The organism is Flavobacterium denitrificans DSM 15936, assembly GCF_000425445.1.
Lineage (GTDB): Bacteria > Bacteroidota > Bacteroidia > Flavobacteriales > Flavobacteriaceae > Flavobacterium > Flavobacterium denitrificans.
This window is the reverse complement of sequence record NZ_AUDL01000004.1, coordinates 692056-781270: the sequence shown is the minus strand read 5'-3', so window position 1 is coordinate 781270 and position 89215 is coordinate 692056. Positions and strand designations below refer to the sequence as shown.

The 89215-nt window shown below is 34.7% G+C and carries 83 protein-coding genes and 1 pseudogene (1 of these 84 cut by a window edge); 38 read left to right on the top strand and 46 right to left on the bottom strand.

Features of this window, described 5'->3' with window-relative positions; genetic code table 11:
- Positions 1-938 (bottom strand): glycine-rich domain-containing protein (locus tag H600_RS22465; protein ID WP_342446969.1); only part of this gene is annotated, 938 nt, incomplete at its 3' end.
- Between the two features lie 287 nt (positions 939-1225).
- On the opposite strand from H600_RS22465, the gene H600_RS0103520 reads away from it, so the two are divergent.
- Together H600_RS0103520 and H600_RS22460 are read left to right on the top strand one after the other, a co-directional pair.
- Positions 1226-1696, top strand: coding sequence for a regulatory protein RecX (locus H600_RS0103520; RefSeq protein ID WP_026727499.1), 471 nt, complete (start codon positions 1226-1228; stop codon positions 1694-1696).
- A 473-nt stretch (positions 1697-2169) separates the two neighbouring features.
- Complete coding sequence (locus H600_RS22460; RefSeq protein WP_051234350.1) at positions 2170-7440, top strand: T9SS sorting signal type C domain-containing protein; 5271 nt, start codon at positions 2170-2172, stop codon at positions 7438-7440.
- A gap of 69 nt (positions 7441-7509) precedes the next feature.
- Here H600_RS22460 and H600_RS0103510 read toward each other — a convergent pair whose 3' ends face one another.
- The 17 genes from H600_RS0103510 to H600_RS0103420 form a co-directional block, all read right to left on the bottom strand.
- Positions 7510-8679 (bottom strand): beta-ketoacyl synthase N-terminal-like domain-containing protein, encoded by a 1170-nt coding sequence (locus H600_RS0103510; RefSeq protein WP_026727497.1) that lies wholly within the window; start codon positions 8677-8679, stop codon positions 7510-7512.
- 172 nt (positions 8680-8851) lie between these two features.
- Entirely contained in the window at positions 8852-10123 is a 1272-nt protein-coding gene (bioA, locus tag H600_RS0103505; RefSeq protein ID WP_026727496.1) for an adenosylmethionine--8-amino-7-oxononanoate transaminase, read from the bottom strand.
- A 99-nt stretch (positions 10124-10222) separates the two neighbouring features.
- Positions 10223-10840, bottom strand: a complete 618-nt coding sequence (bioD, locus tag H600_RS0103500; RefSeq protein ID WP_026727495.1) for a dethiobiotin synthase — start codon at positions 10838-10840, stop codon at positions 10223-10225.
- Positions 10841-10999: 159 nt separating this feature from the next.
- Positions 11000-11617, bottom strand: coding sequence for a hypothetical protein (locus H600_RS0103495; RefSeq protein ID WP_026727494.1), 618 nt, complete (start codon positions 11615-11617; stop codon positions 11000-11002).
- Positions 11607-12110, bottom strand: coding sequence for an RNA polymerase sigma factor (locus H600_RS0103490; protein WP_026727493.1), 504 nt, complete (start codon positions 12108-12110; stop codon positions 11607-11609). The genes H600_RS0103495 and H600_RS0103490 overlap by 11 nt, the downstream gene beginning before the upstream one ends.
- A 7-nt stretch (positions 12111-12117) precedes the next feature.
- Positions 12118-12981 (bottom strand): TraB/GumN family protein, encoded by an 864-nt coding sequence (locus H600_RS0103485; protein ID WP_026727492.1) that lies wholly within the window; start codon positions 12979-12981, stop codon positions 12118-12120.
- 87 nt (positions 12982-13068) lie between these two features.
- Positions 13069-13266, bottom strand: a complete 198-nt coding sequence (locus tag H600_RS0103480) for a hypothetical protein (protein ID WP_026727491.1) — start codon at positions 13264-13266, stop codon at positions 13069-13071.
- 148 nt (positions 13267-13414) lie between these two features.
- Complete coding sequence (locus H600_RS0103475) at positions 13415-13816, bottom strand: GxxExxY protein (protein WP_026727490.1); 402 nt, start codon at positions 13814-13816, stop codon at positions 13415-13417.
- A 41-nt stretch (positions 13817-13857) separates the two neighbouring features.
- The gene (locus H600_RS0103470) at positions 13858-14994 is read right to left on the bottom strand and encodes an aminotransferase class I/II-fold pyridoxal phosphate-dependent enzyme (protein ID WP_026727489.1); all 1137 of its coding nucleotides are present in this window, start codon (positions 14992-14994) and stop codon (positions 13858-13860) included.
- Positions 14995-15072: 78 nt separating this feature from the next.
- On the bottom strand, positions 15073-15711 hold the full coding sequence (locus H600_RS0103465) for an NAD(P)-dependent oxidoreductase (protein ID WP_026727488.1): 639 nt from the start codon (positions 15709-15711) through the stop codon (positions 15073-15075).
- A gap of 188 nt (positions 15712-15899) precedes the next feature.
- Positions 15900-16181, bottom strand: coding sequence for a F0F1 ATP synthase subunit delta/epsilon (locus tag H600_RS0103460; protein ID WP_026727487.1), 282 nt, complete (start codon positions 16179-16181; stop codon positions 15900-15902).
- Positions 16182-16259: 78 nt separating this feature from the next.
- The gene (gene atpD / locus H600_RS0103455; protein ID WP_026727486.1) at positions 16260-17771 is read right to left on the bottom strand and encodes a F0F1 ATP synthase subunit beta; all 1512 of its coding nucleotides are present in this window, start codon (positions 17769-17771) and stop codon (positions 16260-16262) included.
- A gap of 233 nt (positions 17772-18004) precedes the next feature.
- Positions 18005-19474: an SGNH/GDSL hydrolase family protein gene (locus tag H600_RS0103440; protein ID WP_026727485.1), complete on the bottom strand. Its 1470-nt coding sequence runs from the start codon at positions 19472-19474 to the stop codon at positions 18005-18007.
- 95 nt (positions 19475-19569) lie between these two features.
- The gene (locus H600_RS0103435) at positions 19570-22359 is read right to left on the bottom strand and encodes a TonB-dependent receptor (RefSeq protein ID WP_026727484.1); all 2790 of its coding nucleotides are present in this window, start codon (positions 22357-22359) and stop codon (positions 19570-19572) included.
- Positions 22360-22664: 305 nt separating this feature from the next.
- Positions 22665-24515: a glutamine--fructose-6-phosphate transaminase (isomerizing) gene (glmS, locus tag H600_RS0103430; RefSeq protein ID WP_026727483.1), complete on the bottom strand. Its 1851-nt coding sequence runs from the start codon at positions 24513-24515 to the stop codon at positions 22665-22667.
- A 9-nt stretch (positions 24516-24524) separates the two neighbouring features.
- Positions 24525-26132 carry a BamH family beta-barrel-assembly machinery protein gene (gene bamH / locus H600_RS0103425; protein WP_026727482.1) on the bottom strand — a complete coding sequence of 536 codons (1608 nt, stop codon included), beginning with the start codon at positions 26130-26132 and terminating at the stop codon, positions 24525-24527.
- Between the two features lie 18 nt (positions 26133-26150).
- Entirely contained in the window at positions 26151-26957 is an 807-nt protein-coding gene (locus tag H600_RS0103420) for a glycogen/starch synthase (protein ID WP_026727481.1), read from the bottom strand.
- Positions 26958-27035: 78 nt separating this feature from the next.
- On the opposite strand from H600_RS0103420, the gene panC reads away from it, so the two are divergent.
- The 5 genes from panC (at position 27036) to H600_RS0103395 (ending at position 32980) form a co-directional block, all read left to right on the top strand.
- A complete protein-coding gene (gene panC, locus H600_RS0103415; protein ID WP_035108279.1) occupies positions 27036-27914 on the top strand; it encodes a pantoate--beta-alanine ligase in 879 nt (292 codons plus the stop codon).
- 14 nt (positions 27915-27928) lie between these two features.
- Positions 27929-28279 (top strand): aspartate 1-decarboxylase, encoded by a 351-nt coding sequence (gene panD / locus H600_RS0103410; protein ID WP_026727479.1) that lies wholly within the window; start codon positions 27929-27931, stop codon positions 28277-28279.
- Between the two features lie 200 nt (positions 28280-28479).
- A complete protein-coding gene (locus tag H600_RS0103405) occupies positions 28480-29634 on the top strand; it encodes an alpha/beta hydrolase (protein WP_026727478.1) in 1155 nt (384 codons plus the stop codon).
- Positions 29634-30995, top strand: coding sequence for a DNA repair protein RadA (gene radA / locus H600_RS0103400; protein WP_026727477.1), 1362 nt, complete (start codon positions 29634-29636; stop codon positions 30993-30995). Before H600_RS0103405 ends, radA begins: the two co-directional genes overlap by 1 nt.
- Positions 30996-31015: 20 nt before the next feature.
- The gene (locus tag H600_RS0103395; RefSeq protein ID WP_026727476.1) at positions 31016-32980 is read left to right on the top strand and encodes a transglycosylase domain-containing protein; all 1965 of its coding nucleotides are present in this window, start codon (positions 31016-31018) and stop codon (positions 32978-32980) included.
- A gap of 299 nt (positions 32981-33279) precedes the next feature.
- On the opposite strand, the gene H600_RS0103390 is transcribed toward H600_RS0103395, so the two are convergent.
- From H600_RS0103390 to H600_RS0103370, 5 genes are all read right to left on the bottom strand, one after another.
- Positions 33280-34317, bottom strand: a complete 1038-nt coding sequence (locus H600_RS0103390; protein ID WP_026727475.1) for an aldo/keto reductase — start codon at positions 34315-34317, stop codon at positions 33280-33282.
- Positions 34318-34753: 436 nt separating this feature from the next.
- The gene (locus H600_RS22845; protein WP_157509868.1) at positions 34754-34927 is read right to left on the bottom strand and encodes a hypothetical protein; all 174 of its coding nucleotides are present in this window, start codon (positions 34925-34927) and stop codon (positions 34754-34756) included.
- Positions 34920-35171, bottom strand: a complete 252-nt coding sequence (locus H600_RS0103380; RefSeq protein ID WP_026727474.1) for a hypothetical protein — start codon at positions 35169-35171, stop codon at positions 34920-34922. Before H600_RS0103380 ends, H600_RS22845 begins: the two co-directional genes overlap by 8 nt.
- 105 nt (positions 35172-35276) lie before the next feature.
- Complete coding sequence (locus H600_RS0103375; RefSeq protein WP_026727473.1) at positions 35277-36221, bottom strand: OmpA family protein; 945 nt, start codon at positions 36219-36221, stop codon at positions 35277-35279.
- Between the two features lie 85 nt (positions 36222-36306).
- Positions 36307-37068: an exodeoxyribonuclease III gene (locus H600_RS0103370; RefSeq protein WP_026727472.1), complete on the bottom strand. Its 762-nt coding sequence runs from the start codon at positions 37066-37068 to the stop codon at positions 36307-36309.
- Between the two features lie 120 nt (positions 37069-37188).
- On the opposite strand from H600_RS0103370, the gene H600_RS0103365 reads away from it, so the two are divergent.
- Positions 37189-38991 carry a GNAT family N-acyltransferase gene (locus tag H600_RS0103365; RefSeq protein ID WP_026727471.1) on the top strand — a complete coding sequence of 601 codons (1803 nt, stop codon included), beginning with the start codon at positions 37189-37191 and terminating at the stop codon, positions 38989-38991.
- Between the two features lie 96 nt (positions 38992-39087).
- Here the strand turns inward: H600_RS0103365 and H600_RS0103360 are convergent, their stop codons facing one another.
- The 5 genes from H600_RS0103360 to H600_RS0103340 all read right to left on the bottom strand — a co-directional run bounded on the left by H600_RS0103360 (position 39088) and on the right by H600_RS0103340 (position 41793).
- On the bottom strand, positions 39088-39342 hold the full coding sequence (locus H600_RS0103360; RefSeq protein WP_026727470.1) for a TM2 domain-containing protein: 255 nt from the start codon (positions 39340-39342) through the stop codon (positions 39088-39090).
- 140 nt (positions 39343-39482) lie between these two features.
- On the bottom strand, positions 39483-39758 hold the full coding sequence (locus tag H600_RS0103355; RefSeq protein ID WP_026727469.1) for a TM2 domain-containing protein: 276 nt from the start codon (positions 39756-39758) through the stop codon (positions 39483-39485).
- A 76-nt stretch (positions 39759-39834) separates the two neighbouring features.
- A complete protein-coding gene (locus H600_RS0103350) occupies positions 39835-40299 on the bottom strand; it encodes a DUF2752 domain-containing protein (RefSeq protein ID WP_026727468.1) in 465 nt (154 codons plus the stop codon).
- Positions 40274-40651, bottom strand: coding sequence for a DUF4234 domain-containing protein (locus H600_RS0103345; protein WP_026727467.1), 378 nt, complete (start codon positions 40649-40651; stop codon positions 40274-40276). Before H600_RS0103345 ends, H600_RS0103350 begins: the two co-directional genes overlap by 26 nt.
- 191 nt (positions 40652-40842) lie before the next feature.
- Positions 40843-41793, bottom strand: a complete 951-nt coding sequence (locus H600_RS0103340) for a 2-hydroxyacid dehydrogenase (RefSeq protein ID WP_026727466.1) — start codon at positions 41791-41793, stop codon at positions 40843-40845.
- A 165-nt stretch (positions 41794-41958) separates the two neighbouring features.
- Between H600_RS0103340 and nhaA the strand changes: the two genes are divergently transcribed.
- Genes nhaA through H600_RS0103325 form a run of 3 tightly spaced genes read left to right on the top strand, consistent with a single transcriptional unit; the run spans position 41959 to position 43831 of the window.
- A complete protein-coding gene (nhaA, locus tag H600_RS0103335) occupies positions 41959-43110 on the top strand; it encodes a Na+/H+ antiporter NhaA (RefSeq protein ID WP_026727465.1) in 1152 nt (383 codons plus the stop codon).
- Positions 43107-43406 carry an antibiotic biosynthesis monooxygenase gene (locus tag H600_RS0103330; protein ID WP_209320111.1) on the top strand — a complete coding sequence of 100 codons (300 nt, stop codon included), beginning with the start codon at positions 43107-43109 and terminating at the stop codon, positions 43404-43406. Before nhaA ends, H600_RS0103330 begins: the two co-directional genes overlap by 4 nt.
- Before the next feature lie 20 nt (positions 43407-43426).
- Entirely contained in the window at positions 43427-43831 is a 405-nt protein-coding gene (locus H600_RS0103325) for a c-type cytochrome (RefSeq protein ID WP_026727463.1), read from the top strand.
- 84 nt (positions 43832-43915) lie between these two features.
- Here H600_RS0103325 and proC read toward each other — a convergent pair whose 3' ends face one another.
- The 8 genes from proC to H600_RS0103275 form a co-directional block, all read right to left on the bottom strand.
- A complete protein-coding gene (gene proC / locus H600_RS0103315) occupies positions 43916-44701 on the bottom strand; it encodes a pyrroline-5-carboxylate reductase (RefSeq protein WP_026727462.1) in 786 nt (261 codons plus the stop codon).
- 113 nt (positions 44702-44814) lie between these two features.
- On the bottom strand, positions 44815-46164 hold the full coding sequence (gene mgtE, locus H600_RS0103310; RefSeq protein WP_026727461.1) for a magnesium transporter: 1350 nt from the start codon (positions 46162-46164) through the stop codon (positions 44815-44817).
- Positions 46148-46933, bottom strand: coding sequence for a 16S rRNA (adenine(1518)-N(6)/adenine(1519)-N(6))-dimethyltransferase RsmA (gene rsmA / locus H600_RS0103305; RefSeq protein ID WP_026727460.1), 786 nt, complete (start codon positions 46931-46933; stop codon positions 46148-46150). The genes mgtE and rsmA overlap by 17 nt, the downstream gene beginning before the upstream one ends.
- 238 nt (positions 46934-47171) lie before the next feature.
- Entirely contained in the window at positions 47172-47483 is a 312-nt protein-coding gene (locus tag H600_RS0103300; RefSeq protein ID WP_026727459.1) for a DUF4286 family protein, read from the bottom strand.
- 130 nt (positions 47484-47613) lie between these two features.
- A complete protein-coding gene (locus H600_RS0103295) occupies positions 47614-49395 on the bottom strand; it encodes a tetratricopeptide repeat protein (RefSeq protein WP_026727458.1) in 1782 nt (593 codons plus the stop codon).
- A 92-nt stretch (positions 49396-49487) separates the two neighbouring features.
- The gene (serS, locus tag H600_RS0103290) at positions 49488-50759 is read right to left on the bottom strand and encodes a serine--tRNA ligase (RefSeq protein WP_026727457.1); all 1272 of its coding nucleotides are present in this window, start codon (positions 50757-50759) and stop codon (positions 49488-49490) included.
- A gap of 218 nt (positions 50760-50977) precedes the next feature.
- Positions 50978-51397, bottom strand: coding sequence for a lipocalin family protein (locus H600_RS0103280; protein WP_026727456.1), 420 nt, complete (start codon positions 51395-51397; stop codon positions 50978-50980).
- A gap of 293 nt (positions 51398-51690) precedes the next feature.
- The gene (locus tag H600_RS0103275) at positions 51691-52386 is read right to left on the bottom strand and encodes a DMP19 family protein (protein WP_245176533.1); all 696 of its coding nucleotides are present in this window, start codon (positions 52384-52386) and stop codon (positions 51691-51693) included.
- 248 nt (positions 52387-52634) lie between these two features.
- Here H600_RS0103275 and H600_RS0103270 point away from each other — a divergent pair, with 248 nt between their 5' ends.
- The 3 genes from H600_RS0103270 (at position 52635) to H600_RS0103260 (ending at position 54701) form a co-directional block, all read left to right on the top strand.
- Complete coding sequence (locus tag H600_RS0103270; protein WP_167330291.1) at positions 52635-53081, top strand: protease complex subunit PrcB family protein; 447 nt, start codon at positions 52635-52637, stop codon at positions 53079-53081.
- Positions 53082-53179: 98 nt separating this feature from the next.
- Entirely contained in the window at positions 53180-53737 is a 558-nt protein-coding gene (locus H600_RS0103265; RefSeq protein ID WP_026727453.1) for a YdeI/OmpD-associated family protein, read from the top strand.
- Between the two features lie 61 nt (positions 53738-53798).
- Positions 53799-54701, top strand: a complete 903-nt coding sequence (locus tag H600_RS0103260) for a PhzF family phenazine biosynthesis protein (RefSeq protein WP_026727452.1) — start codon at positions 53799-53801, stop codon at positions 54699-54701.
- A 54-nt stretch (positions 54702-54755) separates the two neighbouring features.
- Here the strand turns inward: H600_RS0103260 and H600_RS0103255 are convergent, their stop codons facing one another.
- Entirely contained in the window at positions 54756-54983 is a 228-nt protein-coding gene (locus H600_RS0103255) for a CDGSH iron-sulfur domain-containing protein (protein WP_026727451.1), read from the bottom strand.
- Between the two features lie 224 nt (positions 54984-55207).
- Positions 55208-56707 (bottom strand): family 43 glycosylhydrolase, encoded by a 1500-nt coding sequence (locus H600_RS0103250; protein WP_035108276.1) that lies wholly within the window; start codon positions 56705-56707, stop codon positions 55208-55210.
- A 384-nt stretch (positions 56708-57091) separates the two neighbouring features.
- On the opposite strand from H600_RS0103250, the gene metG reads away from it, so the two are divergent.
- From metG to H600_RS21785, 10 genes and pseudogenes are all read left to right on the top strand, one after another.
- The gene (gene metG, locus H600_RS0103245; protein WP_026727449.1) at positions 57092-59227 is read left to right on the top strand and encodes a methionine--tRNA ligase; all 2136 of its coding nucleotides are present in this window, start codon (positions 57092-57094) and stop codon (positions 59225-59227) included.
- A gap of 97 nt (positions 59228-59324) precedes the next feature.
- Complete coding sequence (locus H600_RS0103240; protein WP_026727448.1) at positions 59325-60209, top strand: DMT family transporter; 885 nt, start codon at positions 59325-59327, stop codon at positions 60207-60209.
- A 180-nt stretch (positions 60210-60389) separates the two neighbouring features.
- Entirely contained in the window at positions 60390-61097 is a 708-nt protein-coding gene (locus H600_RS0103235) for an HAD family hydrolase (RefSeq protein WP_026727447.1), read from the top strand.
- Positions 61097-61726: a chloramphenicol acetyltransferase gene (locus H600_RS0103230; RefSeq protein WP_026727446.1), complete on the top strand. Its 630-nt coding sequence runs from the start codon at positions 61097-61099 to the stop codon at positions 61724-61726. The genes H600_RS0103235 and H600_RS0103230 overlap by 1 nt, the downstream gene beginning before the upstream one ends.
- Before the next feature lie 38 nt (positions 61727-61764).
- Complete coding sequence (locus H600_RS0103225; protein ID WP_026727445.1) at positions 61765-63180, top strand: hypothetical protein; 1416 nt, start codon at positions 61765-61767, stop codon at positions 63178-63180.
- A gap of 97 nt (positions 63181-63277) precedes the next feature.
- Positions 63278-64414, top strand: a complete 1137-nt coding sequence (locus H600_RS0103220; RefSeq protein WP_026727444.1) for an OmpA family protein — start codon at positions 63278-63280, stop codon at positions 64412-64414.
- A gap of 155 nt (positions 64415-64569) precedes the next feature.
- Positions 64570-66006 (top strand): hypothetical protein, encoded by a 1437-nt coding sequence (locus H600_RS0103215; RefSeq protein WP_026727443.1) that lies wholly within the window; start codon positions 64570-64572, stop codon positions 66004-66006.
- A 93-nt stretch (positions 66007-66099) separates the two neighbouring features.
- Positions 66100-66618, top strand: coding sequence for a ferritin (locus H600_RS0103210; protein WP_026727442.1), 519 nt, complete (start codon positions 66100-66102; stop codon positions 66616-66618).
- Positions 66619-66701: 83 nt separating this feature from the next.
- Positions 66702-66887: a hypothetical protein gene (locus H600_RS0103205; protein ID WP_026727441.1), complete on the top strand. Its 186-nt coding sequence runs from the start codon at positions 66702-66704 to the stop codon at positions 66885-66887.
- Positions 66888-66968: 81 nt separating this feature from the next.
- A pseudogene (locus H600_RS21785) lies at positions 66969-67661 on the top strand (DUF2461 domain-containing protein).
- Positions 67662-67735: 74 nt separating this feature from the next.
- Here the strand turns inward: H600_RS21785 and H600_RS0103195 are convergent.
- On the bottom strand, positions 67736-68059 hold the full coding sequence (locus H600_RS0103195) for a single-stranded DNA-binding protein (protein WP_026727440.1): 324 nt from the start codon (positions 68057-68059) through the stop codon (positions 67736-67738).
- A gap of 182 nt (positions 68060-68241) precedes the next feature.
- Between H600_RS0103195 and H600_RS0103190 the strand changes: the two genes are divergently transcribed.
- From H600_RS0103190 to H600_RS0103180, 3 genes are read left to right on the top strand one after another with little or no spacing between them, the layout of a single operon-like run.
- A complete protein-coding gene (locus H600_RS0103190; RefSeq protein WP_026727439.1) occupies positions 68242-69771 on the top strand; it encodes a bifunctional GNAT family N-acetyltransferase/carbon-nitrogen hydrolase family protein in 1530 nt (509 codons plus the stop codon).
- On the top strand, positions 69768-70115 hold the full coding sequence (locus H600_RS0103185; RefSeq protein WP_026727438.1) for a hypothetical protein: 348 nt from the start codon (positions 69768-69770) through the stop codon (positions 70113-70115). The genes H600_RS0103190 and H600_RS0103185 overlap by 4 nt, the downstream gene beginning before the upstream one ends.
- Before the next feature lie 10 nt (positions 70116-70125).
- Positions 70126-72516, top strand: a complete 2391-nt coding sequence (locus tag H600_RS0103180) for a M28 family peptidase (RefSeq protein WP_035108274.1) — start codon at positions 70126-70128, stop codon at positions 72514-72516.
- Positions 72517-72642: 126 nt separating this feature from the next.
- On the opposite strand, the gene H600_RS0103175 is transcribed toward H600_RS0103180, so the two are convergent.
- The gene (locus H600_RS0103175) at positions 72643-73038 is read right to left on the bottom strand and encodes a rhodanese-like domain-containing protein (RefSeq protein ID WP_026727436.1); all 396 of its coding nucleotides are present in this window, start codon (positions 73036-73038) and stop codon (positions 72643-72645) included.
- 145 nt (positions 73039-73183) lie between these two features.
- On the opposite strand from H600_RS0103175, the gene H600_RS0103170 reads away from it, so the two are divergent.
- From H600_RS0103170 to H600_RS0103130, 9 genes are all read left to right on the top strand, one after another.
- Positions 73184-74086, top strand: a complete 903-nt coding sequence (locus H600_RS0103170; RefSeq protein ID WP_026727435.1) for a LysR family transcriptional regulator — start codon at positions 73184-73186, stop codon at positions 74084-74086.
- Positions 74071-74520 (top strand): GNAT family N-acetyltransferase, encoded by a 450-nt coding sequence (locus H600_RS0103165; protein ID WP_026727434.1) that lies wholly within the window; start codon positions 74071-74073, stop codon positions 74518-74520. The genes H600_RS0103170 and H600_RS0103165 overlap by 16 nt, the downstream gene beginning before the upstream one ends.
- A 115-nt stretch (positions 74521-74635) precedes the next feature.
- The gene (locus tag H600_RS0103160; RefSeq protein WP_026727433.1) at positions 74636-75451 is read left to right on the top strand and encodes an NAD-dependent epimerase/dehydratase family protein; all 816 of its coding nucleotides are present in this window, start codon (positions 74636-74638) and stop codon (positions 75449-75451) included.
- Between the two features lie 171 nt (positions 75452-75622).
- Positions 75623-76099, top strand: a complete 477-nt coding sequence (locus H600_RS0103155) for a methylated-DNA--[protein]-cysteine S-methyltransferase (RefSeq protein ID WP_026727432.1) — start codon at positions 75623-75625, stop codon at positions 76097-76099.
- 182 nt (positions 76100-76281) lie between these two features.
- Complete coding sequence (locus H600_RS0103150) at positions 76282-76995, top strand: 3'-5' exonuclease (RefSeq protein WP_026727431.1); 714 nt, start codon at positions 76282-76284, stop codon at positions 76993-76995.
- Between the two features lie 95 nt (positions 76996-77090).
- Complete coding sequence (locus H600_RS0103145) at positions 77091-78164, top strand: winged helix DNA-binding domain-containing protein (RefSeq protein WP_026727430.1); 1074 nt, start codon at positions 77091-77093, stop codon at positions 78162-78164.
- Positions 78165-78274: 110 nt separating this feature from the next.
- On the top strand, positions 78275-79714 hold the full coding sequence (locus tag H600_RS0103140; RefSeq protein WP_026727429.1) for a nucleoside recognition domain-containing protein: 1440 nt from the start codon (positions 78275-78277) through the stop codon (positions 79712-79714).
- A 207-nt stretch (positions 79715-79921) separates the two neighbouring features.
- Positions 79922-80383 (top strand): IS200/IS605 family transposase, encoded by a 462-nt coding sequence (gene tnpA, locus H600_RS0103135; RefSeq protein WP_026727428.1) that lies wholly within the window; start codon positions 79922-79924, stop codon positions 80381-80383.
- A 216-nt stretch (positions 80384-80599) separates the two neighbouring features.
- On the top strand, positions 80600-82204 hold the full coding sequence (locus H600_RS0103130) for a fumarate hydratase (RefSeq protein ID WP_035108271.1): 1605 nt from the start codon (positions 80600-80602) through the stop codon (positions 82202-82204).
- Between the two features lie 121 nt (positions 82205-82325).
- On the opposite strand, the gene H600_RS0103125 is transcribed toward H600_RS0103130, so the two are convergent.
- From H600_RS0103125 to H600_RS0103115, 3 genes are all read right to left on the bottom strand, one after another.
- Positions 82326-82826: a PAS domain-containing protein gene (locus H600_RS0103125; protein WP_026727426.1), complete on the bottom strand. Its 501-nt coding sequence runs from the start codon at positions 82824-82826 to the stop codon at positions 82326-82328.
- A gap of 96 nt (positions 82827-82922) precedes the next feature.
- Positions 82923-84005, bottom strand: coding sequence for a DNA polymerase IV (gene dinB, locus H600_RS0103120; protein ID WP_026727425.1), 1083 nt, complete (start codon positions 84003-84005; stop codon positions 82923-82925).
- Positions 84006-84108: 103 nt separating this feature from the next.
- Positions 84109-84612 carry a hypothetical protein gene (locus H600_RS0103115; protein ID WP_084157337.1) on the bottom strand — a complete coding sequence of 168 codons (504 nt, stop codon included), beginning with the start codon at positions 84610-84612 and terminating at the stop codon, positions 84109-84111.
- Between the two features lie 141 nt (positions 84613-84753).
- Here H600_RS0103115 and H600_RS0103110 point away from each other — a divergent pair, with 141 nt between their 5' ends.
- Together H600_RS0103110 and H600_RS0103105 are read left to right on the top strand one after the other, a co-directional pair.
- Positions 84754-85488, top strand: a complete 735-nt coding sequence (locus H600_RS0103110) for a metallophosphoesterase family protein (protein WP_026727423.1) — start codon at positions 84754-84756, stop codon at positions 85486-85488.
- 45 nt (positions 85489-85533) lie between these two features.
- Positions 85534-86064 (top strand): DUF6646 family protein, encoded by a 531-nt coding sequence (locus H600_RS0103105; RefSeq protein ID WP_026727422.1) that lies wholly within the window; start codon positions 85534-85536, stop codon positions 86062-86064.
- A 162-nt stretch (positions 86065-86226) separates the two neighbouring features.
- Here the strand turns inward: H600_RS0103105 and H600_RS0103100 are convergent, their stop codons facing one another.
- The 3 genes from H600_RS0103100 to H600_RS0103090 form a co-directional block, all read right to left on the bottom strand.
- On the bottom strand, positions 86227-86883 hold the full coding sequence (locus H600_RS0103100; protein WP_026727421.1) for a CoA transferase subunit B: 657 nt from the start codon (positions 86881-86883) through the stop codon (positions 86227-86229).
- A gap of 105 nt (positions 86884-86988) precedes the next feature.
- Positions 86989-87687: a CoA transferase subunit A gene (locus tag H600_RS0103095; RefSeq protein WP_026727420.1), complete on the bottom strand. Its 699-nt coding sequence runs from the start codon at positions 87685-87687 to the stop codon at positions 86989-86991.
- Positions 87688-87853: 166 nt separating this feature from the next.
- Positions 87854-89215: the 3' portion of a penicillin-binding protein 1A gene (locus tag H600_RS0103090; protein WP_026727419.1), read on the bottom strand. The gene runs 945 nt beyond the window's last position; 1362 of the gene's 2307 nt are visible here — the last part of the coding sequence; the start codon falls outside the window, past its right edge; the stop codon is at positions 87854-87856.

Here is an 89215-nt window from a genome sequence, read left to right as displayed (position 1 = left end):
AATGGGCTTCCGCCGCTTGAAGCTGAATACCATTTTATTGCTGTTCCTGTAGCTGCTAAATTCGCAACTGTAGGTGAAGCTCCTGAACAGAAAGATTGTGAAACTGTTCCGGTTGGCGCGGTTGTATTACAATATGTAATAATAACCTGACCATTCGCTCCAGCTCCACCTGAACGATTTGTACCAAAAACAATTTGACCATTTCTACCGCCACCGCCACCGCCGCCCGGTATACTACCGGGTTGACCGTTTCCTCCAGAATTTGAATTACCAATAAATCCATTTCCTCCATTTCCTCCACCAGCAGGAGCAATTGCACCAGTCCCAATAGGATTAGGAATACCTACAGTAGTCCCACTCGCCCCAGTTCCTGCACTACTTCCTCCTCCACCCCCAAATTCTCCATTATCTCCATTCGATCCATTTCCACCAGCATATGTAATAGCACCTGTACCAAGAGCAGCTCCATTTCCTCCAATTCCTGGTTGAGCACTAGTACCACCTTTTCCACCTAAAGCAGAAACAGTAATTACTCCAAAAGTTGCAGAAGTTGGTTTCCCATCTCCATTGCTTGCGGATGGAACACCACCTGTTCCCACAGTTATTGAATAAGACTGTAGCGGTGTAACAGTAATATTTGTTGTCTTGCTATAGCCGCCGCCACCGCCGCCGCCGCCGTTTTTATAAGTTTCATTATTCATTCCTCCTGCTCCACCTCCACCCCAGCATTCTACTGTAATGCTAGTCACTCCTGCAGGAACCGTAAAAGTTCCACTTGAATTAAATGTTGCGGGACTCTGTCCAAAAGTAAAAAAAGGCACAACAAAAAACATCCCCAAACAAAGCATCCTATTACTTGATAAAAAAGATCTTTCTTTAGAAGAATTAGAAAAATTTAAAAATAAAGAACGAACGAACAAAAGTAGTTTTCGAATCATAGGCGTGGTATTTAGATTTGGTTTTGGCTTTAAAAGAAAACTAAATGGTATGGCTTTTTTCGGGGCAATACATTAATTTTGGCTTTTAAACTTTGATTTTTTTAAGTTAAAACGCTGTTTTTCATAGAGGTTAAAACTTGTGACATTATCGTACAAAAATATTATAATTCCTCACACACACAACATTTTAGCAATTTTCTTTTTGAGAAAACGAAAAAAATTATCATAAAATTTAACAACAAACTGACTATTTTTAGTATTTATAGTTAAAATATAAGAAAAAACACATGAATTCAATTTGCACTCCAAAAGAAGCTTTACAGAAATTGGAACACTTTTGCGCCTATCAAGAGCGTTGTCACGACGAAGTGGTTTCAAAATTATACAGCTTAAAAATGACTCCAGATGAAATTGATTTGATTGTGGTTCAGCTCATTGAAGGCAATTTTTTGAATGAAACCCGTTTTGCTTGTTCTTTTGCAAGAGGCAAACATCGCATGAAATCTTGGGGAAAAATCCGAATTACAAATGAGCTCAAACTTCGCAATATCTCTTCAACAAATATCAACTTGGCATTAAAAGAAATTTCGACAGAGGAATACGAAAATACTTTTAACGAGCTGGCGGAAAAATGCTGGAATAGCATTAATGAAAAAAATACTTTAAAGAAAAGAAAAAAGTTCTGCGACTATCTTCTTCGTCGTGGTTATGAGAGTCATTTTGTTTATGAAAAAGCAAAAATGATGGAGCTAGAATAAGCTCCATTTTTTTTTTGAAATTTTTCAAGTTAGCCAACACTCAATTGTCTCAAAATATCAGAAAATACTTTCCTACACAAATGTTTATTTATTGCGAATATCTAAATATATCTCGCGTTTTTTCGTCAAAAAAATCAAATAATTATAAAATATATATCATATTTTACGATTTTTCTTATATTTAAAAATCAATATTTATAAGAATTTCCACAAGAACTCCATTTTTCTGATGCATTTCAACGAGTAATATTTACACTTCATCGATTATTCGCTCATTCCAAAACCATCACCATTTGAAAATCGTAGATGTATATATCTTTGTTGGGTTAAATCCTATGCCAGCATAACATCCTGATAGAAACCACTTAACATGACTATTTGGTTTCTTTTTAAATGTGATTTTTAATACAAAAAAGGTATTGGAACTTTAAACAAAATAACAATTTTTCAAAAATTTAAATGCCACGATTTATATGATTAGAAAATTACTTTTAAGTTTTTTATTTTTTAGTTTTTCTTTTTTTTCTTTTGGAAAAAATACAACAGCGCTCAAAATCACGACACTTAGAGCCAATTACTATTCCGATAAAATTTCCATTGTCGCAGGCACCATAACTTCTACAAGCACGGGAGGAAATTGGAGCGATGGTAGTTCATGGGTTGGTGGAGTAGTTCCAGGAGCAACTGATGATGTTGTAATAGCTAGTAGCGCAACTATAACTAGTGCTGGAATTATTAATGCAAAAACACTGACAATCAACGGAAACCTTATTGTATCAAACACGGTAACCCTTAACTCAGTAACTCAAGTAACAATTAACGGCTTACTTTCTTTTGCAGACAATAATAGTAATATACACCTGCCTTCTGGTACGTCCGTAAAAGTTAATTCTCCAGGAAAAGTTGATAAATCTAAATGTTCAAACAATGTCGCTATTTATATCGGTACTACTAAAATTGCTGCTTGTGCAGGAAATGGTGGCGGTGCAGTATATGATTTTGATGCTTTTAATAGTGGCGGCGGAACAATAAGTGCAATTGCAAATTCAAATACACCAGTTTGTCAAAATGGGACGATTAACCTAACTGGCTCTTACTCAGGATCAGCAGGAAAAACAACTTCATCAAGTTCAACAAATGGCGTAAATTACTCTTGGAGCGTAATAGCCCCCGATGGCGCTACAACTGCAAGTAATTCACAAAATTATAATTTGACCGCAACTCAGACAGGCAGCTATACGGCCATCTTAACTTGTACAACCTACTATGGAGGTGATGTATATACAAGTACAAGCACAATTAATGTGTCAGTTAGTCAAGCTTTTAGCCTTACTTCAGTAACTGCGGTACAATGTAATTCTTCAAGCCCCTCTATTGTTACCTTAAATGCAACGGCATCTGGTTTACCTACTGGAACCTACACTGTAACCTACAATACAGCTAATCCTCCCACAACAGCTAAAACAGCAACAATGACTGTTAGTACAGCTGGAAATGGAACTTTTACAACTACAGATTTAATCACAGCTAACTCTAGCACGATAACAATTACCAATTTGGCAAGCGGCTCAAGTGGCAACTCCTGTAGCAATACAATTTCAAGTGGCAATACAGCAACTTTGCAAACACCTCCTTCTCTACAATCTGGCTATATAGCCTATCAGGCACCTGTATGTTACAATACTTCATTTACACTAAACTTACTTGGTAATGCAGGCAATGTAGTACAATGGGAAAAAAAATTAAGTACTTCGAGTACTTGGATTGTAATTTCAAATTCAAAAACAAATAATTTAACTGAAACTCCAAGTTCCGGAGGAACATGGCAATACAGGGTGTTGGTTGGGGATATAAACTGTAGCACCACTTATACATCTGTTTTATCTGTAGTTGTAAATCCCGAACTTAGCATTACATTTCCTGCTACTAATATATTTGTTTGTAGAAATAGTACAACTATACCACTGCCTTACTCTGCAACTACAGGAAACCCTGTTGATTATTCATTAGTTTTTGATGCTGCAGCTGTTTCAGCAGGCTTTGATGCTTCTCAAAATGGATCTTTACCATCTGGTGCTATAGTGGTAAGAGTTCCTTATAGTGTAGCTCCTGGAACTTATAATGCTTATGTTAAATTGATTACATATACACCAAGCTGTACCAGTGCAAATTTTCCTGTAACTGTAACCGTTTCTTCCCAAATAGCTACAGTTTCAATAGCACCGGCAGCTACACAAAACTTTTGCACGACAGGAAACGTCTTAACTGTTACTGAATCAGGAAGCACAATAACCTCAAGACAATGGGGTAAACGATCCGTATCAGGAGGTACAATAACTCCAATTTCAGGTGCTACAGGAAATACGTATCTACCAACTCTTTCTGATTTAACAGCAGGAACATGGTATGTTGTATGTACATCATCAAATGGAGGTTGTCTGGTAACTTCAAATGAAGTAATAGTAAATGCTGGAAATATAGCTAGAACTGCATCATCTACTCCTACACTATGTGTCGGCACTGCTATATCACCAGCCATAACTCATACGACAATAAATGCAACGGGAATAAACAGCGCTGGTATTACAGGTCTACCTGCAGGAGTTACTGCATCATGGAATGCAAATACCATAACAATCAGCGGAACCCCATCCGCAACGGGGACTTTTACTTATAACATTCCTTTGACCGGCTGTGCAAATGCAGTAAGTGCTACTGGAACAATTACAGTAAACCCAACCAACACAATAACCTTAACCTCTGCACCAGGAACAAATGCACAAAGCGTTTGCAAAGATATCGCGATATCAAACATAACATACTCTACAACAGGAGCAACAGGAGCAACAGTAACTGGATTGCCTACAGGCGTTACAGGGAGCTGGGCTTCAAATACAGTAACAATATCTGGAACACCAACTACTACTACTAATGGCACATTTAATTACACGGTAACATTATCAAACGGATGTGGAAACGTAACAGCAACGGGAACAATTATTGTATCGGTTCCAAACAGAGGGCAAGTACATGGCGGAAAACACATTTGTCTTGGAGAAGACAGCCCAGAATTATATATGAGCACTTATAGTGGCACTATCCTAAAATGGCAATATAGTGATGATCCGTTAGAATCTCCTACTAGCTGGCAGGACATCTCACATACCTTGAACACCTATCAACCTCCAAAATTAGCCGCGCTTAGAACGTATAGGGTGGTAATAAAAAATGGAAACTGTCCTGAAGAAACAGCAATTCAAACAAGAATCGATATCGACATAAGACCAACCTTTACAGTTTCGCCCTCAGCGACAAGTTGCCCAAATACTGATGTAACTTACACTACACAATCAGGGCAACGTGATTATATATGGACAGTTCCAGGCACTTTAGGAACCGACTATTCAATAACTTCGGGAGGTCTTGCAACATCTGATAATTCTGTAACTTTAAAATGGTTGACAGCTGGCTCAAAAACGGTTACAGTAACCTATTCTAATGCTTGTTCTAACAATCCGGTAGCTAGTTCGACAACAACAGTAAACGAATTTAGTGTTTCTGCGCCTCAAAGTTCGTCCTTCTGCGTTAACAGCCAAATAACTCCTGTAACTCATACTTTAAAAGGTTTTGACGGTATTGGTACAGGTTCTTTTAACCTGCCATCTGGATTGACGGTTAGTTATGACGGAACGACTAAAACATTAACTATAAGTGGCACACCTGCTGTTCAAGGAACTTACAATTATTCAATTCCTTTAACTGCCTCTGGCTGCACAATTTCGGGTCAAGCAACAGGAACAATCACAGTGAATGCACTTCCTGCAACTCCTACAGCTACTTTAATTTCATCACCAACATGTGCAAACCCAACTGCAAGCATTCGTATAACAGGCTTACCATCAAGCTCATGGACTTTATATCGTAATTCTGTTCAGGTGGCAACTGGTACAGGTGCAGAATCTGACTACACTGATACCGGCTTAATAGGCGGTACCGCATACGCTTACAGTGTGGCTAGCGTTTCTTGTACATCAAATACAAGTACCGCGATAACTCCATTAGCCGTACCTTCGACTAAATATACTTCCGGTGGTTGGGACAATGGAGATCCAAGTAGTGACCCAACAAATCTTAAAAATATTATTTTCGAAGGTAACTATATCGCCACTAACGACGTATATGGTTGTAGTTGTACTGTAAATTCTGGTAATATTATAATTCAAAGTGGTAAAACATTAACCATTACCAATGCATTAATTGTAAATGGAGGTTCTTTAACTTTTGAAGACAGTTCAAACTTAATCCAAAAAAATACTAGCAATACTTTGAATAGCGGAAATATCATTTATAAACGCAATGCGGGCAAAATCCGCCAAGCCGATTATGTGTATTGGTCAACGCCAGTCAAAAATCAGACCTTGGCTGCCCTTTCTCCATTGACTAGTACTTCAAAATTATATGCTTACGATGGCACGAAATGGGTATTCACTCCAAGAACTACGGTTATGGCTCCCGCAAAAGGATACATTGTCCGCGGACCTGAAACGTTTTCAAATACGGCAAAAAGCGACTTTACAGGCATTTTTATTGGAACTCCCCAAAATGGAACTTTTTCAGGCGAACCAATGACTGCCGGACAACCTTACTTATTAGGGAACCCTTATCCATCTGCGTTAGATGCTGATGACTTTATCACGGCCAACAGTGCAATAATAGAGGGAGCATTGTATTTCTGGACGCATAATACCCCAGTAGTCCTAGGCGGCGCCTATGAATACGAGACTGATGATTACGCGACTTACACTTTGAGCGGGGGTGCCGGCACATATGCGGCTCCATCAGAAGACGATCCAGAACTTAATGACCCAGATCTTCCTTCGGATCAATTGCCAAACAGTAATGTACCAAATGGTCAGGTTGCTTCAGGCCAGGCTTTCTTCGTGAAGGCTTATGCTCAAGGAAGCGCAACTTTTACCAATTCAATGCGAAGCACCAAAGACATTCATGGCAACAATACAAACGGACAGTTCTTCAAGCCTGGAAAGGCCTCAAAAACTGCAGCGATCGAAAAACACCGTGTTTGGCTGAACATGACAAATGCTGGTGGCGCTTTCAAGCAATTACTGGTTGCTTATGTTGAAGGCGCAACTAACAGCTACGACAGATTGTATGATGGAAAGACTTTTGACGGAAATAAATTCATTGATTTCTACAGTATTAATGACAATCACAAATTAGTTGTCCAAGGACGTGGCTTGCCGTTTACAGACGCTGATCAAGTTCCATTGGGCTACCGCAGCACAATTGCGGGAGACTTCACCATTTCGATCGATCATGCTGATGGGGATATGAAGACTCAGGCAATGTATATTGAGGATAAAAAGACTGGAAAAATCCATGATTTAAAAGCCGGCAAATATACTTTCACAACAGAAATAGGAACTTTTACAGATCGCCTTGTTCTTCGTTATAGCAATAAATCTTTAGGAACTGGAGATTTTGAGAATGTTGAAAATGGAGTGTTGGTTTCGATAAAAGACAAAACAATTAAAGTATTGTCTTCACAAGAAAACTTAAAAGAAGTAAATGTTTATGATATTTCAGGAAGACTTCTGTACAACAAAACAAAAATAAATTCTAATGAAATGCAGATTTCAAATTTACAATCAAGCAATCAAGTTTTAATTGTAAAAGTGACTTTAGAGAATGATTTCTCAGTTTCTAAAAAGATCATTTTTCAATAGATCAAAATAGTAATCAATAAAAAATCCAGTCTATTTCAGACTGGATTTTTTTATTTGTAAAAAACGTTATTATCTTTTTTCAATCAAAACACTAACTGCATTTCCTCCAAAACCAACTGCATTTATCAATACTTTTTTGATTGGTTTGTTTTGAGTTTGTTTCTCTCCAAATGGAACTCCAATAAAAGTATCGTGTTGCATTATCAAAAGAGCCAATTCTAAACTCAAAATTCCAGAAGCACCAAACGTATGTCCGATTTTCCATTTATTTGTGGTCAATAAAGGCAATTTACTTCCAAATACTTTTTCAATCGCACGAAGTTCTGTCAAATCTCCTTTTATCGTTCCCGGTGCATGCATTACGATTGCATCAATGTTTTCAACATCTTCATTTTCCAAAGCCATTTTCATCGACTTTTGAAAACAAGTTGCTTCTGCAGAAATCGAAATATTATGCTCCAAAACTTCGGTTGCGTAACCGACTCCAGTTACATAAGCAACGGCATTATCCTTTTCTCCGGCTTCTAAACAGCACACCGCAGCGCCCTCGCCCAAGATCATAGTGTTTTGTGTTTTTTCAAAATCAAAAGCCAGATTTGGCCAAGCTTCCTGATCTTGATCAATACGCGAATAAATCTTTAAAGCTCTCATTTGAGCAATTGTAAAGTCGGTCAATGGCGCTTCACTTCCACCTACCAAAAACTTATCTGCCATTCCAGATTTTAACCATGCAACGCCATTCAGCAAAGCATGAAGTGCCGTTGAACAGGTTATAGAATGCGAAATTTCCGGACCAATACTCTGCAAATCATGAGCAATCCAAGATGAAATATTCCCTAAAGTTGTTGTTGGAGAGGCTAAAGTCTGTGCTTTTCCTGTATCTATATATTCTTTGTAATGTTTTTCAAATAAATCTGTCGCTCCTCTGGAAGACCCTATATTTATTCCAAAAACATCTTTAGAATTCCAACCTGCCTCCTGAATTGCTTTTCGAGAAGCGGCTAAAGCAAACAAAACAGAATCATCCAAAAACTTATATTTTGGATCCGATTCTCTTATCTCAGCAACAATTTGTTTAGATTTTTCACTAAGTGGTGCTATCGAAGTTTCCTGTTGATCTAAAAATTGCTTTGAAAAACAATGATTATTATTTAGATAATTTGCCCAAACTTCATCAGCATTATTTCCTAAAGGAGAAATTGATGAAAAAGCAGTTATGGAGATTTTATTTGTTTTCAAAATAATGTTTTTATGCGTGATGCATTATTAACCGCAATCCCGATAGCTATCGGGAGCAAAAGTTTACGCAAAGCTCGTTCAGTTTGAGTGCAAAATTAAACCATATAAGTGATATAAGTAAATTTAAGTGGTTTTATTAAATGAGCTTATATCACTTATATGTGAAAAAAAATTACACCATTTCAATCGCTTCTTCAATTGTTCTATAAACTTTCTGAAGTTGTTGGTCAGTCATTATATAAGGCGGCAAAATGTAAACGATATTTCCAACAGGTCTTAAAACAACTCCGTTTTCAATAAAGAAATTATACAGTCTGGTACGCATTGAACCATAATAACTTTCCTCTGAATTAGATTTTATCTCAACTGCAAAAACAACGCCCAATGTTCTAGCCGTTGCAACTTTTGGATGATTTTCAATTTTCTTCTGAAATTCCAAATGGCTTTTATTGATTCTTTGAATGTTGGCTTGCATTTCATCGGTCTCTAATAATTCCATACTTGCCAAAGCCGCCGCACAACCTGTCGGATTTGCAGTAAAAGTATGTCCGTGAAACAACGCTTTATTGATATCATCATCATAAAAAGCGTCAAAAACTTCTTGCGTAAAAGTTGTAATCGCCATCGGGATTGTTCCTCCGGTTAAAGCTTTCGACAAACAAATCATATCAGGATCAGCATTTACATAATCCATTGCAAATGTTTTTCCTGTTTTGCCAAAACCTGTCATTACTTCATCGGCAATCGTCAAAACATTATTTTCTTTGCAAATTTCAATCAGTTTTGCCAATGCTTCTGGCTCATACATTACCATTCCGGCCGCACCTTGCACCAAAGGTTCGAAAATAAATCCGGCGCAATTATGATTTTCAATTGCATTTTTCAGCGCTTTAAAACTGGTTTCTTCTTCCCCTTTTACTGGAACCGGAATTCGGACCACATCAATAAACATTCCTTGAAAAGCTTGCGTATAAAACGAAATACCGCTCGCTGCCATTGCAGCAAAAGTATCGCCGTGAAAAGCATTTTCAAAAGCAATTATCGTTGTGCGCTTTTCATTTTTATTGAAAAAATACTGCAAAGCCACTTTAATCGCCACTTCAACAGCCGTCGAGCCATTATCCGAAAAGAAGATTTTTTGCTGATTCTTTGGCAAAATTTCCATCAATTTTTCAGCCACTTTTATGGCAGGTTCATGCGTAAATCCACCAAATAAAACATGTTCTAAAGTTGTCAGTTGTTTGTAAATCGCATCGGCAATAAATTTATTGCTGTGCCCAAACGGATTTACCCACCAAGATGCAATCGCATCTATGTATTCTTTATTGTTTTCGTCCCAAAGCAATGCACCTTCGCCTCTTGAAATCGCAATTGGCGTTTGAGAAGTTTTGTGTTGCGTATAAGGATGCCAAAGGTATTGACTGTCTTTTTCTTGTAAAGTCATTTTATTCGAACATAGATAATAGAGTATATAAAAAAGACTAAACTCTATAGTTTCTACAAAGATAGGAAAGTCTAATTTCTTTATTCTACATTCTTTGCTCTATAAATTCAATAGATTTTCTCGGAACAAATCGGCGTATTCTTTAATTACATTTTGGTCGAAATAGGGTTCTTCATCAATTCTTCCAATGCATTTAATTCCCGTTTTATTCAGGATCAAGCTTTCAGTCGGTTTGTTTTCGCTTCCACTAAAGATAATTCCGCTCACTTGAAAACCTTTGCTTTGAATAGCTTCAATTGTTAACAAAGTATGATTGATGCTTCCGAGGTAATGTCTGGAAACGACAATTATTTTATAATCAGATTGAATCAAATCGACGATAGTGTCTTTTTCATTCAACGGAACAAAAATGCCACCCGCGCCTTCAATAACCAAATGGTTTTCTGTTTTAGGCTCTTCAATATCTTTCAAATCAATTTGAATTCCGTCAATTTCTGCTGCCAAATGCGGACTTGCAGGCGTATTTAACTCATAAGCATTCGGAAAAAATTGCGATTTTGAATTCGAAATTTTAGATTTTACTTTATGCGTATCGCTAAAATCCAAATCTCCAGCTTGAACTGGTTTCCAATAATCAGCTTGTAAAGCCTCAACCACAATTGTCGATGCTACAGTTTTGCCAACATCGGTTGAAATTCCTGTTATAAATATTTTCATAGTTTTTTGTTTCGCAAAGATTCTCAAAGACGACGCCAAGATTCACAAAATTATTTATTCTTTGTGTTTGTTCGCTGTCTTCTTTGCGAATCTCTGTGTAATATTGTTTACAAAAATACCAATAAAACAACAAACCCATCAATTACGATGGGTTCTGTTTTATTCTTCTCTTAATTCATCTATTAGTTTTTTAATTTCTTTTGCATACTTCCCGTAAAAGCGTTTCACTGTCCATTCCACGGACAATCCCATAAATAAAATACAGAAAACAACTATGACAAAAACACTTGTCAATTGTCCATTACTAAAATCCGTTAATTGAAATCCTCCAGGTTTCATAGAATATTTATGGTATAAAACGCCAATTAAAAACAAAACTAAGAATGGTGTTAATGCGAAGCCGAACGTTTTGTACAATTCCATATTGAGTCTTATGTCAAAATAAGTTTCATAAAGACTGTCTCTGGTTTTCAAAGTTATATTATTTAATCTTCTGTAAAACAGATAGAGCTTTATTAGATAGTAAATAGAAACGGCAAAAAAGATACTGAAAAGCAGATAAAATGGTACTATCCATTTTTCTGGGAAGCCATGCATATAAGGCGAAGCGCCTATTAAGACTACCGCCACTGTCTGCGCGATTAAATCATTTCTCAAATTTCTCTTGATCTTGTCTAAAGGCGTATTGGCCGAATTTATTTTTTCTAAATTATCTGGAAGAACAACATTATCAGTCTTTTCGCTGTTCCATGCGTTTTGTATATCGTTAAAATCCATATCCTTGATTTTTAATTATTTCTTTTAATTTTTCTTTGGCTCTGTTTAGTTTCACTCTGGCATTTCCTTCTGAAATTCCTAGATTTTCGCCAATTTCTTTATGAGAAAAGCCTTCCAACTGATAAAAAATAATGGCCTTGTCGATTTTTTCCAATTTCTGAACTGCTTTATAAAAATGATCCAGCTGGCTTTCTTTTATATGCGAATCGCCTTCATCATCTTTAATATTCTCTGAAGCAATTTCGTATTTGTCTACCTTTCGCTTTTCTTTTCTAAGGAAGACGATTGCGGTATTTACTGCTACTCGATACATCCAAGTCGAAAACTGGCTTTCATTTCTAAAAGTCTCGTACGATTTCCAAAGCTGACAGACGATTTCTTGAAACAAATCCTGCTGATCGTCATAATTGTCCATGTACATTTTAGAGACCTTATACAAAATTCCTTTATGACTTTCTATCCGATTTAAAAACTCTTGTTCTTTCTCTTTCAAAATAGTTTTAGTTCATTATTGGTTTTACAATATATCCTGCTTTTCTTAATAAATTAATCACTCCAAATTCTCCTCCCAAATGCGCTGAACCAACTGCAAAAAACACACTTTCGTTTTTCATCATTTGCGGCATCTCTTTTATCCAATTCGAGTTTCTGTTATCCAGAATCATCTTTTTTGTTTTCTCACTTGTAATTTTTTCATCTGTCACTTGATCAAATAAATTACCAATATTTTCTGCTTTGTATGCCTCAACTAATTTAGTTGTTTCTGCTTGACTTGATTCTTCAAACATAGTAAGCATTTCATCATTCGAATAGGCATTCCCAAAAATTTCTAGCTGAGACTTTACCGTTTCTAATCCGTCAATAGCAATATTTCTTTTTTTAGCCAATTCGATCAACTCCATTTCGTATAGCTTTATATCTGTACAGCCGAAACTTTTCATCGAAATCAGGCTCATTACAGTCATTAAGCTAAAATTATCAACTTGTTGAACTGTCATTCCAGCCGTCTTTTTCAAAATTCCGTCTAATTTAGACAATTGCTCTGGATTTAATAATTTACTTAAAGGCTCTTTCCCCATTGCCATTTTTTGCATGTTTGACATTTCAGCCGGATCTGCAAAATTAATTTCTAAAACTAATTTGCTCGACGCTTCAAATGCTTTTTTTGTTTTTTCAGAAAAAAAGTAATCTGGCTTGCAAATCATATGAACCGTTCCGTATAAATAAGAAGGTTTCGATAACCCATTTCCTGAAACTTCCCATAAAAGTGAATTTTCAAGTTTTGGCGTTTTTGTTTGTGCTTGCGCAGATGAACTAAAAACAAGTGCGATTAATGCTATTACTGATGTGATTAAATTTTTCATGATTTTGATTGATTAAAATTGATTGATGATTGATTTGATTAATTGTTTGATTGACTAATGATGATTTGATTGATGATTGAAATCTTGTTATTTTTTACTGTATTTTTTTCGAAGCCAAGAAGCAACCGATACAACAAATAAACAGATCATTGGTATGAGAGCACCATTGTCTGGTTTATCAAAAATAAATTGTTTTGCTAAAACATATCCAAGCCCCATAGAGGTTAAAAAGATAAATAAGATAGCATATTTTTTTTCACTAGCAGAAGTTGATGAGGTTTTCATAATTATTTTGATTTATTTGATTACGACTCGTAAGTGACCAAACAATCAAAACGTTACAAAAAAATTTCAGCTTTTTTTTAAAAGTGAGGAAATACAGTACTTTAGAGAAGAAAAAAAAGCCCACAGATCGAACTGATCCAACAGATTGTCACAGATTATTCATACTTTGTTTTCTATTATTTGTATAGATAATGCGCTTAAATTCTGGCGTTTCTCCAAAATTCAACAATAACCCAACTTGAATTTGGGTTGATTTTAGATAATTCATTAATTGGGCAATATGCGAACTTGATATACATTCGCAGGCTTTGAGTTCAAGAATGACAGAATCTTCAACTAATAAGTCGGTATAAAATTCTCCCACTAATTGATTTTTAAAGTAAACCTTGATTTGCTTTTGAGCTTCAACTTTATATCCTTGTGATTTCAGTTCGAAATACATTGCGTTTTGATATACTTTTTCCAAAAATCCATAACCAAGCTGGTTATAAACATCATAAAATATCTTTAATATTGATTTAGTTATTTCTTTATGGAGTAAATCATTCATAAACATCCGTGCAAACCCGCTAAATCCGTTTCATCGGCGGGCTAAAATACGAAATTTCCTAACAATTCTAAAATCTGACTGATTTCTTCTTGCGTATTACAACTATGAATACAAAAACGAAGTCGTTCCTGACCCTCAGGAACTGTTGGAGATAAAATCGCTTTTACATCAAAACCTTTGTCTTGAAGTTGTTGGGCAATGCGTTTTACATTTTCATTTCCAGGAATAATAGCAGATTGAATGGCAGATTTACTTCGGACAAACATTGGTTTTAAGCCTAATAAATTTTTCTGCTGATTGAAGAATACAATATTTTGACGTAGCTGGTCAATCGATTCTTTTTCAACTTCTAAATGCTGATAAGCAACCAAAATTGTTGCAACAGAATGTGGAGACAATCCAGTTGTATAAATAAAACTTCGCGCGAAGTTGACCAAATATTCTTTAAGTTCAGGACTTCCCAGAACAACTGCACCATGACAGCCCAAGCCTTTTCCAAAAGTCATAATTCGGGCAAAAATTCTATTATGCAATTGAAGATCCTGTGTAAGTCCTTGACCTTTTTCTCCAAAAACACCCAAAGTATGCGCCTCATCAACTACTAAATAACAATTGTATTTTTCAGTCAACTGTACCAATTCTTCCAAATTCGGACTATCGCCATCCATTGAAAAAACAGTTTCTGTAACGACATAAATGTTGGTATCCGGAAATTTTAAAATTAGACGTTCCAGATCTCCAAAATCATTGTGATTGAATTTGTATGATTTTGCGTTCGACATCACGATTCCGTCGCGAATTGAAGCATGACTTAATTCATCATACAAAATAACATCATTTCGTTGCGGTACGGCGCTAAAAAAACCCGCATTGGCATCGTAACCCGAATTAAAAATTAAAGCCGATTCAGCTTCTTGAAATTGCGCTATAAAAGATTCTGCTATTTGATATAAAGAATGATTTCCCGAAATCAATCTTGAACCGGTCGCGCCATTTTGAATAATCTCATTTTCGATTAAATAATGATGAGACTGCTTAAAAATAGATTCCGATTTCGAAAAACCAATGTAATCGTTGGAAGAAAAATCGACAAGATTATTAAAACTTGGCAATTTTCTCAACGAATTATTTTGCTTTCGACTTTCAAGCTTTTGAATAAGATTTTCAGGTAATTTCATAAAAGCAAAGTTATGAAATTGAAAATTAAAATAAATAAACGGCAGGTTTGCTATTACCTGCCGTCAATTTGATTGTATTTAAACAGCACTTATAAAAGGTGACTCTCTGCAAAATTCATTCTGGATCATTTCCTCGATCATAAACGCTGCAATATTTGAAGCACTGATTTTATCTCCAACACAATCCTTTAAATCCGCGATAATTTTAGTTTTTCGATCTGTGAACTCAATTAATGGCACTCTAACCATAGTCCATTGAACAGTACTTGCCGTTAAAATATCATAAGCAAGCTGTCGATCTTTTTGAATTTCAGGAAAATTAGTTTTCATCCAATCTGTTGCCAAAATTGTTTTTGGGCTCTTTCCATCAAACGGAGTATCAATATTGATTCCCGCCAATAAAAGATATCGCTCAATACCAAATTCTCCCATGACTTTAAGAATATTTTTTGCCGATTGACTCGCAACCATAGTTTCACCAGGTCTCTGGCCAACAGTACTAATCACAGCTTGGCAATCTTCTAACAATGACCAAATGATTTTCTCATCAACAGCATCCCCTTTGATGATTTCTAAACGTGAATTTTGAATTGTGAATGGATCAGGATTTCTAACTAATGCCTTTACATTAAATCCTTTTTCTAATAACTGGTTTATAAGATACACTCCAGTTCTTCCTGCACCGCCAAGAATAGCGACTTTTGATATATTTTTCATTTATCTACTATATAAAATTTGACATAAATAATTGCGCTTTGTCACTTGACAAAACGAAACCGCAAAAGCTTACTGAGCTTTTACAACAAAATCAATATTTTATAACGAGATTTTAATGCTTCAAAAGTAAAAAATAAAAAAAGCCATTCGACGCGTCGAATGGCTTTTTAACTTATTTTGAAATTGTCTTAGTCAACTAAAACAATTACTTTATTGTCTTTCATTTCGATTGTACCTGATGTAATCTCTAATGTATAGGTTTGATCATTAACTCTCGTAAATTTATCTGCTACCTCTTTAGAAAAATTAAAGCTAGGCGCTGCAATTTTTACAGTTCCTTTTTCTAGAATAGAAACAATAGGAGCGTGATTATTCAAAATTTGAAAGCTTCCATCAACTCCAGGAACCGTAACTGAAGTTACTTCTCCTGAAAATAATTTTGCCTCTGGTGATACTATATCTAAAATCATATTTTTTTAGTTTATAGTTGATGGTTGGTCGTTGGTCGTTGCTTTCTAACAACTGACAACTAACAACTAACAACCAAATTAAGCTTCAGCTAACATTTTCTCTCCAGCCTCGATTGCATCTTGAATAGAACCTTTCAAGTTGAAAGCCGCTTCTGGAAGGTGATCTAACTCACCATCGATAATCATGTTAAAACCTTTGATAGTATCTTTAATATCAACTAATACACCTGGGATACCTGTAAATTGCTCTGCTACGTGGAATGGCTGAGACAAGAAACGTTGTACACGACGTGCTCTAGATACTGCAAGTTTATCTTCTTCAGATAACTCTTCCATACCTAAGATAGCGATGATATCTTGAAGTTGTTTGTATTTTTGAAGAATTTCTTTTACTCTTTGTGCACAGTTGTAGTGCTCATCTCCTAAGATGTGTGGAGTCAAAATTCTTGAAGTAGAATCTAACGGGTCAACCGCTGGATAAATACCTAGCTCAGCAATTTTACGAGACAATACAGTTGTAGCATCTAAGTGCGCGAAAGTTGTAGCCGGCGCAGGGTCAGTTAAGTCATCCGCAGGAACGTAAACCGCTTGTACAGATGTAATAGATCCTTTGTTTGTAGATGTAATACGCTCTTGCATTGCACCCATCTCAGTTGCCAATGTTGGTTGGTAACCTACCGCAGATGGCATACGTCCTAAAAGTGCTGATACCTCAGAACCTGCTTGTGTAAAACGGAAGATATTATCAACGAAGAATAATACATCTTTACCTTGGTCTGATCCAGCTCCATCACGGAAATACTCAGCGATAGATAATCCTGAAAGTGCCACACGTGCACGAGCTCCAGGTGGCTCATTCATTTGTCCGAAAACGAAAGTAGCTTTAGACTCTCTCATTCCTGGCATATCTACTTTAGATAAATCCCATCCTCCATTTTCCATAGAGTGCATGAAATCATCACCATATTTAATAATTCCTGACTCAAGCATCTCACGAAGCAAGTCATTTCCTTCACGTGTTCTTTCACCTACTCCAGCAAATACTGAAAGTCCACCGTGACCTTTTGCAATATTGTTGATCAACTCCTGAATCAATACTGTTTTACCAACACCAGCACCACCAAACAATCCAATTTTACCTCCTTTTGCGTAAGGCTCGATCAAATCGATTACTTTGATACCTGTAAATAAAACTTCAGATGAAGTTGATAAATCTTCGAATTTTGGAGCTTGTCTGTGGATTGGCAAACCGTTTTCTCCAGTTTTTGGCAACTCACCTAAACCATCAATTGCATCTCCAACAACATTAAATAAACGTCCATATACGTCTGGACCGATTGGCATTTGGATTGGGTTACCAGTTCCAACTACTTCATATCCTCTAGACAAACCGTCTGTAGAGTCCATAGAGATTGTACGTACAGTGTTTTCTCCAATGTGAGATTGTACTTCTAGAACTAATAAAGTTCCATCTTTTTTTGTGATTTCTAATGAATCATAAATTTTTGGAAGTTCAACATCTTTACCGTTGAAAACTACGTCAACTACTGGTCCAATGATTTGAGCAACTTTTCCTATTACTTTTGACATTACTTATGTATTTATTAAATAGCTATTTAGGTTTATCGAAAATACCTCTTTTTTCAGAGCGCAAAGATAATTTTTTAAAATATAAAATCAATTTTTTTTTCATAAAAAATACCATCATTTTGTTTGATTCCTAAAACTTGGGCCTCAAATAACTAAAACAGCAAATTTTAGCACCACAAAAAAAGCCACTGCATTTAAAAAAACGAGTGGCTCTTTACTAAAAAAAATTGGCATTATTGAATTGTTTGCGGATATTGAATTGGATATAAAGCCAAATCAACATGACGCAATGTAGAACCATATTTAGCATTGATTGCATCTATGAAAATATTAGCTATCAAACCATAACCTCTTGCACTTGGATGGACACCATCTAAAGAAAAAGCTCCTCCAGTAACATAAGTAGATGACATTACATAATTCCCAAATCGGATTCCGCCATTTGACAATTGCGTCAACGTAACTTTTGTATCTACAAACGCCAGACCTTTTTCTGTTGCTATAGCTTGAATCGCCACATTATAAGCATCTGTCGCTTTTTTGACTTCAGCCACTTCATCTTTTGTCAAAACCCAATTATCAGCCAATGGCACAGAAAGCCCATTTACCTTTGTTGGATCACCTCCTACTGTTGTACCAATAAATGTTCTTGCTGACAACACAACTAAATCATCTTTTGTAGCCTGTCTGTACGAAGGAAGACCATAAGCTGAAAGATTAGTCAAATAACTATCAACCACAACAACAGCATTATTCCCTGCTTTGAAATTGATTGTTCTTTTTGCCGCTTCATCAGCACTCAATAATTTATTTGTCACCATTTGCTGCAATCCTCCATTATAAGCTGCATACCCAGCATTCAACTGTGTAGCCAAAGCCGCAGTAAGTGGCGCTGGGTTATAAGGAACTGTTGTAAAATATGGCAAACTTGTAATATACGGCAAATTTGCCACAACTCCTTTGGCTCCTTTTGACGTCAAGGCTGTAACCAAATTTGTATAGATCGTTTTAAAAACTGTTGGATCTGTAATATCATTGCTTCCATAAGTAGAAGGGTCCATGTTTCCTGTTTGATCTTTTCCAACTCCTCCAGAAGTCGCATAAGTCAAGACATCATTTCCTCCAATAAACAAAGAAAAGAAAGTTGGATTTTGTGCCACTGCATCAGCTAAAACTGTTGTAGAAGGCGCACTTGAGAATCTGGCAAAATAAGGATTAGCTAAACCTGAAGCAACTCCGGCAGTATTTCCATAACCCGGCGCAACCAAATGATAGCTTTTTGCTCCTGGCACCCCCATATTATTAAACGAACCAGTAAGATGTGTCGTAACCTCGGTTGTAGGTTTTCCTGTAACATTGACCGGAGCCTGACCATTGAAATACATACGTGTACCTGCAATAACATTCCCGCCTAAAAGCAAACCTCCAATATTATCGTTCATTAGTGGAGTTTTAAACTCTCCTCCTCCAGCCGCAGCAAATTGCTGTGCCAAAATATTTGGATACGCGTTGCTTTGTCCTTTTATAAACAGCGCATTATCACTATAGCCCGCAGCAAAAGAATCTCCAAGTGCCACATATTTTGTAAAAACTGCCGATCCAGGAACTACCGGAACCTCTGTTGGTGTATCACTGTCATCGCTATTACATGCCGCCATAAAGGTTAAAGAAACCAATAAAAGCAATTTTATATTTTTTTTCATGTCGTTTAAAATTTAAAAATTAATACCTCTTTCTATTTCGTTTTTCATCCAAAAAACAGAAAGAAAACCTCACTTCATCAAACTCAGTTCTTTAATTATGGATTAATTGTCCAAGAAGCAAACCACATCTGTCCAATTGCTCCAGCTCCAATTACTTGAATATAATCTTTTCCAAATAGGTTTGTCGCCCCAACTTTGATAACTGATTTCAGTTTTGGCAAAGCATAATTAACTTGCGCATCAAGAACTGTATTTTCTGGAATCATTCCGTCTCCGAAAGAAGATTGCCACAAATACTCAGTATTCCATCTCACATTTACATTAAATCCTAAATTCTTAGCCACTTTTGCATTTCCAAGAGAAGCTTTAATTCTATGTTTTGGTGTATTAAATCCAGCCACAAAACTAGGATCTTCTGATTGATCGAAGTCAAATTGCGCATAGTTATAATTCACACCAACTTCAAAATCTTTATAGACTTTTTTAGACAAACCTACTCCAAAACCTAATGATGAAATTTGCGCAGTCGTATTTGTATAAACTTGATATACTCTTCTGTCACCAAAAGCCAATGCCGCATACGTCATTTGCACATTTGGATCTGCAGGATTTGTTCCTACTGTACCATAATATGGAGAAATTACTCTCGCCGTATTCATGAAATCATTATAAATATTATAATACGCATTCAAATCGATTGATAAATCATTTTGAACAACAGAACGATATCCTACCTCAAAAGCCTGAACTTGCTCTGGCTTTACTAACCCTATTTCTGCAACTTTAAGATCAGCTGGATTTGCAGATGCTGCAAAAGCCTGAACAGAAGCTACAGTATAAGCATTATGATAAGCATTTTGACCTGATAAATTTACTGTAGCTGGAGCTCCCATAGCTTGACCCGCTAAACTCACAGGCATTGTTTCCTGAAATCTATCTAAGTTTTCAGGCGCTGAACCAATTAAAGCAAATGGCCCTAAATCCAAACCAATGTATTGATCTTGTGTCGTTGGGTTACGGAAACCTGTTTGGTAAGACAATCTGAAATTGTGTCTTTTTGATTCACCTGCAGCATACGTGAACGAAACTCTTGGCGAAATGTTTCCGTCAAAATTCTGGCTTTTGTCATAACGCAAAGATCCTGTGAATTTCAATCTGTCTTCCATCCATTTTTTCTGCAATTGCGCATATGCTCCATATTCTTTATACTCAATTGGACCATCATAATCCGTAAAGATTGTTCCTTCAGAATCCATAACATATTTTCTCCAAGAACCACCGACTTGAATTTCTGCCCATTTAACCATATCTCTAAAATTATAATTCACATCTGAATGATATAATTTTGAATGATCGATAAATTTCGCTCCTTGAGTTAGATCAGGATTTGCAGTTACTTTAGCAAGTGCGTTGTTGAACTGAGCTGAACCTGGTTCAAATCTAGCAGAACCAGTCGGCTTTGGAAGAAAAGAAAGCGCAGGAGGAAGAATATTGTAATCTGCAAAATTTCTTGCAATTGCAGCAGACTCATTTGCATTTGTCCCCATTACAGCACCAGAATACTGGTAAGCAGTAGCATAATTAGTAAACCATTCTTGATCTGATTTTGCTGCTCTGTTTACGTTCCATGCCGCAAATCGCATATCGTAAGAATCTCCAGCATCTTCACTTGTAAAATAAACTCTACCAAAGAAGTTTTTCCCTCTTACCTCAAATTTACCTTGTTGCATCAAGAAATCCTTCAGAGCATATCTGTTTGCTCCTTGATAAATCGTACTTCCTGTACCAATTTTATATTGTAGAATAAACTCAGTATCATCTTTCCAAGGCTTAAAGTGCGCACTGAAATCCGCTTTCATACTCTTAACCTTATTATCTGTCAAATCTTGCTCACGATATCCAGTTCTACTTACCTGCCCAACATTTGGAATAAAAGTAGTAACCTCGTCACCATAGATATTCAATCCATCATAATTCTGATTTACTGCATGACTATCACCTCCGGCTGTCATACTTCTTTTATCCGCAGCAATCCATTCTGTAGCTTCCATGTAAGTAAAATTAGCTTTCATAGCAAAAGTCTCTGTAAAGGCTTTAGCTGCTCTAATTCCGAAATCATTATAATCATTAGTCCCTGCTACATCTTGAGATGTTTGCCCATATTTATAGTAAACACTTATTCCCTCATTTGTAAAAGGGCTTTTACTACTCATGAACATAATACCATTAAAAGCATTTGCTCCATAAAGCGCTGAAGATGCTCCAGGCAAAAGCTCAACACTTGCAACATCAATATCTGAAACACCTATTAAGTTACCCAAAACAAAATTCAATGCTGGCGATGAATTATCCATTCCATCAACCAACTGCATAAAACGAGTATTAGCCACAGTAGCAAAACCACGTGTATTAATTGATTTAAATGAAATACTACTAGTATTAAAATGTACTTCTTTTAAATTTTCTAAACCATCATAAAACGTGGGAGCGGTAGTATTCTTAATTTCCTGAAGTCCCATTCGCTCAACAGTCACTGGCGATTCGATAATTCTCTCAGGAGTTCTGGAAGCCGAAACTACAATTTCATCCAATTTATTCTCCTCATCTTTCAATATTACATCAACTTTTTGACTTAAAGATGTAACACTAATTGTTTTGGTTTCAAAACCTACTGCCGATATCTTAAGCGTAAAAGGCGGCTTAGAAGCAGTATTCAACTTAAAGGTGCCATCAAAATCAGTCGAAGTTCCAGACGTACCTCCAACTATATTAATATTAGCACCAGGAATAGATTGTTTGTTACTGTCGGTAACAGAACCAGTAATTGTATTCTGCGCAAAAGAAACGCCACAGAAAAACAACATAATCAGCAAGTAGATTCTCATTTTGGGTTAGGTTTTTGGTTAGTTTATCTAGCCAAAATACAAATATTTTTGATATTAATAAAAAAACGTTAAAAAAAATTAATATAACGCATAAATATTGCTAGTATTTTAACTTTTTCACATTGTGTTTTATTCAATTAACAGCAACAACAAGGCAATCCAAATCTTAAATAGTATGCATACATATAAAATTTGATTAAAAAAATGAGGATTTAATAAAAATACAGGGGATAGAAAAAAAATCTGATAATAAAAAAAAGCAAGACCTAAATCTCGCTTTTTTAACATTTATATGTAATAAAATACTATTCTACAGTAACTGATTTTGCCAAGTTACGTGGCTGATCGACATTGCAACCTCTCATAACTGCAATATAATAAGAAAGCAATTGTAACGGAATAGTTGTAATTAATGGAGACAATGCATCTGAAGTTTCTGGAATTTCGATTACATAATCAGCCAATTCACGAACTTGCGTATCACCTTTAGTAACAACTGCGATAATTTTACCGCTTCGAGATTTAATCTCCTGAATGTTACTTACAATTTTATCATAATGACCTTGCTTAGGTGCGATTACAATAACTGGCATATGCTCATCGATCAAAGCAATTGGACCGTGTTTCATCTCCGCAGCAGGATATCCTTCAGCGTGAATATATGAGATCTCTTTTAATTTCAAAGCACCTTCAAGAGCAACCGGGAAATTATATCCACGACCTAAATAAAGACAATTTGCTGCATCTTTAAAAGCGGCTGCAATTTCTTTTGCTCTATCGTTTGTTTCCAAAGCTTCGGCTACTTTTTCTGGAATTATTTCTAACTCTTGTAAGTAAGCATGGAAATCGCTATTTGTCAAAGTACCTTTCGCTTTTCCTAATTTCAAAGCAATCATAGTCAAAACCGTGATTTGCGTAGTAAAAGCTTTGGTTGAAGCCACTCCAATTTCTGGCCCAGCGTGTGTATAAGCACCTGCATGACTTTCTCTTGAAATAGAAGAACCTACAACATTACAAACTCCAAAAACAAAAGCACCATTTTCTTTTGCCAATTTGATAGCCGCCATCGTATCAGCTGTTTCCCCTGATTGAGAAATTGCAATCACAACGTCGTCTTTGTTTATAATTGGGTTTCTGTATCTAAATTCAGAAGCATATTCAACTTCAACCGGAATACGCGTAAACTCTTCAAAAATATACTCCGCCACAAGACCTGCGTGCCATGAAGTACCACATGCTACAATCAGAATTCTTTTTGCATTTAAGAATTTTTCAAGATTATCTTCTACACCAGCCATTTGAACAATTCCATCATTTGCATGAAGTCTTCCTCTGTAAGTATCTTTAATTACACTTGGCTGTTCGTAGATTTCTTTAAGCATGAAATGATCATAACCTCCTTTTTCAATTTGCTCCAAGTTCATCTGAAGCTCTTGAATATAAGGATCCACCAAAGAGTCATCCTTTATTTTTCTAACCTTAAGAGGTTTATGCAATCTAATGTTTGCTATTTCACCATCTTCAAGATAAATCGCATTTGAAGTATATTCAATAAAAGGAGAAGCATCAGATGCTATAAAATACTCACCATCTCCAACACCAATTGCTAAAGGGCTTCCTAGTCTTGCAGCAACAATTTCATCAGGATTTTTTTTATCAAAAACTGCAATTGCATAAGCACCTACAACTTGATTCAAAGCTATTTGAACAGCTTTACCTAATTTAATATTTTCCTTTTTTTGTACGTCTTCGATTAAATTTACCAGCACTTCCGTATCTGTGTCCGATTTGAAAGTATAACCCCTCTTGATTAACTCTTCTTTTAGCGGTGCATAATTCTCAATAATTCCGTTATGAATAATTACTAATTCACCAGAATTAGAAAGATGCGGATGCGAGTTCACATCATTCGGAACTCCGTGCGTTGCCCAACGGGTATGCCCTATTCCGATAGTTCCATTTGTTGTAAAATCATCTTGCGCTTTAGCTTCAAGATCCGAAACCTTACCTTTTGTTTTACAAAGCTTTACACCAGCTTCGTTGTCAAACAACATCACACCGGCACTGTCATAACCTCTGTATTCGAGTCGTTTTAATCCTTTGATAACAATAGGATACGCCTCTCTATGGCCAATATATCCAACAATTCCACACATATATATTTATTAATTTGGTTTCGTGTAGTAAATTTCAAGTTTCAGTCTTTTATTATCTGCAACAGAAGATTTTCCTCCATACAGGATAGTTCCTAACGGACCCATAACCGAACCTCTTGGCGCCTCAGAAATAACGCTATTTTTTAACTTTAATTTATTTGAAGTAATCACTCCAATATCTTCGGTAACAACCAAACCTAATTTTACATTTTCAGCTGTTGCATCTTTTATAAGATTTCGAATATGATTCGTTATTCTTATTTTATAATAATTGCCGCGTTTAGTCGTAGCATCAATATTGATTAAACCTCCAAAAACAAATTTTGTAGCCTTAGGGTCATTTGCAAGCGAACCCGTTGTTCCGTCAGAGTAATCTACCAAAGGAACATTGTTAGTTAAATCATAGAGATAAACTCTTTTTGGCTCATCCGCCTGAAAACCATTACCATCTTTTACAGCCATTTTGTCTGAATCAATATAAAAAACCAGATTAGCTTCGTTTACCAGCCAATTTTTTGTTCTGATTTCAGCCAACTTCGAAGCAAAACCATTCAATTCGATTACAGCAACAGATCCTTGACCACCTTTAATATAAAGGCTCTCATCACCTTCTGTTCTATTTATATTTGATTCGCTTATTGCATTTGCATAGGCAGAACTTTTAGCATCCTGCAAAAGACTTGCCGTTGCCCCAGTCAAATTAATTTCAATACTTTTATCTTCTGTAGTTGCTTCTGGATCCGTAGTTATTGCAGTTTTTGCTTTATACTTAATAACTATTTTACCTTCTTTCGCAAAATCAATCAAAGCCATATTAGCATTACCAGCTGTCGATCTTTGTACTTTAAAGTGTAACCCTCTAAACCAATCTTGAAATAAAGCTGCTGAAGCTAACTTTTCTGCTGGAGCTTCTAGAATTTTTTCCTTGAAAAATTTGCTATCTAACATCAATCGCATTTCTGGCTTCACTTTTGTGTATGTCACTTTACCAGCTGCATCTACGGCTTTATTTGCTACTTCAGCATTATCGAAATAGAATTCTGTATTTTGGGCTTTATTACTTGAATTATTAAGTTTTACACCAATATTTCCATCAAAATCTACATCATTTTGACTAGTATAATACAATTGAGGCAATTGCGTACCATTATCAAAAAAACTGCTTCGCATTAAAACTTTAGACTCATAAACACTTAAATCAAATTTTCCTGCTGCAGGACCATAAATAGAGTCTAATTCATAAGTACGTTTTCCAGCAGCATCAGTAGACTTAACATGACTAAAATAAGGAACACTCAAATACACGCTATCAATAACAGCACCTTCACCAATTATTGGAGCATATTCCGATAAAGAAACTTGAGTAACAAAATTTCCAATAGTGGTACCTAAAACTGGATTGTCATAAATACCCAAAGCATTTATTGCCAATCCGTTTGACTGAATAGGCGTTATTTCTTGATTATAAGCCAAAACATCATATTTCTCAGGCGTCAAATCAAAGTGATTGTCTCCAATCAATTCATCGCCAATCGCATTAAAATCTCTGTCACAGGAATACAAAAAAACAACTGTTGCCGCTATTAGAATTTTCTTAATAAAAGAAGTATTATACATGTTTAAATTTAAAGTTAATTAAAGACCCATTTTTCTATAGAAATTTGTATACGCTTCAGCGAATGCATCTTTCGGGGCGAAAGGTAAAAAAGGTTTTCCTGAAGATTCTATAAATTTTGTTAAACTTGGGGAAACATTTTCAGATGCAATAATAACAGCATCTGAATGTAATATACTTGCTTTCAAAACATTCTCGTAGTTTGGAACTTCCAAATCAGAAACTGATTCATGAGGCACACCATCAAATTTAACTTTGTTGATCATTTCCATATCCAAATTCTCATCGAAAGACTGTCCGTAAACAGATGTAACGATTTTAGTTTCAGAAAACAAAGCTTCATTTTTATAATAATGTTTCATATAAATAGGAAGCATCGCTGCCAACCATCCATGAACGTGAATAATGTCCGGAACCCAGTTTAGTTTTTTAACTGTTTCAACAACTCCTTTGGCAAAAAAGATTGCACGCTCATCATTATCAGGATATAACGCACCTTCTTCGTCAGCAAAAGTTGCCTTACGCTTAAAATACTCGTCATTATCAATAAAATAAACCTGAATTCTTTCTTTTGGAATTGAAGCAACTTTAATAATCAATGGCATATCTAAGTCATTCACTACCAAATTCATTCCAGAAAGTCTGATCACTTCGTGTAATTGATGTCTTCTCTCGTTGATATTTCCATATCTCGGCATGAAAATTCTTATCTGACCTCCTTGATCGTTAATCATTTTCGGAACGTCATAAGACATTAAAGAAACCTCATTTTCAGCCAAATAAGGCACGACTTCAGATGATACATATAATATCCTCTTATCTTTCATAATAGTATTTTACTTAATTTTTGGTAATAAAAACGTCGCAAAATTACAAAATTTTATGCAGTTTATAACTAATATATTATGTTTGCACTAAATTTTAATAATACTGCCATGCACATTTTTTACGGTAAAGTAGCTTTGATAGCCTATTTAAAAACTATCAAAACCGCAAATTCAACTATCGGATTTGTACCAACTATGGGAGCTTTACACCAAGGGCATCTGGCTTTAATGCAGCGATCACTTAAAGAAAATGACGACACTGTTGTAAGTATTTTCGTAAACCCTACGCAGTTCAATAATCCTGAAGATTTAGAAAAATATCCTCGTACTCTTGAAGAAGATGTAAAAAAAATGCGAGGATTAAGTGACAAAATAATTTTATATGCTCCTTCTGTCGAAGATATTTACGAAGGAAACACTATTTCGCAAACATTTGATTTTGATGGTTTAGAAAATCAGATGGAAGGAAAATTCAGACCAGGACATTTTAACGGTGTCGGAACAATTGTAAAACGCCTTTTTGAAATCGTAAATCCAACCAATGCTTATTTTGGGGAAAAAGACTTTCAACAGTTGCAAATCGTCAAAAAAATGGTCGAAAAAAACAATTTGCCAGTAAATATTGTTGGATGCCCAATTTTTAGAGAAGACAATCTTTTAGCAATGAGCTCTAGAAATGAGCGTTTGACAGCAGAAGAAAGAAAAGAAGCTTCAATAATTTACAAAACTTTGACCGAAGCCAAAGAAATATTTCAAAATAGCACTCCTGAAGAAACCATACAATTTGTGGAAGATGCTTTTAAGGACAATGAACGATTTGACCTCGAATATTTCGTGATCGCTGACGAATCTACATTATTACCTATTGATCATAAAATTAATGACAAAAAATATCGTGCGTTTATAGCGGTATTTGTTAATTCTATAAGGTTAATTGACACCATTTCATTAAATTAAATTACCTTTGCAGCATGCAAATTCAAGTTATAAAATCAAAAATTCATCGAGTAAAAGTTACCGGAGCCGATTTAAATTATATTGGCAGCATTACTATTGATGAAACACTACTCGAAGCTTCAAATATTATTGAAGGCGAAAAAGTATCTATTGTTAACATTAATAATGGGGAACGTTTTGAAACATACGCCATAAAAGGCGAAAAAAACTCAGGCGAAATCACTCTTAATGGTCCGGCCGCAAGAAAGGTTCAAAAAGATGACATTATTATCATTATTTCATACGCAACCTTGGAATTTGAAGAAGCTAAAACCTTCAAGCCATGGATCATTTTTCCAAATGAAAACGATAATTCGTTAACATAAAACCTTATTTTACGCTTACTTCTAATTTTAATTTGTCAAAAACCTTTTTGCACAAACAGATTTTCTTATGCCTTAAATCAAAATCTTTAAGCGTAGGAAATCATTGCTTTTTTTCAATCCCAAAATACCAAAAAGCAAATAAAGTATTATATTGCCATACAATTTTCAATACTTTTTAATTCACTGAAATGCCACAAATCATGAAAAAAGTCTACCTACTGCTTGCATTCATCTCATTTTCTGTTTTTTCACAGAAAAAATTTGACAATATCAAATCTGAAAAACTAGGAGAAGAACGAAGAATTACAATTGGACTTCCTCCTTCGTATGACGAAAAATCTGATCGAAAATATCCGGTTTTATACTTATTCGACGGCGATTATTTATTTGATCCATTTTTGGGAGCCGTAAGTTATGGTTCGTATTGGGATGATATCCCTGAAATGATTATTATAGGTATTCATCAAAATAAAAATGATGAACGTGAGGATGACTCAACAATCGATCAAAATGAAGGTTTGCCATTTGAAAAGGGAGCAAAATTTTTCGAATTTGTAGGAGCAGAATTAATTCCATATATTGAAAAAAAATACCACACAGCCCCATTCAGAATTATTGCGGGTCATGACATAACAGCGAGTTTTGCCAATTTTTATTTATACAAAGAAGATCCAATCTTTAACGCATATATCTGCTTTAGCCCTGAACTTGCTCCAAAAATGGAAGTTAGAATAGCGGAAAAATTTGCAAAAATTCAAAAGCCAATATTCTATTATCTTTCAGCGGGAGAAGGCGACAATAAAAGAATTAAAGAACCTATTGAAAAATTAAACAGCAATATTAAAATCGCAAATAATCCGTTAGTAAATTATAAATACGACGTATTTAAAGGTGCAACACATTATACTGAGGTTTTACATTCAATCCCAAATGCGTTGTATCAAATTTTCGAATCTTATAGACCAATTAATTCTGCTGAATACAATGAAAAAATTGCAGTTTTAGAATCTGGCTATTCAGATTATTTAGAAAAAAAATATGCTACAATGTCTGAAATTTTAGGATTTCAGGTTCCAGTAAGAATGAGTGATTTCAAAATAATTGAAAATATCATTTTGAAAAAGAATGCCTACGATGAATTAGGGAAAATGGCTGAAATAGGAAATGTAAATTACCCAAAAGCCATGTTGGGCGAATATGAATTGGGCTTGATGTATGAAAAAATGGGCGATCCAAAACATGCTTCAAAAAAATACCAAAATGCTTCTCAAATGGAACCAATTGGGGATTTGAACAAAGATTTGATGTATGAGAAAATTGACGAAATGAATACGCTTGCCAAAAAAACTAAATAATGTCAAAAGTTAAAACTTCTTTTTTCTGTCAAAATTGTGGCACCCAATATTCTAAATGGCAGGGACAGTGCAACGCATGCAAAGAATGGAACACAATTGCTGAAGAAATCATTCAGAAACAGGAAAAAGTAGCGTGGAAAAGCGAACCAACTTCAACCAGTAAAGCACCAAGGCCTTTAAAGATCAATGAAATTGATTCGGCACAGGAAATCCGAATGGATACTACTGACGGAGAATTGAATCGTGTTTTAGGAGGCGGGATCGTTCCAGGATCGTTAACGCTTTTGGGCGGAGAACCAGGAATCGGAAAAAGTACACTTTTACTTCAGATTTCATTAAAATTACCTTATAAAACATTGTATGTTTCGGGCGAAGAAAGTCAGAAACAAATAAAAATGCGTGCTGAAAGAATTACGCCAAACAGCGACAACTGCTACATTCTGACGGAAACCAAAACACAAAATATCTTCAAACAAATTGAAGCGATTCAGCCGGAAATTGTAATTATTGATTCGATTCAAACTTTACATACAGATTACATCGAGTCTACAGCCGGAAGTATTTCTCAAATCAGAGAAACCACTGCTGAATTGATCAAATTTGCCAAAGAAACCAATATTCCGGTTATTTTAATTGGGCATATTACAAAAGACGGAAATATCGCCGGGCCGAAAATTCTGGAACATATGGTTGATACTGTTCTTCAATTTGAAGGCGACAGAAATCATATTTACCGAATTCTTCGTTCATTAAAAAACCGTTTCGGTTCAACATCTGAACTCGGAATTTATGAAATGCTTGGAAGCGGTTTGCGCGAAGTGAGCAATCCGTCAGAAATATTGATTTCGCATAAAGATGAAGAATTATCTGGAACCGCAATTGCAACAACTCTTGAAGGCATGCGTCCGTTGATGATCGAAATTCAATCTTTGGTGAGCACAGCCGTTTACGGAACACCGCAAAGAAGTACAACGGGATATAATGCCAAAAGATTAAATATGATTTTGGCCGTTTTAGAAAAAAGAGCCGGATTTCGATTGGGCGCAAAAGACGTTTTCTTGAACGTAACTGGTGGAATTTCTGTTGACGATCCCGCAATTGATTTGGCCGTTGTTGCCGCAATTTTATCTTCAAACGAAGATATTCCAGTTGGAAAAGGTTTTTGTTTTGCCGGAGAAGTTGGGCTTTCTGGGGAAATTCGCCCTGTAAATCGAGTCGATCAACGCATTCAAGAAGCTGAGAAACTAGGTTTTGATACTATTTTTGTTTCTAAATACAATAAAATAGCTTTAAAAAATACCGGAATCAAAATTGAACTTGTCGCAAAAATTGAAGATGTTGCAAGTATTCTTTTCGGTTGATTTTTGATAAAAATACCACTATGAATTTTCCAAAACAAAAAATATACAAAGCGCTAAAAATACTTGCCGTATTATTGGTTTTGCTTTGCATTGCGCTTTACTACTTTCGCGATTCACTTTTAAAACAAGCAATTGCAAAAGTTACCCATAAGATGGCGGTGAGCTACAACAGCGACTTTTCTGTAAAAGAAGCCTCTTTTGACGGCTTGTCTACCATCAAACTGAAAGACATTGTTTTGGTTCCAAAAAATGCCGATACCTTGCTTAAAATTCATAATATTGAAACCAGCGTGAGTTTGAGCAATTTATTAATTGGTGACGTGCAGGTTGGAACTTTAAAAGTAAACAACGGCTATATTCAATTAGTCAAAAAAGGAAAAATCAGAAACTTTGACGCCTTCTTAAAAAGAAACAGCGAAGACTCTGAAAAAAGTGAAAAACGAAAATATGGCGCTTTTGCTTACCGAATCATTTCAAAACTGTTGAATTTGGTTCCGACTGATATGAATTTGAAAAACTTCCAATTCAAAATTGATGACAACGGGAAAAAGACAAACATCGCAATCAATAAGCTTGTTTTAGACAACAAACAACTAGAAACCAATATTCATGTGGTAAGCAAAGATTTTGACCAAAAATGGAACTTAAAAGGCTTTGCTGATCCAAGAAATCAAAAAGCTGATATTCGATTTTTTAATTTAGATACCGGAGCAATTCGCGTTCCGTATTTAGATGAACGTTATAATCTAAAAGCCAGTTTTGATTCCATCAGACTGAATATCGAAAAAATTGACAAAAGCGGAAGTGAGCTTCATATTGATGGTTTTACTTCAATTACCAATTTAAAAATCAATCATCCAAAAATCGCAAGCAAAGATGTCGTAATCAAAAATGCCCGTTTTGATTACCGCTTTTTATTGGGAGATAATTTTATCTCGATTGATAGCACCTCAACAATGCAGTTAAATAAAATCAAAGTAAAACCCTATATTTCATATGATACAGAAGAAGATACGGTTTATACTTTGAAAGTAGACATTCCGAAAATGAAAGCGCAGGATTTTATCGTTTCACTTCCTGACGGTTTATTTACACATTTTCAGGGAATGCAAGCTACTGGTAATTTCGATTATAAACTCGATTTCAAATTCAACAAAAACAAGCCGAACACATTAGTTTTTGACAGCAAACTCAACAAAGAAGATTTACGAATTACAAAATACGGCGAAGCCGATTTGAACAAACTAAACGGCGAATTTGTTTATCGTGCCATAATCCAAAATGTATTGCAAAGACCAATTTTGGTCGGAAATGCAAACCCGAATTATACACCTTTGGATCAAATTTCTCCTTATTTGAGAAAATGTGTTTTGACGACAGAAGACCCTTCTTTCTTCTCGCATCGTGGATTCATCAATGAGGCTTTCAAACAATCGATTCTAAAGAATATTAGAACTAAAAAATTCTCACGCGGCGCAAGTACAATCAGCATGCAATTGATTAAAAACGTTTTCTTGACGAGAGAAAAGACGCTTTCACGAAAGCTTGAAGAAATCCTGTTAGTTTACATTTTAGAAAACAACCGAATTGTAAGCAAAGAAAGAATGTTGGAAGTCTATTTCAATATTATTGAATGGGGACCGAATGTATATGGAATTGGCGAAGCAAGTCATTTTTATTTCCAAAAAAGTCCATCAGCTTTAAATGTAGATGAATGTTTGTATTTGGCAACGATTATTCCGAAACCAAGAAAATTCATGTATCAATTTAACGACGAAGGTAATCTGAAGGATTTTGCGATTAAAAATCAGAAATTCTTGAAAAATTTAATGTTCCGCAGAGGCTTATTGGTTCCCGAAGATACGATTGGACAATTGCCCGTTTATATTTCTGGAAATGCACGTTCCTTGATAAAAATCAAAGTTCCGGATTCAACGGCGATTAAAAATGATTCTTTGGTTGTTGATGATGAGTTTGATTTGTAAGATTTTGCCACGAAGGCACTAAGACACAAAGTTTTCTTTTTAAGTTTGATGTCATAATCTCGCAAAGTCGCAGAGTCGCAAAGTTTTTTATCATAGTTGCTAGAATCAAGGAAATAAATTAAGATTAAAAAAGGCTTTAGCCAAACATTTAGTTTGGCTAAAGCCTTTTTCTTTGCGTTTATATTCCCATCCAGCTAAAGCTGGACGCTATTCAATTTAAAATATAAACTTTGCGACTCTGCGACTTTGCGAGATTGAAAAACGAAAACCTTCACGCCTTTGCGCCTTCGTGGCAAAAACTAAGGTGCAGGATCAGGAATTATAGCCTGAACAGCATCAATCTCCGCAAGAATTTCTTTAGAAAGTACCACCTCAATTGTATCGATATTTTCTTTTAATTGTTCTAATGTAGTTGCTCCAATAATTGCGCTTGTCAAAAACGGCTGTTGCAAAACAAATCCCATTGCCAATTGCGTCAATGTCAAACCATGTTTTTTAGATATTTCCTGATACAATTTGGTTGCTTGTGTACATTGTTCGCTATTGTAACGTTTGTATTGCGGAAAAAGATTAATTCTCGCTTTCGGATGACTTTCTCCAGTTAAGAATTTACCTGTAAGAACTCCAAATGCCAAAGGAGAATAACCTAACAAACCAACATTTTCATATTTCGAAACTTCAGCTGAATTCACTTCAAACAAACGATTCAATAAAGAATACGGATTTTGTACGGTTTTGATTCTTGGCAGATTATTGTATTTACTTTCTTCTAAAAGACGCATCATTCCCCATGAATTTTCATTTGAAACTCCAATATGATTGATTTTACCTTCCTTGATTAATCCGTCAAAAGTTTCAAGGATTTCTCTGAAATTATCTTCCCAAACATCATTATGTCCGTGAAAAGCGCGTTGCCCGAAATTATTTGTTTTCCTTTCCGGCCAATGCATTTGATACAAATCGATATAATCCGTTTGCAGTCTTTTTAAACTGTTTTCAACCGCATATTTAATACTTGCAGGCGAAAAATCCAATTTCTCACGCATATAACCAAAACTCGGATTTGGGCCTGCAATTTTTGATGCCAAAATTACTTTATCGCGATTTCCTGATTTCTTAAACCAAGTTCCGATAATTTTTTCTGTACTTCCATAAGTCGCCTCACTCGCCGGAACCGAATACATTTCGGCAGTATCGAAGAAATTAACGCCTCGTTCTAAAGCATAATCCATTTGCGCATGTCCCTCGGCTTCTGTATTCTGCTGACCAAAAGTCATTGTTCCAAGGCAAATTTTACTAACTTTTATATCGGTGTTGGGTAATGTAGTGTATTTCATTTTTTCTTAAAGGTTCAAAGTTGCAAAGAGACAAAGGTACAAAGTGATTTTTCAAATCTAAATTTGACAAAGGTTAAAAAAAGTACAAGATTTTTTCGATCACTCCTGCAAGGTTTTCCAAAACCTTGTAGGTATTTTTTTTTACAACAAACGAACTTATACCTGCAAGGTTTCCAAAACCTTGTAGGTATTTTTTTTACAACAAACGAACTTATACCTACAAGGTTTTGGAAACCTTGCAGGAAAGCAAAAAGGCTCAAAAGTAAAAACCTTTGAGCCTTTGTATCTTTGTTACTTTGTTACTTTGTTACTTTGCCTATTTTAAACTCTTTAATGGATTTTGAAATGTATTGAATATCCTAACAATGAAAATAGAATTCTCTTTGATTTGATATAAAATTTTAAAATTTCTAACTACAATCCGATGGCAATCCATTCAGTATTCATCAATCTGAAATTGCTCAGCAAAAACGATATTATTTGCATTATCAAATAGTTCATCTCTAATTTTCAACGCAGTTTCTTTTGAATATTTATTTTTAAGTTCAAAATAAATTTCCTTCAAATCCAGTTTTGAATTTTCTGACCAAAAAACTAATGGTTTATTCATTATCCCAATCTTTCATTTCTTTAGACAATTCATCGCTTGAAATGATACGATTGTACTTAATGTCATCTAAACCTTCTTCAACTTTATTATGATATTCTGATAATGTCAAAGGATTACCTTTTACATCATAAGAAACCACCTCATTCAAATAATTATCAAATACTGAAGAAACAATTCGCAGTACCCTTTCATCAGCCAAATCTAATTGGCTTCTTATTTTATCTTTTAACTCAGGAAGTCCCATGATTATAATTTTAGATCATTCAAAGTTACAAATAATTCAATTCTTAAAACAAAAAAGGCCCAAAGTAAAAACCTTTGAGCCTTTGCACCTCAGAACCTTTGTTCCTTAGTTTATGCTATTCAGCATCTCCGCAATTTCATCTAATCTTGGCGTCAAGATAATTTCGATTCTACGGTTTTTAGCTTTTCCTTCTGGAGTTGCGTTGCTTGCCAATGGCGAGAATTCGCTACGTCCCGCGGCAGTTAACTTTTGTTTATTGATTTTAGTGTTTTCGCTTAAAATTGCCACAATTGCAGTAGCTCTTTTAGTCGATAAATCCCAGTTGTTTGCAATTGGTCCCGAACCAGCATACGGATCATCATCTGTATGACCTTCAATTAAAACCGAAAGATCTGGATTTTCACCTAAAACTTTTCCAAGTTCTACAACCGCTTTTCTACCTTCCACTCCAACAGCCCAGCTTCCTGAGTTAAAAAGCAATTTATTTTCCATAGAAACATAAACTTTTCCGTTTTTCTGTTCCACTGTCAAACCTTTTCCTTCAAATCCGTTTAAGGCTTTAGATAAAGTCTCTTTTAATTTTCGCATCGATTCTTCTTTAGCGGCAATCATATCTTCAAGCTCTTTTAATCGGCTTGCTGTCTTATCTAAACGTGCTTGTTCGTCTGCCAATTTTTTAGATTTTGCTTCTAATTGCGCTAACAAATCACGGTTTTTAGCCATATTGCTTTCTAATGCATCGTTGCTGTTTTTTTCTAATGCATTATAAGAATCCTGTAAAACTTTATATTTTTTTTGCTCCGCAGCAAGATCCGCTTTTTGCTTTGCAAGATCATCTTTAGTGCTTGCCAAATCTTTCGTCAACTTGTCTTTATCTAACTCTAGCTGATTTTTTGCTGTTTTTAAATTCTCATTTTCATCAGCAATCGAACGATTCTCTTTTTTTAAATCTGAATATTTCGTTTCAAGATCGTTGTAAATCTTTTTGGACACGCATGAAGTTGCAGACAAAGCTAAAACTACTAATCCGATGGAGGCTTTTTTAATCATTGTGTTTTTTGGGTTTTTATTTGGGGCTTTTAATTAATACTTCTATTTTTTGTTATTCTTCTTTCAGCAAGAACAATACCAAACTTTAGTCAATTTCGACTAAAACTGGACAATGATCAGAATGAACAGCATCTGGAAGAATAACGGCACGCTTTAATCGATGCTCCATCGCCTTACTAACCAAATTATAATCAATACGCCAGCCTTTGTTATTTCCACGAGCTCCAGCACGATAACTCCACCACGAATAATGATGCGGATCTTTATTGAAATGACGGAAACTGTCGATAAAACCAGATTTCATAAAAGCGTCTAACCAAGCGCGCTCTGCAGGTAAAAATCCAGAAACAGTTTTGTTGCGGACAGGATCATGAATATCAATCGCTTCGTGGCAAATATTATAATCACCGCAAATAATAAGATTCGGAATTGCTAGTTTTAGTTCATTGATATACGTTTGAAAATCATCCATAAACATAAATTTATGATCTAATCTTTCAATATTTGTTCCAGACGGAAGATACAAACTCATTACTGAACAATCTTCAAAATCGGCACGAAGATTACGACCTTCAAAATCCATATGATGAATTCCTGTTCCGTAAACAACGGTCTTCGGCTCAATTTTAGACAAGATTGCAACACCACTATAGCCTTTTTTAGTTGCGGGATAATAATATTGATAAGGATAGCCCGCCGCCGTTATAGCATCAACCGGAATCTGATCCTGTGTTGCTTTAATTTCCTGAAGGCAGATAACATCAGGACTTGCCTGCTGCAGCCATTCAATAAATCCTTTAGTAATTGCGGCACGAATTCCGTTTACATTATAAGAAATAATTTTCATCTTGGTAATTTTTTTAGGATTCCAAATGTAATAAAAAAGTGGAAAGTTTGTAATTGAATAAAGGAAAAGTAGAGTTTTTTGTTATCTTTGTTCGCTACTCTAATAATTTAAAAATAGTACATGGGTTTAGTTACCGCGAAAGAAGTTGCAAAGGCAATAAATGTTGATAAGTACGGAGTATTTGGTACTTTTTCAGGCTGGATTCTTATGAAGGTTCTTAAGATCTCGACCCTTAATAAAATTTACGATCGCAACAAACATTTGGAAGACCTTGCGTTTTTGAACGGAATTTTAGATGAGATGGAAATCAAATTTGAAATCCCTGAAGAAGATTTAAAACGTCTGCCAAAAGATGGGGCTTACATTACTATTTCAAATCATCCCCTTGGAGGAATTGATGGAATTTTGCTTTTGAAATTAATGCTTGAAAGAGAACCAAATTTCAAAATTATTGCCAATTTCTTGTTACACAGAATTGTCCCGATGAAAAAATACATTATGCCGGTTAATCCTTTTGAAAACCATAAGGATGCAAAATCGAGCGTAATTGGAATTAAAGAAACACTACGTCACTTAAGCGACGGAAAACCACTTGGGATTTTTCCTGCTGGAGAAGTTTCAACTTATAAAGATGGAAAACTAGTAGTTGATAAACCTTGGGAAGAAGGCGCTTTGAAATTAATCAGAAAAGCTAAAGTTCCTGTTGTTCCAATTTATTTCCATGCCAAAAACAGTAAATTATTCTATTGGCTTTCAAAAATTGACGACACTTTACGTACAGCAAAACTTCCATCAGAATTGCTAACTCAGAAAGACCGCGTCATTAAAGTTCGTATTGGAAAACCAATTTCTGTAAACGAACAAAACGAGATTGAATCGTTTGAAGAATATTCAGAGTTTTTAAGAAAAAAAACCTACATGCTGGCCAATCCTTTTGAAAAGGACACCAAATTGATTGATACGGCAAGCCTTAAGATTTCGAAAGCGCCGAAAAAAATCGTTACTCCAGTCAACGAATCAAAACTTATTGCTGAAGTTCAAGCTTTAAGAGACAACGATTCCCGATTCTTGCAAAGCAAAAATTATGAAGTATTTTTTGCAAAAGCAAAATCAATTCCGAATATCTTGCATGAAATTGGTCGTCTTCGCGAAATTACTTTCCGCGAAGTTGGCGAAGGAACAAACGAATCAATTGACCTTGACGAGTACGACCAGTACTATCATCATATGTTTTTGTGGGACGACGAAACAAAAAAAATCGCAGGGGCTTATCGAATGGGATTAGGCTCTGATATTTACCGCAAATATGGCATTGAAGGTTTTTATCTAACAGACCTTTTCAGGTTTGAACCTGAACTTCACGATATGATGAGCAAATCTATTGAAATGGGTCGTGCCTTTATCACTCGTGAATATCAACAAAAACCGATGCCATTATTTTTATTATGGAAAGGCATTATTCACACAACTCTTCGCCATCCTGAGCATAAGTATTTGGTTGGAGGTGTAAGCATCAGTAATCAATTTTCTGACTTCTCAAAATCATTGATGATTGAGTTCATGAAATCAAACTATTATGATCCCTATATTGCACAATACATTCATCCGAAAAAAGCATATAAAGTAAAACTGAAAGACGCTGACAAAGACTTTATTTTTGATGAAGCTGAATCTGACTTAAACAAGTTTGACAAAATCATTGACGAATTAGAACCAGGGAATTTACGCCTGCCGGTTTTGATTAAGAAATACATCAAACAAAACGCAAGAGTTGTTGCTTTCAACGTTGATCCATTATTCAACAACGCTATTGACGGTTTAATGTACATTAGAATAGCCGATATTCCAGAAAGCACCATGAAACCGGTTATTGAAGAATTTCAGCTTGAATTAGAAAGGAAATTATCTGAAAAAGAAGACTAACACAATCTATCAAACATAAAAAATCCCATCTGCCTAGGCAGATGGGATTTTTGTTTTTACAATTTTTATTAAAACTGGATTTGCTTAATTTCTAAACTAAAACCACGCTTTTCTTCCAAGTTGGTAAGTTTTATAAAACTCATCATCAGATTTTGTCAAGTAAATTATACCTTCCACAAATCCAACCATACCGCCTAGCCCACAAGTAACAACGCTTACTATTAATTGAATAATTCCTTCTTTAGTATATCCTAAATAAAATTTATGCGCACCAAAAGCTCCTAATAAAATCCCTAAGACTCCTGCTATAACTTTCTTATTCTCAACATTTCCTGATTTTGTGTTTTCCATTTTTTAATTATTAAGGTTTTTAAAAATTCATTTTAAGAAAAATCTTAAAAGACCTCAAAATTAAAAATCACAAAAAGAGAATTTGCTTCCAACAAGCCAATATTGTATTAAGAAAAGACATTTTAAAGGATTAACTTCTTTTAAAACCAACCTTTATAACCTACTTGGTACGTTTGATAAAAGTCTTCGTCTGTTTTTGTTAAATATAAAATTCCTTCAATAATTCCGATTACACCTCCAACACCACACATAAGGCCCAAAAGCAACTGAATAATACCTTCTTTAGTGTAACCAAGATAAAATTTATGAATTCCTAATGCTCCTAATAAAATTGCCAATATTCCTGCAACAACTTTTTTGTTTTCTTGCTGGTATTGTGGCGGATTGTTCCAATGTTCTGTTTTTGTATTTTCCATAATCTTATTTTTTTTAATTTTAAAATAATACTTGAGTAAAAAACCTGATATTCAATTTATCAAAACTGCAACCTCCTTAAAACCAAATTGATTGATGCAAAATATCATCGAAGGAATTATTTTTCACAAAAAAAATCAATCTTATAAAATGATAGACAGCCAAAAAAATTGCTAATCCGTATGCTAATCTCTTATTATACAAAAGTCCGACAAAATATTCCTTTTTAGTGACCAACTCCGTTAAAAGTACAAAAATTGTTAAAACACAAAACAAAACAACAAATGGCCCCAAAACATGATAACTAATTGATTTCATCAAGTTACCTTCATAAAAGTAAACAAGAGATTTTGTTATTCCACAGCCCGGACATGGAAAACCTGTCAACATTTTAAAAGGGCAAAAAGACTGATCGGTTTCTAAGTGATCATTATTATTATCAAGCATTAAAAAAAACGGAATTATCAGTGTAATAAATGCACCGATAATTCCGTAAATTTTACGTCTTGATTGACTATTATTTATATAACCTGTTGATATCACCTTGTACAATCATAGCTGCAGCAATAGGAAAAAAGAATCCTAAAACAATTAGTAAAGTAGATTGATCTTTTTGAAGTTCACCTGTTCGCTCATAAACTTTTGGTAAACCTTCTTTCCCTGCAAGGTAGTAGAAATAAATATTAACCGGCAAACAGCAACCAGCAAAAATTGCAATAGGTTGCGAAATAACTTCTCTCTTTGCTACAGCATTCAAAACCTCAGCTACTTTAATATTCCAATAAATTAAATACAACCCACAAGTTAAAAATCCAAAAATCAATACCATAATAGGATCAACCTGAAATACCGGGATTGGTTCTTCAAAATGATCAGATGTTTTTTCTAAATCCATTTTTTTCTTAATAAATTCGTTAATTCCTACTCTTAGGATTTTCGGTTTTCTCCGAACTTCAAAAAAAGAAACTACTTAGAATCATTCTTTAAAATTCGGAAACAATATTATTAAAAATTAACAAATAAAACTAATCTTGCCAAATAAAATTTACAGGAAAAACCTCGTTATTAAAAACCAAACACGAGGCACTATTTTTTCTCATAAACTGCCTTGATTTTATTGACAATTACTTGCGCTAAACGCTCATGGCTTTCAAAAGTCCATCCTGCAATATGCGGTGTCAGCAAAACATTTTTAGCATCTAATAAATATTGAAACGCTTCTGGTGTGTTTTTATCCTGAAAAAGGGTCTCAAATGATAATTTCTCATATTCCAAAACATCCAGACCTGCACCCAGAACCTTTTTAGACTTCATTGCTTCAACTAAATCGGCTGTGACTATATTTTTTCCGCGAGAAGTATTTATTATCCAAAATGGCTTCGAAAACGCGTTTATAAAATTTGCATCAACCATTTTGTCTGTTTCAGGAGTCCAAGGCAAATGCAAACTCAAAACATCGGCACTTTTTTGCAATTCTGCCAATGAAACTTGTTTTGCATTTTCGTCTCCAATATTTTCTAGAATATCACAAAACAAAACTTCAGTTTCAAAACCGCGAAGTTTTTTGGCAAAAGCTTTTCCCATATTCCCATAACCAATAATCCCAACTGTTTTTCCATCGAGTTCATGACCACGATTACTTTCTCTGTTCCAGTGTCCAGCTCTTACTTCAGCATCGGCCTGATTAAGATTGTTGAACAATGATAAGATCACACCAAGAGAATGTTCGGCAACGGCGTTTCGATTTCCTTCTGGCGCGGCAATTAAATGAATTCCTTTTGCAGAAGCATACTCACAATCAATACTTTCTAAACCAGCGCCAACCCGTGCAATGAATTGCAACTTAGTTGCTTTGTCTAAAAAAGTCTTGTCAATCTTAAAACGACTGCGAATTACAATTCCGTTATAATCATGAATTTTAGCTTCAATTTCTTCTTTAGAAGATTTAAAATCAGCATGATTTTCAAAACCTGCTTCTTCTAGTTGGTTCCACAAAACGGGATTATTGCTGTCAATATGAAGAATTTTTACACTCATTTTTCTTGAATTTAATATCAAACAAAAATACAGTAATTATTGAAGATTCGCTTGTGTTTTATGAATCCATGAAAACGGAAAAAAGCAAATTCGTTTTATTTTTTTAACTTTGAAAATAAGAGACTAAAAAAACGAACTCTCTCAAATCTCTGCAAAATCAACCAAATGGAACTAACCAAGACTTTTAATTCTTTTTTCAATAACGAAAAATCTGGCGGACTGCTATTGTTGTTTGTGACAATCTGCTCGTTGTATCTTGCAAATTCCGCTTATTCTGTTGAATATGTTTCTTTTTGGGAAAAAGATTTAGCCGGACATTCCATCACTCATTGGATCAATGATGGCTTGATGACAATTTTCTTTTTGCTGATTGGACTGGAACTGGAACGCGAAATCTATCATGGCGAATTATCGAATATCAAAAACGCTTCTTTACCAATTATGGCCGCGCTTGGCGGAATGCTCGTTCCGGCGGCAATTTTTTTAGCTTTAAATTTTGGGACTGCAACACAAAATGGAGCAGGAATTCCCATGGCAACCGACATTGCATTTGCAATTGGAATTTTATCTCTATTAGGAAATAAAGTTCCCCCTTCTTTAAAAGTTTTTTTAACCGCACTTGCCGTAATTGATGATTTGGGAGCCATAATTGTCATTGCCGTTTTTTATACTACTTCAATTGCTTTTGTGAATCTTGCCATTGCATTAGGAATTTGGGGATTTCTATTTGTTTTAAACCGAATGAAAATTAACAATATCATTCCATACTTAATCGGTGGCATTGTAATGTGGTATTTTATGCTGAATTCTGGCGTACATGCAACAATTACCGGCGTAATATTAGCATTTGTAATTCCGTTTGGCGACGGCAGTGAAAATTCATCTTCATACAAATTACAGCATCTATTACACAAACCTGTTGCTTTTATCATCTTGCCGCTTTTTGCCATTGCAAATACATGCATTGCTATAACACAAGATTGGCATGAAGGCTTGAATCATCCAAATACGTATGGAATTATTCTTGGTTTAGTTGTTGGAAAACCTTTAGGAATTGTACTTTTTTCATCAATTGGGGTAACGGCAGGTTTATGTGCTCTACCGAAAAAACTAAAATGGGCTCATATTTTAGGCGCTGGAATGTTGGGCGGAATTGGTTTCACTATGTCAATTTTCATAACCATTTTAGCTTTTAAAGATCCTGAAACGATTGTATTCTCCAAAATTGCTATTCTGATTGCGTCTATGCTTTCTGGATTTTTTGGGTTTTTCTATTTAAAACATACTTTGAAAAAGGACCTAAAATCAAAATCATGATTGCAAGAATCTGGCACGGAAAAACAAAAATGGAAGATTATGAAACTTATACCGAGTTTATAATCAAAACTGCCATTCCAGATTATGAAAAAACTCCAGGCTTTGTGAAGCTTTCTTTTTTAAAAAGCATCAAAAATAATGAAGGACATTTTTTGCTTATAACCTATTGGGAAAATTGGAAAGTCATTAAAAACTTTGCTGGAGAAAATATTGAAAAAGCCAAATATTATCCCGAAGATGAACAATTTCTTTTAGAATTTGAAGAAAATGTCGAGCATTTTGAAGTTTTTGCCTAAATGAAAAATATGAAGACATTATGAAAAGAATTCGAATTATACTTTTTTCTTTAACAGTTATATTAGCATTATCATTTGGAGCAGTTATGTATTTTATGATCTTCAAAAAAACAGAAACTCCAGAATGTGGAACCCGAGATTTACCTTCTTGCGGAAATCCCGACTTAACTGCCAATCAAAAAAAAGGAAAAGAAGTATTTGATTCTAATTGTTTGGCTTGCCATAAATTGAATTCAAAATCGACTGGACCAGCACTTCACGAAGTTGATTCAATTGTTTTTGTAAACTGGCTTACTAATAAAAAGTATAAAATTGACTCTACAAAAGTGGAAATTTTAGCCATTGATTATCATAAAACGGTGTTTTCAAAAACGTTATCTAAAGAAGATGTCGCACGTTTAATTGAATATTGCCATTCCAAATAAAATTCCAAATCCTAAAAACAAAAAATCCCAAATCCCAGTTAAAAGTTTGGAATTTGGAATTTGATATTTCAAAAATTGAAATTTTTATTTCAACAACCCTTTGATTTGCTTCAAAGAAGTTTTAATTCCTTTTATCAATGATGAACTAAAACCATTATGCTCCATTTCATTCAAACCAACAATCGTACAACCTTGTGGGGTTGTTACGCGGTCAATTAATTGTTCTGGATGTACTTTCTCTTCTAATAACATTTTTGCCGCTCCTTTTGCCGTTTGTGCAGCGATTGCTAAAGCTGTACTAGAATCAAATCCAATTTCGATTCCAGCCTGCATAGAAGCACGAATATATCTTAAAGCATAAGCAGTTCCGCATGCACCAAGAACAGTTGCTGCATCCATCAATTTTTCATCAATTACAGGAGCGGTTCCTAAATCCTGAAACAAGTCAACTATTGGCAAAGCTTTTTCTCTATCTTTTTCTGGAAAAGAAATACAAGTTGCCGATTCTCCAAATTGTGCCGCAATGTTTGGCATAATACGCATAACCGGATATTCATTATTTGTTTTTGACTGAAGCATATCCAAAGACAAACCACTAACTGCTGAAGCAATTGTTTTGTTTTGAACAGCAGGCAAAATTTCAGCCAAAACAGTATCAACTTGATAAGGCTTTACAGTTAAAATCACAACATCAGCTTCCTGAATATTGTGTTTGTTATCATTAGACACTGTGATTCCATATTCAGACAAATATTGAATACTTGCAATGTTTCTTCTTGTAACAGTAACTTGATTGTTTTTCGAAAATTTAGCAATTCCCAAGGCAATAGAAACCCCTAGGTTTCCTCCTCCAATAATATGTACTTTCATACTGCTTGGTTTTAATTTATTTCTGGCTGATTGACACCGTATTTTTTCGGCTACAAATTACATAGAATTTAAAGATTTTAAATCACTGTAAGCTGTTAATTTGTGCCAAAAATCTAAAATCCAAGAATCATTTTTGCTACTCCAAAGTAGAGCATAATTCCAAAAACGTCATTTGTTGTTGTGATAAACGGACCCGTTGCAATTGCAGGATCTATTTTATTTTTATGAAGAAAAAGAGGCACAAGTGTCCCCAAAGTTGCTGCAAACAAAATCACTACAATCATTGAAATTGAAATCGCCAATCCAACAGAATATTGGCCATACATAAGAGAATGATATCCTAAAAGAAGCAAAGAAATAATGCTTCCTGAAATCATAGAAACGGTAAGTTCTTTGCTAAAATAACTACGGCTGAATTCTTTCAAAGTACCATTAGCCAAACCTTGCACAACAATTGCCGAAGCTTGAACACCAATATTTCCAGCAGTTGCTGATAATAAAGGCACAAAAATAATTAAGGTTGAATATTTCTGAAAAGCACTTTCATTGTCTTTTAACACAAAAGATGCTACTATTTCGATTACCATCCCAATTAAAAGCCAAGGCAAACGTGCTTTTGTTAATTCAAGAACACTATCATTACTTTCAATATCCTGCGTAATACCCGCCGCTAACTGGTAATCTTTATCGGCTTCTTCCTTGATAACGTCTACGATATCGTCGATTGTAATTCTCCCTACTAAACGCCCGAGCTCATCAACAACCGGAATTGCTTCCAAATCATATTTCTGCATAATACGCGCTACCTCAACATCCTCAGTATCGACATTTACGAAGTTTAATTTTCGGATATAGACATCGCCAATCTGAGTTTTGGTCGAAGAAGTCAATAAATCTTTAAGTGATAGTCTTCCTTTTAGTCGGTTTTCATCATCAACCACATAAATTGAATGTACTCTTGAAACATTTTCTGCCTGAATACGCATTTCTTTTACGCAAGTCAAGACATTCCAGTTTTCATTGACTTTTACAAGCTCTTTACCCATCAAACCACCCGCTGTGTTTTCGTCATAGCGTAATAATTCGACAATATCTTTTGCGTGCTCAACATCAACCAATTCGGAAATAACTTCTGCTTTGATTTCCTGCGAAAGCTCGGCGATAATATCCGCGGCGTCATTTGTTTCAAGCTCATCAAGCTCTTCTGCAATTTCCTTTGGTGAAAGTCGGCTTAAGATATTTTCACGCAAATCTTCTTCTAATTCAAGAAGAATTTCAGCAGTTTTGTCACTATCTAAAACTTTAAAAATATAGGTTGCTTCGTCAAAATCTAATTCTTCTAGAATTTCAGCGATATCGGCGTGGTGAAGATCATTAAGTAAAATTTCAAGTTCATTGTCATTTTTCTTAACGATAAGTTCCTCTAATTCGTGGATAAATTCTTTGCTAACTTTGAACTCCATCGGCTTCTATTTTTTGAGTCAAAACAATAAATTCGTCAACGCTAAGTTGCTCAGGACGTTTATCAAAGATAGTGTCTTCTCGCAAATTGTCTGATAAATTTAATGTTTTCAAACTGTTACGTAATGTTTTTCTTCTTTGCTGGAAAGCTGTTTTTACGACATTAAAAAACAACTTTTCGCCACACGGAAGACTATAGTCTTCCTTTCGGGTCATTTTCATCACACCCGACTTGACCTTGGGCGGAGGAATAAAAACATTCTCGTCTACAGTAAACAAATACTCAGTATCATAGAAAGCCTGTGCCAAAACGGACAAGATTCCGTAAGTTTTTGATCCTTTTTTCTCGCAGATTCGCTCTGCAACTTCCTTTTGAAACATTCCAGAAAACTCTGGAATCTGATCTCTAAATTCTAATGTTCTAAAAACAATTTGAGACGATATGTTATAAGGAAAGTTACCAATAATAGCAAATTGCTTGTTTTCGTAAATCTGGTTTATATTGTATTTCAGAAAGTCTTCTGAAATGATTTTGTCTTTTAATTTTGGATAATTCGCATCCAAATAGGCAACGGACTCTGTGTCAATCTCAATTACTCGGGTTGTAATTGGTTTGTCAAGCAAGTATTTAGTAAGCACACCCATCCCTGGTCCTATTTCTAAAACCTCGTCATATCCCTTTAAGCTCAAAGTATCAGCAATTGCTTTTGCAATACTTTCATCTTTAAGGAAATGCTGTCCTAAATGTTTTTTGGCTTTTACTTTTTCCATTTTCTTACCTATTTTGCCACAAGGCTGCAAAAGTATTCTTTTTAAATCAAAGGCTCAAAGCTTTGTCTTTATTTTTTTGCCACGAAGGCAGAAAGACACAAAGCTTTATATTCTTTTGCCACGAATTCTACAAATTATCACAAATTTTAAATCAAATAATCTGTGTAAATCCGTTTAATCAGCCAAATCTGTGGGCAATTCTCTTTTCTGAAAACTGAAAACCGAGACTGAGAGCTAATTAATGCTCTGAAATAACTTCCAATTCTGTTCTGAATGAAAGCATTTTATCAGCAAATAATTCTAATGCTTCTCTGTCAAATCTTGGCTGGTCTTCCAAATAATATTTTTCAAGTGTATCCTTGCTGTCTGTTGTATATTGAACAGAATACGTGACACCTCCCATTTCTTCTTCAACTAAAACCTTTACAATTCGTGCAGATGAAAATTTTTCAGTTGCCAAAATTTCCGGTATGTGTTTTTCCTGCATCCATTTCAACCATTGGTCGTGAACGCTTTCGTGTATATTTGTCGTGATGTTGTAAATAATCATTTTTTTCTAAGGTTCTGAGGTTCTAAGATCCTAAGGTTCTGAGGTTTTTCTCAAAACTTAAAAACAGATTTCCTCGTATTTCTAATTCTTCTTTTTTTTGGAATTTGGAATTCCGTTTCGGAATTTAATTCTACAAATTCTTGTCTCCTCTTAACTCTCTATATTTTTTTCTGGCATCAACAAAGTAAATACTGTCTTGATGATTGAAAATTACCTTTTCATACAAGGGTTTTGCTTTTTCAGCATCATGAAATTCATCATTGTAAATTTCTGCCGAAAAAAACAATGCTTCATCAACATAAATACCGTCTCCATGATGGTCTATGATTTGTTGATATTGGCTTAAAGCCGCATTATAATCTTTTAAACTTTCGTACATCTTACCTAATCGCAACATGGTTACAGCTTCAATTTCTTGTCCTTTGAAGGCTTTCAAAATACCCTGAAACTGTGTTATTGCTTCTTGTTTTTTATTCTGATAAATTAAAAAATCACCTTTTGCAAATTGCTTTAATGCCGTTTGCGTCGAATCGGCCACCGTATTGTCGTTTATCAATAAAAAATACTCAAGAGCATCATTAGCGATCAATTGTGTATTTGCTGATTTTAATTCTTTGAACTGTTTCAAAGCCCATTCAAAATCAGTTTTATAATAACTTGTTTTTGCCGCTTTTAAACTCGCTTCATGCGCCATAACATCATTCTTCAAATCCAATTGAATCTGCGAATAGTAAATAAGCGCTTGATTAAATTTTTCCTGCAAAAGCAAAATATCTCCCAATTCCATTTTGGCATCTGCTTCTTGGTAATCATTTAAATTGAGCTCCAAAGCGTGTTTTACAATTGCAATACCTTCTTCTGGCTTTTTCAAATTAAAAGCCGTAAAATGCGCTCTAATTAATTGCAAAGATAAGGTAAACGGAGTTACTTCATAAGTTGCAAGCAATTGCTGCAGTTCGGCATCAATTGCTGGGTAATCTTTTTCCTGCGCTTTATCAATTTTAATTTCCATTAAATAATAATTGGTCTGCACCAATAAATCCAAATCTTTGGTATTTAATAAAATAAAATTCAAGATTTCAGCAGCAGTTTCGGTATCATCTTCATTCAGCGCAAATTGACTCAAATTGACAATACTTGAAAGCGATTCTGGTTCTCGTTTATAAATTGCTTTTTCTTGAATAAACGCTTTTCCAAACTCTTTTTGCTGTACATAAAACCAACTTAAATAATGATTCCAAAATACATCCTGATCTTTCTGCGTTTTTAAAATCAATGCTTTACGCATAGCGTCTTTAAAAGCAGTACTATCGGTTTCACCGTTCATGAAACGCGACAATTGCGCCTGAATCAAATTAGCATTTTGTGGGTTCTTATAGGATTCTGTTAGCAGAAGATCAATCATTTCATCTGTTTTCCCCAATTGACCGTACAACATTCCAATCTGAAAATTAAAATTATAATTCGGCTGAATCTGCATTGCCGTTTGATACGCTTTTAAGGCATATTCCAACAATACTTTCTTCTCAAACGAATTTCCAATTCCGTAAACATCATTCGGATTTACTTTGATTTTCTCAATTGCCTGATCGTAATAGCTTCTTGCTTTGGATTCATTTTTTTGCAATTGGAAATTATATCCCAACTCAACCAAAAAAACACCTTGTTTGTATTTGTTGTAACGATCTTGAATTGCTTTTTCAGCTACCGAAAATTGTTGCAGTTGCTGATAACAATCAATAACTCTTAAAAAATATTGGGTATTTGATGGTGCGCTGTTTAAAAGCTCCTCGTAACTGACTTTTGCTTTTTCAAAATCGCCCTTATCGTAGTAATATTGAGCAAGTTGCTCATTTTGGGCAAAAGTAAAACCAGACCACAACAAAACGATATAGATAATGATGTTTTTCATATTTCAGTTTTTTAATGTGGCATTTGAAATAATTAAGAAACCTAACAGGTTTTAAAAACCTGTTAGGTTTAATACTCTAAATTACAAAAAATTTAGTTTATAATATCAAATCCGCAGTAAGGACGTAAAACTTCTGGAATTACGATTCCTTCTGGAGTTTGGTAATTTTCTAAAATTCCGGCCAAAACTCTTGGCAAGGCCAATGAACTTCCGTTCAATGTATGCGCCAATTGGTTTTTACCATCTTTATCTTTGAAACGTAATTTCAAACGATTTGCCTGGAAAGTTTCGAAGTTAGAAACCGAACTGATTTCCAGCCAACGATCCTGCGCAGTAGAAAATACCTCAAAATCATAAGTCAAAGCCGATGTGAATCCCATGTCGCCTCCGCAAAGACGCAAAATTCTGTACGGCAATTTTAATTCCTGCAAAATGTTTTTTACATGTTCAACCATTCCGTCAAGCGCTTCGTATGATTTTTCAGGATGCTCGATGCGTACAATTTCAACTTTGTCAAATTGGTGCAAACGGTTTAATCCGCGTACGTGCGCTCCATAAGAACCCGCTTCACGACGGAAACATGGCGTATATGCTGTTTGAAGAACTGGCAATTCACTTTCGTTTAAAATCACATCACGGAATAAATTTGTAACTGGAACCTCAGCCGTTGGAATCAAATATAAATCGTCTAAACCTGCGTGATACATTTGCCCTTCTTTGTCTGGCAATTGCCCTGTTCCATATCCAGAAGCTTCATTTACCAAATGCGGAACTTGAACTTCATTGTACCCAGCAGCAGTATTTTTATCTAAAAAATAATTGATTAAAGCACGTTGCAAACGAGCTCCTTTTCCTTTGTAAACAGGAAAACCAGCGCCCGTGATTTTTACACCAAGCTCAAAATCTATAATATCGTATTTCTTTACCAATTCCCAGTGTGGTTGCGCGCCTTCGTGCAAAACCGGAATTTCTCCTTCTTGAAAAACATTCAAATTGTCATCTGGAGTTTTTCCTTCAGGAACAATATCAGCAGGCAAATTGGGTAAAGTGTATAATTTGTTTGTCAATTCAACAGCAAGAGCTTCGGCTTTTTCACCTAATTCTTTACTTTTTTCTTTTAATGAAACCGTTTTTTCTTTTAAGATCGCTGCTTTAGCTTTCTCTCCAGCTTTCATTAATTCGCCAATATCTTTGGATAATTTATTAGATTCAGATAAAACATTGTCTAATTCTACTTGCGCAGCACGACGGTTTTCATCTAATTGCACCACCTCTTCAACAACGCTTTTAGCATCGATATTTCGTTTTGCTAAAGCCTTGATTACTTTCTCTTGATTCTCTCTAATAAATGCGATTTGTAACATAGCTTGTTTTTTATAACTATTGTATTTTTTATAACGGAAGCAAATTTAAGCAAATGTTTGGTAAGATTGCTACAAAGTTTTTGTGGAAAATTTTCAAATCAACATTTCATCCTTCAACGATTTACATCAAGAAAAAAACGGAAACAGCTTAAAAAAGCCATTTCCGTTTTCACGATAAACCTTGACGATTCAAGATTTAACTATAAATTTTTGATTTTTTATCTGGTATATACCGTGATAAAACCTGACGCATCTCTCAATTTCAATTCCTTAAGTGTAAGATTCACAATATCTTGAGTTTTACTTACACCATTTACAACCGTAGTTAAATTATTGTGTGATCTAGAATAAATCCCTGACTGAACTGTTAAGGCACAAGCACTTACAACTGAACTATAATCCCCAACATTTACTGTGTTGTCCAATTTTAATTCTAAATAATCTTTGTTACAACCACTTTGATTCTCTGCTGCATCAGTTAATGTTTCTGTACCATTTATAACAGTTCCGGTTTTACTTAAATCCCATTTCCCTGATAGCGGTACTAGTGTTTCTCCTTCATTGTCGTCATTGCTGCACGACATAGTAGTTAATCCAATACACAATAATAGCCCTAATAATATACGTTTAGTTTTCATGTTTATTTTCTTTAAAATTAATACTGCTAAATTAATTTTAAAGCCTGCAAACATGTTACATAAATTGCCAGATCATTTATATAATTATTAGAAATTCGTAAATAAATCCGTTCGAAACGCTTAAAAATTGCGAAAAACATTTATTTGCACTCAACAAGTAATTGCTGCAATGTTCCAAGCTACTGTTTCGGTAGTTCGATCTCCAAAAGCCCATTTTACTGATTTAACGTATAAGATCCTGTATATTCTATTGAATAATTAATCTTTTTGACATTTAAAGCATATTATAAAATTTATGCACGCTTAATTTCATGTCCTACAAACTCTTCCAAAACAGCAAACATATCATCTACTGAAAGTGCTTCAAAATCCGGATGCGTCTTTAAAAAGTTAGCATTCAGTTCAACCAAATTTTCTTCCAATTCAAAAAAAGCATTATTATTAAAAGAATCGCGAATAGGATTTGCGCCTTCCAGTTTTCCTTTCAAAAATTTATCTAATTTAATATTGCTGGTGATTCTAACTTTTTTGCTTTGTTCCAAAAACAATTCTAAGTGTTTTTCTGCACCAATTAAAGCCAAACCTTCTTCAATTAATTCGTTCAAATCTTTATTCCAGCCAGAATTATGAACAAATTTCGCAAAATTTCCCTGCGTATATTGTGACCAATAATAATCCAGATAATAACTTGTCAATGCATCTTCATGAATAAATTCATCATCCACACCTTCTTCGCGCATTAAATTGATTACCGAAATATTCGAATGAATCACATCCTGCGGATTTTCACTATTATTTGCCGTTTCTGAAACTAATATTCTGCCAAATTCCTCCATTTCTATATCATTTGTTTGATTTGATTTTGCCACTATTGCTTTCAAACGAAGTTTTTGCGCCTCCTTCTCTTCACGAAGTTTCGCTTTCTTTCTGTTCAGCAATTTAGTATGCAAAGCTTTGTTTTTAGTATTTTTCTCTGGTCCTTTTGCCATGGTTTTTCTTCTTTTATAGTATAAATACTCAAGAATTGTTTTGCAAATTTCGGAGAAATATCAATATGTTTCAGAATATTTTTTTGGGCGTTTCCTCCGGCCGGGCTATCCGCTGCAAGTCCTCGCTCTTCCTTCGTCAGGCTGTGGGCTTTCCGCTTCTATCCCTAACGCAACCATTTCGTAAAAACCACATCTATCTAATTAACAACGAATTAAAAATCAAATCAATAAACCAAAACCAAAAAACGATGAAGCAGATTTTATTTATTTTCAGTATTTTATTTATTCTTACTGGCTGCAGCAGTGACGAATCAGAACAATCAAACGTGGAATTTTCAAGCATTCTTTATGGAGATCATTTTAGCGGAAATTACGATAATCAAAAAGCAAATCTTGTTATTAAAACTCAAAAACAATTTGATGATCTATTAACAAAATACAAGCTGGGCCCTAACCCATCGGAAAACTCTATGCCTCTAAATATTGATTTTAAAAAATATCAAATTATTGCCGTTATCGATCAAGTCAGAAACTATGGTGGTTATTCTATAGATATTACCAAAATTACTCAAACCAATAAACGTATATTTGTTAAAGTAGAACAATTAAAACCTGGAGGTTTTGCAACAGTAAACACACAACCATATCATATTATTCAAATGCCTAAGAGCAATAAAAAAGTGGTTTTCGAATAAAATTTCAAAATATATAAAATTGTAAAAAACAGCAGTACATTTTCGTTTACTGCTGTTTTATTATAATTTTATACAATCTAATTGAAACGTCATTATTAATGAATCCAACCTTCTTTTCAACCCAAGAAAAATTCAGAGAATGGCTGGAAAAGCATCACGAAAACGAAACTGAACTTCTAGTAGGTTTTTACAAAGTGAAAAGCAAAAAGCCATGTATGTCTTGGTCAGAATCTGTAGATCAAGCACTTTGTTTTGGTTGGATAGATGGCATTCGAAAATCAATTGACGAAGAAAGTTACACCATCAGATTTACGCCAAGAAAAAAATCGAGTATCTGGAGCGCCATCAACATCAAAAAAATCGAACAACTCACAAAAGCCGGACTCATGAAAGAAGCGGGACGCATCGCTTTTGAACATAAATCAGAACAAAGAGTCAAAATTTATTCGCACGAAAATGAAGCTTATATTCTTGATCTCGATTTAGAAAAGCAATTTAGAGCCAATAAAACAGCTTGGGAATATTTTACAAATCAGGCACCATCATACAAAAAAGTAATGATTCACTGGATTATGAGCGCCAAACAAGAAAAAACAAGAATTGCAAGACTTGAAAAAGCAATAAATATAAGCGCCGAACAAAAACGGATGCTGTAAATATTGCAAATAAACCGTAATTTTATTCCGTATAAAAAAACAGAGCTAAAAAGAAAAAAGTATGATGGGAAGAAAAACATTAGAGTATTATGTTTTAGATGTATTTTCAAATAAAAGCTATCAAGGAAATCCACTTTCTGTAGTTTTTACAGAGGGCAATTTAAAACTAGAAACCTATCAAGATATTTCTAAAGAATTTCGCTATTCTGAAACCTCTTTTGTTTACTACTCTCCACGTGACAAAGCACTTGTCGTTCGTTCTTTCACTCCAACCGGAATTGAAATCGACGGCGCCGGACACAATTTACTGGGCGCAGTCTGTGGTGCGTTGCTAAAAGGGATGCCTATTTTTGATGAGCAAAACGAAAGCGAGCCTTTTGTCGTGATGAAACATTCTGCAATTCCATTAACTGTAAGCTTTGATCCTGTTACCTTTTATCCTGTGGTTCAAATGCATCAAAAATCGGCCGTCATTAAACAGGAAATTCCAACCTATAAAATTGCGGTAGCGCTCGGCTTAAAAATTGAAGATTTAGATGTAAATGCTTTTGTTCCAACAGTAGTTAAAACAGAAGTTGCACATACAATGGTTCCTATAAAAAACAGTGAATTACTCAACAGCTTTGTTCCCGACAATCAGCTCTTGATCGAAATTTCCAAAGAATATAATTTTGAAGGTTTTTATTGTTTCACCATTGCTGATGAAAATGAAGAACATATAGTCGAAACGAGATTTTTCAATCCTATAATTGGCATAAATGAAGATCCTGCGACAGGAACCGCTGCGGGTCCTTTAATTGGTTTTTTAACCCAAAAAAAATTCACTAAATCCGACAAGGAATATAAAATCCTTCAAGGCGTAAAATTAAAACAAGCCTCAATGATTGAAGTCATGAACCGTGAAGAAGATATTTTAGTTGGAGGTTCTTCGATTATTACCATGAAAGGGGAACTTTATTTATAAAAAAAAGCGACATTTTAGGATGTCGCTTTTTTTGTGTTTAAAAAACTGAATTTCTTAGTTTGTCTTCATTGGAGGCAAATCAAACGCCTTTGAATCATGTTCAAAATTGTTTCTGTGCGCGCCATCGCAAAATGGCTTATTTGCCGAATGTCCGCAACGGCAAAGTCCTAAAGCTTGTCTTCCTTGTAATCCGTAAACAGTTCCTTCTGGATCCATTATTTCAAAATCGCCTTCAATTTTGATTGATCCGTTTTTATTGATGATTAATTTCGTCTTGCTCATAAATTTGTTTTTTGTTTTTTTCGAAAGGCAAAGATTGCGAAATATATTCTGAAGATTTTAATATGATGGCTAGTTTAAACTGGTTCTATTTTATGTGAGTTTTGCCACGAAGGCGGTAAGACACAAAGTTTTTTTACTAAGAATCGAAGTTCTTTAAATGAGTCATCTGTAAAAATCTGCGTGAAATAATAAACTTTGCGCCTTTGCGCCTCCGCGACAAAAAACTAAAGCGCCTTGTAAACAAAATTTTTAAACTTCACGCTACCTTTTCCAATAGAACAAAGACCAATTCTTAATCCCAAAAATCCACTTAACACATTATGATTGTATCCTGAAACTTCAACAGAATTCTCGATTTTCTTCCAGTCTTTTCCGTCTAAACTGTAAAACATATCAACTGTATTTTTAATGTTTTTAAGTTTAAGAAAGACTTTTCTTGTATGGGTATTTTTTTCTGTGGGAAATTGCCATCCTCTCAAATTTGCCAAAATATTATTTTGATCGGCTAAAATTCCTGAGTAATATTTATTGTCATAAAAAAGAACTAAACCGCCTGTTGCGTCACCTTCCATTTCCATTTCAACTTCGGCCGAATAAGAATGACCGCCTGGAACAACTACTAAAGGAGAACTGCTTCCTACTCCATCGCCTTTTCCTTCAATTGTTAATGTGTTATTGGCAACTTTAAATCTCGAATTTTCTACGCCATTATAAAATTTCCATTGCGGTTTTAAAGCTGAACCTGAGAAATTATCACTTAAAAAAAACTCAGGAAGTGTTTTACCTTCTGGTTTTACAATTGGTTTATCAGTTTGAACATTATCTGGAATTTTATACCAACCCTCTTTTGTCCATTCTACAGGTTGCAATAAAGTTTGGCGTCCTAAATTGTAATAATCCTTTTCATAAGCATGAAAAATCATCCACCATTTTCCGTCGGTATCTTCAAAAATAGTGCTATGTCCTTTTGACCACCAAGTTTCAGAGCTGTTGTTGGTTCGCACAATCGGATTATGAGGTGAGTTTTCCCAAGGTCCAAAAGGCGATTTTGATCGTGCCGAAATCACCATATGACTTGTCGCCGGGCCTGCAGTTCCGCCTTCGGCAACGGTCAAATAATAATATTCTCCTCGTTTAAACAGTTTCGGCCCCTCCATACAAAAACATTCAATACTCCATTCGCGCGGAATTTTCCAACCGTCATAAACATGTTTTAATTCGCTTGTTACCGAAAGTCCGTCTTTTGATAAAGCTACATAACCGCCGTTACTGAAATACAAAAACCGATTTCCTTTATCATCTGTAATATGTCCAGGATCGATATTTCCGATTTTTAAATCGACAGGTTCACTCCAAGGGCCATTTATAGAATCTGCCGTGACGACAAAGTTGGTATTATTCGCAGGAAAATAGATGTAATATTTATTGTTGTATTTAATTAAATCCGGTGCCCAAACGGCTCCAACATATTTATGAAGCGCATTGGCTACAGGTTCCCAATTCATTAAGTCGGTCGAATGCCAGATTAAAAGTCCGGGATAATAATCAAAAGAAGAATGTACAACATAATAATCCTTTCCATCCCTTAACAAACTCGGATCGGGATAATCGCCTGCAAAAATTGGATTTGAATATTGCCCTTGCTTTAAATTCTTTTCTGGTTGTGATTGAGAATAACCGCAAAGCGAAAACAATACTAAAAAGGTTAGATATATTTTATTCATGATGTATGTTTTGATATTTTTTCCAAATATAGTCAAAAAGACCATAAGGTTTTAATCGAATGAAATTTTGTTAGGTTTTTACACAGAGATACACGAAGAATTTCGCAGAGATTCGCAAAGTTTTTTATGAAAGAAGTTAAAAATAATCTCGCAAAGGCGCAGACGCGCAAAGTTTTTAGGACTAGTTTGTCATTTCTAGTTCCTAGAAATGACAAACTGCATGGTTGATCCTTAACTTAAAAACAAAAACTTTGCGACTCTGCGACTTTGCGAGAACCAAATTCACAAAATCTTAGCGAATCTCTTCGAAATTCTTCGTGAATCTTCGCGTAATATTAAAATCTCAATTCTATTGCTTATTTTTGCACTCAATAAAATTGAATTATGATACAAGATCCAAAGAGATATACGATCACGGCGGCATTGCCTTACACCAACGGACCAATCCATATTGGGCATTTGGCTGGGGTTTACGTGCCTGCAGATATATATTCGAGATATTTAAGATTGCAAGGAAAAGATGTTGCATTTATTTGCGGAAGCGATGAACACGGCGTTGCAATTTCGATGAAAGCCAAAAAAGAAGGAATTACACCACAAGAAGTTATCGATAAATACGACGGAATTATTCGCAAATCATTTTCTGATTTCGGAATTTCATTCAACAATTATTCTAGAACATCGGCAAAAATCCATCACGATACGGCTTCGGAATTCTTTAGAACATTGTATGACAAAGGTGATTTTATTGAAGAAGTTACAGAGCAATTGTACGATGCAAAAGCAAATCAGTTTTTGGCGGACCGTTTTGTAATTGGAACTTGCCCAAAATGTGATAATCCAGAGGCTTACGGAGATCAATGTGAAAAATGTGGATCTTCTTTAAATGCTACAGATTTGATCAATCCAAAATCGACAATTACTGGAGAAACCCCAATTTTGAAATCTACAAAACACTGGTTTTTACCTTTGGATCGTTATGATGCTTTTTTACGTGAATGGATTTTAGAAGGTCATAAAAATGATTGGAAAACGAACGTTTACGGACAAGTAAAATCATGGATTGATGCAGGATTAGAACCTCGTGCGGTAACGCGTGATTTGGATTGGGGAATTGACGTTCCTGTTGAAGGCGCCGAAGGCAAAAAACTTTATGTTTGGTTTGATGCGCCTATCGGATATATTTCTTCTACAAAAGAATGGGCAGCGCGCGAAGGAAAAGACTGGGAACCATATTGGAAAGATCAGGATACTAAACTAGTTCACTTTATCGGAAAAGATAATATTGTTTTTCACTGTATTATTTTCCCAGCGATGCTAAAAGCAGAAGGAAGCTACATTTTACCAGACAACGTTCCGGCAAATGAGTTTTTGAATTTGGAAGGAAACAAACTTTCAACTTCTAAAAACTGGGCCGTTTGGTTGCACGAATATTTAGAAGATTTTCCAGAGAAACAAGATGTTTTGCGTTATGCTTTAACATCAAATGCTCCTGAAACAAAAGATAACGATTTTACTTGGAAAGATTTCCAAGCGAGAAACAACAACGAATTGGTTGCTGTTTTTGGAAATTTCGTAAATCGTGTGGTAGTTTTGACCAATAAGTATTACGAAGGGGTTATTCCAACGCCAAACGAATTTACAGAAGTTGACGAACAAACTTTAGCAGAATTAAAAGCATATCCAGCTGTAATTTCAAGTTCAGTGGAGCGTTACAGATTCCGTGAAGCTTTGGGCGAATTGATGAATGTGGCTCGTTTAGGAAATAAATATCTGGCAGACGAAGAGCCTTGGAAAGTAATGAAAGACGATCCAGAGCGTGTAAAGACACAAATGTATGTGGCATTGCAAATTGCAGCTGCGTTGAGCGTTTTGGCTGAACCGTTTTTACCTTTTACAGCAACTAAACTTTCGAAAATCTTGAATTTAGGAGATTTGAAAGAGCATTTTGCGGGATTCAGCAAATTCTTGAAAGAGAAAGATCGTGATGCAAAAGATATTATTATCGATAAAACATTAGGATGGAATGACATTTCTGAAAACTCAGATTTAATTCCGGCTGGACACAAAATTGGTGAAGCAGAATTGCTATTCGCAAAAATTGAAGACGAAGAAATACAAAAACAAATAGATAAATTGGAAGCAACAAAAACAGCTAATCTTGCCGAAAACAAACAAGTTGAACCTCAAAAAGATTTAATTCAGTTTGAAGATTTCGCAAAAATGGATATTCGTATCGGAACCATTTTAGAAGCTGAAAAAATGCCAAAAGCAAACAAACTTTTAGTGCTAAAAGTAGATACTGGAATTGATGTTCGCACGATTGTTTCTGGAATCGCTGAAAGTTTTTCTCCAGAAGAAATTATCGGAAAACGTGTTTCTGTATTAGCAAACCTTGCTCCAAGAGCTTTACGCGGTGTTGAAAGCCAAGGAATGATCTTGATGACAACAAATGCCGAAGGAAAACTGGTTTTTGTAAACCCAGATGCGGATGCACCAAACGGATCAACCGTAAACTAAGGTTTTATAAACTATATAAAATTGCGTGAATCGGTTATATTTTAACTGATTCACGCAATTTCATTTTTGATGTACGCCAAAAAATAAAGAAATAAAAATGAAACTCACAAAACCAAGATTAGCCCTAATCTGCGGTATACTTTGCATATCGATTTTTCCGATATTAGTAAAATTACGTTTAACTCCAGGATTAATTTCGGCTTTTTACCGAATGTTTTTCGCTGTTCTTTTGCTTTTGCCCTATACAATTCTGAGCAAAAATTTCAAACTGCCAAGTCTAAAATTTACGCTTTTGGCAATGCTTTGCGGTATATTATTTTCATCAGATGTAGCCGTTTGGAATATTGCCATTCAGGAATCAAGTGCGACTCAGGCTTCTTTATTGACTAATTTATCACCGGTTTGGGTTGGCGTTGGTTCATTTTTCTTTTTGAAAGCAAAACCTGCAACGAATTTTTGGATCGGAACATTAGTTGCTTTGTTCGGAATGGTTACTTTAGTAGGTTTTGAGTTTTTTATCGATTTAAACTTTGATAAAGCCTTTCTGTTTGCCGTTTTATCGGGCATTCTTTATTCGATTTATCTTTTAGTCAGCAAAAATGTACTTTCAGAAGTTGATGTTTTGTCGTTTATGACGATTAGTTTATCAGCGTCAAGTATCTATCTCGGAATTTTATGTTATTCATTAAACGAACCTTTTAGAGGATTTTCAAATACAGGATGGTTTGTGTTGGTTTTGCAAGCGGTGATTTGTCAATTGTGTGCTTGGCTTTCGATCAGTTATGCCACACAACACATGCGCGCGACCAGAGTTTCGTTGAGTTTATTGAGTCAGGCAGTAATTACATCCATTTTGGCTTGGTTGTTTTTAGAAGAAAAAATAACTTTACAGATGGTTTTCGGTGGCATCATTTTACTTTTCGGAATCCGAATTACATTTTATGACAAAACGATTTCTTTGAAAAGACTTTTTACTAAATAGTTTGCCCGCTGATTTTACGGATTAAACGGGTTTACACTGATAGTTTTTGCAATTCGAGATTTCACGCAGATTGCGCAGATTTGTTTAATAATTCGTGAATTGCTTCGCCTGTTCGCTATCGCTCGGGTCGTGACAAAAAACCTGAAACAAAGAAAACCTGAAACTTGAAACAAAAAAACTATGTTACATAAAACTAAAATACCAAACTTAAAAGTAATCGCATTTGATGCCGATGACACTTTATTTGTAAACGAACCTTATTTTCAGGAAACCGAACATAAATTCTGTGCTTTGATGGAAGATTATCTTTCGCATCAAGGCATTTCACAAGAATTATTCAAAATTGAAATTGCAAATCTGCCTTTGTACGGTTACGGAATCAAAGGTTATATTCTTTCGATGATTGAAGCTGCGATGAACATTTCGAACAACACTATTCCGGTTGCTGTAATTGAAAAAATAATTCAATACGGAAAAGAATTGCTAGAAAAGCCTATTGAACTTTTAGATGGAATCGAAGAAACGCTTGAAGCTTTAAAAGGCAAATACAAATTAGTTGTTGCCACAAAAGGCGATTTAAAAGATCAGCACAGCAAATTGCACCGTTCTGGCTTGGGTCATTATTTTCATCATATTGAGGTAATGTCAGACAAACAGGAAATCGATTATCAAAAATTGCTTGGCCGTTTGGACATTCAAGCACATGAATTTTTAATGATTGGAAATTCATTAAAATCAGACGTTTTGCCAGTTTTAGGAATTGGCGGTTATGCGGTTCATATTCCGTTTCATACCACTTGGGAACACGAAAAAATTAATCATACTATCGAACACGAGCATTTTAGTTCATTTGAAACGATTGCAGAAGTTGTTCCGAATTTATTATAATGAAAACACTTTTAGACTTAGAAAATTGGAACAGAAAAGAGCATTTTGCTCATTTCAGACAAATGCAGGAACCCTTTTTTGGCGCAACAGTTGAAATCGATTGTACCAAGGCTTATCAAACTGCAAAAGAATTAAAAGTTTCGTTTTTCATTTATTATCTTCATAAAACATTAGTCGCGGTAAATTCGATTGAAAATTTTAAATACAGAATTTCAGACGACAACATATACATCAACGATCGTATTGATGCCTCGGCAACCATTGGCCGTGAAGATGGAACTTTCGGATTTTCTTTAATTGAATATAATTCTGATTTCAAAATCTTCGAAAAAAATGCTTTAGCAGAAATCGAACGAATTCAAAACACAACCGGACTTTTCACAAGAGAATTCAATGATGACAATTTAATTCATTTCTCGGCAATTCCGTGGTTGAATTTTACTTCACTAACACATGCTAGAAGTTTTACTTTTCCAGACAGTTGTCCTAAAGTTTCTTTTGGCAAAATGATGGTTTCTGAAACTGGAAAAAGAACAATCTCAATGGCAGTCTATGTGCACCACGGCTTAATGGATGGTTTGCATATGGGTCAATTTGTAGATTTCTTTCAGAAATTGATGAATACTTAAAAAATAAAAAATGGAATACTTTTTGTGCGTAAAAACGCATGAAACAAATTTACTTTTTATTAGCTATATTGTCTAATACCGTTTTGTTAAGCCAAACGGTATTAACTTCTTACCCCTTAAATTTAGGTTCAAAACCAGAATCTTCAATGATTTTGACGACTAAAAACGATGCAACAAATGAAGTCTTTGTATTTGCAAAAACCGAGAAAGATTTTAAGATTTTAAGATATAATAGTGCTTTATTTTTAACTAAGCAATTTATCAGTTCTACCACTTATATAGAAAACAGAACTTTGATGGGTTATAGTTTCAGCGAAGATGGAAATCCTACTTTATATTGGAGCACATCTGACGGCAATAATATTGTTATTATTAAATATTATTTTGAAAACAACACGTCAAAAGCAATTCAATTTATATTTCCTGCCTCAACACATACTATTAGAGCAGAATATCAAAGCAACAATACTTTTTATATACTTGGTGAAAGCAAATCAGAAGCAAAATTTACTCTTTATGTTTTTAAAAATGGGTTAGTTGAACAAAAAGAACTTGATTTTAGTCCGTTTATTTTTCAAAACAACAATATGACGCGCAAAAGCTTTCGTCAGCTTCTAGTGGAAAATCCTATTGAAAAAATGGAATCGAATGAATATAATTCCATTTATAAAGCAAACTCAAAAATTAAGTTCTATCCCGAAAAAAACCGAATAGTTTTAACCCTTGATCACAACATTAAAAACACACAATTCTTTGATATCGATTTAAATACTCTTGAGATAAAAGAAAAAAACTTTGCCCAGCCACTTGGTAAAAAAAAACCAAAAACATCAAACTCTTTTTTCTATAACAATAAGTTATATCAAATAAATGCAAATGATGAAGAATTTCTTTTTGAAATAAAAGATTCTGAATCTGGCCAAATTGTTAAAAATTTTGAGGTTACTAAAAACGACAGCATCCATTTTAAAAACTCCCCAATTCAAATTCAAAAAAGCAATAAGGGAACTAAAGAACTAAAAAATACAACTAAGTTTTTAAAAGAATTATCTACCGCAAATGCCGTTGTATCTGTCTTCAGCAACGATCAAAATCTTTATATCACTCTAGGAGGTTTATTAAAACAAGATTACCAACAACCTTTTGACGAGTTTTTCCAGGAATTTCTTTTTATAAAAGTAAACGAAACTCCCAATTATTACACAACAGCAGTATTTTTTGAAAGTATTTTTGACAGCAATTTCAACCCAACGTCCTTGCAACAAGAACCTCTCGCAACAGACAAAATCTACTATTTTATTGACAACAATTCAAAAACAAGAATGCATTCCATTCTTAAATTCAAAGATTATTTCATTTTGGGTTATTATGACCTAAAAACAAAACTATATACACTGCGAAAATTCTCAGATGATAACAATGAATCTGAATTTTATCAAAGCGTAAACCGATAAACCATCTAAACCTATTCTGTTATAAATATAACTTTTAGAGGAGGATTATTCTTACAATACATCGTTTTTTTGGGCAAAATTTAAAAATCTCAAAACAATGAAAAAAATTGTAATTACGCTCGCATTTGCTTTAAGCATTATGCATGTAAGTGCACAAACAGAGACAAAAACTGCAGATAATTTTAATAAATGGTCTGTCGAACTTGATGGCGGTTTAAACAAAGCGCAGCGCCCATTTTCATCAAGCAATTATTACAGCCCAAGAATCAGTCCTTTTACTGCTGATTTGGGTGTAAGATACATGCTGAATAACAAGTTTGGTTTAAAAGCTGATTTTGGATACAATAGTTTAACAGAGCAAAAAAACAGCTCTCTTCCTTTTGATTCAAAATATTACAGAATTGATTTGCAAGGTGTGGCAAACTTGGGACGCATTATGAATTTTGAAACGTGGACTAATACATTTGGCTTATTAGCACACGCAGGTTTTGGAGTTGCTCAATTAGAAAACAAAGACTATCACGTTAGAGACAGAATTGGTAATGCAATTGCTGGTTTAACTGGCCAGGTAAGACTAACGGATAGAATTGCTTTGACTGCCGATGCAAGCACAATTTTAAATGCTTACCAAGATCATACTTTTGATGGCGCATCCTTGACAGGAAACAGAGGTTTTTCTGGATTAATGTTTAACGGAACAATTGGTTTACAAGTTTACTTAGGTAAAAACGCAAAACATGCTGACTGGGTTGTAATGTCGGATAACGCTGATATTGCAGCTTTAGAAAATAAAGTAGCTGGTCTTGAAGAGCAAATTAAAAAAGCTCCGGAAAAACAAGTTATTGTTGAAAAACCTGTAAACAATACTGTTGTTACTGACAAAGATGTTGTTAAAGAAATGATCAATGACAAATACTACAGTGTTTATTTTGATTTCAACAAATCTACTCCTATCGAAGCTTCAACTTCTGCGATTGATGTAATTTTGTCTTACTTAAGAAAAAACCCATCAGCTTCAATTGATATTGTTGGTCACGCTGATCAAGTTGGAAGTTCTGAGTATAACAACAAGTTATCAAATTTGAGAGCTACAAATGTGAAAACCATTTTAGAAAAAGCCGGTATTTCATCTTCAAGATTGAATGTTGTTTCTGAAGGAGCTGACACTTCTATCCAAAAAGAATCTGAAGAAGCTAGAAGATTAGCAAGAAGAGTTACTTTCAGAGTAAAATAATCTTTTTTATTTCAGGAATTAAAGCCTTAAAGAAATTTCTTTGAGGCTTTTTTTATGTTTAAAAAAAGAAAATTGTCTTATCTATCTTTAATTTTTCGCTTGCGAAAAAATCATTTTATTTCATTAATTTTGAAAATATATCCCACCAAATCCTAATGAAAAAATTACTGCTTTTCTGCCTTTTGTTTTCGCAATCAATATTGTTAAGTCAGACTATATTAAATTCTGCTGTTCTGAATTTGAATAAACCTACAGAAAACGGCCAGCTTATAAATGCTGAAAATGTCAAAACTAATGAGGTTTTTGTCTTTGCTTCTGACAACAAAACCATCAATATTTTAAAATATAACAAATCACTCTTTCTTGCAAATCAATTCAGAGATACTATTCGAAGTGAACAAAAGAGAGTTTTAATAGGTTACAGTTTTGGCGATGATGGAAATCCTACACTATATTGGGGTTCAGAAAACCACAAAAATATCCGAATTATAAAATACAATCTGGAAACCAAAACATCAAATGCCTTGAGTTTTGATTTTCCTCCAAATACCGGAAGTACAATAACTTCTTTTCAAAAAAACAATGCTTTTTATGTTGTTTCAAAGGAAAAAGACCAAGAGCATTTGCTTGTGTTTGAATTCCGAAATGACAAATGCGAAATAAAAATGTTCAATTTCGCACCCTTTTCTTTTAAAAATGAAAAAGGACAAGGCGTTTCTTTTAGCGCATTGGTGCAATACCACTATCCTATCGAAAAAATTGAATCTGACGATTTTTCTTCTTTAGACAAAAGCGAAAACAAAAGCAAAATGTATGTACAAGATGATGGAATTGTGCTCACATTTGATTACAATACAAAAAAAACTCAAGCATTTCATCTGAATTTTCAAACCAATGAAGTAACTGAAAAAATCTTTGATACGCCAGCAACACAAACTTCATCGACCACAAATTCTTTTTATTTAGAAAAAAAATTATATCAAATCAGTGCGAATGCTGACCAATTTTTATTTAGCATAAAAGATTTTGATTCGGGAAAAAGCCTTAAAAATGTTTCTGTTTCCAAAAACGACACTATCACTTTTAAAAATTCGCCAATGTTTTTACAAGTAAATGGCGAAAGGCCTCAGAAATTAAAAACGACAGCTAAATTTCTAAAACAAATATCTACCGTAAATTCAGCACTTTCTGCGTTCAAAAGCAAGCAATATACATACATCACTTTTGGCGGGTTTGCGGCTTATCAAACTTTTGGCATAAGCTACAATAACATGGATTTTAATAATGTTCAAAATGCCAGCAAAATGGTATTTTTTGATGCTGCATTAAATTTTGATTCTGAATTTATAAACAACAATCGTTTAGAACCTTTGGCAATTGATAATCTCAACTATTTTTTGAGCACGAGCAAAAACGTTTCTTTGGTCAGTATTCTTAAAGTTCCAAATTTCTATATTTTAGGTTATTATGATAATGCCACGAAAAGCTATACTATGCGTAAGTTTACAGATGGTTTTATGGATCAAAATCCTGGAAATCCAATCATGAACAAAGCCATGTTTTCAAAATCTCTGCCACCAACTAGAAATTAATTTATTGGGAATTGACCAAGATCTCTAATGTTTTAGCTTTTTCCCAAAAACGGAATGGATTATTTTTGTTAATTTTACAAAAAAGACATCATTATGCTATCAAAAAATATTGAAACAGCTTTAAACAAGCAAATTCGCATAGAAGCAGAATCTTCGCAAACGTATCTTTCTATGGCTTGTTGGGCTGAAGTACATGGATTAGAGGGAATCGCTCAATTTATGTATACGCAGTCAGATGAAGAGCGTGCACACATGCTTAAATTGGTAAAGTATGTAAACGAACGCGGAGGTCACGCTCACGTTACCGATCTAAAAGCACCTAAAACTAGTTATTCTACGTTTAAGGAAATGTTTGAGGAGCTTTATAACCATGAACTTTTTGTTTCGAAATCTATCAACGAATTAGTACATATAACCTTTGAAGAAAAAGATTATGCAACACATAATTTCTTACAATGGTATGTTTCTGAACAAATCGAAGAAGAAGCAACAGCAAAATCAATTCTAGATAAAATCAACTTGATTGGCGATGACAAAGGCGGACTATACTTGTTCGATCGTGATATTCAGCAATTAACAGTTACGAGCTCTATCGCTATCAATCCAAAATAAAAAAGTTAAAGTTTATTTAGAATACTTAAAAATAACTTTTTTGGTTTATATTTGCTCTGTTTTTAATAATACAGAGGGAAATTTTGAGCAAGAAAGAAAAAGACAAGGACAAAAAAAAGGATAAAAAGAAAAAGAAAAACGCTGTTATCCTTGATAAAATTAAGAAGATTGAAAACTGTAAATCTTCTTGTTGCGAAAAATACAAAAAAAGCGAAAAGAAGCGTTGCTCACGCTGTCCTATGTTTGATTTATTCAAAAAAACGGCTTAACGATATAAACAAAACCCATCAGATTTCTCTGGTGGGTTTTTTAGTTTTAAATTGCATCCTCTTTTGATTTTAAATTCAACTATGGAAAACAACGTCACAATTCCGAAATCAAGTCTTGATTTTTTGGTTCAACTTAAAGAAAACAACAACAAGCCTTGGTTTGAAGCCAATAAAGCGCAATATTTAATCGAACTCAATCATATTGAAACTTTTGCAGGCGCTTTGCTAAAAGAATTATCCAAAACGGATGTTTTAGAAAATGCTTCAGGCAAAAAAAGTGTTTATCGCATATACAGAGACATTCGGTTTTCAAAAGACAAAACACCTTTCAAAACTTTTTGGGGAGGAAGCTATACTTGAGCAACTGCTGCACGTCGTGGCGGTTATTATTTTCATCTTGAAAAAGGAAATACTTTTTTCGCAGGTGGGTTCTGGGGACCAAATGCCGCAGATTTAAAACGAATAAGAACAGAATTTGCGCTTGATCCGGAGACTTTTCAAAAAATATTGAATTCCAAAACTTTTGTGAGCAACTTTGGAACTTTGCAAGGCGAACAACTCAAAACAAAACCAAAAGGTTTCGACGTAGATCATCCGGCTATTGATTTACTTCGTTTCAAACAATTTCTGGTTATAAAACGATTTTCAGATGAAGAAGTTTTAAGTCCGCATTTTCTAGAATTGGCTTTAGATGCTTTTAAAAATATGCGTCCTTTTTTTGATTATATGAGTGAAGTATTAACCACAGATGCAAACGGAGTTTCTGTTTTGTAATTTTAAATATAAAACCCGACATGTTTTATCCCGAGGCTTTGGGACTGTCGGGTTAGAATATCAAAAACTAAAGATCATTTGCTGAGCAATAAAATATCATTTACAACAACCTCTGTAACATATCTTTTTTCACCGTTTTTATCATCATAAGTTCGATGGGTTAATTTTCCTTCAACGGCAACCTCTTTTCCTTTCACTACATATTTCTCAATTATTTCGGCGACTTTTCCCCAAGCAGTCACACGATGCCACTCGGTCTGCTGTACTCTTTCGCCTTTCTCGTTTTTGTAATAATCATTTGTTGCGATAGTCAAATGCGCAAGCTTTTTACCGGTTTCTAGTGTTTTAATTTCTGGTTCATTTCCGACATTCCCAATCAATTGTACTCTGTTTTTCATTTCATTCATGGCGTATATTTTTTTGTTTTAATAAAGCGGAATCTGTTTCTCAAATTCAACGATGCAAAGATGCAATGGCTTTCAAAATTTATTCGGTTGCAAACTATTTACTTTCGCTTGTAACTGTTTGTAAGCGTTTGTAAATGGAAATATTTTCGTATATTTGAGATAAATCCTACGATATGCAGACAAAAATCAATAAAGTTGAGCTTCGCAATTTAGAAATCGAAGACTACAAACAATTAAAAAATTCGATGATTCAATCCTATCCCGAAATGGCAAATTCCTATTGGGAATCTAAAGAGATTGAAAAATTGCTAGGAATTTTTCCAGAAGGACAATTAGTAATTTTAGTTGACGGCAAAGTTGTAGGATCAGCATTGTCCATTATTGTCGATGAAAAACTCGTGGACAAAAAACACAACTACAGCCAGATTCTTGGTGAATACACTTTTTCAACACACGATTACGACGGCGAGATTTTGTACGGAATCGATGTTTTCATTCATCCAAATTATCGTGGTCTTCGATTAGGGCGTCGTTTATATGATGCCCGCAAGGAACTTTGCGAGCAATTGAATCTAAAAGCTATTGTATTTGCCGGCCGAATTCCAAATTACGCGCAACATTCAAAAAAATTAACTCCAAAAAATTATATCGAAAAGGTAAAACACAAAGAATTGTATGATCCTGTTCTTTCCTTTCAGTTAAGCAATGATTTTCACGTTTTAAGAATTATCAAAAACTATTTGGAAGGTGATGAAGAATCGAAAGAGTTTGCTGTTTTACTGGAGTGGAACAATATTTATTATGAAGAAAATCCAAAATTGATCAATCTTGAAAAAAGCGTTATTCGTCTTGGTTTGATTCAATGGCAAATGCGCCAACTGAATAATCTGGAAGAATTTTTTGAACAAGCTGAATTTTTTATTGATGTCGTTTCGGGTTACGGAAGTGATTTTGCTTTATTTCCAGAACTTTTCATTGCGCCATTAATGGCCGATTATAATCATTTATCAGAAGCTGAAGCCATTCGGGAACTCGCCCGATATTCAGAACCTGTAAGAAAACGTTTCCAGGAACTTTCGATTTCATACAATATCAATATCATTACTGGAAGCATGCCATTTATGGAAAACGGTAATTTATACAATGTCGGTTTTTTATGCAAAAGAGACGGAACTTCAGAAATGTATACCAAAATTCATATCACCCCGAATGAAGTTGTGCACTGGGGAATGAAAGGCGGTTCAGAATTTAAAACCTTTGATACAGATTGTGGAAAAATTGGAATTTTAATTTGTTATGATGTGGAGTTCCCAGAGCTTTCAAGACTATTAGCCGATGAAGGAATGAATATTCTTTTTGTTCCGTTTTTAACAGATACACAAAATGGCTATACTCGTGTAAAACATTGTTCGCAAGCGCGTGCCATTGAAAATGAATGTTATGTTGCTATTGCAGGTTGCGTTGGAAACCTTCCGAAAGTAAATAATATGGACATTCAATATGCACAAGCATCGGTTTTTACACCATCAGATTTTGCTTTTCCAAGCAACGGGATCAAAGCCGAAGCGACTCCAAATACAGAAATGACATTAATCGTCGATGTCGATTTAAATTTATTAAAAGAGCTTCACGAACACGGAAGCGTCCACACATTAAAAGACAGAAGAACAGATTTATATGAAATAAAAAAACTTAATTCATGAAAACATGCCTCGAATGCTCTGAAAAAATTGTTGGAAGAGAAGACAAAAAATTCTGTTCTGACAGTTGCCGAAATGCCTACAATAACAAAATAAACAAAGACAGCACTAATTTTATGCGAAATGTAAACAATAAATTACGCAAAAATTACCGTATTTTGTCTGAATTAAATACCGAAGGGAAATCGAAAGCAACGAGGGAAAAAATGATAAATAAAGGTTTTGATTTTGATTTCTTTACCAATATCTTGCAGACCAAAACAGGGAACACCTACTATTTCCTGTATGACCAAGGATATCGTTCCTTAGACAATGATTATTTTATGCTAGTTAAAAAAGAAATATAGACAATTCATCATGAAAAAAAACCCCACCTCAATTCTTGGATTTCTTTGTGTATTAGGTATTTTGGGCATAATTTATGCCACAATGATGCCACAATATATTTCTCGGGAAGAAGAAGCGCTCGCAGAATTCTCGACAGAAAGAGCCTTGAATCAGGTAGAAATTATTGCGCAAAAACCGCATTATGTAGGGTCGACTAATCATGAACTTGTTGCTAATTATTTAATACTCGAACTCAACCGAATAGGATTAGAAACTTCAATACAAGAAGGATTCACATTAAACGACAGAGGACTTTTAGTAAAATCAAAGAATATTTTGGCCCGCATAAAGGGGGCAAATAACTCAAAAGCTCTTTTATTGCTTTCGCACTACGACAGTGCACCGCATTCCTTTTCAAAAGGAGCTAGTGATGACGCTTCTGGAGTAGCAACCATTCTAGAAGGCGTTCGTGCTTTTTTATACGCAAAACAACCACACAAAAACGACATTATAATTCTTTTTTCTGATGCTGAAGAATTAGGATTAAACGGCGCAGCACTTTTTGTAAATAAACATCCGTGGGCAAAAGATGTTGGCTTAGTCCTTAATTTTGAGGCAAGAGGTTCGTCTGGCCCAAGTTATATGTTGATGGAAACCAACCAAGGAAACAAAGCGCTTGTAAAAGAATTTGCAAATGCAAAAGCGGCTTATCCAGTTTCAAATTCGTTAATGTACAGCATTTACAAAATGCTCCCTAATGATACCGATTTGACTGTTTTTAGAGAGCAAGGCAAAATTCAAGGTTTCAACTTTGCTTTCATCGACGGACATTACAATTATCATACACAGCAAGACGATGTACAGCATTTAAACAAAACTACTCTTGCGCATCAAGGCTCGTATTTGATGCCTTTGCTGAAGTATTTCTCAAATGCTGATTTAAATGCCACTGATTCAACTGAAGATGATGTTTACTTCAATATTCCATTTTCATTTATCAGTTTTCCTTTTTCATGGGTAACACCTATGACACTCATTGCTTTAGGATTGCTAATTGTTTTTCTTTTTATTGGAAAAGCAAAACACACTGTCAACTTCAGAGAAATCTTCAAAGGTTTTGTGCCGCTTTTAGGAGCAATCATTATTGCAGGGTTAGTAACGTTTTTAGGCTGGAAAATTGTTTTAGAAGTTTATCCTCAATATTCGGATATGCTCAACGGATTTACGTATAACGGCCACGCTTACATAGGCGCATTTGTTACACTGAGTATTGCAATTAGTTTTGCATTTTACCATCATTTTTCTGAGCCAAAATCAGCGATGAATCATTTTGTAGCAGCGTTGCTTCTTTGGATTATTATAAATGGCTTTATTGCTAATAGTTTAGTGGGTGCAGGATTTTTGATTATTCCTGTATATTTTGGCGTGATTTTATTCGGAATTTATGTTCTTACAGGCCATAACAGTTTAGGATTAAATTTACTTTTCTCTATTCCGGCTTTGGTTATCATTGCACCATTTATCGTAATGTTTCCAATTGGTCTAGGGTTGAAAATTCTTTTTGGAAGTGCTGTTCTAACTGTTTTGCTTTTTGGATTATTACTTCCAATATTTGGTGCATTTATCAAAAAAGGAATTTGGACGATGTTGTTTTTCGCGGCTTCAATTGGATTTTTCATCTATGCAGGATATCATTCTGGATATGAACACGGAAAAGCAAAATCAAACAGCTTGCTTTATGTTTATAATGCAAACAACAATTCTGCGGTTTGGACCACTTATGATATCAATTTAGACGAATGGACAAAATCATATTTAGGAGAAAAAAATCAAAAAGCTGTTGGTTTGAACAGTCTTCCACTTGCCAGCAAATACAATTCTGGATTTACGTACAGTGCAATCGCGCCAGTTGTTGATGTTCCAAAACCAACCATATCTTTCTTAAGAGACAGCGTTATAGGAAACAAAAGATATTTGAAAATCAGAATTACACCAAACCGAAAAGTAAACCGTTATGATATTTTTGCTAATCCAAAGATGACTTTTTACAACTTTAAGGCAAATGGTGTTGCCACTTCGGGCGAAAAAACAAATCGTCTTGAGCGTGAAGGTGCAAAAATATTATGCTATTATGTTGTAGGCAATGAACCTCTAGAAATGGAATTTTACATTAATAAATCATCAATTTTTGATATGGATTTAATCGAAAGTTCATTTGATTTGATGACAAATCCGTTGTTGAAAGTCAAACCAAGAAGCGATTGGATGATGCCAACGCCATTTGTATTAAATGATGCGGTTTTGGTTCAGCAGAAAATAAAAAGATATGTGGCGCCAGTTCCGCAAGTACCTGTTGCTCCAGTTACGGATAGTCTAGCGGTAGCAAAAGATAGTATAAAACCTATTGTTCAACCACAGTAACGAGTTTCAAAATAAATAAAGGTCCAAAAGTTAAAAAAAGCACTATTTTCATAGTGCTTTTTGCTTTTTAGATATGAGGAGAAACCTCTGTTTCTTTGAACCTTTGTAGCTTTGTCCCTCATTAAATCAACACGCACATTCGATTTTCAAACCTTGTTTTTCACCTTTTGTGCCTTCAGTTGCGTAACCGTCAATTTTCCACCATTCTAATCCGCCAATTAGCTCTTTTACTTTAAATCCTAATTTCGTCATATTCAAAGCTCCTTTTGTTGATGCGTTGCAACCAATTCCGGTGCAATATGTAACATACAAAACATCTTTGTCTAAATGTTGTGTCGTTTCTAAATTCATTTCGCGATGCGGAATATTAATTGCATTCGGAATATGTTCTTCATCGTAACCAAAAGCTCTTCGGGCATCGATTACTATTATCTTTTCGCCATTATTTAAAGCTTCAAATAAATCGGACGGATCCATTTCAAAAGCCAATTTGTTTTCATAATGTTTAATTTGTGCTTCCATGTTGTTTGTCTTTTAATGTTTTACATTTCCAAAAGTACATGAACATCAAACACCATAAAAACGAAAAGAATTCATCAAGAGCATTACTTTTTTTCATACAAAAGCCACTTTAAAATTTTGTTACTTTGTAGAAATACGTTTCAAAATGGAAATACGCCACTTAAAATTGATAAAAGCAATTGTTGAAGAAGGAAGCATTACAAAAGCCATAGACAAACTTCATTTGACGCAATCGGCTTTGAGTCATCAGCTCAAAGAAGCCGAATATCAATTGGGTACGGCTATATTTTTGCGAACCAACAAAAAACTGGTGTTAACAAAAGCCGGCGAAAAAATCTATGGACTCGCAAATGAAATCCTGAATAAACTCTCAGAAACACAAACGCAAATCAAGCAAATGGTTTTTGGCGAATCTGGCGAAATCCGAATCAGTACTGAATGTTTCTCGAGTTATCATTGGCTTCCGTCAGTCTTAAAGCAATTTCATCTTTTGTATCCAAATGTTGAATTGAAAATTATAATCGAGGCAACTCATATTCCCCTTCAAAAACTTTTGGATAATACGATTGATATTGCCATTGTAAGTGACACGATTAAAGACAATAATATCAAATATACCGAGCTTTTTCAAGATGAAGTCGTAATGGTGGTTTCTGAAAATCATGGGTGGGCGGATAAAAAATATGTTGTTGCAGAAGATTTTGCAGACGAACATCTGATTATACATTCACTTCCAATGGAAACCGTTACCATTCATCAATTTCTTTTGGCTCCAGCCAAAGTTTCACCAAAGAAAATTACGCCAATGCCATTGACCGAAGCTTCTTTAGAAATGGTAAAAGCCGATATGGGCGTTATGTCGATGGCAAAATGGGCGCTTCAGCCACATTTAAAATCAAGCCCGCTCAAAGCAATTAAAGTCGGTAAAAATGGTTTGAAACGAAAACATTTCATCGCCACTCGCGCTAATGAAAATTATCCGGATTATTTCCATCATTTCATCAACTTTCTGCAAACCGAAATTAATCTACAATGGAATATTCAATAAGAAACTGCGAAATCTCTGATTTGCCTAAACTACTTATCTTGATCCAAAAACATGCTGAATTTGAGAAAGCTGAGTTTTCTCCAAAAGGAAAAGAAGAAGGTCTAAAAAAAGCTTTATTTGGTCAAAATCCAAAACTATACTGTTTAGTTGTGGCTACAGAAGAAACTATTGTTGGTTATACTTCTTATACTTTTGATTTTTCGACCTGGAACGCACAAAACTTTCTCTACATGGACTGTTTATTTTTAGAAGAAGAAACTAGAGGTTTGGGAATTGGTGAAATCTTAATCGAAAAATTAAAAGAAATCGGAAAACAAAACAATTGCGTCAACATTCAATGGCAAACTCCAGAATTTAATACCAGAGCAATTAAATTTTACAACAGAATGGGCGCAAACGGAAAAGATAAAATCCGATTTACGCTAACTTTGTAAAATCAAAAGAGTAAAAATCTCTGTGACTTTTAATCTCGCAAAGTCGCTAAGACGCAGAGTTTAATATTCTTTACGACTCTGCGACTTTGCGAGATTATTACTTTAAGCAAAAAAAATGAAAAAAATAAGCATCCTTGGCTGTGGCTGGCTTGGATTTCCTTTGGCAAAAAAACTGATTGAAAAAGGAAATTCGATAAACGGAACAACAACTTCAGAAAATAAACTCGTTACTTTAAAAGATTCGGGAATAAATCCTTTTTTGGTTGCGCTTGAAAGCGAAAGTGTTTCAGAAAGTGTAAATGATTTTTTATCCGAAAGTGAAATCTTAATTATCAATATTCCACCAAAATTAAGAACCGTCGATCCTAATTCTGAAAAGAAAGTTTTTGTGGAAAAAATCAGAAATCTGATTCCGTTTATAGAAAAATCAATCGTTAAGAAAGTACTTTTCGTAAGTTCAACTTCTGTTTATGGCGATGAAAATGATTTTATTACAGAAAATACAATTCCAAATCCAGAAACGGAAAGCGGAAAACAATTATTTTTGGCAGAAGCGATTCTTCAAAAAAATCAAAATTTTGAAACTACAATTCTTCGTTTCGGCGGATTAATCGGCGAAGACCGTCATCCTGTAAAACATTTAGCCGGAAAAGAAAACCTTGAAAATCCTGACGCGCCTGTTAATTTGATTCATCTAAATGATTGTATTGGCATTATTGAAGCGATCATAAATCAGTCAAAATGGAATGAAGTTTTCAATGCCGTTGCGCCTTTTCATCCAACAAGAGAAGAATATTATACCCAAAAAGCAAAAGAGCAAAACTTGGTTCTACCAAAATTCAGTGCCGAAAAATCGAATATTAAAAAGATTATTTCAAGCGAGAAAATCCAAAACAATTTAAAATATCAATTCAAGCTGGAAAATTATTGAACCATATAAGTTATATAAGTTCATTTAATTAATGCTTGGCAAACTTTGCGAAAGTTCGGCCACAATAAAAAGCTTAAATTACTTATATAACTTACATGGTTTAAAAAACTTTGCTCCCGATAGCTATCGGGATTGCAAAACCATCATATCTTTGTAATTCATTCAAAAATTATGGAAACAGTTTATATCAATTCACCTTTAGGAATCACCAAAATTATTGGAGATGAAAATGGCATTTCTGTGATTTCTGTTTCTGATGTTGGTACAAATGAAGTTTCCGAAACCATTCCCGAAGTTTTACAAGATGCTGTTTTGCAGTTGGAAGAATATTTTGAAGGAAAAAGAACTGATTTCGACCTAAAACTGAATCCACAAGGAACCGAATTTCAGCAAAAAGTCTGGAAATCATTATTGGAAATTCCGTACGGAAAAACAGTAAGTTATATGGATCAAACTAAAAAGCTTGGCGATGTAAAAGCAATTCGTGCTGTAGCATCTGCAAATGGCAAAAATCCGCTTTGGATTGTGGTTCCATGTCACAGAGTTATTGGCACAAATGGTTCTTTAACCGGTTATGCCGGCGGATTATCACGCAAAAAATGGCTTTTGGAACATGAAAGCCCAAGTAAACAGCAAAGTTTGTTTTAGTTTGCCGCAAATTCCACTAATTCCCACGAATATTCTTTATAACCTGTCGATTAATTAACCTTATTAAAGGTTAAGAAAATTCATTCAATTTGTATTTGTGACAAATTAAAAAATCAAATTTGTGTACATTTATACCAAATAAAAAAATTTAGTGTTATTCGTGCAATTCGTGGCTAAAAATTATGATTGAAAAAGTAAACCTCAACAACATTTTATTTCTTGATATTGAAACTGTTCCTGAAGAAGAGAATTTCAATTCGCTTGACGCAGAAATGCAGACACTTTGGGATTTAAAAACACAATATCAGCGAAAAGACGAGTTCTCTCCAGAAGAATTTTACGATCGCGCGGGAATTTGGGCAGAGTTTGGGAAAATTGTCTGTATTTCGGTTGGTTTTTTTACGATTAAAGGAGATATTCGAAACTTTAGAGTGACTTCGTTTTTTGGAGATGAAAAAAAGATTCTGAAAGACTTTAATAATTTGATCAACAATCATTTTAATCAACCGCAACATCTTTTGTGTGGACATAATGCAAAAGAATTTGACATTCCGTTTATAGCGCGCCGAATGATCATCAATCAAATTGCAATTCCTGACAAATTGAATTTATTTGGAAAAAAACCTTGGGAAATTCCACATTTAGATACTTTGGAGTTATGGAAATTTGGTGATTACAAGCATTTTACATCTTTAAAATTGCTAACAAAAATTCTTGGTGTTCCTTCTCCAAAAGGCGATATCGACGGAAGTCAGGTTGCTCACGTTTTTTATGTAGAGAAAGACATTGACCGAATTGTAACGTATTGTGAAAAGGATACGATTGCTGTAGCTCAGATTTTCCTTCGTTTACGCCGAGAAGATTTGTTGATTGATGAGGAGATTATTCATGTATAGCTTTTTTCAAGTTACAAAGTTACAAAGTCGCAAAGGGACAAAGTTTTTTACATGAACTTATATTACTTATATGGTTTAATAAATAGTTGAAAATAATGATTCATTCTGAAATTTCACATCATCGTCTTATTTCTCAAAAACTGTATAAAACAGACAAATGTTCTCCGCAAGAAATTGTGAAGCATTTTGGCGCTATGCAGGCACAGGATTACGCGATGGCAAAATGGGCGATAGGTTCACGTTGCGATTCTTCTGAAAAAGAAATTGAAGAGGCTATAAATTCTGGCCAAATTATTCGCACTCATATTCTGCGTCCAACTTGGCATTTTGTTTCAGCTGAAGATATTTATTGGATGTTAGATCTGTCAGCTCCGCAAGTAAAGCGTTTTGCCATTTCAGGGGCTAAAAAATTTGGTTACGATGAGAAAAAGTTAAATCAAATCAATGTTACTATCGAAAAATTATTATCTGGAAATAATCATTTGACTCGAACTGAGATTATGCAGGAGCTTGGTATCGAAAAAACTTCGAAAGAAGATTTTTTGAGCGCCGCGATTATGATGAATGCAGAATTAGATGGTTTGGTTTGTAATGGTGAAATAAAAGGCAAGCAAATCACTTATGCCTTACTTGAAGAAAGAGTTCCGAATCCAAAAAACAAATTAACCAAAGAAGAAGCTTTAGCAAAACTTGCGCAACGCTATTTTGAAAGTCACGGGCCTGCAACGTTGCTGGATTTTTCTTGGTGGTCCGGTTTTCCGCCAACAATTTGTCAAAAAGCGATTAACGCAACAGAATTACAATTAGACAAAATCACTATTGAAAATCAGCATTATTGGTTTAAAAAAGAGCTAAAAGATGTGAGTAACTTTCGCGAAAGCGTTCATTTTCTTCCTGCCTTTGATGAGATTTTAATTTCATATAAAACACGTGAGGCTTCCTTCAATACAGAACATCAATCTAAAGTTTTTACCAATAATGGCATTTTCAAACCTATAATTTTAGAAAACGGAAAAGTAGTCGGAATCTGGAAAAGAACTATAAAAAAAGATCACGCTAAAATCGAAATGGAGTTTTTTAAAGACATTGAAACAGATAAAAAACAGGTTTTACTTGAAGGAATTAAATCTTTTGAAACCTATTTGCAAACCAAAATTGTTATTGAATAAATCGAAATTTAATTAAAAAATTGCCTTTCTTGTCAATTACTTCTCGTTTCATTTCTTAAATCTTTATGCTTATTATTGCTAAATAATTACATTTACAAAAAAATACAATTATGGTTTTAAGCAGATTTTGGTTAGCGATTTTCATTTCTTCGATTCTTTTTATTACAGTAAGCTTATTCACTGCCAATACTTATACGATTGATTCTGTTTTAAATGGAAAGAAAGATGATCCAATTTTGATTTCTGAAAAGTACATTGAAGAACTTCCAGCATTCATTAAAGACAGCATTTCAAAAGCCAAAGATCAAACCATGATTATTAATCGTGACACGCTAAATGCAGACACGACTTACGTTTATAAAAACAAAACCGTAAAAATCTACAGCGGGCTTCAAAAATCTGATGGTTTGTTGCCCACTTGTAAAAGCACTTTGGTGGATTTGATTCTGCCACTTATTGCCTATTTAGCATTTTTCTGTGGATTAATGGAACTTTTAATCATTTCAGGTGCTTCTGGAAAATTAGCCAAAGCGCTAAGTCCGGTTTTTGTGAAAGTATTCCCGAGTATTCCTAAAAATCACCCTTCGATATCGTATATGACGTTAAACTTTGCCGCCAATTTCTTGGGGTTAGATTCGGCTGCAACGCCTTTTGGATTAAAAGCAATGGAAAGTTTACAGGAAATAAATCCCGAAAAAGACAAAGCCAGCGATGCACAAATCATGTTTATGTGCCTTCACGCATCAGGTTTGACTTTGATTGCGACTTCGATTATTGGATATCGTGCTGCGGCAAATGCCACAAATCCAGCCGATGTAATTTTGCCTTGTGTTATTACTTCGTTCATTGGTACAATTGCCGCTTTCTTAATTGTGGGAATCAAACAAAAAATCAATTTTAAAAGTGCTTCACTTTTAATTGGTTTAATAACCATGATTGCTGCAATTGTTGGCTTATTGATGTATGTAAATCATTTGGATTTAATTGGAAAAAATTACTTTACTTCTAATCTTTCAGGATTGATTTTACTTACGATTGTTCTTTTTACTTTGATTTTCTCTTTTATGCATGAGAAAAAATTTACGGAAGCAGACACAACTGTTTTCGATACTTTTGTAGTTGGAGCAAATAATGGAGTTAAAACTGGAGTTACGATTTTCCCTTATGTTTTGGGAATGTTGGTTGCAATTTCATTATTCAGAAACAGCGGATTATTTGAAATTATCAGTGACGGAATCGGATTTGTATTTTCCAATTTAGGCGTAAGCAAAGAAATTACAAACGCTTTGCCTGTGGCAATGCTTCGTCCTTTTAGCTCAGCCGGCTCAAGAGGATTTTTGATTGATTCAATGAACACTTTCGGTGCCGATTCCTTAACGGCAAGATTAAGCAGTATTTTCCAATGTAGTGCTGAAAGTACTTTCTATGTAATTGCGGTTTATTTTGGATCTGTAAATATCAAAAACACGCGTTATGCTTTAGGAACGATGCTTTTGGTTGATTTGATTTGCGTGATTACGGCGATTTTTGTGGCGAATTGGTTTTTTTAAAATAAAAATTTGATTATATATACTACATCTAAACTGGACTGAAGTCCAGCCCTACAATATGGCTTGAGCCGTTGGCTCTATTTAAAGTTCCGCAGGAACGATTTATTTTGTAGAGCTGGACTTCAGTCTAGTTTTCTTTATATGGCACGAATATTTTTATAAGAAAAATAGTATTTTTATACGGTTTTAATCTTTAAAAACGTATAAATGTCAAACACCTTTCATCAGGTTTATATCCAAGCCGTTTTCGCAGTCAAATACAGAGAAGCATTAATTACTCCTGAATGCAAATTTAAAATCTTAAGTGTTATTGGAAATTTAATAAATGAAACCGGCTGTAAAACTATTATTGTGAATGGCACCGAAGATCATATTCACTGCCTATTAGCTCTTAAACCGACAGTTTCCACTTCAGATTTAATGAAAGTCATAAAAGGCAAATCATCAAAATTTATCAATGATCATCAATTAACAAAAAGCAAATTTGAATGGCAAGAAGGCTATGGTGTTTTTTCATACAGTAAATCTCATATTGATGCCATTTTTAAATATATCGCAAATCAAGAAGAACATCACAAAAATCAAAATTTCAAAGATGAATACTCCTCTTTTCTAAACAAATACAATGTCAAATATGATGAAAGATGCGTTTTTGAAAATTTAATATGAATATACCATATCTAAACTGGACTGAAGTCCAGCCCTACAATATGGCTTGAGCCGTTGGCTCTATTTAAAGTTCCGCAGGAACGATTTATTTTGTAGGGCTGGACTTCAGTCCAGTTTAGATATATGTCATTTTCCGCAATATATTAACACACAAACCTTCCTAATTCAAATTCTTTCTTAGGTAAATAATTTCTAACTTTGTAAAAAAACAAAACAATGATTGATTTTATATACCAAGATCCTTATCCAATTTTGAAGGATGAGACACAATACCGCAAAATCACCTCTGATTTTGTAAAAGTTGAAAAATTTGGAGAACGCGAAATTTTGACTGTCGATCCAAAAGGTTTAGAATTATTAGCTGAAGAAGCACTTACAGATGTCTCGTTTATGTTGAGAACGACACATTTACAAAAATTAAGAAACATTCTTGATGATCCAGAAGCGACTGACAACGATCGATTTGTCGCGTATAATTTATTGCAAAATGCATCAGTTGCTGCCGAAGGTCAGTTGCCAAGCTGTCAAGATACCGGAACTGCAATTGTAATGGCGAAAAAAGGTGAAAGCATTTTCACTGGAGTTGATGATGCAGAATGGCTGAGCAAAGGAATTTTCAACACTTACCAAAAACGTAACTTACGTTATTCACAGATCGTTCCAATTTCAATGTTTGAAGAAAAGAATTCAGGTTCAAATCTTCCAGCGCAAATTGATATTTATGCTAAAAAAGGAGCCTCTTATGAATTCTTGTTTATGGCAAAAGGTGGAGGATCTGCGAATAAAACGTATTTATACCAACAAACAAAATCGTTGCTGAATGACAAATCTTTAGATGCATTTATTCGTGCTAAAATCAAAGATTTGGGAACTTCAGCTTGCCCTCCATATCACTTGGCTTTAGTGATTGGTGGAACTTCTGCGGAAGCAAACTTAAGCGCTGTTAAAAAAGCATCGGCAGGTTATTACGATCATCTTCCAACATCAGGAAACATGGCTGGTCAAGCATTTCGTGATTTAGAATGGGAAGAACGCGTTCAGAAAATTTGTCAAGAAAGCGAAATTGGAGCACAGTTTGGAGGAAAATATTTCACGCATGATGTTCGTGTAATTCGTTTACCTCGTCACGCCGCTTCTTGTCCAGTTGGATTAGGAGTTTCTTGCTCAGCTGATAGAAATATCAAAGGGAAAATCACGAAAGACGGAATCTTCGTTGAGCAATTGGAAGTAAATCCGAAACAATTTTTACCAGAAACTGCTCCGCATTTAGAAGCACCGGTTGAAGTTGATCTAGATCAGCCAATGGCGGATATTTTGGCAAAATTATCGCAATATCCTATCAAAACACGTTTGAAATTAAACGGAACCGTTATTGTTGCCAGAGATATTGCGCACGCAAAAATTAAAGAATTACTAGACGCTGGAAAACCAATGCCAGAATATTTCAAAAATCACCCTGTTTATTATGCTGGTCCAGCAAAAACGCCAGAAGGAATGCCGTCAGGAAGTTTTGGGCCAACAACTGCTGGCCGTATGGATGTTTATGTTGATGAATTCCAAAAAAATGGTGGAAGTATGGTGATGTTGGCAAAAGGAAATCGTACCAAACAAGTTACGGATGCCTGCAACAAATACGGAGGATTCTACTTGGGTTCTATTGGAGGTCCTGCTGCGATTTTGGCACAAGACAATATCCTTAAAGTTGAAGTTGTTGATTTTGAAGAATTAGGAATGGAAGCTGTTCGTAAAATCACTGTAAAAGATTTCCCTGCATTTATTATAACAGATGACAAAGGAAATGATTTCTTTGAGAACCTATAGTTTTTTGTCACAAAGACACTAAGTCGCAAAGTTTTATATTACAAAAAACCGCCTAAAAGGCGGTTTTTTTTATTTTCGTATAAATTATTTTCTTGGCAACTTAGTGTCTTTGTGGCAAAAACTAAGCACTAAGAGCATTTTTTTCGAAGGCAATAAAATGGGAAACTTCGCCTTTAAAATTGTAAACTGGAAAACCGTTAATATGACAACTGTAAACTTTCCCGTTTTTTTTATAGTTTTCAATTGTCTTTTCAAAGGAAGTTTTAAGTTGAATTGCTTCTCTGATTTCCTGCAAGGCTGTTGGACACGTTTCTGGTCCTTGAAACATTTTTGGTGTATTTCCTAAAACTTCGGCTTCAGTATAGCCCGTCATTCTTTTGATTTTACTGGAAGCAAAAACGATTTTCAAATTCAAATCGGTAATTACAATTACTTCATTTTTAATACGTTCTTCTATTTTCAGCCCCTTTTCATTCCAGGAAAATTGGGTAGAAATTCGATGTACCTTTTTCAAATCGGAAGCCATGGCTTTCAATTCATTTACATATTCGTAATGAAAATCCCACGCCAAAATGGGAACCGAATAACGATAAGAAGGATCTTCAAGGTCGGAATTTTTCATTTGGAACAATTTAAATGAGACATCTTTTCTCTCAAAGATAAAACGAAAACTCCGTTTATCGTTACGGAAAACCGTAATATTTTAGATTATAACAAATCAAAAAGAAAATTTTAATTGCACAACCACAGCTTTCTTTTCCTCTGTATTTAAATTGTTTAGCGAAATCCCAAGTAGTCTTACTGAGTCTTTCATTCGTTCTTGATAAAGCAATTCTTCTACTGTTTCCAAGATTAAGCTTTTATCTGAAATAAAATACGGCAATGTTTTGCTTCGGGTCTGTTGGGTAAAATCACTGTATTTGATTTTAAGCGTTACGGTCTTTCCTGAAATCTTGTGCTTCTTCAACCGTTTTTCTAATGATGTAGCAATTTTTTCAAGCTGTTCTAGCATAAAAATTTCTGAGGATAAATTGACGTCAAAAGTATGCTCAGCCGCAACTGATTTTGCTATGCGATGCGCTTTTACTTCGCTGTTATGGATCCCACGCACCACTTTATAATAAAAAGCACCAGATTTCCCGAAATGTTTTTCCAGAAACTCAATTGTTTTGCTTTTCAAATCGGCTCCTGTAAAAATTCCGAGCTGATACATTTTTTCAGTCGTGACTTTTCCAACACCATAAAACTTTCGGATTGGCAATTCTTCTAAAAAAGATAAAACTTCATCTGGATTTACCGTTTTTTGTCCATTTGGCTTATTGACGTCGCTTGCAATTTTAGCTACAAATTTATTAACTGAAATTCCCGCAGATGCTGTAAGTCCTACTTCATTCAGAATTCGCAATCTAATTTCCTGTGCAAGCAAACTCGCACTTGGATTTCCTTTTTTATTTTGAGTAACATCCAAATAAGCCTCATCTAGTGAAAGTGGCTCAACCAAATCAGTATATTCATGAAAAATTTTATGAATTTTAGAAGAGATTTCTTTGTAACGATCAAATCTCGGACGCACGAAAATAATTTCAGGACAGTATTTTTTAGCTAAAACTCCACTTATGGCGCTCCGAACACCAAATTTCCTTGCCTCATAACTTGCCGCCGAAACGACTCCTCTATTTTCTGCACCGCCAACCGCAACAGGTTTTCCACGCAAAGCAGGATTATCCATCTGCTCTACAGAAGCATAAAAAGCATCCATGTCGATATGGATAATTTTTCGATATGTAGGCGTTTCAAGCATGCTACAAATTTAAATAGGAAAGCCTGAAAATTGGTGCTAAAAAATCATAAAAAAAGCTACAGTTTTACAACTATAGCTTTATCCTTTCTTTTCAATAAAATTTCTAAAATTCTACTCTAAGTCCAATTTGGTTAGCACTGGCAATCAAAGTAGTTTTTGGCTCTAACTTATAACTATCGGCCAAACCGGCATTGTATTTTTCAAGTGCAGCTTTGATTTTTTTTGGATATCCAATCTTGATTGGAATGGAAGCAATAATCATGGCACCTCCAATAATAGCCGCGGTCATGTTTGATTTTTCAGACGGATTTGGGCTATAGCCACTTGAATACGAATTATTGTCCGTATTTGATGCGACAATCAGATTAGTGGCAACAAGTCCTAGACCACCATAAAAAAGAACATTTCCCCATGTTTTTTTATTTCTTCCCGAATTATAAAGCGCCAAAGCTTCGGCATTTTCATTCATCAGTGCTCGAACTAAGTCGGTTCTTACTTTTTGACCTTCAGCATTGTAAACGGTTCCTCCATTTCCATAAGTAAGTTTTCCCTGTGAAAAACCTGCAAGCGCAAGCATTAAAAATAAAATAGTTAAATTCCTTTTCATAAATTGATTTTTGATTTTGGGTTATGTTAGTTGTTATTTTCTTAAAGAATTAAATCATCAGTTTCGCAAAGATTAACAACTAAATGATTCCAAACAAATCATTTTCTTTATTTTTGTAATCCTTACCCGAAAAATTTAAAAATGCGAACATTTGTTTTAGGCGACATACACGGAGGATTACGCGCACTTGAGCAAGTGTTGAGTAAAGCCAACGTTACTACTGAAGATACTCTTATTTTTTTAGGTGATTACGTGGACGGCTGGAGTCAATCAGCCGAGGTAATCGATTTTTTAATTGACCTTAAAAACAAGCAAAAATGCATTTGCATTAGAGGAAATCATGATCAGCTGGCCTTAGACTGGCTTGAAAACCGACATGAAGATTTTGATGAAGAAATGTGGTACAAACATGGCGGAAAAGCAACTGTTGAAGGATATTCTAAACTTTCCGAAGAAAAAAAGAAAACGCATATCTCTTTTTTGGAATCTTTGAAGGATTATTATCTTGATGATGAAAATCGTCTTTTTGTTCACGCCGGATTTACCAACTTAAATGGCGTTGTCTGGGAATACTTTCCCAAATTATTTTATTGGGACAGAACACTTTGGGAATCGGCATTAGCTTTAGATCCAAACTTAAAACCTGATGATTTATATTACCCAAAGCGATTTACAGTTTATAAAGAAATTTATATTGGCCATACTCCTGTTACCCGAATTGGCCAAACTGTGCCTATAAACAAAGCCTGTGTTTGGAATGTTGATACCGGCGCTGCTTTCAAAGGCCCCTTGACAATTATGAATGTGGACACTAAAGAGTTCTGGCAAAGTGAGCCTTTAAACGAATTATATCCTGACGAAAAAGGTAGGAATTGATTTTCAAAAAGCTATTTTTGCACTTTAAAAATTAATATTAAGTTTATGAAAAAAATTGTTACACTCTTGTTTTTAGTATCATTCGGATTTATTAATGCTCAAAAAGCTTTTACAGGCAAAGGAGATATTCGAGTAAATGTTGGTGCTAATATTCAAGATGGTGGTTCTGGAATTCAAGGTTCTGTTGATTTTGGTTTAGGGGAGAATTTCTCTTTTGGTTTTGTTTCAAATTATTTACTTGGTGTAAGCAATTTTAACGGTTTCTACGGCGATCATCCGACACCATACGATGATTACAAACCTGAATTCAAAGATCGTTTTGACGCAAAAGCAAGAATCAATGCTAACTTGAGCAGCGTTATTGGAGTTGAACAGTTAGATATTTATCCAGGTTTAAGCTTAGGATTGAAAAATTTTGGAGGACATATCGGAGGGCGCTATTTCTTTACTGATGGATTTGGTGTTTTCACAGAAATTGGTTTCCCGATTGCAAAATACAGCAGCAATAATGATGTATTCGATCACTTGAATAATCAAGGTACTTTTAGTTTAGGAGCATCATTTAATTTGCAATAAAAAAGTTGCAAAGTTGCAAAGTTGCAAAGTTGCAAAGTTGCAAAGTTGCAAAGTTTAAAAAAACCGCTTTTGAGCGGTTTTTTCTTTTTAAGGTAAAGTTATTTCAAACCTTTGTTGCTTTGTTGCTTTGTCACTTTGTCACTTTGTCACTTAAACCTAAAATTAAATACTCATTTCAGGAATTTCTCCCTCGATTATCAAATCAGCTTCAGTTGATGCAATAATGTGCTCAACAGAAACGCCTGGGGCTCGTTCTAAGAGCTTAAAACCTTTTTCGGTTACTTCGAGAACTGCAAGCTCGGTTACAACCTTTTTAACGCATCCTACGCCCGTTAATGGCAAAGTGCATCTTTTTAGGATTTTTGATTCTCCTGCTTTGTTTACGTGCATCATCGCTACAATGATATTTTCAGCGGAAGCCACCAAATCCATTGCGCCTCCCATTCCTTTTACCATTTTACCTGGAATTTTCCAGTTGGCAATATCTCCGTTTTCAGAAACTTCCATCGCTCCTAAAATAGTTAAATCTACTTTTTGACTACGGATCATTCCGAAGCTGAAAGCCGAATCAAAAAAACTTGCCCCCGGAAGTGTTGTAATAGTTTGTTTTCCAGCATTAATAATATCTGCGTCTTCTTCCCCTTCAAAAGGAAAAGGTCCCATTCCAAGAACTCCATTTTCACTTTGGAATTCTACGGCAATATCTTCTCGAACGTAATTCGCTACCAAAGTCGGAATCCCAATTCCTAGATTTACGAAATAACGGTCTTTTACTTCTTTTGCGATTCTTTTCGCTATATCTTCTTTACTAAGTGCCATATTTTTTAATGTGTCAATTTTTTTTTAATGTGCCAATTAGTCAATTTGATAATTAGATAGTTATTTAGATTACGCAAGACATATTCTAATTATCACATTTTCTAATTATCTAATTCTAACAGTACGTTGCTCGATTCTCTTTTCAAATTTTTCACCTTGGAAAATACGCTGTACCATGATTCCCGGAATATGAATTTGATTTGGATCTAAAGTACCGACTGGAACTAATTCTTCAACCTCAGCAATTGTGATTTTTCCGGCGCCGGCCATACAGGCATTAAAGTTTCTGGCAGTTCCTTTAAAAATAAGATTTCCGGCTTCATCACCTTTCCATGCTTTTACAATGGCAAAATCGGCTTTGAAAGCGTGTTCCATAATATGCATTTTTCCATTGAATTCACGTGCTTCTTTTCCTTCAGCAACTTCAGTTCCATATCCTGCTGGTGTAAAGAAAGCAGGAATTCCTGCTTGGGCAGCGCGGCATCTTTCTGCCAAAGTACCTTGCGGAGTCAACTCAACTTCTAATTCCCCCGAAAGCATTTGACGCTCAAACTCAGCATTTTCTCCCACATAAGATGAAATCATTTTTTTGATTTGTTTCTTTTGCAAAAGCAAACCCAATCCAAAATCATCTACACCTGCATTATTCGAAATACAAGTCAAATCTGAGATTGAGGTATTAACTAATGCTGCAATTGTGTTTTCAGGAATTCCACATAAACCGAAACCACCAAACATGATTGTCATGCCACTTTCGATTCCTTTAATTGCGTCCTGAACATTATTAACTTTTTTTGTTATCATAACAAAGTATCTTTATTACTGTATATTTTTGATAAAAATAAGATTTTTAGATTTAATTATAACGATTTCGTAAAAAATAAAATATAGCGCAAAAAAAATCCTTTTGTCCTCTTCCAAATTTCAGAAGATTTCAAAAGGATATTTTATTTAAGGTTTGAATTAAATTTTACAACTCAAATTCATCTGTATTTTGTTCCGTTTGCGTAGTATCTTTCACCACTGCCGGTCTTTGGTAACAATCCACTTTTATCGAAAGATTTGCTGGACGCTCAAATTCTGATTTTGAAACTTGGAGTCCTTCGTCTCCATAACATTTTTTCATAAAGTAAGCCCATACTGGTAATGCTGCAGTGGCTCCTTGCCCGTAAGTTAAGCTTTTGAAACGTGCAGAACGATCTTCACAACCTACCCAAACTCCAGTTACTAAATTCGGAACCATTCCCATGAACCAACCATCAGATTGATTTTGTGTTGTTCCGGTTTTACCCGCAATCGGATTTTTGAACATATATGGATATCCTGTCCAACGATTATCACCGCTTCCACCGCCTTGTGTACGTAAACGTGCACCAGAACCAGTTTCGGTTACACCTTCTAATAATTTGATTACTGCAAAGGCAATATCTTTATTTAAAACGTCATGAGATTCTGGAATTGGCTCATAAATAACCTCTCCACTTTTATTCTCAATTCTGCTTAAAAATTGTGGTTTTACATAAACGCCTTGATTTGCGAATGTACTATAAGCCGCAACCATATCTTCAACAGTAATATCAACCGCTCCAAGTGCGATTGAAGGCTGAACGGGAATTTCAGTTTTAACACCTAATTTTTTTGTCAATTCAACAACAGCTTCTGGACCAGTTCTGTCAATTAATTTAGCCGAAACTGTATTGATCGAGTTAGCCAAACCTTGCTTCAGCGTTACCATTCCTCGATATCTGTTGTCAGAGTTTCTTGGCTCCCAATCTTCTGTTACATGGTGACGTCCTTTGTGAATCATAAACGGCCCATCAAGAATAGAATCACAAGGAGACATATTCAATTGCTCAATTGCGGTAGCATAAACAAATGGCTTAAAAGTAGATCCAACTTGTCTTGCTCCCTGGCCTACGTGATCGTATTGGAAATATTTGTAATTGATTCCTCCTACCCAAGCTTTAATGTTACCCGTTTGAGGCTCCATAGCCATCAAACCTGACTGTAAAAAGTGTTTGTAATAACGGATAGAATCAAGCGGTGTCATTACAGTATCGCGTTCGCCTTTCCAAGTAAATACGCGCATTTTTGTTTTTACCTTGAAGGATGCGATGATATCTTCCTCACTTTTCTCCAAATCTTTCATGATGGCCCAACGATCAGAATTTTTCATTGCCTGCATCATTATTCTATCTGTTTCTGCTTGAGTGATATTTACGAACGGCGCATTTTTATTGGTTTTCATTTCAATAAAAAACTGCTGTTGTAGGTTTTTCATGTGTTCAGAAACTGCTTCTTCAGCATACAACTGCATTCTTGAATCGATAGT

Bases quoted from the DNA above. Each gene is read 5' to 3' on its own strand.
- H600_RS0103520 (WP_026727499.1), top strand. From the start codon at position 1,226: ATGAATTCAATTTGCACTCCAAAAGAAGCTTTACAGAAATTGGAACAC.
- H600_RS22460 (WP_051234350.1), top strand. From the start codon at position 2,170: ATGATTAGAAAATTACTTTTAAGTTTTTTATTTTTTAGTTTTTCTTTT.
- bioA (WP_026727496.1), bottom strand. From the start codon at position 10,123: ATGACTTTACAAGAAAAAGACAGTCAATACCTTTGGCATCCTTATACG.
- bioD (WP_026727495.1), bottom strand. From the start codon at position 10,840: ATGAAAATATTTATAACAGGAATTTCAACCGATGTTGGCAAAACTGTA.
- H600_RS0103495 (WP_026727494.1), bottom strand. From the start codon at position 11,617: ATGGATTTTAACGATATACAAAACGCATGGAACAGCGAAAAGACTGAT.
- H600_RS0103485 (WP_026727492.1), bottom strand. From the start codon at position 12,981: ATGAAAAATTTAATCACATCAGTAATAGCATTAATCGCACTTGTTTTT.
- H600_RS0103480 (WP_026727491.1), bottom strand. From the start codon at position 13,266: ATGAAAACCTCATCAACTTCTGCTAGTGAAAAAAAATATGCTATCTTA.
- H600_RS0103475 (WP_026727490.1), bottom strand. From the start codon at position 13,816: ATGAATGATTTACTCCATAAAGAAATAACTAAATCAATATTAAAGATA.
- H600_RS0103470 (WP_026727489.1), bottom strand. From the start codon at position 14,994: ATGAAATTACCTGAAAATCTTATTCAAAAGCTTGAAAGTCGAAAGCAA.
- H600_RS0103465 (WP_026727488.1), bottom strand. From the start codon at position 15,711: ATGAAAAATATATCAAAAGTCGCTATTCTTGGCGGTGCAGGAAGAACT.
- H600_RS0103460 (WP_026727487.1), bottom strand. From the start codon at position 16,181: ATGATTTTAGATATAGTATCACCAGAGGCAAAATTATTTTCAGGAGAA.
- atpD (WP_026727486.1), bottom strand. From the start codon at position 17,771: ATGTCAAAAGTAATAGGAAAAGTTGCTCAAATCATTGGACCAGTAGTT.
- H600_RS0103440 (WP_026727485.1), bottom strand. From the start codon at position 19,474: ATGAAAAAAAATATAAAATTGCTTTTATTGGTTTCTTTAACCTTTATG.
- H600_RS0103435 (WP_026727484.1), bottom strand. From the start codon at position 22,359: ATGAGAATCTACTTGCTGATTATGTTGTTTTTCTGTGGCGTTTCTTTT.
- glmS (WP_026727483.1), bottom strand. From the start codon at position 24,515: ATGTGTGGAATTGTTGGATATATTGGCCATAGAGAGGCGTATCCTATT.
- bamH (WP_026727482.1), bottom strand. From the start codon at position 26,132: ATGTATAATACTTCTTTTATTAAGAAAATTCTAATAGCGGCAACAGTT.
- H600_RS0103420 (WP_026727481.1), bottom strand. From the start codon at position 26,957: ATGAAAGATAAGAGGATATTATATGTATCATCTGAAGTCGTGCCTTAT.
- panC (WP_035108279.1), top strand. From the start codon at position 27,036: ATGTTTGCACTAAATTTTAATAATACTGCCATGCACATTTTTTACGGT.
- panD (WP_026727479.1), top strand. From the start codon at position 27,929: ATGCAAATTCAAGTTATAAAATCAAAAATTCATCGAGTAAAAGTTACC.
- H600_RS0103405 (WP_026727478.1), top strand. From the start codon at position 28,480: ATGAAAAAAGTCTACCTACTGCTTGCATTCATCTCATTTTCTGTTTTT.
- radA (WP_026727477.1), top strand. From the start codon at position 29,634: ATGTCAAAAGTTAAAACTTCTTTTTTCTGTCAAAATTGTGGCACCCAA.
- H600_RS0103395 (WP_026727476.1), top strand. From the start codon at position 31,016: ATGAATTTTCCAAAACAAAAAATATACAAAGCGCTAAAAATACTTGCC.
- H600_RS0103390 (WP_026727475.1), bottom strand. From the start codon at position 34,317: ATGAAATACACTACATTACCCAACACCGATATAAAAGTTAGTAAAATT.
- H600_RS22845 (WP_157509868.1), bottom strand. From the start codon at position 34,927: ATGAATAAACCATTAGTTTTTTGGTCAGAAAATTCAAAACTGGATTTG.
- H600_RS0103380 (WP_026727474.1), bottom strand. From the start codon at position 35,171: ATGGGACTTCCTGAGTTAAAAGATAAAATAAGAAGCCAATTAGATTTG.
- H600_RS0103375 (WP_026727473.1), bottom strand. From the start codon at position 36,221: ATGATTAAAAAAGCCTCCATCGGATTAGTAGTTTTAGCTTTGTCTGCA.
- H600_RS0103370 (WP_026727472.1), bottom strand. From the start codon at position 37,068: ATGAAAATTATTTCTTATAATGTAAACGGAATTCGTGCCGCAATTACT.
- H600_RS0103365 (WP_026727471.1), top strand. From the start codon at position 37,189: ATGGGTTTAGTTACCGCGAAAGAAGTTGCAAAGGCAATAAATGTTGAT.
- H600_RS0103360 (WP_026727470.1), bottom strand. From the start codon at position 39,342: ATGGAAAACACAAAATCAGGAAATGTTGAGAATAAGAAAGTTATAGCA.
- H600_RS0103355 (WP_026727469.1), bottom strand. From the start codon at position 39,758: ATGGAAAATACAAAAACAGAACATTGGAACAATCCGCCACAATACCAG.
- H600_RS0103345 (WP_026727467.1), bottom strand. From the start codon at position 40,651: ATGGATTTAGAAAAAACATCTGATCATTTTGAAGAACCAATCCCGGTA.
- H600_RS0103340 (WP_026727466.1), bottom strand. From the start codon at position 41,793: ATGAGTGTAAAAATTCTTCATATTGACAGCAATAATCCCGTTTTGTGG.
- nhaA (WP_026727465.1), top strand. From the start codon at position 41,959: ATGGAACTAACCAAGACTTTTAATTCTTTTTTCAATAACGAAAAATCT.
- H600_RS0103330 (WP_209320111.1), top strand. From the start codon at position 43,107: ATGATTGCAAGAATCTGGCACGGAAAAACAAAAATGGAAGATTATGAA.
- H600_RS0103325 (WP_026727463.1), top strand. From the start codon at position 43,427: ATGAAAAGAATTCGAATTATACTTTTTTCTTTAACAGTTATATTAGCA.
- proC (WP_026727462.1), bottom strand. From the start codon at position 44,701: ATGAAAGTACATATTATTGGAGGAGGAAACCTAGGGGTTTCTATTGCC.
- mgtE (WP_026727461.1), bottom strand. From the start codon at position 46,164: ATGGAGTTCAAAGTTAGCAAAGAATTTATCCACGAATTAGAGGAACTT.
- rsmA (WP_026727460.1), bottom strand. From the start codon at position 46,933: ATGGAAAAAGTAAAAGCCAAAAAACATTTAGGACAGCATTTCCTTAAA.
- H600_RS0103300 (WP_026727459.1), bottom strand. From the start codon at position 47,483: ATGATTATTTACAACATCACGACAAATATACACGAAAGCGTTCACGAC.
- H600_RS0103295 (WP_026727458.1), bottom strand. From the start codon at position 49,395: ATGAAAAACATCATTATCTATATCGTTTTGTTGTGGTCTGGTTTTACT.
- serS (WP_026727457.1), bottom strand. From the start codon at position 50,759: ATGTTACAAATCGCATTTATTAGAGAGAATCAAGAGAAAGTAATCAAG.
- H600_RS0103280 (WP_026727456.1), bottom strand. From the start codon at position 51,397: ATGAAAACTAAACGTATATTATTAGGGCTATTATTGTGTATTGGATTA.
- H600_RS0103275 (WP_245176533.1), bottom strand. From the start codon at position 52,386: ATGGCAAAAGGACCAGAGAAAAATACTAAAAACAAAGCTTTGCATACT.
- H600_RS0103270 (WP_167330291.1), top strand. From the start codon at position 52,635: ATGAAGCAGATTTTATTTATTTTCAGTATTTTATTTATTCTTACTGGC.
- H600_RS0103265 (WP_026727453.1), top strand. From the start codon at position 53,180: ATGAATCCAACCTTCTTTTCAACCCAAGAAAAATTCAGAGAATGGCTG.
- H600_RS0103260 (WP_026727452.1), top strand. From the start codon at position 53,799: ATGATGGGAAGAAAAACATTAGAGTATTATGTTTTAGATGTATTTTCA.
- H600_RS0103255 (WP_026727451.1), bottom strand. From the start codon at position 54,983: ATGAGCAAGACGAAATTAATCATCAATAAAAACGGATCAATCAAAATT.
- H600_RS0103250 (WP_035108276.1), bottom strand. From the start codon at position 56,707: ATGAATAAAATATATCTAACCTTTTTAGTATTGTTTTCGCTTTGCGGT.
- metG (WP_026727449.1), top strand. From the start codon at position 57,092: ATGATACAAGATCCAAAGAGATATACGATCACGGCGGCATTGCCTTAC.
- H600_RS0103240 (WP_026727448.1), top strand. From the start codon at position 59,325: ATGAAACTCACAAAACCAAGATTAGCCCTAATCTGCGGTATACTTTGC.
- H600_RS0103235 (WP_026727447.1), top strand. From the start codon at position 60,390: ATGTTACATAAAACTAAAATACCAAACTTAAAAGTAATCGCATTTGAT.
- H600_RS0103230 (WP_026727446.1), top strand. From the start codon at position 61,097: ATGAAAACACTTTTAGACTTAGAAAATTGGAACAGAAAAGAGCATTTT.
- H600_RS0103225 (WP_026727445.1), top strand. From the start codon at position 61,765: ATGAAACAAATTTACTTTTTATTAGCTATATTGTCTAATACCGTTTTG.
- H600_RS0103220 (WP_026727444.1), top strand. From the start codon at position 63,278: ATGAAAAAAATTGTAATTACGCTCGCATTTGCTTTAAGCATTATGCAT.
- H600_RS0103215 (WP_026727443.1), top strand. From the start codon at position 64,570: ATGAAAAAATTACTGCTTTTCTGCCTTTTGTTTTCGCAATCAATATTG.
- H600_RS0103210 (WP_026727442.1), top strand. From the start codon at position 66,100: ATGCTATCAAAAAATATTGAAACAGCTTTAAACAAGCAAATTCGCATA.
- H600_RS0103195 (WP_026727440.1), bottom strand. From the start codon at position 68,059: ATGAAAAACAGAGTACAATTGATTGGGAATGTCGGAAATGAACCAGAA.
- H600_RS0103190 (WP_026727439.1), top strand. From the start codon at position 68,242: ATGCAGACAAAAATCAATAAAGTTGAGCTTCGCAATTTAGAAATCGAA.
- H600_RS0103185 (WP_026727438.1), top strand. From the start codon at position 69,768: ATGAAAACATGCCTCGAATGCTCTGAAAAAATTGTTGGAAGAGAAGAC.
- H600_RS0103180 (WP_035108274.1), top strand. From the start codon at position 70,126: ATGAAAAAAAACCCCACCTCAATTCTTGGATTTCTTTGTGTATTAGGT.
- H600_RS0103175 (WP_026727436.1), bottom strand. From the start codon at position 73,038: ATGGAAGCACAAATTAAACATTATGAAAACAAATTGGCTTTTGAAATG.
- H600_RS0103170 (WP_026727435.1), top strand. From the start codon at position 73,184: ATGGAAATACGCCACTTAAAATTGATAAAAGCAATTGTTGAAGAAGGA.
- H600_RS0103165 (WP_026727434.1), top strand. From the start codon at position 74,071: ATGGAATATTCAATAAGAAACTGCGAAATCTCTGATTTGCCTAAACTA.
- H600_RS0103160 (WP_026727433.1), top strand. From the start codon at position 74,636: ATGAAAAAAATAAGCATCCTTGGCTGTGGCTGGCTTGGATTTCCTTTG.
- H600_RS0103155 (WP_026727432.1), top strand. From the start codon at position 75,623: ATGGAAACAGTTTATATCAATTCACCTTTAGGAATCACCAAAATTATT.
- H600_RS0103150 (WP_026727431.1), top strand. From the start codon at position 76,282: ATGATTGAAAAAGTAAACCTCAACAACATTTTATTTCTTGATATTGAA.
- H600_RS0103145 (WP_026727430.1), top strand. From the start codon at position 77,091: ATGATTCATTCTGAAATTTCACATCATCGTCTTATTTCTCAAAAACTG.
- H600_RS0103140 (WP_026727429.1), top strand. From the start codon at position 78,275: ATGGTTTTAAGCAGATTTTGGTTAGCGATTTTCATTTCTTCGATTCTT.
- tnpA (WP_026727428.1), top strand. From the start codon at position 79,922: ATGTCAAACACCTTTCATCAGGTTTATATCCAAGCCGTTTTCGCAGTC.
- H600_RS0103130 (WP_035108271.1), top strand. From the start codon at position 80,600: ATGATTGATTTTATATACCAAGATCCTTATCCAATTTTGAAGGATGAG.
- H600_RS0103125 (WP_026727426.1), bottom strand. From the start codon at position 82,826: ATGAAAAATTCCGACCTTGAAGATCCTTCTTATCGTTATTCGGTTCCC.
- dinB (WP_026727425.1), bottom strand. From the start codon at position 84,005: ATGCTTGAAACGCCTACATATCGAAAAATTATCCATATCGACATGGAT.
- H600_RS0103115 (WP_084157337.1), bottom strand. From the start codon at position 84,612: ATGAAAAGGAATTTAACTATTTTATTTTTAATGCTTGCGCTTGCAGGT.
- H600_RS0103110 (WP_026727423.1), top strand. From the start codon at position 84,754: ATGCGAACATTTGTTTTAGGCGACATACACGGAGGATTACGCGCACTT.
- H600_RS0103105 (WP_026727422.1), top strand. From the start codon at position 85,534: ATGAAAAAAATTGTTACACTCTTGTTTTTAGTATCATTCGGATTTATT.
- H600_RS0103100 (WP_026727421.1), bottom strand. From the start codon at position 86,883: ATGGCACTTAGTAAAGAAGATATAGCGAAAAGAATCGCAAAAGAAGTA.
- H600_RS0103095 (WP_026727420.1), bottom strand. From the start codon at position 87,687: ATGATAACAAAAAAAGTTAATAATGTTCAGGACGCAATTAAAGGAATC.